The sequence below is a fragment of the Lentzea terrae genome (assembly GCF_003265345.1).
Lineage (GTDB): Bacteria > Actinomycetota > Actinomycetes > Mycobacteriales > Pseudonocardiaceae > Lentzea > Lentzea terrae.
This window is the reverse complement of sequence record NZ_QFWW01000006.1, coordinates 112,750-226,030: the sequence shown is the minus strand read 5'-3', so window position 1 is coordinate 226,030 and position 113,281 is coordinate 112,750. Positions and strand designations below refer to the sequence as shown.

Sequence of the window (113,281 nt, the reverse complement as noted above, 5' to 3'; positions counted from 1 at the left end):
GCCGCCGCCTGGTCCGGTCGTGAGCTGAGTCGCGCCGCGATGTCGGACGCACCTCCGGCCACCAGGTCCGCGAGGCTGCCGGGTCGCACCGGCGCGCTGGTCGCGAGCGCGACGGGGACGCCGATCGCCGCGGCGTACTGAGTGACGCTGCCGTGATCACCGATCACCCGGTCGCTCGCGATCACCGCCGCTCGCCAGCCCTCCTCGGGCGGAATGATGATCAGGTCGGGATCGTCGGCCAGCCAGGCGCGGACCTGCCACGGACCGTGCACCGACCACGTCGTGGGGTGGATGACCACGGCCTTGCGGAAATCACCCGTCCGATAGAGCTCCGGCCTGCTCCCGAACGTCGAGTCGGGCCGCCACGTCGAAGTGAGCGTGACCAGGGTTTCGTCCGGCCCGATGCCCAGCGCCGCCCGGTAGGCGGCCCTGTGCGGCAGGCTCGCCCGCAGCCGGTCCAGGCACAGATCTCCCGCGACCACGGCGTGCGGCACGGCTTCCGGGCACGAGCGTTCGAGGACGCGCAGCTCGTCGTCGTGACTGAGCACCAGCGCGGCGGCGGTCACCCTGCCGCCGCGAATCAGCTCGTGGCGGTCCAGGCCGTGGCCGGTGAGCCGGCGTGACTTCAGCGCGCCCGCACCGTGTGGCAGCACCAGCACCGGGCCGAGCACGTGTTCGAGGTCGCGACGGCTCGCGGCCAGCACGAGATCGAACTCCAGACCGCCCGCCTGTCGCCACGGCAAGGTCAGCAAACCCTGGCGTTGCAGGAACTCGTGTGTGCCGTACGAGATCCCATGCGTGTCAGGAACCGTGCAGACGACCTGAATCCTGCGGTCGGTCTTGATCAGATCGAGCACGTCCATCAGGCGCGTGGCGGCCACGACGTGCGGCACGAGCACGAGCGCCGTTCGACAGCCGGCCACGGTCACCCGCCGGTCGGACCGGGGACCGACCGGCGCGTCCAGCCACATCCCGTTCACGCTGCCAGCTCGGCGTCGCCGGCCGTGCAGTCGATCACCGGGGTGGTGTTGGCGGGCGAGACCGAGGCGTGCCTGGTCAGGATCAGCACGACGTCGGCAGGGGTGTCGACCGGCTCGCTGGTGAGCGCCCTTCCGTTGTCCAGCACCAGGTTCGGCACGAACGGATCGTGGTAGCTGACGATCGCCGCACGGCTCAGCTCGTTCAGCACCCGAAGCGCGGGGGACTGCCGGACGTTGGCCACGTCGGGCTTGTACGTGACGCCGAGGACGTGCACGCGCCGCATCGGGACCCCGAGCTCGGCGAGCTTGACGCGCACGCGGTGCACGGTGTGGACGGGCATCGCGTTGTTGACCGAGATCGCCGCGTCGACGACCGGTGAGTGCAGGCCGTGCCGGCGCGCGCTGGCGGTGAAGAATCCCGCGGAAACGGGGATGCAGTCACCCCCGGCGCCGGGACCTGGCCGGTGCCGCAGGAACCCGAACGGCTTGCTGCCGGCCGCGTCGAGCACCTCGTGCACGTTCACGCCCTGCGCCCGGCACAGCGCCGCGAGCTCGTTGGCAAGTGAGATGTTCACCATTCTGAAGGTGTTCTCGAAAACTTTCGTCAGCTCGGCCGCGCGCAGCGTGCTCACCGCGACGACCTCGGTGCAGAGCCGCCGCAGCAGTTCGGTGGCGCGTTCCGTGCAGGTCGGCGTGAGTCCGGCGACGACACGTGGCGTCGGTGTGGTGTTGCCGGGATCCGTGCGCACCGGCGAGTGCGCCAAGTGGAAGTCGAGGCCGGCCCGCAGGCCCGACACCTCTTCCAGGCGTGGCACCAGGATGTCCTCGACGGTTCCCGGCTCGCAGGTGCTCTGGATGATCACCAGTGTGCCGCTGTGCAACACCGCGCCCACGCGGTTCACGGCGTCGACGAGCATCCCGGTGTCGAGCCCGCCGTGCCGGTCGGGTGGCGTGGGAACGCACAGGACGTAGCTGTCGGCGGCGCTGATCTCGTTGTGTCGCAACGACAATTTACCGGTCTGGAGGACTTCGGCGAGCACTGCCTCGTCCACAGTGGTGAGTCCGCAGCCCGGGGTTCGGGCGGTGATGTGCCGAATGCGTTCGGCGCTGGCGTCCACGCCGAGCACGCGCAGACCGGCGGTGGCGGCGGCGACGGCGATCGGCAGTCCGGTGAAGCCGAGTCCGATGACGACGGTGTCCATGTGACCTCCCCTGGTCGGTGTAACACCAGGCTGGGGTTCCGTTCTGTCCGAACCCTTTCCGCAGGCGCTGCGTGCCGCTGTACGTCCAGGTCGGAACGCGTGGCGTGATCGTCTTCCACGCGAAATGGACTGAGAGCGCTTTCCGATGCCTGCCCCCGATTTATGGACAATAAGCGCTCGAAATGCCAGCAAACCTGGATCGCCCAGCGTGAACGCGGCACAATGCTCACCGGGAGTCGTGCGCCCGGGGAGGGGTGGCACCGGTGGAGATCGCCTTTCGCATACTCGGTCGCACGCGCGTGCGCGTCGACGGCGAGTTCGTCGCGGACTGGGGCAAACCCAAGGCCCGCGCGGTACTCGCAGTGCTGTTGCTGAACGCCGGCAACGCGATTTCGGTGAACTCCATCGCGGATTGGGTGTGGCCGGAACGCCGTCCGGCCAATCTGCACGCGACCGTGCACACGGCCATTACGAGCATCCGCGCCGCATTGCACCGCACCGGTGTGCGGTTCACGTTGCGCAACGAGGAACGCTCCTATCGCCTGGACGTCGACCGTTCCCTGATCGACCTGCACGTGTTCCGCAAGCTCGTGGACCGCGCTCGGGCGATCGGCGGCACCGACCACCAGGCCGCGTGCGCGCTGGTCGAGCAGGCGCTCGAGCTGTGGGGCGACGAACCGCTGGCCGACCTCGACAGCGAACGCGCCGCGCGGTGGCGGGACCATCTCGTGCGCGGCTACTACCTGAGCGCCTCCCACGCGTTGCTGTACGGACTCGGCAAGCTCGGCGACTACGCCCGAATGCTCGACCACCTCGACGAAATCCCGCCGGAACACGACCTGGAAATCCTGCTCGCCAAACACCGGCTCACCGCCCTGTACGGACTCGGCAGGGCCCACGAGGCGTTGAGCTATCTGGTGCGGATCCGGCGCCGGATCGTGAACGAGATCGGCGACGGTTCCGAGGCGGACCTGAACGCGTTGCACGAACGGTTGCGAGTCCGGCACGAGCGGTCCACGCCCGCCCGAACTCCGGGACCGCGCTATTTGCCGCACGACGTCGACGTGTTCGTCGGACGCGAAAACCTGTTGTCGGATTTGGACTCCCTCGTGCCGTCGCGTCCAGTGCCCAGGTTGATCTGCGTCGACGGGCAGCCGGGCATGGGCAAGACCACGCTCGTGGTGCATTGGGCACATCGCGTGCAGCAGCGTTTCCCCGACGGCTGTTGGTTCGCCTCGCACGCCGACGGGGCGGAGGTGGTCGCGGACCTGCTCGTGGCGTTCGGGGTGCCGATCGAGTCGATCCCGTCGGCGTCCGCACGCATCTTCCGGCTGCGCGAACTGCTGGCCGCCCGGCGAATGCTCGTCGTGCTGGACGACGTCACCGGCGTGGAACCGCTGTTGCCCGCGTTGTCGACGTCCGTCGTGCTCGTGGTGAGTCGCGCGAGAATGAGTTCGCTCGTGCTGCGGCACAACGCCCGTGCCCTCACCGTGTTGCCGCTGGCGTCGGAGGAGATCGCCGCGTGGCTCACCGGCCGCCTCGGCGACCGCGCCGTCGCCGCGCCGGACGTCGTCGAGCGCCTCGCCGAACGGACCGGCGGCATGCCGTTGGTGATGCAGCTGATCGGCGAGCAGATCGCCGCACAGCCGGACAGGTCGCTCGCCGACCTGCTCGACTCGCTGACCGACGGCCGGACGCTGTTGTCTCTGCAGGACAACGGCATTCGTGCGCAGTTCGAACGGTCCTACCTGGCGCTGACACCCGAGCAGGCACACCTCTTCCGGTTGTTCGGACTGCATCCTTCGCACGAGATCCCGTTGCCTGTGGTCGCGGCGCTCGCGGGGCTGCCGGTGGAGGAGGCTCGCGTGCTCGCCGACTCGTTGGTGTGGAAGCGGCTGGTGGACACAGTGGACGGTCACCGCTACCGGATGCACGATCTTCTGCGCGAGTACGCGGCAGACCGCGTCGCGCACGACGAGTCGCAGGCGGAGCAGGACGCGGCGATGACGCGGCTGCTGGGGTGGTTCCTCCACACGATCAACAACGCGGATCGCATGGTGTACGGCTACCGCTACGCAGTACCGATGTTGCCGCTGCCCGACGGGGTGCGTCCTGGCGAGTTCGCCGACGAGGACGAGGTCGCCAGGTGGATCGCCAAGGAGAAGGCGAGCATCGTCGGCGTGCTGCGCGCTTCGCCGCAGCCGGGTTACGTCTGGCGCATCGCGAACGGCGCGGGTGAGCTGTTCAGCCGATACGGCCACTACGACGAGGTCGTGGCGATGATGACGGCCGCCGCCGAAGCCGCGCGAAGCAACGGTGAAGTCCTGCCCGAGGCCGACACCCTCTCCAACCTCGGTCACTTCCACATCAAGCTGCACGACTACGCGGCCGCCGAACGCGTGCTCGACCAGGCACAGCGGCTCCTGGGCGCCCAGGCCGACCCTGAGGCGCTGGCCGTGCTCCTGCGCAACAAGGCCGACTGCCTGCGTGGGGCCCACAACGTGCCGAGAGTGCTTGAGCTGCTGCACGAAGCGCTCGACCTCGCGGAAGGGTTCGACGACACCCGATCAGGAATCCTGTTCCGCATGGGTGTCGCCTGCCACCAGGGCGGCAGGCTCGCCGACGCGGCCGTCCACCTCGTGCAGGCCCGCCTCCTCCGCCAGAGCATCGGCGACTACAAGGGAGAGGCGGACGTGTTGGTCGCTCTCGCGTGGCTGGCCCGCGAAAGCGGGGACGACTTCTCCGCGCGGACGAACTGTCATGAGGCGATCCCGCGTTACGTGCAAGCGCACTTCCAGCCGGGGCAGGCCGATGCACGGCTGGTGCTCGCGGTGATCGCACGGGACCACGACGACGCAGACCGCGCGCTGAGCTACGCGTCCGAGGCGTTGGAGCTCAGCAAGGGCCACGACCGCGAGGTGGAGGCCCGGTCGCACGACCTGCTCGCCCAGCTGATCTGGAAGGCCGGCGATCACGACCTCGCGATCGAGCACTTCGAGGAGGCCTACCGCGCTTACCGGGACATCGGCGACGACCGGGCCCGTTCGGTGGCCGCCCAGCTCGACGAACTGGTGGCGTTGAGCGGTCCGTCCCTGCCCTCGTCGCGGGTGGAGCACACGGCAACATGGTTCGAGAACGGCCTGGTGGAGTAACTTTCACCCATTTGGCGGTTCGTCTACCTCATGTGTGTCTCCGTCGGCGTGGCGTCCTGGACGCGCAACGATCGGGTTGAGAAGTTCGGGCGAACGTGTTGCTCTGACAGGAGGCGTGCACGCTGGGCTACCCCGGTGACGGGGGTCACTGGGCTGCTCTGCCATAGTCGCGCGATGATCAATAAGACGGCGCTTCGAAGCGCTGTACTAGGAGCGGCCTTCATGGCCGCTGGAGTGCTCGGCAGCGCGCAGGCAAGTGCGGCCACCGAGCACGCGGGCGAACCCGCCATCCGTGCACTCGATGCAGAATGCCGCACGGATTCCATGCGATGGGGATCTTCAACAGTGGAACTCAACTAGCGGTTGCGTCACCCCTCGGCCTGTTCCGGTTGCACCCGGAACAGGCCGTTTTACGCTAACGCGCCCGCTCTTGAAAACAAAACGTCTATGTGTCCCGTGTGTCTCGTTGTGCGCCGTTCTGTCGGTGCGCTTGGCGAAGATGATGTCACGCGGCATAAGGTGTGAACCATCTTTCTCGGCCCTGAAACCGCAGGTGAGGGCCAGAAGACCCGATCAGGGGGTCTGAAATTTTGTCCACATGGGTCCTCGCAAGAACGCCCGGCAATTCGTCTTAAGCTTTGGTTCATGCCGAAAGATTTCCGGGCGACGTCGCTCGAGCGCGCCATTGGGCGGAGCCTGGCCAACTGGCGCGATGAGAGGGGTCTCACCCTCACCGAAGCGGGCATGCGAGTGGGGTTCAGCAGTGCGAAGCTGTCCACGATGGAGAACGCGGTGCAGCCGTCCGCCGTGTTGGACATCATGGCGCTGGGATACGTCTACGGGGTGCCCGCGCTGGAGTGGCAGGAGGTCGTGCTCCAGGCCCAGCACGCAGAGCGGCTCCGGGCCGGGCAGCGTCGTGCGGAGCTGTTCGACCCCGCCGCGGACTTCGGGCATCTGGTGTTCGAGGCGACGTCGTTGCGCGCGTTCACGACGGATCTCGTGCCGACCGTGTTCCAGCTGGCCGACTACACGGCCGCGGTGACGCGGGTGGATGATCCCCGGCGCGGCGCCGGGCTGGCGCGGGTGAGGGAGTCGTGGTCGGCCCGCAAGCGCGACAAGGATCCGCTGACCGTGCAGGCGGTGTTCCCGGAAGCCGTGCTGCGGCAGGTGGTCGGCGGGCCGCGGGTGATGAAGGCCCAGCTGCTGCACCTGATGGAGGTCAGTGAGCACCCGACGGTGAGCCTGCAGGTCGTGCCGCGTGGCGCGGGGGCGTATCCCGCGATGGGGTCGCCGTTCACGTTGCTGGGTTTCCCTCATCGCCAGCACGACGACGTGGTGTACCTGGAGACGTTCATCAAGGGCGAGTACGTCGAGGAGCCGGGGTTGGTCGAGCAGTGCGCGCAGCGGTTCGCCGGGCTGCAGCAGGTCGCCCTCGACCCCGGCGAGTCGCTGGAGCTCATCGCCGAGGCCGCCGCCGAGCTGTGAGTCAGGGCCGGGGGATCAGGGCGGGTCGATGCTGAAGACCACGCGGTGCCCGGTCCACTCGTTCATGCCCCACAGGCGCCCGGAAGCGCGGCTGTAGGAGAGGTTCTGCGTGAGGCTCGGGGCCTTGGTGAGGACGGAGGGCGTGTCGCCGGGCTGGGCGCGGTGGATGCACGAGTAGGCGCCGCGGGCGATGGGGTCGGGGACCCACGTGTCGGGGCATTCGCCGGCCATGTAGTACCAGACGCCGTCGGTCGCCACGCCCTGCATCTGCCATACCGGCGTGCTGTACCCGGCCTTGGCGGAGGTGGTGCCGACCGCCTCGCCGTTGTCCGCCTTGGGCAGGTCGTTGGCGTCACTCAACGGCCACCGTGCGATACGGCCTCCTCCCCGTGCGGCGTGGGAGCGGTATTCGCCGGAGACGAGCGCGTGCGGGGTGGTGCTGCGGTCGAGGCTCAGCGAACCCAGGCAGATCGGCCCGCTGCCGCCCTTGCAGGCGCGCGGGGGGTCCGAGCGTTCTCCCGTGTGGTAGCGGGCCACCAGCGGCAGCGCCCACTGGTGCCAGCGCGCGGAGGAGGCGCCCGCTCGAATGCCGGTCTCCTCACGGGAGGTGGTGCTCATCTTCCACAGGTACTGGAGGTCGAAGACGAGGAGCTCGCCGCCGTTGGCCACGAACAGCTTGTTGCCGTACCAGACCATGCCGTCGGCGTGGATGTCGGTGAGGTTCGTGAAGTTCCCGGACGTGTCGTTGCCGGTGGGCTGGACGAGCATGACGTGGCCGTAGGTGACGCGGTCACCGGTGGACTCGGCGATGGTGATGCGGGCGAACTTGTTGATGCCACTCGCCTCGGTGCCGTAGAACCAGGACGCCAGGTAGAGGTTGTGGCCGTGGTAGGACGTGCCGTCGTAGTCGTGGGAGGCCGTGAACCCCTGCGGATGCCAGCCCCCACCGGCGGAGTAGGCGCTGGTGTTGTCGTCCCCCTGGTCCCAGCAGAAACCGTCGTACCTGTAGGCCCCGTTCAGTCCCGTGTCGTGGCACAGGGCCGCCCTCCCGACGTGCTGTGCGGACTGCGCCACCTGCAACGGCGTGACTCGGGTGACCGCGCCGGACGCCTCAGCTCCCCGGATGGCCGCGCCGTAGGCCCTCCAGTCGGCCGTGGGGTCGATCTTGAGCTTGAAGTCCCTGGAAGCGTTCGGCAGGACGGTCAACGCGGTTGCGGCCGATGCCGGCGGTGCCCAGGTCAGAGAGGTGAAGGCGGCGAGTGCCGCGGACAACGCGACGACCAGCCTGCCTGTTCTGATGATCACCATCTCCACCGTAGTGACGTGGCTCGGAACGTTGGCGGTGAATTCACGCTCAGCAGGGCGCCTCGCGGCACCACGATGCACCCGTCTGACCGCGAATTCGCTCGGCAACGTTCCGAGCCACGCCACTCGCCACGACTCGCCCAGCAGGGTTGATGTCGGGTTCCTGAGAAAACTCCTGTTCGCTCGCCGCAGGCACAAGGATCAAAGGTGCAACCCAATCCGATAGGAGGCGGCATGTACCGCAGATTCGGTGTCCTGCTGGCGGCAGTTCTGGGCGTCACGCTCGTCGCTGCTCCAGCGGCCACCGCAGACGCGTCCAAGCAGTTCCCGACGGAGTTCTCCCTGCCCAACGGGTGGCAGCCCGAAGGCATCGCGATCAGTGGCGTGACGGCCTACTTCGGGTCGCGGGCAGACGGCTCGATCTACGCGGCGGACCTGCGCACCGGCAAGGGCAAGGTGCTCGCCAAGGGGCCGGGCACGCCGTCGCTCGGCATGAAGGTCGACGCGCACAAGCGGCTGTGGGTCGCCGGTGGTGTTGGTGGCGACGCACGCGTCTATGACACCCGCACCGGAGCGTTGCTGGCGAAGTTCCAGTTCGCTACCGCGGACACGTTCGTCAACGACGTGGTGTTGACCGAGAAGTCGGCGTGGTTCACCGACTCCCGCAAAGCGGTGCTCTACGAGGTGCCGCTGAACCTGAAGCCGCACCGCACCCTGCAGTTGACCGGTGATCTGGTCGTGACGCCCGGCCAGACGAACCTCAACGGCATCGTCACGGGGCTCGACGGCGGCTTGATCGTCGTGCAGAGCAACACCGGCAAGCTGTTTCGTATTGACCGTCGTACCGGGCAATCCGTCAACATCAATTTGCACGGTCAAACACTCACGAATGGTGACGGCCTGTTGCGTGAGGGACGGCAGTTGTACGTGGTGCAAAACAGGCTGAACAAAGTCGCGCGCTACACGCTCAGTCGCGATGGCGCCACGCTCGCCGCGGAACGCACGGATGCGCGGTTCGACGTTCCCACGACGGTTGCGGCGTTCGGCAAGCGCCTCTACCTGCCGAATGCCCGGTTCACCACTCCGCCGACGCCGGAGACCACCTACAACGTCGTCGCGGTAGAGCGTCCGTAGAACGTGCACGAGAACTAGCCCGTACGGGGGTTCTTGCGTTGTGAGAACCCCCGTACCGGGTGTTGCGCCGCTCACTCGACTGGGTAGCCTCCACGGCGTACTGCATGTGATCGCTGTCATTGGGTAACGATGATCTCCAGTTGTTACCGTATTGCAGCCGAAGGAGTGACTCGGGTTCCCCGCAGCGCTAGCCGTGGGACACAGGAGACCGTGAGAGCGCTGTGAACGAGAAGAGCGGGTACACACCGACCAACTACCGGACGATTCGGTCGCGACTGGCCGGAGTGGTCGTCGTCCCCAGCGTCGTCCTGCTGGTCATGTGGGCCGTTTTCTCCTCTTACACCGTTTTTGACGGTTTCTACATGCGGTCGATCGCGTTGAACATGCGCGCAGTGGCGATTCCGTCAGCGGAAGCCTTCACGGGGCTGCAGCAGGAACGCCAGCTCAGCCTCGTGCTGCTGAGCAAGGCGCCGGGCGTGGACGCGGCGGCGTTGAAGGCGCAGCACGGCCGGACCGACGAGGCGCTGCGGAAGATGAAGGACGCGCTCGCGGAGGTGTCGGGCAGTTCGCCGCAGGACATCGTCGACCGGATCAAATCCCTCGAAACCGTGCTCGGGGAGCTCCCGCAGCAGCGCGCGCAGGTGGAGGCCGGCAGCGCGAACCCGCAGGCGATCTACGACTACTACAACAGCCTCGTGGACGCGGGCGTCTCGCTGCTGGGCCGCCAGGCGCGCCTCGTGCCGGACGCGGAGGCCGGTCAGGCAGGCGTCCAGGCCGTGACGATCTTCCAGGCGGCCGACTGGATGTCCCGCGGCGCCACGATCGGTTCGCGAGGACTGCTCAACGGCAAGTTCACCCCGGCGGAGCGCGTCGAGCTCGTCCGGCTCGTCGGCGCCTACCACTCGGCCGTCGACTCCACCATCCCGTTCGCGTTGGAGCAGCCGCGCGCACAGTACGACGCGCTGCGCACCACTGGCGAGTACCGGACGTTGCTCGACCTCGAGAGCCGGATCATCAACGGCGACACCGCCGTCACCGAGCAGCAGTGGCGTGCGGCGGCCGGTCCGGTGCACGAGAAGCTCGTGCAGATCGCGGCACAGCAGGCGCAGGACGGTGCGAACCTCGGCCTGGCCAAGGCCACCAGCCGGCTCACCGCCGTGCTGATCGGCAGCCTGATCGCGTTGCTCGCGGTCGTCGTCGGCATCGTGCTGGCGTTGCGCATCTCGAACCGGCTCGTGTCGCGGGCGCTGGTCACCCGTCTGGCGTCGCTGCGGGAGGACACGCTGCGGCTCGCACAGGAACGGCTGCCGCACATCGTGGCGCGGCTGCGCGGCGGCGAGCAGGTGGACGTGCACCGCGACATGCCGCCGCTGGACTACGGCAACGACGAGATCGGCCAGGTCGCCGACGCGTTCAACACCGCCCAGTACACGGCCGTCGCGGCGGCGGTGAAGGAGACACAGGCCCGTGAGGGTGTGAACCGGGTCTTCCTCGACATCGCGCACCGCAACCAGGGCCTCGTGCACCGGCAGCTCAAGATCCTCGACAAGCTGGAACGCGAAGAGGAGCACCCCGAGCGGCTCGACTCGCTCTTCCAGCTCGACCACCTGGCGACGCGGGCCCGCCGCAACGCGGAGAACCTGATCATCCTCGCCGGGGAGCAGCCGGGCAGACAGTGGCGCAAGCCGGTGCGACTGAGCGACGTCATCCGTTCCGCGGTCGCCGAGACCGAACAGTACGTCCGGGTCAGGGTCAACCCGGTGCCAGACCGCGCGTTGGTGGGTGTGGCTGTCGCCGACACCATCCACCTGCTCGCGGAGCTCGTCGACAACGCGACGGCGTTCTCGTCGCCGCGTTCCGAGGTGGTCGTCCACTCCAGCGCCGTGCCGCACGGGATCGTGATCGAGATCGAGGACCACGGGCTCGGCATGACGCAGGAGGAACGCCTGCAGGCCAACGCGAAGCTCTCCAACCCGCCGGACTTCGAGACGATGGCGTTCCGGGGTGAGTCCCGGCTGGGGCTGTTCGTCGTCGCTCGACTCGCCGCGCGGCGGGGCATCAAGGTGGAGCTGCGCGACTCGCCCTACGGCGGCACCGTCGCGTTGTGCGTGCTGCCACCGAACATCGTCGCCCCGCACAGCGCCGCGGGCGACATCACCGAGACCACGCAGATGCCGGTGCGGTCGTTCCACGACCAGCACCACGGCCACGTCACCGAGGACCACCCGAGCTTCCCCACGACGCTCGCGCCCGAGGTGCAGGCGGCCCTGAACGCGAGACTCGCCGCGGGACTGAACTCGACAGCGGTCCCGGACGTTCCCGCAACAGACGCATCGGTGGACGAACCGAAGATCCAGGCACCTCCTCCGGCCGACGGGAAGGCACCCCTTCCCCGCAGGAAGAAGCGGCAGAACCTCGCGCCGCAGCTCATGCAGTCGTCCGAGGAAGTGCCGCACGCCGAGCCGGTGACCGGCGAAAGGTCGGCCGAGCGGACCCGAGACGGGCTCGCCGCGTTCCAGCGCGGCACCCGTGACGCGCGGCTGACCGACGACTGGAGATCAGAAGGAGCCCCCTCGTCATGAAGGACAACACCAGCCAGCACGGCGAACTGAACTGGTTGCTGGAGGACCTCATCCAGCGCGTGGTCGGCGCCCGTCACGCGGTCGTGCTGTCGGCGGACGGACTCCTGCTCGGCCGCTCGGCCGGGCTGTCCCGCGACGACTCGGAGCACCTGTCGGCGATGGCGTCGGCGTTCCAGTCGCTCGCCCGCGGCACGGGCCGGCACTTCGGTGGCGGCGCGGTGCGGCAGACCATCGTCGAGATGGAGCACGCCTACCTGTTCGTGACGGCGGCCGGCCACGGCGCGTGCCTCGCCGTCCTCGGTGAAGAAGACGCCGACATGGGCATGATCGCGTACGAGATGAACATGCTGGTCAAGCGAGTGGGCACGTACCTCTCGTCGGCCCCGCGCGCAGAACAGGCGACCGTGCCCACAGCACGAGAGTCGCGCTGATGACTGCGCGGGAGGACTGGTGGTACGACGAGGCCGCGGGGCCGCTCGTGCGGCCGTACGCCATGGTGCGCGGCCGCACCCGGCCGAACGCGCCTGATCTACATCTCGTGACGCAGGTCCGCGCCTCCTCGTTTGCGTCCGACCAGACGTCGCTGACGGTCGAGCATCGCGAGATCATGGCCCTGTGCGCACGCCCGTTGTCCGTCGCCGAGGTGGCTGCCTACCTCGACGTGCCGCTCGTGGTGGTGAAGGTCCTGCTGTCGGACCTCATCGAGCGCGGTGACGTGCTCGTGCAGAACTCCTCCCCCCAGATTCCCGACCGGGATCTCCTGCAGGCCGTACTGGATGGTGTTCGTGGGATCTGACGACCAGCTGACCGTGCCGACCGCGGTCAAGATCGTCATCGCGGGCGGGTTCGGCACCGGCAAGACCACCATGGTCGCGTCGGTGTCCGAGATCCCGCCGTTGCAGACCGAGGAACTGCTCACCGAGGCCGGTGTGCACGTCGACGACCTCGCCGGCATCGAGGGCAAGGACACCACGACCGTCGCCCTGGACTTCGGGCGCATCACCATCAACACCAAGGTGGTGCTGTACCTGTTCGGGACGCCGGGACAGAACCGGTTCTGGTTCATGTGGGACGAGCTGGCGACCGGTGCGATCGGCGCCGTGGTTCTGGTGGACACGCGGCGGCTCGACTCGTCGTTCCCCTCGATCGACTTCTTCGAGCACCGCGGGATTCCGTTCGTCGTCGCCGTGAACTGCTTCGACGGGTCGCAGCTCTACACGGTGGACGAGGTCCGGCACGCGTTGGACCTCGACGACGCGATTCCGGTGGTGCTGTGCGACGCGCGGGACCGGGAGTCGTCGAAGACCGTGCTGGTCGGGCTGATCCAGCACTCGATGAACCGGCTGGCCGCCGTTTAGGCGGTCAGCACGTGCAGCCTGCGCGGCGGGTGGTAGTCGTAGCTGTAGTCCCCGTCGCGGAAGCCCAGACAGAGCGCGAACGGACGGTCACCGAACTCCCGTTCCAGGCTCCGCCAGTTGCGGACCAGGAACTCGGTGGCCGCCCACGTCGTGTCACCCCGTCGGCCCAGGCAGAAGACCACCGTCGTGCCGCGCGCGGTGTCGTGCACCCGTTCCACCACCGCGAGCTCCAAGGTCTCGGACGTGATTTTCCTGCCGACGTCCGCCCCGCCCAGCACCTCGACGAACGGCTGCTGGTGCGGGCCGGCGTCCGGCAGTTCGTTCGACAGGCGCAGGCGCACCAGGTTCTCGTCCAGGTGGAGCCTGCGGATGCTGTTGCGCCTTGCACCGCCGACCACGACGAGGTTGCTGCTCAGCTCGGCGAACTGCTTCGGGTCGTCAGTCGTCGCCGGGCTGACCTTGGTGTGGAAGACGTAGCTGTGGCGGCTCAGGTAGATCGCGTCGACGAGGCCGCGGACGACGTCCGGGAGGCGGAACGACGCGGAGCCGAACAGGCGGTTCACGGCCTCGGAGGCGCGCAGCTCGTGCAGGGTGACCGAGTAGCCGCGTGGCCGTGTGCTGGCCGAGCTGTTCCACACGTTCGACAGGCACACGACCAGTTGCTGGTTCGTGTCCAGCCCGAAGAACCTGCGGAACCGGCGTTGTCCCAACCGGACGACCGCAGCCGCGGCGACGCCCAGCCCGATCCAGAACACGATGTTCGCGACGATGTTGCTTGCGATGTCTGCCAGCACCTGACCAGCATCACGGATCTTGTGCTCGCGGATCTTGGTGTTGCCTCAATCGTTAGGCACCAGCTGACCGGGTCAGCACGAAGAACAGGAAGCTCGCAGATGATCGATACGAGCAGAAGGCCCGCTTCGGGGTAGCCAGGAGCGTGTTCGTATTGGTGGGAGGGTGGCCGGGGTCGGGCAAGACCACGTTGGCGACCGCGCTCGGCCCGTGGCTCGGGTTGCCGGTGCTGGCCAAGGACGAGGTCAAAGAGGTCCTCGCCGACGAGCTCGGCCGGCCTGCCACGGTGAGCGAGTCGCGGCGGCTGGGGCGGGCGGCGGTCGCCGCGGTGCTGCGGATCGCGCGGCGCTGTCCGGGGGCGGTGGTGGACAGCACGTGGTTCGACTACACCCGGCCGTTGGTGATGGCGTTGCCGGGGCCGGTGGTGGAGTTGCGTTGCGTCGTGCCGGTCGAGGTGGCCCGGTCGCGCTACCTGGCCAGGGCGGCCGGCCGCCCTGCGGGCCATCTGGATCTGGAGCGCGACGAGGCCGAGCTGTGGGGCGAGCCGGTGCATCCGCTGGACGTCGGGCCTCTGGTGGCGGTCGACACCACCGGACCGCTGGACATTCCCGCGATCGCGGAGGAAGTCAGGCGAGCGGCGGGCCCGCTCGGGTGAGCGGGCCCTGGCGCGTCTACTTCGCGTAGTTGTGGAAGCCGCGGCCCGACTTCTTGCCCAGCAGGCCCGCGTCCACCATGCGCAGCAGCAGCGGCGGCGGCGAGTACAGCGGCTCCTTGAACTCCTCGTACATCGACTCGGCGATGGCCTTCGTGGTGTCGAGGCCGATCAGGTCGGTGAGGCGCAGCGGGCCCATCGGGTGGGCGCAGCCGAGCACCATGCCGTTGTCGATGTCGTCGGCGGAGGCGAAGCCGGACTCCAGCATGCGGATGGACGAGAGCAGGTACGGGATCAGCAGCGCGTTGACCACGAAGCCGGCGCGGTCCTGCGAGCGGATGACCTCCTTGCCCAGCGTCGCGCGCACGAAGGCTTCCGCGCGGACCTGGGTGGTGGCGCCGGTCAGCAGCGACGGCACGATCTCGACCAGCTTCAGCACGGGCACCGGGTTGAAGAAGTGCACGCCGATGACCTGCTCGGGGCGGCCGGTGGCCATGCCCAGCTTCATGATCGGGATGGACGACGTGTTGGACGCGAAGATGGCGTCCTCGTCCTTCACGACCTTGTCGAGCGCGGTGAAGACGTCGGTCTTGATCTGCTCGTTCTCGGCGACCGCCTCGACCACGAACTGCCGGTCGGCGAACTCGCCGATGTCGGTCGTGAACCGGATGCGCGCGATGGCCGCGTCGCGGTCCGCCTCACTGAGCTTGCCGGCCTTGACGCCCCTGGCGAGCGAGGAGGCGATCCGCCCCTGCGCTGCCTCGGCCGCGCTCGCGTTGACCTCGGCGACGATGACGTCGAGGCCGGCGCGGGCGCTCACCTCGGCGATTCCGGAGCCCATGAGGCCGGAACCGACGACTCCCACACGTTGAATGTCACTCACCCGACCGATCCTGCCATGGCCCGCTCGAGTGTGAATCGCCGCTGAGCCAGTCCAGCGTCTCTGCGACCGTGGTGGCGTAGTCGCCCGCCGGCCGGTAGCCGAGTGCCGAAGCCGCGGTGGTGTCGAGGACCAACGGCGGCACGCGATGCCACGGGTGACGGCCGGACTGGTCGTGGTCGAGCAGGATCTCGCGCCAGTGGTGGCCGAAGTGGTGCGCGATGATCCGGGAGATCTCCAGGCCGTTCGGCGCGTCCGGGTCGGCGGCGTTGAGGATCCGGCGTCCGGGGCGGGCGGCGACGGTCTCGATCAGCGCGGCGATGTTGGCCGCTGCGGACGGGTGGTCGGCGCCCTCGCCACGGCTGGCCAGCACCACCACGGGTGGCGTGCGAGGACCCGTTCGACGAAGTACCGCTCCAGCGGGCGCTTGTTGCCCACTCCGTGCACTTTGGACGGTCGCAGCACGGTGATGGGCAGGCCGCTGTCGAGCAACGTCCGCTCGGCCGCGACTTTGTTGGCGCCGTAGCCCTCGCGGGTCTGGAAGTCACCACTGCCCGGAGCCATCGTCGGCTGGTCCTCGGTCACGGGACCGGGGAACCGCGGTGGTTCGGGGGAGTTGACGTGCCTGCCCTGGTCGTCCACGTACACGGCCTTGGCCGAGATCATCACCGTGGAGGTCGCGGCACGGGCCAGCGGCAGCAGTGTTCTGGCGTGCTCTGCGGTGTAGCAGAGGCAGTCGACGAGCAGGTCGGCGCCGTCGCCCAGAGCGCGGGCGATCGCCGCTGGGTCCTCGCGGTCCACCTCACGGCCGGGCGCGTCGACGGTCCAGCCGTGTGCCCGCAGACGCCGAGCGGCGGCACGGCCGATGAGGCCCGTGCCGCCGAGGATCAACGCACGCTTGCTCACTCGAGTTCGGCCTCGGCCTTCGCGATGGCCGCGAACTCTTCTTCGGGAGCGTTCGCGACCAGGTGGTGGCGGCTGTAGAACCAGTAGTAGGCCACCGCGATCACGACGATGCCCGCTGTCACCGCCGCCGCGATCTCGTCCACGAAGAACGTTGCGATCACAGCAGCAACGGCCAGCACGAGCGCCACGCTCGTGGTCACCACACCGCCAGGAGTGCGGTACGGGCGTGGCAGGTCCGGCGCTGTCTTACGCAAGACGATGTGCGACACCATCATCAGCACGTACGAGAGAGCCGCACCGAACACGGCGATGTTGATGAGCCGCGCGCCGCCCGTCACCGGGTCGACCGTCTTCATGATCGTGGCCAGCGCGAAACCGACGGTGCCCGGCACGATCAGCGCGAGGTAAGGCGTCTTGCGCTTGCCGGTCTTCGACAGCCAGCGCGGCAGGTATCCCGCGCGGGACAACGCGAACAGCTGCCGCGAGTAGGCGTAGATGATGGAGAAGAACGACGCGACCAGTCCGGCCAGGCCGACGTAGTTCACCAGCTGCGCCAGGAAGTTGTCGCCGCCGTAAGCCGCGCGCACGGCCTCTGGCAACGGGTTTCCGGACGCCTCCAGCACCTTCGAGCCCGCACCGCCGGGTGCGACCAACAAGATCGCCGCCGCGAACACCAGCAGGGCCACCATCGCGCCGATGATGCCGCGCGGCATGTCGCGCTTGGGATCCCTGGCTTCCTCCGCGGCCAGCGGCACGCCCTCGACCGCGAGGAAGAACCAGATCGCGAAGACGATCGCGCCCCACGCACCGGTGACGCCCATCGGCAGGAACGAGCCGTCACCGATGTCGAACAGCTTGGCGGAGTCGAACTTCGGGATCATGCCCGCCACGAACGCGACCAGCGCCACCACCGCGATGCCGGTGATCACGAACATCAGCCGCAGCGCCTCGCCGACACCCCACAGGTGGATGCCCACGAAGATCACGTAGCACGCCAGGTACACCGGCCACGTGGCGTCGAGCAGGCCCAGAGCCTTGATGTAGTCGCCGATGAACACCGAGATCGCCGCTGGTGCGATGGCGTACTCGATCAGGATCGCGATACCTGTGACGTACCCGCCCAACGGGCCGAGCGCGCGCCTCGCGAAGCCGTAGCCGGCGCCCGCGACGGGCAGCGCCGAGGCCAGTTCGGCGAGACCGAACACCATGCACGTGTACATCGTCGCCATCAGGATCGTGGCGATCAGCAACCCGCCCCAGCCGCCTTGGGCGAGGCCGAAGTTCCATCCGGCGAAGTCGCCGGAGATCACGTAGGAGACACCCAGCCCGGCCAGCAGGACCCAGCCCGCCGCACCCCGTTTCAGCTGCCGGTGCTCCAGGTACTCGTCGCCCACCTTCTCGTACTCGACGTGCTTGGCCATATGGACTCCCATTGGTCCTTTAAACCGGTGGCTGAGGGTGGCGCTCATCACCCGGTGGTGTCAAGATGGTGCGGCCAATGGCTCGCAGACATACCTTTGGAGGACCGTCGGGATGCTGACCGTCGAGGAGTTGCGCGAGGCCGTGGACACCGGTGAGATCGACACCGTCCTGGTCGCGATCGTGGACATGCAGGGCCGCCTGCAGGGCAAGCGGTGCGCGGCCCAGTACTTCCTCGACGAGGTGCTCGGGCACGCCGCGGAGGGCTGCAACTACCTGCTCGCCGTCGACGTCGAGATGAACCCGGTCAGCGGCTTCGAGATGTCCAGCTGGGACCGCGGGTACGGCGACTTCGTGATGAAGCCGGACATCTCCACGCTGCGCCGCGTGCCCTGGCAGGAGGGCACCGCGCTGGTCATGTGCGACCTCGTCTGGGAGAACGGCGACCCGGTCGTGGCGTCGCCGCGGCAGATCCTGCGCAAGCAGCTCGACCGGCTGGCCGCGCTCGGACTGGAGTGCTACGTCGGCACCGAGCTCGAGTTCATCGTCTTCGACGACACCTACGAGCAGGCCTGGAACTCGGGCTACCGCAACCTCACGCCGTCGAACCAGTACAACGTCGACTACTCGTTGCTGGGCACCGCGCGCGTCGAGCCGTTGCTGCGCGCCATTCGCAACGGCATGACGGGCGCGGGCATGGTCGTCGAGTCGGCCAAGGGGGAGTGCAACCCCGGCCAGCACGAGATCGCGTTCCGGTACACGACGGCGCTGCGGACGTGCGACCAGCACGCCATCTACAAGAACGGCTCCAAGGAGATCGCTTCGCAGCAGGGCAAGTCGCTCACGTTCATGGCGAAGTACAACGAACGCGAGGGCAACTCCTGCCACATCCACCTGTCGTTGCGGTCCAAGGACGGCGAGCCCGTGTTCGCCGAGGGCCACGGCATGTCGGAGCTGATGAAGCACTTCCTCGCCGGGCAGCTGGCCGCGCTGCGCGAGCTCACCTACTTCCTCGCGCCGAACATCAACTCCTACAAGCGCTTCGTGAAGGGTTCGTTCGCGCCGACCGCCGTCGCGTGGGGCCGCGACAACCGCACGTGCGCGCTGCGGGTCGTCGGCCACGGGCAGTCGCTCAGGTTCGAAAACCGGGTACCCGGTGGTGACGTGAACCCGTACCTGGCGGTGGCGGCGTTGATCGCGGCCGGCCTGCACGGGGTCGAGCACAAGCTGGCGCTGGAAGACGAGTTCACCGGCAACGCCTACGCGTCGGACCGGCCGACCGTGCCGACGACGTTGCGCGAGTCGGCGGACCTGCTGGCCGCCAGCGACATCGCGCGGGAGGCGTTCGGCAAGGACGTCATCGACCACTACCTGAACGCGGCCAAGGTCGAGCTGGACGCGTTCGAGGCGGCGATCACGGATTGGGAGAAGGTACGCGGCTTTGAGCGCCTCTAAGCCACTCATCGGCATCAGCACCTACCTGGAACGCACGAGGTTCGGGCTCTGGGACGTGGAGGCCGCGGTGCTGTACCGCGGCTACCTCGACTGCGTGGTGCAGGCGGGCGGTAACCCCGTCATGCTGCCGCCGGTCGGCACCTGGACGGCCGAGACCATCGGGTTCCTGGACGGACTGGTGATCGCGGGCGGCGCGGACATCGACCCCGCCACCTACGGCGCCGACCCGCATCCCCGGACCGGCACGCCGCAGACCGACCGCGACAACGCCGAGTTCGCTCTGGTCGAGGCCGCGCTGAAGCTCGACCTGCCGGTGCTCGGTGTGTGCCGGGGCATGCAGGTGCTGAACGTGGCGCTGGGCGGCACGCTGCACCAGCACATCGAGGGCCACAACGAGGCTCCCGGCGTGTTCGGGCACACCGACATCACGGTCGTGCCCGGTACGCAGCTGCACGCGATCCTGGGCGACCACACCAACGTGCAGTGTCATCACCACCAGTCGCTGGACCGGATCGCCGACGGGCTGCGAGTCACCGCTTCTGCGCCCGACGGCACGGTGGAAGCGGTTGAGCTGGAAGGTTCCCGGTTCGTCGTCGGCGTGCAGTCGCACCCCGAGCAGGACATCGAAGACTTGCGGTTGTTCGAAGCGCTTGTCGACGTTGCAAGGAGAAAAGCGTGACCTTTGACGTCATCAACCCCGCTACCGAGAAGGTCGTGCGGTCCGTACCGCACACCTCTCTCGAAGAGACGGACGCGGCGATCGTTCGCGCGCAGAAGGCGTTCGAGAGCTGGCGGAACGTCGCTCCCGGCGACCGGGCCCGGCTGCTGCGCCGGTTCGCGGAGATCGTCGACGCGCACAACGAGGAACTGGCGCAGCTCGAGGTCGAGAACTCCGGGCACACCATCGGCAACGCGCGGTGGGAGGCCGGCAACGTCCGCGACGTGCTGCAGTACTACTCGGCCGCGCCGGAACGGTTGTTCGGCAAGCAGATCCCGGTCGCAGGCGGGCTCGACGTCACGTTCCACGAACCGCTCGGCGTGGTCGGCGTGATCGTGCCGTGGAACTTCCCGATGCCGATCGCGGGCTGGGGTTTCGCTCCTGCCTTGGCCGCGGGCAACACGGTGGTGCTGAAGCCGGCCGAAGTGACGCCGTTGACGGCGATCCGGCTCGGCGAGCTCGCGCTGGAGGCGGGCATTCCGGAGGGCGTGTTCCAGGTGCTGCCGGGCAAGGGCAGCGTCGTGGGCAACCGGTTCGTCACGCATCCGTTGGTGCGCAAGGTCGTCTTCACCGGGTCGACCGAGGTCGGCAAGCAGATCATGGCCGGATGCGCGGACCAGGTGAAGCGGGTGACGCTGGAGCTCGGCGGGAAGTCGGCGAACATCGTCTTCGCGGACTCCGACCTGGAGCAGGCGGCCGCGACGGCGCCGTACGGGGTGTTCGACAACGCCGGGCAGGACTGCTGCGCGCGGTCGCGGATCCTCGTGCAGGCGAGCGTCTACGACCGGTTCATGGAGCTGCTGGAGCCCGCGGTCAAGGGGCTGAAGGTCGGCGAGCCCGGCGACGAGGCGACCGAGATGGGGCCGCTCATCACCGCGGCGCACCTCAGCAAGGTCGCGTCTTACGTCCCAGACGACGCCCCGGTGGCGTTCCGGGGGAGCGCTCCCGACGGACCGGGATTCTGGTTCCCGCCGACGGTGCTCACGCCTGCGCTGGACGATCGCACGGTGACTGAGGAGATTTTCGGGCCGGTCGTCGTCGTGCTGCCGTTCAACGACGAGGCGGACGCGATCCGGATCGCGAACGACTCGGAATACGGGCTGTCCGGTTCGATCTGGACGCAGGACGTCGGCCGCGCGATTCGGGTGTCGCGTGCGGTGGAAGCCGGAAATCTGTCTGTCAACTCGCATTCTTCTGTCCGCTACTGGACACCTTTCGGCGGCGTCAAGCAGTCCGGTCTCGGTCGTGAGCTCGGTCCGGACGCATTGGACGCCTTCACCGAAGTCAAGAACGTCTTCATCGCTACCTGATTTCCGGGCAAACCTGAGGAGAACAACAAGATGGTGCAGCGACTCGAGGGCCGCGTGGCCGTCGTGACGGGTGGCGCGAGCGGCATCGGACTCGCGACCGTGCGCAGGTTTGCGAGCGAGGGCGCGAAGGTCGTCGTCGCGGATCTCGACCCCGCGTCCGGCAAGGCCGCCGCGGACGAGGTCGGAGGGCTGTTCGTCCAGGTCGACGTGACCGACGAGGAACAGGTCAAGGCTCTCTTCCAGACCACTGTGGACACTTACGGCAAGCTGGACATCGCGTTCAACAACGCCGGTATCTCGCCGCCCGACGACGACTCGATCCTCACGACGGGCATCGAGGCGTGGGACCGCGTGCAGAAGGTGAACCTCACGTCGGTCTATTTGTGTTGCAAGTACGCCATCCCGCACATGCAGGCCAACGGCAAGGGTTCCATCATCAACACGGCGTCGTTCGTGGCGACGATGGGTGCGGCGACGTCGCAGATCTCCTACACGGCGTCCAAGGGCGGCGTGCTCGCGATGTCGCGTGAGCTCGGTGTGCAGTTCGCGCGCGAGGGCATCCGCGTCAACGCACTGTCCCCTGGACCGGTCAACACGCCGTTGCTGCAGGAACTGTTCGCGAAGGACCCGGAGCGGGCCGCCCGTCGGCTCGTGCACGTCCCGCTCGGCCGGTTCGCGGAACCTGAGGAAATCGCCGCAGCGGTCGCGTTTCTGGCGTCCGACGACTCGTCGTTCATGACCGCGTCGAACTTCCTCGTGGACGGCGGCATCGCCGGCGCGTACGTGACGCCCCTCTAATGGAGCACGCTGAGGAGGCGTTGTTCCGTCCCGTGCGGGCGGGCAACGCCTTCGAAGAGACCGTCGAACGGCTCATGCAGGCCATCCGGCTCGGCGTCGTCGCGCCGGGTGAGCGGCTGCCGTCCGAACGGGAGCTCGCCACCCGGCTCGGGGTGAGCCGGGTGACCGTGCGCGAGGCCATCAGATCGTTGCAGGAGAACAACTACGTCGAGTCCCGGCGTGGTCGTTACGGCGGCACGTTCGTCAACGACGAAATCCCGAAGTCCGCGCCCGGCAAGGAGTTCGGCGACATCCACGACGCGCTGACGTTGCGGAAGGTCCTGGAAACGGGCGCCGCGGAAGCCGCAGCGGGTCGGTCGCTGGGCCCTGCGGAACGCCGCGGGTTGCGGGCGCGCCTGGAAGAGGCTTCCACCGCGTCGCTGGGGGAGTACCGGCGCAAGGACTCGCGGCTGCACCTCGCGATCGCCGAGGCGACCGGGTCCGCGTCGCTCACCGCGGCCGTGGCGGACTCCAGGATGCGCGTGAACGAGCTGCTGGACACGATTCCGCTGCTCGAGCCGAACCTCGTGCACTCCAACGCCCAGCACGAACGCATCATCGCCTCCATTTTGGACGGAGACCCGGCCGGCGCGCGGCTCGCGATGGCGGAGCACCTCGACGGAACCGCGTCACTGCTGCGGGGCTTTTTGGTCTGACCGGTCAGACCCCCGGACGCAACGTGAAAACGTTTTCAGGTTCAATTGTCGGGTTGTCATGCGAATTCCGCATGGGACAAGTCTTGGCGTGGGGCAAGCGGGCCGTTACCGTCCGAATACCTCGGGGACTTGCAGCGCGAGGAGCTGTTGATGCCAGGGTTGCGCAAGGTGTTTCGCGACGCCATGGGCCGGGTGCACTCACTCCGTGTCTTGTCCGCCGCGGGCATGGTGAGTCTCACGAACTTCAGGATGTCCGTGCAGGCTCTGAAAGAGGTCAAGATCTGGGGGCCGAACGTCACGGCGCTGCGCCGTTCCGTCCGGCTGAATCCGGACGGCGTCGCTGTTGTCGACGAACGCGGTTCCATGACCTACCGCCAGCTCGACAGACGTTCCAACGCGATCGCGCAGGGCCTGCGCTCGTTAGGTGTGCAGCACAACCACATCGTCGCGTTGATGTGCCGCAACCACCGCGGCATGGTCGAGTCGCTGCTGGCGTGCGCGAAGCTCGGCGTGCGCGTGCTGCTCGTGAACACCGGTTTCGGCGCCCCGGTCGTGCTGGATCTCCTGCAACGTGAACGCGTGTCGCTGCTGATTCACGACGAGGAGTTCACCCCGCTGTTCCACCAGCTGCCGCCGTCCATCCCGCGGTGGCTCGCGTGGTCGCGCGACGGATTGGACCGTCGCACGCCGACACTCGACCAACTGGTGGCCAAAGCGCCGCGTGGTGAGCTGGAGCCGCCGCGCGAGCCGGGCGTCGTCATCCAGCTGACGTCCGGCACCACCGGGATCCCGAAGGGAACACCGCGCGAGATCAAGTCGGTGCTCACGGCGTCGGACTTCCTCGACCGCATCCCGATGCACTCCGGCGAGTCGACGTACATCGCCGCGCCGATCTTCCACTCGGTCGGCTACTCGCACCTGACGCTCGCCATGTCGCTGGGCTCGCGCGCGGTCCTGCAACGCCGCTTCGACCCGCGCAAGACGCTGTGGTCGGTGCAGGGCCAGCGCTGCACCACAGTCGTGCTGGTGCCGACGATGCTGCAGCGGATCATGGAGCTGGACCGCACGGTGATCGACATGTACGACCTGTCGCACCTGCGCGTCGTGTTCTGCTCGGGTTCCACGCTGTCGACGGACCTGGTGCACCGCACGCAGGCCGTGCTGGGACCGGTGCTCTACAACCTGTACGGCTCGACGGAGGTCGCGGTCGCCACCGTCGCCACCCCTGCGGACCTGGAAGCCGCGCCGTCGAGCGTCGGCATGCCGCCGCACAACTGCATCGTGCGGATCTACGACGAACACGGCGCGCGGATCACGCGTTCGTTCGTGACGGGCCGGATCTTCGTGCGCGGCTCGCTGACCGTCGACCTCTACACGGACGGTTCGCAGAAGGAGATGATCGACGGTCTCGTCGCGACCGGCGACCTCGGCCACTTCGACCCGAGCGGCCGCCTGTACTTCGACGGCCGCGAGGACGACATGATCGTGTCCGGCGGCGAGAACGTGTACCCGGTCGAGGTGGAGAACCTGCTGATGACGCACTACCGGGTGCGCGACGCGGCGGTGCTCGGCGTGCCGGACCCGGAGTACGGGCAACGGTTGCGCGCGTTTGTGGTGCCGGTGACGGGGGCGCGGATCGACGTGCGGGAGCTGCGCGAGTTCGTGCGGACGCGGTTGGCGCGGCACAAGGTGCCGCGCGAGGTCGTCGTTGTGCCGAAGCTGCCGCGCAACGCGACCGGGAAGGTGCTGCGGCGGCAGTTGCTGGCTATTCGGCTGGGACCACAACAGGCTTCGCAGTGAGGTTTTAGGGCGGAACGCACGCCAGCGCCGAACGAGGGGGACTAATGCGGCGGTGACGTGCGTTCCTGGCGTAGGGGAGCGCACGACCTGCGTCGTCGGGGACTCGGGCACGCAGGTCGTGCGCTCGGTCGGAGTTACCGCTCGAACCGGTCGCCGCGGTCGCTGAACGGGCCGCGCTGCTCGAAGCGGTCGCCCCGGTCACCGCGGTCGGGCCCGCGGTCGCCGCGGTCGTACATCCGGACGTGGCCAGGACGGTCGTGGTCGAAGCGGTCAGCCGCGATCGCTCCCACGATGCCGCCGCCGAGGACGAGACCCAGCAGGCCCACGGCCACCAGCTGGGTGGCGCGGTGCCCGGCGAAACGCCTCATGCGGCCAGGGCTGGTGGGTGCTGCAGCCGAAGGGATCGGTGCCGCTGCTGGGGGTGGCGCCGGTGCTTCTGCCGCCGTCGCCGCCGGCTGGTCCCGCGCGGGCTGCTGACCGGGCCCGGCGGAAGTGCCCGGCTGGTCGGGGGCGGGTGCTGCGGTCGCCGCCGGCTGATCCTGGACCGGTGCTGCGGCCGGCAGTTCGGCGGTGGGCTGCTGACCAGGCGTGGCCGATGCGTCGGCGGGCAGCGGGGTGGTGGCCTGGTCCGGTGCAGGCTGGGCGGCCTGCGGTTCGTGCTCTACCCGATCTCGGGACGGCTCCTTCGGCGGAGGCGTCGGTCCCTGCTCGCTCATGTCATCAACGATGCGCCGTTCGGCTGAGCTGAGCCTGACAGCCACCTGTTCGTTTGCTGAAGCCGGTCCTTCGCGGAGTTCAGGATCGGCCTGGCCGCGGTGAAGATGTGCCGCTGGTCGGCGTAGGTGGCGCCGAAGAGCTCGGGATCGAGGTCGCCGGACCAGACGAAGTGCAGCGTGGTGCGCGTGCCGTCGCGGGCGTCGCGGCGCGAGTAGTGGTCGCGCAGGTCGGCGTACAGCAGGCGCAGTTCGTCCCGGTTGGACTCGGTCAGGCGGACCGGGCATTCGACGACCAGGTCGTGCATGGCGTGCTCCATTCGGCGGGCCGGAGTCCACAGAGTGCTCGCCCGAGCCGCCAGGACGCATCCGAAAAACCACTCACAACCGTCTGCGTATGACCCGCGAGCTGGAACCACCCGGTCGAGTTAACTGACGCACGCCCGCGCCGCCCGGTTCCACGAGAATCCACTTGCGACCACGCGGTTCGATGGGGGCATGGAACTCGTACCGCTCCGCCAGGAGTTCGCCCAGCAGATGTTCGCAGGTGGACCGGACGACGCCGAGGTCATGAGGCTGACCGGCTCGCACCAGACGTTCGAGCTGGCCGACTACGAGGCGTACATCGAGCGGACGCTCAACGACCCGAACCGCTACACCCGTGCCATCACCGAGGACGGCAGGTTCCTCGGCGAGGTCGTGCTCACGATCAACCCGCACAACCGGTCCGCCGGCATGCGGATCTTCCTGCAGGACGGCTTCGGCAAGGGCTACGGCACCGCGGCGATCAAGCACGTGCTGGACCACGCGTTCAACGTGAGGAACCTGCACCGGGTCGACCTGGAGGTGTACGAGTTCAACGAACGGGCGATCCACGTCTATCGGAAGCTCGGCTTCCGCGAGGAGGGCCGTCTGCGCGACGCCCTGCTCTGGGAGGGCGAGTTCTACGACGCGATCGTCATGTCCATCTTGAGCACCGATAACATCTGACCTGCAAACCCAAACTTCCAGCTAGGAGTCATCGTGTCCGAGTCGCGTCCTGCAGTCGCCCAGAATCCGCCGCGCGTGGTGGTTCCGGCTGGGACGACGGCGGGCACGGCCGTGCGCGAGGCCGGGTTGCCCGGCAAGGGCTCCGACGCGATCGTCGTGGTCAAGGACGCCGAGGGTCACCTGCGCGACCTGTCGTGGGCGCCGCAGGTCGACGTCGAGGTCGAGGCCGTCGCCGCGGACACCGACGACGGCCGCAGCGTCATCCGCCACTCCGCCGCGCACGTGCTGGCGCAGGCAGTGCAGCAGCAGTTCCCGGAGGCCAAGCTCGGCATCGGCCCGCCCGTGAAGGACGGCTTCTACTACGACTTCCAGGTCGACAAGCCGTTCACCCCGGAAGACCTGCAGGCGCTCGAGAAGCGCATGAAGCAGATCATCAAGGGGTCGCAGCGATTCTCCCGGCGCGTGGTCGAGTCGGTCGACGCCGCCAAGCAGGAGCTGGCGAAGGAGCCGTTCAAGCTGGAGCTCGTCGACATCAAGAGCGACGTCGACACCAGCGAGGTCATGGAGGTCGGCGGCGGCGAGCTGACGATCTACGACAACCTCGACCCGCGCACCGGTGAGCAGGTGTGGGGCGACCTGTGCCGCGGCCCGCACGTGCCGACCACCAAGCACATCCCGGCGTTCAAGCTGACCCGCGTCGCGGCGGCGTACTGGCGCGGCAACGAGAACAACCCGCAGCTGCAGCGCATCTACGGCACCGCGTGGGAGTCGGCCGAGGCGCAGGACGCGTACCTGGAGCGGCTGGCCGAGGCCGAGCGGCGCGACCACCGCAAGCTCGGTGTCGAGCTCGACCTGTTCTCGTTCCCGGACGAGATCGGCTCGGGCCTCGCGGTGTTCCACCCCAAGGGCGGCATCATCCGCAAGGCCATGGAGGACTACTCCCGGCAGCGGCACACCGAGGCGGGCTACGAGTTCGTCTACTCGCCGCACATCACCAAGGGCAAGCTGTTCGAGGTCTCCGGTCACCTGGACTGGTACAAGGACGGCATGTACCCGGCGATGCACCTCGACGCCGAGCTGAACGAGGACGGCACCGTCCGCAAGCCGGGCCAGGACTACTACCTGAAGCCGATGAACTGCCCGTTCCACGACCTGATCTTCAAGTCGCGCGGGCGTTCGTACCGCGAGCTGCCGCTGCGCATGTTCGAGTTCGGCTCGGTGTACCGCTACGAGAAGTCCGGCGTGGTGCACGGCCTGACCCGAGTGCGCGGCATGACGCAGGACGACGCGCACATCTTCTGCACCAGGGACCAGATCCGCGACGAGCTGAAGTCGCTGCTGACCTTCGTGCTGGACCTGCTGCGCGACTACGGCCTGGACGACTTCTACCTGGAGCTCTCCACCAAGAACCCGGAGAAGTTCGTCGGTCCCGACGAGGTCTGGGAAGAGGCGACCGAGACGCTGGCCTCGGTGGCCCAGGACTCCGGGCTGGAGCTCGTGCCGGATCCGGGTGGCGCCGCGTTCTACGGTCCGAAGATCTCGGTGCAGTGCCGGGACGCCCTGGGCCGCACCTGGCAGATGTCGACCATCCAGCTCGACTTCATGCTGCCGGAGAAGTTCGAACTCGAGTACACCGGCCCGGACGGCTCGCGCCAGCGCCCGGTCATGATCCACCGCGCGCTGTTCGGTTCGGTGGAGCGGTTCTTCGGCGTGCTGACCGAGCACTACGCGGGCGCGTTCCCGGCGTGGCTCGCTCCGGTGCAGGTCGTGGGCATCCCGGTCACGTCGGAGAACGACGAGCACCTGTTCGCGGTCCGCGACGTGCTCAAGCGCAAGGGCATCCGGGTCGAGATCGACGCGTCCGACGACCGCATGCAGAAGAAGATCCGCAACCACACCATGCAGAAGGTGCCGTTCATGCTCCTGGCCGGCGCCAAGGACGTGGAGGCGAACGCGGTGTCGTTCCGGTTCCGCGACGGCACGCAGATCAACGGCGTGCCGGTGGAGCGGGCGGTCGAGCAGATCGTCGACTGGGTGCAGCGCCGGGAGAACGCCTCGCCCACGGCGGAACTCCTCTCGTGACGTCTGAGTTTTCCGAACAGGACGGGGTCGGGGTCCACGACGCTTTGCAGCGTTTGTGGACCCCGCACCGCTTGTCTTATGTGAAGGGTGAGGGCAAGGCACTGGGCGATGAGCCTTCCGGCTGCCCGTTCTGCCGCGTTGTCGAGCTGGACGACTCGGCGGGGCTGATCATCGCGCGCGGTGCCGAGGTCTTCGCTGTTTTGAACCTTTACCCGTACAACCCCGGCCATCTGATGGTGCTGCCGTATCGGCACGTGCCGGACTACACGGATCTGACCCTGTCGGAGACGGCGGAGTTCGCGGCGTTCACGCAGAAGGCGATGCGGGTGGCGCGGCACGTGGCGGCGCCGCACGGGTTCAACGTCGGTATGAACCAGGGTGTCGTCGCGGGCGCCGGGATCGCGGCTCACCTGCACCAGCACGTGGTGCCCCGGTGGGGCGGGGATGCGAACTTCATGCCGGTCATCGGGCACACCAAGGTGCTGCCGCAGCTGCTCGGCGAGACCCGCGACCTGCTGGCGGAGGGCTGGAAGGCTGTCGACTGACGCTCGCTATCTATTGACTTTCGATAGATGGCACGCGATAGTCGATCTATGCCTAGGTTGCTGCTGCTCGTGGGGTGTGTCCTGGTCGTCGCGCTGGGCGTCGGCGCGATCATGTACGCCGACGCCGACGACGCGCCCGGTCTCGGGCTGATCGGTTTCGTGCTGATCCTCGGCGCCATCGGGTTCGGCGCGCGGGAGGTATTGCGGCGCCGCCGCGTATGACTAAACGCGGCGTTTAGTCTGGCGCGTGTGATTGAAAGCCGTACCAATTAGTGGACAAAAGAGTGACAAAAGCCACCCGCGTTGTCCGGCAGGACAATCCGGCTGGTTTCCACGTCGCGCGGAATGGTTCGGTTACAACTTTCGGGTGTTTCTGCTCAACCGATCGAGACGTAACGGCAGCACAAAACGATTCCAGGTAGGTGAGATCACCCACCTGGAGGTGTCAACTGCGAGTCAAGTCCCCGCCGATGGCCGATCGTCTGATCGTGCACAGATGGTTACGGTGCGAACATGACCGCACCTGAGCGTTCGCGATTAGCGAGAGAACGGCTTTCGCGTGAGTTACGCCGGTTGCGCACCGAGGCGAAGATGACCGGCACGGCCACCGCCCGTGCCACCGGGATGAGCCAGTCAAAGCTGTCGAAGATCGAGAACGGCATGCTGCTCCCGTCCGTCACCGACGTGGAGCGTCTCGTCGCAGAACTCGCCGCGACGAGAGAGACGCGCATCGAACTGGTCGAACTCGCCAGGTCGCTGCACGCGGAGGCGGAAACCCGCCGCGTCGTGCTGCACCGAGGGGCGCACCGCCACCAGCAGACGATCAGCCGCGTGGAGGCGCGGGCGGCGACATCGAGGTTCTTCCAGGTCAACCTGGTGCCTCAGTTGTTGCAGTCCGAGCCCTACCTGCGGATCGTGCTGGGGACGATGCCGCAGTCGGAGCAGGAGGCCGCCGTGGCCGCGCTGCGGATACGGCGTTCCCGCATGGACGATCTGGCGAAGCAGTTCGTGTTCCTGATGTCCGAGGGCGCGCTGCGCTGGCGGATGGGTTCGGCGGACCTGATGGCGGAACAGGTGGAACACCTGGCCGCGATCCAGCGCCGCCCGAACGTCCGGCTCGGCGTCGTGCCCTGGTCGGCGGACGCGAACGTGGTCGCCCTGCACGGTTTCCACATCTACGACGAGCGCGTGGTCACGGTCAGCGTGCTCACCGGCAACGCCACCATCACCGACCCGCTGGACGTGCGCGAGTACCTCGCGTTGTTCAGCCGGCTGGAGCGGCTGGCGGTGCGGGGGGAGGAGTTGCAGGCGTTGCTGAAACGGGTTGCCGAGGACCACCGGCGGCTCGCCTAGTCCGGGTTCGCTCGCGGGTGCTGTCAATCACCGGACGGCGCTCGCCAGCAGGCTCCGGGCTTGCAGAGGGGGATTCCCGTGGGTGCCGCTTGCACCCGCGAGCAGCGCGTTTCAGCAGTCCAGCTAGGCTGCGACACGCCATGCTGAACATCTTCGCTCGCGCGTCCGTCTCGCGCGTCACCGATCCGATCGGGGCGTGGTTGCTGGCGCGTGGCCTCACTCCCAACTTCGTCACCGTGGTCGGCACGGCCGGTGCCGTCGCCAGCGCCCTGTGGTTCATCCCGCGCGGACAGCTGTTCCTCGGCTGCGCGCTGGTGACGTTCTTCGTGCTGCTCGACCTGATCGACGGGGCGATGGCCCGCGCGCAGGGGCCCACGAAGTTCGGTGCCGTGCTCGACGCCACCTGCGACCGCATCGCGGACGGGGCGCTGTTCGCGGCGCTCACCTGGTACGCGTTCAGCCAGGGCGACCGGTGGACGGCCGCGGCCGGCTTCATCTGCCTGGTCGCCTCGCAGGTCATCTCGTACGTGAAGGCGCGCGCCGACGCGTCCGGGCTCAGTGCGGACGGCGGGCTCGCCGAACGGGCCGAGCGCTTCATCGTCGCGCTGGTCGGCGCCGGCGTGCAGGGGCTCGGCGTGCCGCATCTCATGGCCATCTCGCTGTGGCTGCTCGCGGTCATGACCGTGGCGACGGTCCTGCAGCGGATCTTCGCCGTCGCGAAGTCGGCGCGGGAGGCCGCGTGAACCTCGCGACCCTCGGATACACGGCCGGATGGCGGCTCATCCGCCTGCTGCCGGAGAAGTGGGCGCGCGCGTTGTTCCGCGTGGGTGCCGACTACGCGGCTCGCCGGGGTGGTGCGGGCGTCGCGCAGCTGCGCACGAACCTGCGCCGGGTAGTGCCGCAGGCGGGCGAGGAGGAGCTCGACGAGCTCGTGCGCGACTCGCTGCGGTCGTACGCGCGCTACTGGTGCGAGGCGTTCCGGCTGCCGTCGATGGACTTGCGCGCCGTGTACGAGAAGTGCAACTCGCAGGTCTCCGGCGTCGAGAACCTCGACGCGGCGCTGGCCAACGGCACGGGTGCGGTCGTCGCGCTGCCGCACAGCGGCAACTGGGACATGGCCGGCGTTTGGCTCGTGGGCCACTCCGGCACGTTCACCACGGTGGCCGAGCGGTTGAAGCCCGAGTCGCTGTACCGCAAGTTCGTGGAGTTCCGCGAGACCCTCGGCTTCGAGGTGCTTCCGTTGAACGGCGGCGACCGTCCACCTGCGACGGTGCTGGCCGAGCGGCTCCGCGCGAACAAGGTCGTCTGTCTGCTGGCCGACCGCGACCTGACCTCGTCCGGCGTCCCGGTGACGTTCTTCGGCGAGCAGACCCTGATGCCGGCGGGCCCCGCGCACCTGGCCGCGACCACCGGCGCCGCGCTGATGCCGGTGGGCTGCTGGTTCACCGAGGACGGCTGGCACTTCCGCATCCACCCGCCGATCAAGGTGAGCACCGTCCAGGCCGCCACCCAGGCCGTCGCCGACGTGTTCGCCGCCGACATCGCCGCCCACCCGGCCGACTGGCACATGCTGCAGCAGCTCTGGCTGGCCGACCTGCCTGCCGGGCGGCGGGAGGCGCTGGCTCGGAGGCTGTCGCGGTGAAGATCGGCATCGTCTGCCCGTACTCCTTCGACGTGCCAGGCGGAGTGCAGGCCCACGTCGTCGACCTCGCGCGCGCGTTGATCTCGCTCGGCCACAGCGTGAACGTGCTGGCCCCCGCCGACGACGACCAGAAGCTGCCGCCGTTCGTCACCTCGGCCGGCCGCGCGGTCGGCATCCCGTACAACGGTTCCGTGGCGCGGCTGTCGTTCGGCCCGGTCTCGTACGCGCGGGTGCGCCGGTGGATCGACGAGCACTCCTTCGACGTTCTGCACCTGCACGAGCCCACCGCGCCGTCGCTGTCGTTCCTGGCGCTGGTGGTCGCCGACGGCCCGATCGTCGCCACGTTCCACACCTCGACGCCGCGCTCCAAGATGCTGTCGGCGTTCCAGGGCGTGCTGCAGCCGTTCCTGGAGAAGGTCACCGCCCGCATCGCGGTGTCGGCGCTGGCCCGCCGCGTGCAGGTCGAACACCTCGGTGGCGACGCCGTGGAGATCCCCAACGGCGTCGACGTCGACTTCTTCGCCTCTGCGTCCACTTTGGACGGATACCCGCGCCCCGGCGGCACGATCGGCTTCGTCGGCCGCTACGACGAACCGCGCAAGGGCATGCCCGTGTTGTGGGAGGCCTTCGGGCTGATCGCCGACGAGTTCCCCGACCTGCGGCTGCTGGTGGTGGGCCGCGGCGAGTCGTCGTTCGACGGGCCGTTCTCGGATCGGGTCGATCTGCTCGGCCAGGTGGACGACGTGGAGAAGGCCCGGATGCTGCGTTCGGTGGACGTCTACGTCGCTCCGAACACCGGCGGCGAGTCCTTCGGCATCATCCTGACCGAGGCCATGTCCGCCGGCACCGCGGTGGTGGCGTCCGACCTCGATGCCTTCCGCCGCGTGCTGGACGACGGCAAGGCAGGCGTGCTGTTCCCCGTCGGCGATGCTTCGCGGTTGGCTGACGCACTGCGCTCGGTGCTGCGCGACTCCGCTCTGCGCGCCGAGTACGTCGACCTCGCCTCGCAGCGCGTGCAGGCGTTCGACTGGTCCGTGGTCGCATCGCAAGTGCTGCGCGTCTACGAAACCGCCATCGCTGCCGACCCGCGCCGGGTGAGCGAGGCATGACCGCACTGTTCGTCGCCGGATCGCGCGAGGTGGTTCGGCCATGACCACTGTGTTCTCCGTCGTCAACCAGTGCCGCAGTGGCCACGACCGGCTCACCCGGCAATCCAGCTCAGCTCCGTGCGCGGTGAGCCGGTCGTGACCACTGCGCTAGTCATCGTCCTGGTGACGCTCCTGCTGTCCGCCTGGATCCTGTCCATCGCCAACCGCCTGGACCGCCTGCACGTCCGCACCGACGCCGCCTGGGCAGCCCTCGATGCGGCCCTCGCCCGCCGCGCCGTCGTGACCCGAGCCCTGCTGGACCCCGCGTTGTCCATGGCCGCTTCCCGCGCCGAGTCGGCGTCCCGCTCCGAACGCGAACTCGCCGAGAACGAACTCTCGGGTCTGTTGGGCGCCCTGGACCGGTCGTCGCTGGCGCCCGCCCTGGCGTTCGAACTGGCAGACGCCGAGGAACGCGTCGTACTCGCCCGCCGCGTGCACAACGACGCCGTGCGCGACACGTTGCTCCAACGGCGCCGTCGCATCGTGCGCTGGCTACGCCTGTCCGGCACCGCACCGCAGCCGTCGTACTTCGAGATCGCCGAACCCACCGCACCCTCAGACGCCGTGATGCTCACACCACGCCCGTCCGCGCGCGTCGTGCTGATGGACGCTTCCGGCCGTGTGCTGCTCTTCCACGGCTTCGACCCGGCGCGCCCCCAGGAGCTGTTCTGGTTCACCGTCGGCGGCGGCGTGGAGAACGGCGAGGAACTGCGCGACGCGGCCGTCCGCGAAGCCTTCGAGGAAACCGGCCTGAAGCTGGCGCCGGAGTCTTTGGTGGGCCCTGTCTGGCGTCGTCGCGCGGTGTTCAGCTTCGACGGCGAGACGTTCGACGCGGAGGAGTGGTTCTTCTACGCCGCCGTGGACGGCGATCTCGTCATCGACACGTCGGGGTTCAACGACGTAGAGGAGACCACCATCTCCGGGTACCGGTGGTGGAGCGCGGCGGAGCTGGAGTCCACAGAGGACACCGTGTACCCGGTGCAGCTGGCCGAGCTGCTGCCCGAGCTGGCGACCGGCGACTGGGACGGCGAGACGCGCACGGTGCGCTGACCATCCACGACATGTGTTGTGACTCCGGTGTACGACAATCGAACGTCAGCACCTGAATGGACTACGGTGTGACCGGCTTTTGTCGCAGTATTTCACTGTTGACCGGGTAAAGCCTGGCCGATATGGTCGAAAGCCTGAATCTGCTGGGAGGTCAGATTCGGGTTTCGAGTACTAGGGTGTACTTGTCTGGGGGATGAATTGAATAAGAACAGACATGTCGGAATTGCGTTAGCGCTTTCCGGTGTTTTTGCTGCGACGCTTTCCGGGACGGCGGGCGCCGCGCCTGTGGACCCTGCCGAAGGTGAGCTCGCGACGGTGGCGCGTGCCCTGTTGCTCAGCGAGAACGCGGCAATGCTGGGTGAGACCGATCGAGCTCGGGCGGTTGCGGGAGTGCGGCCGACGCTCGCGGCCCGAGCTCGCCAGAAGGCCGCCGCGCGGCTGGCGTTGAGCGAGGACCGGCGAGTGGCCCGGGAGGCGGCGGGTGTCGCGGTCACCCAGGTCACGACCGAGGTGAAGGTTCGTTCGGTCAGCGGTGACGGAGCGGTGCGGGTTGCCGAGATCGAGGAGCACAGCGGTTATCCGATCGAGGGTTCGAGCCAGGGCACCAGTTCGACGTCTCGCCACCGGGTGACGTACGAGTGGGAAAACGGCAGGTGGGCGCTCGCAGACATCGAGCCGCTCGACGAGGTCAGCAAGTTCAGCGCGCGAGCGATGGCTGCGGCGTTGCCCGACGAGCCCCGCCGGACGGCGATCCGCCACCAGGTCTCCTCCCTCCGCACCGGTATCGCGGCCAACCTGCCGGCGTTGCGTGCGGCGGATGCGGCGAAGATGGCGGGCAAGCAGGTGGAAGCGCCAGACGGGCGTCGGTCGGCGGGTGGCAAGAGCGTCGGCGGTGGCGCGGACTTCGGCAGACCCGCCGACAAGCCGTTCGTCGGCGTGGTCAAGGACCAGGTGCAGACGCAGGGTGGCGAGGGCAGGCCGTACAACTACCAGTTGATGGTCGACTACGCGTATTACTTCGCGAAGGACAACCCGGTGCCGTACGCCAGGGACGAGAACGACTGCACGACGTTCATTTCCTGGGTCCTGTGGAACGGCCGATACGAAGAGCGCGGTGACGAGTCATATCCTGAGACGCTCTTCAACTATGACGACCCCGATGTGTGGTACTACCGGTGCAATGACTGTACGCCCCGGCACACCTACACCTGGGGTGGCGCGCTCAACTGGAATGTCTACGAGAACAACTTCGGCGGCAGGGTGACGTTCATGCCGTACCTCAGCGATCTGCTGCTGTCGGACGTTTTCCAGATGGAGTTCGACGTCTACGGTGGGAAGACGGAGATCCCTGATCACACGACCATGGTGACGGGCCGATCTCCCGAGGGTTGGCCGCTGCTCAGCTATCACACCGAGGACACGAGGAACAAGTCGCTGTGGGACGTCATCGGTTCGGAGGATGGGCCGTATTGGGCGATTCGCACCTGAGCCGGGTCGGTGCTGCCGTGCTGTTGTGCCTGGTGACAACGGCCTGCGGGGCTGAGAAACCCCCCGTGTGCCCGGCGCCGACAACTGAAGGGTTGCACGCCGACCGGGAGAAGTCGCAGTTCGTCGCACGGGTCGCCGTCACCGGCGATGCGGATCTGCAGCAGGGCACGACCAGCAGCAAGGGGTATCTGCTGCGCACGGAGTCCGCGCTCTCCGGCCGGCCCCCGGCGGAGTTCGCCTTGTGGACTGCGGTTGACATGCCGGAGTTGCGGCAGGGCAAGGCGTACGTCGTCTTCGCCAGGGACAGCTTCTCCGGCCGCACCGACCCGGTGACCGCGAACGGTGCGCCGGTGACGGCGTTCCACGTCGCGGTGCCGGGCGGGGTGTACGAGGTGGGTGACGGCAAGGTCGTCAGGGCTTGCCGGGGCGAGCCCAGCGAGGCCGTGGACGACGACGTGCTTGCGGGCATCTGACACGGGTCTCCCCCTTCGCCGGGGGAGACCCGTGTTCGTTCAGGCAGCCGAGCGGCAGTAGGCGATGCGGTTGTCCGCGCGGCGCACGGCCCACACGATGACGACCAGCGCGACCGCCCACAGCGGGTAGTTCATCGCGATCTTCGAGACCGTCAGCCAACCGACCTCGTTGTGCTCGTACAGCGTTCGCAGCACGACGAACCGGACCGCGAACACCAGCGCGAGCACGGCGGTGGCGAGGTCGTACCGCCGCAGCGACGGCCGGTCGTGGCGCCACCACATGCCGGCACCCTGCACGGCGCTCCAGATCACGCCGACCAGCGGGCGGCGGAGCAGGATCGAAAGAACCAGGACGATGGACGCCGCGCAGTACCACCAGATGTCGGCCAGGAAGAAGTCCCGGGCCTCACCGCTTCTGGCTGCGAAGAACCCCGCCACCGCCACGCCGACGAACCCGCCGAACGCCGGACGCAGGGACTGCCGCCGCGCCGCACGCAGCAGGGTGACGAGCACTCCGGCGCCGACAGCCGCGGCTATCGCCGGGTACACGCCCCACAACGAGTTGGCGATCACCAGCACCGTGGGAGGCAGCGACGACTGGATCAGTCCTGGCACGCCGCCGGTGCGCTCCCACAACGTCGTCTCAGCCGGGCGCTCTCTTTCTGGACCGTCGGACCTCATCGGGTTCTCCGTTCGCGATGGACTCGGCTGCGGCCGCGACGCGGTTCCCCTGCTCGATCGATCGCCGGGCGCGAACAGGGTCGTCGCCGTAGCCGACCAGCAGCCGAAAGGTCATGTCGTCGAGGACGAACCGCGCCTGCTCGTCCGGTAGCAGTTCGGCGACCGTCATGACGACCAGTCCGTGCCGCATGCTCCACAGCTGGGCGGCCCAGACCGGAACCTGGGACTCCGGAGCGTCCGGGAAGCGCCCGGCGGCAATGCATCGCCGGATCAGCGTGACGAGCCGGTCGAACGTTCCGGCGCCGAGGCCGTCCTCCTCTGCGGGCGGGTCGAGGAACATCGCCCGGTACAGGTGCGGACTCGCCAGGCCGAAGGCGTTGAACACCGCGCCGGCCGCCGCGAGGTCGGCGACCGGATCGTCCGAGACCGGCAGTTCGTCGAGGCGCTCGTCGAGGCGGGCGAAAGCCTCCTGTCGAACCGCCCTGCGGACCTCCGCCATGTTCTTGAACCGGCTGAACACGGCCATCGTCGACGAGCCGATCTCAGCCGCCAGCCGGCGGCTGGTCAGCGCGGCCGGACCTTCCTCGCCCAGCAGCCGCGCGGCCGCCTCGATCAGCATCGTCCGCACCATGGGGTCGGCGCTTCTCGGGCTCACCGGGGTACCATACCATCGTTATATATCAGTGGTACAGAATTGTTCCCGCTCAGGTCGTTGTCTGTCGCTTGTGGACGATGATCACGATTCGGCGCGATGTATTGGATCTTGATGGACTCTTGTGCATGATCCTTTCGCATCACCCGATTGGGGGATGCTCGAAAGGAGCAAGAGGTGCGTTTCATCTCGAAGGCACTGGCGACGCTGGGGTCGGTCGCCGTGCTGGTCGGTATCGGTGTCTCGCCCGCGCAGGCGGCCACCGACTACAACATCTACGAGAGCAACAGCGACGGCACGCGGCACGCGCGCGCCTGGGGCTCGATCGACTGGCAGAGCAGGAGCAAGTTCAACATCCCCAGGGCACACCTGCGTGACCTGGCCTGCGACAGCCAGCCGGTGTTCTGGTACATCGACGTCGACAACCGCTGGACCGGTACCGAGCGCTTCCACCACGGCGGCTGCAACTCGGAGGCGTCCTGGGACGACGTCGGCGCCAGCGACATCGAGGGCATCCGGCGGATCGTGATCTACGTCTGCCGCGACACGTTCATCCCGGAGTGCGACTCCAAGTTCTTCACCAACCCGAACTTCTGACGTGACCGCGGGGTTTGGCCGCGTCGGCCAAACCCCGCAACCACTCAGACCGCGGAAATGATCGACGAGCCGTAGGCGTCGCGCGTCTTGTCCTTCTCGTCGTGCATCAGGTACAACGCGAAGTTGTCGACGCCGATCTCCTTGAGCTCCTGCAACCGCTCGATGTGCGCGGATTCCGGGCCCACCAGGCAGAAGCGGTCGACGATCGGGTCCGGCACGAAGTCGGTCGACCGGTTGCCCGCCTTGCCGTGGTGGGAGTAGTCGTAGCCCTCGCGGTCCTTGATGTAGTCGGTCAGGGCCTTGGGCACGACACCGGAGTCGCCGTACCGCGCGACGAGGTCCGCCACGTGGTTGCCGACCATGCCGCCGAACCAGCGCAGCTGATCCCGCTGATGGGAGAGATCAGTTCCTACGTAGGCCGGTGCGGCGACGCACATCGTGATGGCTGCTGGGTCACGTCCGGCGGCCACCGCGGCTTCCCGGACCGAGCCGATGGTCCAGCGGGCGATGTCCGGGTCGGCGGTCTGCAGGATGAAGCCGTCGGCCTGTTCGCCGACCATCTTCAGCGCCTTGGGGCCGTAGGCGGCCATCCAGATTTCGAGCTTTCCGTTGCGCACCCACGGGATTTGCACCGCCGTGCCGTGGTGCTGGACTTCACGCCCTTCCGCGAGCTCCTTGATCACGTGCATCGCTTCGCCGAGGGTTGCCAGCGACGCCGGCTTCTGGCCGATCACGCGGCGGGCCGAGTCGCCCCGGCCGATGCCGCAGACCGTGCGGTTGCCGAACATGTCGTTCAGCGTGGCGAAGAGCGATGCCGTCACCGACCAGTCCCTTGTGGACGGATTGGTGACCATGGGGCCGATGACCAGGTCGCGGGTGGCAGCCAGGACCTGGGAGTAGATGACGAACGGCTCCTGCCACAGCACGCAGGAGTCGAACGTCCAGCCGTAGCGGAAGCCGCAGTCCTCGGCGGCGCGGAGGCCTTCCACCACGTCCCGCGCTGGCGGGTCGGTCTGCAGCACGATGCCGAAGTCCACGATGTTCCCTTCCTAGACCAGGTACTGGTTGAGGTCGCGGGACACGAAGCGGCCGTGGCCCGTCGAGCCGTGGTAGGCGCCGTCGGCGATCACCTTGCGGCCGCGGGAGAACACGGTGTCCACGCGGCCGGTGAGGTCGAAGCCCTCGTAGGCCGAGTAGTCCACGGCCATGTGGTGGGTCTCGGCGGAGATCGTCTGCGTCGCCGCCGGGTCGTAGATCACCACGTCCGCGTCGGCACCCGGTGCGATCACGCCCTTGCGCGGGTACATGCCGAACATGCGGGCCGGGGTGGTGGCGGCGATCTCGACCCAGCGTTCGCGGGTGATCTCGCCTTTCACCACGCCCTGGTGCAGCAGGTCGACGCGGTGCTCGACGCCGGGCATGCCGTTGGGGATCTTGGAGAAGTCGCCGACGCCCAGCTGCTTCTGGTCCTTGAAGCAGAACGGGCAGTGGTCGGTGCTGACCACGGACAGGTCATTCGTCCTGAGTCCGCGCCACAGCGACGACTGGTGTTCCTTGGGGCGCAACGGAGGCGAGGCGACGTACTTGGCGCCTTCGAAGCCCGGCCTGGCCAGGTCCTCCAGCGACAGGTACAGGTACTGCGGGCACGTCTCGGCGAACACGTTCTGGCCCGTGTCACGTGCGGCAGTCACCGCGTCAAGCGCTTGCGCGGCCGACATGTGCACGATGTACAACGGAGACCCGGTCACCTTGGCCAGCTGGATCGCGCGCGAGGTGGCCTCGCCCTCCAGCTCCGGCGGCCGGGTCAGGCCGTGCTGCACCGGGTCGCCCAGGCCGTTGGCCAGCGCCTGCGCGACGAGCTGGTCGATCGCGATGCCGTTCTCCGCGTGCATCATGATCGTGGCGCCGGTCTCGCGGGCCTTCTGCATGGCGCGCAGGATCTCGCCGTCCGTGGCGTAGAAGACGCCGGGGTAGGCCATGAACATCTTGAAGCTGTTCACCCCGGCCGCGATGCACGACTCCATCTCCTTGAGCGACTGGTCGTTCACGTCGGAGATGATCATGTGGAAGCCGTAGTCGATGGCGCAGTTGCCGTCGGCCTTGCTGTGCCACTTGTCCAGAGTGGACAGCAGCGAGGAACCCTTGGGTTGCACGGCGAAGTCGACGATCGTTGTGGTGCCGCCCCACGCCGCCGCGGTCGTGCCGGTCTCGAAGGTGTCGGCGGACTGGGTGCCGCCGAACGGCATCTCCATGTGGGTGTGCACGTCGATGCCGCCGGGGATCACGTACTTCCCGGCTGCGTCAATCACTTCGTCGGCCTGGACGTCGAAGCCGGGCGTGACCAGCGCGGCGATGTGCTCGCCGTCGATGAGCACGTCGGCCGCGTGCGAGCCGGTCGCGTTGATGACCAGGCCGTTGCGGATGAGCGTGCTCACGGCGTCACCAGGCCCTCGTAGGTGTCCGGGCGGCGGTCGCGGTAGAACGCCCACGTGTCGCGGACCTCGGTCAGCAGGTCCAGGTCGAGGTCGCGCACCACGAGCTCTTCCTCGGTGTCGGACGCGGCGTCGCCGACCAGCTGGCCACGCGGTGACACGAAGTACGTCTGGCCGTAGAACTCGTTGTCACCCAACGGTTCCACGCCGACGCGGTTGATCGCGCCGACGAAGTACTCGTTCGCGACGGCCGCGGCGGGCTGCTCCAGCCGCCACAGGTACTCGCTCAACGACCGGGACGTGGCCGACGGGTTGAACACGATCTTCGCGCCGGCCAGGCCCAAAGCGCGCCAGCCCTCCGGGAAGTGGCGTTCGTAGCAGATGTAGACGCCGATGCGGCCCACCGCCGTGTCGAACACCGGGTAACCGAGGTTGCCCGGCTTGAAGTAGAACTTCTCCCAGAAGCCCTTGACCTGCGGGATGTGGTTCTTGCGGTACTTGCCGAGGTACGTGCCGTCCGCGTCGATCACGGCGGCGGTGTTGTAGTAGACGCCGGGCTGTTCCACCTCGTACATCGGCACGATCAGCACGATGTTGTTCTGCGCGGCGACTTCCTGCATCAGCTGCGTCGTGGGGCCGTCCGGGATCGACTCGGTGTAGGAGTAGAAGTCCGCGTCCTGCACCTGGCAGAAGTACGGTCCGTAGAAGAGCTCCTGGAGACACAACACCTGCGCGCCCTGGGAAGCGGCGCTGCGGATGTGCTCGACCGCGTTCGCGATCATCGACTCCTTGTCGCCCGTCCACTTCTGCTGGACGAGCGCCGCGCGGATGATGTTGCTCACCTGGTCTTCTCCTTTGCGGTGTTCTCCTTGAGAGCAAGGAAAACCAGGAAACCGGCCACAAAACCGATCACCCAGTTGTAGTCGTAAAGCGGCTTGAGGAACGGAATCAGGCCGTCAGCCGGGAACGGTCCACCGTAGGCGCCACCGACCGCGAGCACCGAGCCCACGAGCGTCGCCGCGACAGCACGCCAGTTCCAGCCGCCGTTGAACCAGTACGCGCCCCTGCCGTCGAGGTAGAGATCGCCGAGCTCGAGCCGGGTCTTCTTGATCACCCAGTACCCTGCGACGAACACACCGGCCACGCTCGCCAGCAGACCGCCGTAGAACCCGAGCCACGCGAAGATGTAGATGCTCGGGTCGGAGATCAACCGCCACGGCTGGATCAGGATGCCGACCACACCGGTGATCAGGCCGCCGATCGCGAACGTGATGCGCTTGGGGAACGCGTTCGAGAAGTCGTAGGAGGGGCTGACGACGTTGGCCGCGAGGTTCGCCGAGATCGTGGCCAGCACCAGCGAGATCAACGCGATGAGCACCAGGATCGTGCTGTCGAACCGGGACGCCAGGTCCGCCGGGTCCCAGATCGCCTCGCCGTACAACGCCTGCGCGCCGGACGTCGTCAGGATCGCGACGATCGCGATGAACGACATGGTGGTCGGCAGGCCCAGGATCTGTCCGGTCACCTGTTTCTTCTGGCTGCCACCGAACCGCGTGAAGTCGGGCATGTTCAGGCTCAGCGTCGACCAGAACGCGATCATGCCCATCAGCGCGGGGAAGAAGACCTTCCAGAAGTCGGGACCCCAGCCGAGCTTGCTGCCGGTGTGCAGGATCGGCCCGAACCCGCCGGCCTTGACGAGCACGTAGCCCAGCAGGATCAGGAACCCGATGCTGACCAGCGGCGCCGTCCAGTTCTCGAACCGCCGGATCGCCTCCATGCCGCGCCAGATGATCAGCATCTGCACGACCCAGAACCCGAAGAAGCACAACCACAACGTCCACGGCTGACCGCCCACTTCGGACGCTTTGACCCAGCCTTCTCCCGCCAGTCGGCCGACGATCACGTGCAGCGCCTTGCCGCCGACCCACGTCTGGATGCCGAACCAGGCACACGCGATGAACGCCCTGAGCAGCGCGACGAGGTTCGCGCCCCGGATGCCGTAGAACGCGCGGGCGAACACGGGGAACGGGATGCCGTACTTCGTGCCGGCGTGGCTGTTGAGCAGCATGGGGACCAGCACGATCAGGTTGCCGAGGGTGATCGTGATGAACGCCTGCACCCAGTCCATGCCCAACGCGATCAGGCTGGCCGCGAGCGTGTAACTGGGGATGTTGTGCGCCATGCCCATCCACAGCGCGAAGAAGTTGTACGTGGTCCAGGTCCGCTGCTCGATCGGCACCGGCGCGAGCTCGGGGTTGTAGAACCTGCTGTCCTCGATGGGACGTACGTCGCTCAGTTCGACTCGGCCATCAGGTGTGACCTGGGGCGGTGAGGACTCGACTGCCATCGTTCAACCCCCTGTTACGCTGCTGAAACACGGCGAACGCGGTCGGTTTCCATCCCGGAATCCTGGGTCCGCCGGTCTGGGTGTGGCAGTGTCAAAGTGTCCACGCTTGTCATGATCGGCGCACATTGTGTTCCATAGTTCTCGTGGCGATCTCGCGGCGAGCGGTCTTGCTGGGTGGCGCCGGCCTGGTCGGGGCAGCCGGGACGTACGGCGCGCTGACGCCGCCCGGCCGTCGGTTCCTCGGCTGGACAGGGCCGGACGGAGTGGTGCCCGACGTGCCACCTGTACCCGTTCAGCCGATGCCTTGGGGCGCGTGGATGGGGTCGGACGGTCCCACCGTGCTCGTGCTGCACGGGCGTGGCGGCAGCGTGTCGCAGTGGCAGGACCTCGGGCTGCCCCAGTTCCTCAACGGCGCGAAGTTCCGATGCGCGGTGCTCAACGGCAGCGACGACTACTGGGTGAACCTCGCCCCGCCCGTGCCGTTCGACGCCGCTCTCGGGTTGTCGATGGGCGGGTTCGGGGTGCTGGACATCGCGTCCCAACGCTCGCTGAAGGCCGTGGCGGCGATCAGCCCGGCGCTGTTCCTGACCTGGGAGGACGCCGAGCGGATCGCCGGGTTCGCGGCGCGTGAGGTGTGGGAGGCGCACGAACCGTTGCGGCACACGGCTGGGATCAAGTCACCGGTCGGCATCTGGTGCGGGCGGGAAGATCCGTTCCACGACGCCGCCCGCGAGCTGGCTGGGGCGGTGGGCGCTCAGGGTTCGTTCGATCATGGTGCGCACGACGCCGGCTACTGGCGGCGCGTGCTGCCGGATGCGTTGCGGTTCATCGGGGATCGGCTGTGAACTCCCGCATGATCCTCTCCAGGTCTGCGGCGGCTTGCCGCGCGTCCTCGACCCTGCCGGCGCGTTCGAAGGCGACGACCAGGTCCTCCAGCGTGTGGCGGATCAGCGGCAGGTCGTGACTCCACCTGATCAGCTGCCAGGCGTCGTAGAGGTTCCGCAGCGCCCGCTCGTCCTCCCCGGCACGCAGGAGGGTGTGCCCCAGCCGGGCCCGCGCGACCGCGACGGTCCGCGTGTCGTCGAGGTTGATCGCCGAGTCGACGGCCAGCTGATCGGTCAGCTTCAGGTCGTCCAGGTGGCCGCGCACGGTCAGGTAGTCGTGCAAGGCCCAGCCGAGCCGGCCGCCCTCGCGGAACTGCCGCACCAGCAGCGCGGGCAGAACCATGGCGACGAGCGTCGGCCGGTGGCGGTCGAACCAGTGCAGCGCTTCGGCCTGCTTCGGAGTGCGCAGTGCGGCGTCCATCTGCACGGCGCGGCCGGTGAAGTGGTTGATCAGCCGCCTCATGGCCTGGTCCCTGGTGTCCTGTTGCTCGTGCTCGCGAACGCAGTCGGCCGCGAACTGACGCACCAGGTCGTGGTAGCGGTCGCCGGGTTCGAGCAGGTGCGCGGTCCGCAGTTCCCGCAACAGCTTGCGCGCTTTGGCCTCCGTGCATTCGGCGAGCTGCGCCGCGCCCTCGACGGTCACCTGGTGGCTCGGGTGCAGCACGGCGAGCCGGAAGAACCGCCGTTGCACCTCGGTGAGCGCCCGGTAGGACAGCTCGAACGCGGCTCGCACCGATCGCGCGTCGCCGTCGTCGAGCAGGTCCAGCTGCACCTCGCGCAGCTCGGTGACCCAGTCGTGGTCCGGGTCGGTCCGACGGAGCGCCGCCGTGATCCGCAACGCCAGTGGGAGCCGCCCGCACAGCTCGGCCAGGTCGGCGTCACCGACGACCGCGGCGGCCTCGTCTTGCGGCAGCACACCGAGTTCGAGGTGGTGGGCGTCGTCGAGGCCGACGAGCTTGTGCCTGCTCGTCACGATCGTGCGGTGCTGGTTGGGCAACAACGGTCGCACGTGCTCGACGGACTTCGCGTTGTCGATCACTACCAGCATCGGCTCGCGCGAGGAGGTGAGACTGCGGAACAACGTCGCACGCGCTGCCTCGGTCTGCGGGATCTCCCGCACGCCCAGCGCGAAGAGGAACTCTTCCAACGCCTGAGCAGGAGTCACCCGGCGGTCGTCGTCGTAGTCGTGGAGGTCGACGAAGAGCTTGCCGCCGGGGAAGCTCCCGTGCTCGGCGTGGCGCAGCACCAGCTCGGTCTTGCCGACGCCCGCCAGCCCCGAGACGACGGTCATCCCGGACGTGGTGGCGAGCTCCGCGAGCTCGGGTTCCCGGCCGGTGAACGACGTGGTGGCCTCGCGCAGACCGTTCAACGCGGTGAGCGGTGGAGCAGCGACGTGGATGGTCCCGACTTGGTGGGCCTGGACCACGTTGCCGTGGTTCACCCCGACCTCGTTGAGGTTCACCGGCGCGATTCTGCCATCGGGACCCGGATGACGGCCGTCCCCGCCTTCCGGTCGTGCCACGTCCGGGTGCCGCGCAGGTCCAGCGACTCCACCGCCGACAGCACGAGCAGCACCAGCCCGCCCACCAGTAGCAACGAGGCGAGCCACCCCGCCGACCCCACCGCGAGGCGCTCGCCGATGACGACCCAGGGATGCTGCCAGCCGAGGCTCGTCATCAGCGCCGGCTCCCGCCAGCCCAGACCGGTCAGCACGAGCACCGCGCCCGCGCCTGGCAGAGCGGTCGTGATGAGCGTGCGGGCCAGCACCCGTCTGTGGCTCAGGCCGGACGCGGGGCCCACGACCCGCAGCCCCGTGAGGGCTTTGCCGAGGGTGTTCCAGCGCAGCAGCAGAGCGTCGTAGAGAACTGCGCTGAGCACCACCAGCACGGGTTCGTGGACCAACGGCCACGCCACGACCAGCACCAGGAGCCAGTCGAGCAGACGGGCGAAGAGCCGACGAACGAGCATGATTCACGCTATTCGGCAGAAGTCCGTCATAAGTGGCCAGTTCATGGCCAGTTAGCGTCCGAATTCGGCCACCCAGCGGTACTCGTCGCGGTGAACGCGGCGGGTGGCGAGACCGTCGGTCGCGAACGCCTTGATCTCCGCAGGCGTCAGCGGCCACGGCGGACCGTCCGGCTCGGGGCCCTCGTCCCGCGCGACGGCGAGCACGAGCAACGTCGAACCGACCAGCGAGGCCACGCGCTCGGTCGCCTCCGCGTGCAGGGAGACGGGGAGTGCCTGCACGGTCATGTTCTCCACGACCAGGTCGAACGCGCGGTGCCACGCGGCGGGCGGGTCGAGGAGGTCGGCGACGACGTAGGAGACCTTCGAGTTCGGGTAGCGCGCCTGGACGGCGGCGATGGCGGTGGGGGAGACGTCGAACGCCGTCACGGCGTAGCCGAGGGACGCGAGGTATTCCGAGTCGCGGCCGTAACCACAGCCCACGACCAGAGCGCTGCGGCCCAGGCCGTCCGGGGCCTGAAGGGTCCACTCGACGAGGTGCTGTTGGGGGTGGGGCTGGTCCCACGGGACGGCGGCCGTGCCGGCTTCGGCCTCCGCGTAGAGATCTTCGAACCACCCGGTCGGGTTGGCGGACTGCAGGCGGCGGGCGTCGTCATCAGCGCTCATGACGACACTTCTACCGAGCCCGCGCCGGGCTCACGTGAGAATTTGCCGTTTCGGCAACGTCAGCGCGCGGCGCGGGCCGCACCGAGGTAGGAAACCAGGCCGTCGTCGGCAGGCCAGCCGATCTGGGTGCTGATCGACGCCTTGTTCTCCTCCCACGAACGTGCCGCCGCGGCCTTGATCTCCGGGTCGTCGTGGTGGAACTGCGCGGCGAGCGAGTCCCACTGCCGCGACAGCTCGACCACGCGCGGGTCATCGGCGGGCGTCCCGTCGGCCATGTGCCGGCGCAGCTGTCGCACCAGTTCCAGCCAGGACGCCTTCAGTTCCTCGACGGCCTCAGGGCCGAGGGCGGCCGCTCGGGAGCGCAGCTCGGACAGCTGGTCGGCGGTGAAGTAGCTCTCGTACACGGACATCAGCTCCAAAGTGGACAGCAGGGACTCGGTGGTGTGCCCGTCGAGCAGCGCGGTGAGCCGCGACCGCAGTGCCTCCACCTGCTGGGCCTGCGCGGTCAGTGCGGCCAGCTGGGCCTCGAAGATCGGCCGCAGCGAGTCCGATCGGGACAGTGCCGCGCGGACCTCCTCCAGCGAAAGACCGAGCTGGCGCAGCGATCTCACCTGATAGAGGCGGCGAACGTCGTCCGGGGTGTACCGACGGTGACCGGATGTCGTGCGTTCGGACGCGCCGACCAGGCCGATCTCGTCGTAGTGGTGGAGCGTCCGGACGGTCAGTCCGGACGCTTTGGCGAGGTCACCGATGCTCCAACGGGTCACCACCCGACCGTAGGACCTCCCGTCGCGTGAGGTTCAAGCCTTGACCACCCGATCGAGCGGATAAATGCGCGAACCAAATGCGCCGATGAAAACGAAGATCGGTCCCCAAACCAGATTGAGGAAAACTGTGTCTCGTTCCGGACTGTTCCGTGCCGCCGCTCTGCTCGCCGCCGGTGCCGCCCCGCTGCTCACCGGTTCGGCCAGCGCCGTGGAGGCGCCGCAGCTGCCGGGTGTTCCCGAGGTCGGCGCGGACAAGCTGATCCACGACGCCACCCAGCACGCGACCCCGCTCGACTCGGTCGGTGGCGTCAACCTCGGCCAGATCAAGGCGCCGGTGGCCGGCGACGTCGAGGCTCCCGAGGCCCCGGAGGTCCACGCCCCGCACGAGCGCACCGTGCCGAACCCGGTCGCGCCCGAGCTCGGCACCCTGCCGGCGCTGCCGAACGTCGAGGGCCTGGCCGACAGCGCGAAGATCGCGGGCCTGCAGGCCCCGAGCCTGTCCGACCTGCCGACCAACGGCGTCGTGCCGAACCCCACCGTGCTGTCGGGCACCTTCCCGACGATCAACGGCTGAGTCGCACGCTGAAAATGGGCCCGTGCACGTGTTCACGGGCCCATTTCGTGCACTAAGAGTGCGACGTACAGCGAAAGCACGGACTCCGGGTCTTCCAGGGACACGCCCAGGACCTGCTCGATGCGCGCCAACTGCTGGTAGTAGGCCGTACGAGAGAGATGCGCGGCCGTAGCAGCCGCCGACTTGTTGCCGCCGTTCTCGCACAGGCACCGCAGCAGCTCCACGAGCCGTGAGCCCTGAGCGGAGTCACGCGCCAGCAACGGCCCCAGTTCGCGGTCCGCGAACGCCCGCACGCGCTCGTCCTCGCGCAGCAGGTGCAGCAGCCCGCGCAGCCGCACGTCGTCCAACCGGTGGTAGAGCTGGGATCCCGGCGCCCGCAACGCCGCACCGGCCACGTGCGCGGCCTCGCCCAACGACCGGCGAACGTCCGATGTGGACGTCACAGTCGTGCCCACGGCGATCACCACGGTCGATGCCGCCGTGCGGTGGATCTCGCGCGCGACCTTGCGCAGCACCCCTTCCACGCCAACGGTCATGGGCACGGACAGCAGCGCACGCACCGACGTGTCGTCCACGACGCCGACCAGTGCCGCCACTGTCACCCGTCGGCCGGCCAACGCCGTGGCTTCCGCGAGGTCACGCAGAACTTCTTGTGTGGCCAGCGTTTGCGCGTGCAGCACGGACACCGGTCGGATCGCGACGCCGATCAGCTGCCGCCGTTCCAACGGCACTCCGAGCGCCGCCGCCCGCGCGCCCAGGTCAGGCGACTGCGGTGACTGGCCGAGCAGCTGAGCCAGCAGCGTCCGATGTGTCTGCCGTTCCAACGACTCCCGGTCGCGCGCCACGAGCCGGTGCACGGCCAACGCGGAAGCAGCCCGCTCAGCCACCACGATGTGCCGGTGCGGAGGCGGCTCCGGGGACACGAGCACCAGCCGTCCCCAGTCCGCGCCACGCGCCCCGACGATCGTGATCAACCAGCCGGAAGAGGCGTGATAGGCGGTCCGCTCGGTCACCGTGACCGCCCGCGAGCGTGCAGCCCAGTCGTCGAGCAACAAGACCGGGTCGTGCCCGGCCGCGTCGTAGGCCAGCACGTCGTGGCCCAGCGTCTCCAAAACGACTGGTAGCCCGGACGTCCGCGCCACCTCGCGCAGCACCTCGGCCGGTTCGGCCCCGGCCACCGTCAGCGCGGTGAAGGTCTCGTGCACCTGCTCCGCGGCCCGCAGCTCCGCCAGCTGGGCGTCCACGATCAGGCCGACGACCGCCTCGGTGACGGCCACGTACTTCGTCTCCTCGGACAGTGTGACCAGCGGTAACCCGTGCCGTTCCGCCGCGGTGACCAGCGCGGCCGGCACGTCGTCGCGCCACCGCCGGCCCAGCTCGACGACCAGTCCGGCGCACCCGACCGCGGCCAGCTCCTCGACGTACCGGGCGAGACCGGACTCGGGCAGCATCACGCCCGTCGTGAGCACCAGCTCGCCGCCGCGCAGCAACGGCGCGATGTCTGCGATCTCCGCCACATGCACCCAGCGGACGCGCTTCGAGAGCCCGGCCGACCCGGCCACCAAACGCGGCTTACCCTGCCGGATCACCGGGAGAGCGACGACTTCGGCGACGGTCGGGTACATGGACACAACGTAATGCCAACCAGCCGATCCAGGTACAGGTTGTGCATGGCGGCGGACCGGGCCCGCCAGCAGACTCCGAGGACAGGAGTTAACCCCTGGAGGACGAGATGGCCCACAAGGAGTTGCTGGCACGACACCGCGCGGTGATGCCGAAGTGGCTGGCCCTCTACTACGACGAGCCCATCGAGATCGCCAGCGCCAGCGGACGCCGGGTGACCGACCGCGAGGGCACGACCTACCTGGACTTCTTCGCGGGGATCCTGACCAACGCCATCGGCTACGACGTCGCCGAGATCAGCGATGCCATTCGCGCACAGCTCGACACCGGCGTCCTGCACAGCTCGACGCTGTACTTGATCAAGAACCAGATCGAGCTCGCCGAGAAGGTCGCCGAGCTGTCCGGCATCCCGGACGCCAAGGTCTTCTTCACGAACTCGGGCACTGAAGCGAACGAGACCGCGCTGATGCTCGCCACCACGGCCCGCCGGAGCGAGCAGGTCCTGGCCCTGCGCAACAGCTACCACGGCCGTGCGTTCGCCACGATCGCCATCACGGGCAACCGCGGCTGGTCCGCCTCCGCGCTGTCGCCGATCAAGGTCAGCTGGGTGCACGGCGGCTACCGCTACCGCAGCCCGTTCCGCGCGATGGACGACAAGGACTACATCAGGGCCTGCGTCGACGACCTGCGCGAGATCATCGAGACCACGACGTCCGGTGACGTCGCCTGCATGATCGCCGAGCCGATCCAGGGCGTCGGCGGCTTCACGTCTCCGCCGGACGGCCTGTTCCGGGCGTTCAAGGACGTCCTGGACGAGTACGGGATCCTCTTCATCTCCGACGAGGTGCAGACCGGCTGGGGGCGCACCGGCGAGCACTTCTGGGGCATCCAGGCGCACGACGTGGTGCCGGACGCGATGACGTTCGCCAAGGGCCTCGGCAACGGCCTCGCGATCGGCGGCGTGGTGGCGCGCGGCGACCTGATGGACGCGATCAACGCCAACTCGATCTCGACGTTCGGCGGCAACCCGGTCTCCACGGCCGGCGCGCTCGCCACGGTGAACTACCTGCTCGACCACGACCTGCAGGCCAACGCGGCCAAGCTCGGGTCGCGCCTGCTCGGGGGCTTGCGCGAACTGGCGGAGAAGCACCCGGTGATCGGGGACGTGCGCGGCAAGGGCCTGATGGTCGGCGTCGAGTTCGTCGGGCCGGAGGGCGAGCCGAACCCCGGCGCCGCGAGCACGGTGCTGGCCGAGGCGAAGGCACGCGGGCTGCTGGTCGGCAAGGGCGGCCTGTACGGGAACGTGATCCGGCTGGCGCCACCCATGACGCTCACTGAAGACGAACTCGAAGAAGCACTCGGCATTCTGGCGCAGGCGGTGGAGCGGGCGTGATCAAGCACTGGATCAACGGCAAGCACTGGGACGGCGCGCCTTCAAGGGCTGGCGACGTCTACGACCCGTCGACCGGCAAGGTGGCGAACCAGGTCGCGTTCGCGTCGGTGTCCGAAGTGGACGCTGCGGTGTCGTCGGCCGCGGAAGCGTTTGCGTCGTGGCGCAACGCATCGCTGGCGCAGCGCTCGACGGTGATGTTCAAGTTCCGCGAGCTGCTCAACGAGCGCAAGGGCGAGCTCGCGCAGATCGTCTCGGCCGAGCACGGCAAGGTCGTGTCGGACGCGGGCGGCGAGATCCAGCGGGCCCTGGAGTCGGTCGAGTACGCGTGCGGGATCCCGCAGCTGCTCAAGGGCGGCTTCAGCGAGAACGCCTCGACGCGCGTGGACGTCTACTCGATCCAGCAGCCGGTGGGCGTGGTCGGCGTGATCTCGCCGTTCAACTTCCCCGCCATGGTGCCGCTGTGGTTCGTGCCGACGGCGATCGCCTGCGGCAACACCGTGGTGCTGAAGCCGTCGGAGAAGGACCCGTCCGCGTCGATCTTCCTCGCCGAGCTGTTCGCGGAGGCCGGGCTGCCGGACGGCGTGCTGAACGTCGTGCACGGCGACAAGGTGGCCGTGGACCGGCTGCTCGAACACCCGACGGTGAAGGCGATCTCGTTCGTCGGCTCGACGCCGATCGCGCGGTACGTCTACGAGACCGGGACCTCGCACGGCAAGCGCGTGCAGGCTCTCGGCGGCGCCAAGAACCACATGGTGGTGCTGCCCGACGCCGATCTGGACCTGGCCGCGGACGCCGCGGTGTCCGCCGGGTTCGGCTCGGCGGGGGAGCGGTGCATGGCGATCTCCGTGGTCGTGGCCGTGGGTCCGGTCGGCGACGAGCTGGTCTCCAAGATCAAGTCGCGGATCGCCGATGTGAAGGTCGGATCCGGGCCGTCGTGCGAGATGGGGCCGCTGGTCACCGGCGTGCACCGGGACAAGGTCACGTCCTATTTGGACGCCGGGGTGTCCGAGGGCGCAGCGCTGGTCGTGGACGGGCGGGACCATCCGATCGATGGTGCCGCTGACGGATTCTGGCTCGGGCCGACGCTTTTCGACCACGTCGGCACAGACATGACGATCTACACCGACGAGATCTTCGGGCCGGTGCTGTCCGTGGTGCGCGCCTCGAGCTACGACGAGGCCGTCGAGATGGTCAACAACAACCGGTACGGCAACGGCACCGCCATCTTCACCAACGACGGAGGCGCCGCGCGCCGGTTCCAGAACGAGATCGAGGTCGGCATGGTCGGCGTGAACGTGCCGATCCCCGTGCCGGTCGCCTACTACTCGTTCGGTGGCTGGAAGGAGTCGCTGTTCGGTGACGCGCACGCGTACGGGCCGCACGGCGTGCACTTCTTCACGCGCTCGAAGGTGATCACCTCCCGCTGGCTCGACCCGTCGCACGGCGGGGTCAACCTCGGGTTCCCGCAGAACACCTAGTCAAGAGACAAGGAGTTGTACTGACAGTAGCTAAAGTGGACCTTTGTTAGGCCATTCGGGGTACCTGAGGTAACGGTACGTAACAGCCTTGTGAGTGGCGCCGATCACATGTCATCGCTGCCGCTGCACTTGGAGGAAACGCCGTGATCCGCCTGTCTCGAAGATTCTTGATCGCTCTGCTGGTCGGCGCGTTCGCCCTGCTGGGGTCGAGCACCGCGTCGGCCGCGTCGGTGACGCCGACGCTGATCGCCGGCAACCCGTCCTGCGAGGGCGGGTTGAAGATCGACCCCGTGGTCAGCGGAACGTACGGAGCCGTGACCATCGTGGTGACCGGCAAGACGTTCAGCTTCTCCACCGCCAACGGTGAGCTGGTCTCCGACGTGATCGTCAAGGGTGGCCCGAACGCCAACTGGTACCACTACGACCCGCCGGTCATCTCGGACACCGGTCTGGTCGCGCCGACGAACAAGACCGGTGGCTTGTACGGCCTGAGCCACCTGTGCTTCTCGGTCGACGACAAGAAGATCCCCGACCCCAAGTAGACGGTCCTCACCGCCGGGCAAACCCCTGCCCGGCGGCTCTTCTCGTTCCCCGGAGGTGTCGCGGTGTTCGGTCGTGCTCGGCTGACCCTGCTCATCACGGTTCTGTCGGCGGCCCTGATCCCCAACGCAGCGCTGGCCGCCGAGCCCGTCACGCCGGACCTCGGCATGGCACCCATCACCGACCTGACTCTCGCGATCACCGCGACCGGCCAGAAGCAGCTCCGCTTCTCGGCCACGATCGTCAACGTCGGCAAGGGGCCGTTCGAGCTCGCGGCGACCCGTTCGTCCACGACGTCGGACTTCGCGGTCTCCCAGCTGGTGACGCAGTCCGACGGCTCGCGCACCCAGACGTCCATGCCCTCGTCGCTCGTGTTCGGCGGCGACGGCCACAGTCACTGGCACGTGCGGGACCTCGAGACCTACGAGCTGCGCCGCCTCGACAACGGTGTGAAGGTCGGCACCAGCTCCAAGGGCGGGTTCTGCTTCTTCGACACCACCGCCTACCGCCTCTCCCTGCCGGGCGCGCCCCAGCAGAGCGTGTACTCGTCCGCGGGTTGCGGCGGGCACGACGCGCTGAGCGTCACCATGGGGCTGTCGGTGGGCTGGGGTGACCGGTACCCGTGGTCGTTGCCCGACCAGTTCATCGACATCACGGCGCTGTCCAACGGGCAGTACCGGCTGATCGCCACGGCTGATCCCAAGGGGACGTTCGTGGAAAGCAACCGCGGCAACAACTCCACGTGGGTCGACATCGCGTTGACGAGCCGCAAGAACGGCACGTCGGTGAAGATCCTCGGCTACGGTCCGGCCGCCTGACAGAATGGTTCGGTGAGCACTCGCCGCTCGTACGACCGCGTGGCCGCGCGCTACGCGTCCGAACTGAGCGGCGAGCTCGCCGGGAAACCGCTGGACCGCGCGCTGCTCGACGTCGTCGCGGAGCTCGCGGACGGCCTGGTGCTCGACGTCGGCTGCGGGCCGGGCCACGTGGCGGCCTACCTGGCCGCGCGCGTGCCGGTGGCCGGCGTCGACCTGTCGCCGCGGATGTGCGCGCAGGCCGCGGTTCCGGTGTGCGCCGGCGACATGACGTCGCTGCCGTTCCGCTCGTGTTCGGTTTCGGCGCTCGTGTGCCTGTACGCGGTGATCCACCTGGACGCGCTGGAACGGGCGGCCGCCTACGCGGAGTTCGCGCGCGTGCTGCGGCCGGGTGGGCACGCGTTGGTGGCGTTCCACGTGCGGGACGCGGAAACCTCGGCAGGGCAAGAGAAAACGTTGACGCAGTGGTGGGGGAACGACGTGGAGCTGACGTTCCGGTTCCTCGATCCGGACGTCGAGACGCTGGCGTTGGCGGAGGCGGGCCTCACGGTGACGGCCCGCCTCGACCGCGCTCCGGACGCACGTGTCGAGCACGCGAGTGACCGGACCTACTTGCTCGCGCGTGCGGCCAACGCCTCCGGCAACGGGTCGTAGCGCGAGAAGCGGCGGGTGAACGTGCCTGTGCCCGACGTCATCGCGCGCAGCTCGATCGCGTACCGCAGCAGCTCGCTGGACGGCACCTCGGCCCGGATCACCGTGCGCCCGCCCTCGTCGGCCTCGGTCCCGAGCACCCGCCCGCGCCGTCCGGACAGGTCGCCCAGCACCGTGCCCAGATGCTCGTCGGGCAGGCGGATCGCGACCTCGTCCATGGGCTCCAGCAACGTGGTGCGGCCGATGGCTGCGGCTTCCTTCAGCGCCAGGGCTCCTGCGGTCTGGAAGGCGGCGTCCGAGGAGTCGACCGAGTGCGCCTTGCCGTCGACCAGCGTCACGCGGACGTCGACCACCGGCGTGTGGTCGTGCAGGCCCTTTTCCAGCTGTGCCCGCACGCCCTTCTCGACGGACGGGATGAACTGGTTGGGGATCGCGCCGCCGACGATCTTGTCCACGAACTCGAAGCCGGAGCCGCGGGGGAGAGGCTCCACGACGATGTCGCACACCGCGTACTGGCCGTGACCTCCAGATTGCTTGACGTGCCGGCCGTGGCCCTTTGCCTGGGAGGCAAAGGTTTCCCGCAGTGCCACGCGCACCGGTTCGGTGTCGATCTCGGCACCGCCGGCCCGCAGCCTGGCCAGCACGACGTCCGCGTGCGCCTCGCCCATGCACCACAGGACCATCTGGTGGGTCTCGGCGTTGCGGTCCAGGCGCAGCGTCGGGTCGCTCGCCACCAGGCGGTTGAGGTTGCGGGCCAGGTTGTCCTCGTCGCTGCGGGTGCGGGGGACCACGGCCACCGGGAGCAGTGGCTCCGGCATGTCCCAGGGTGCCATGAGCAGCGGTTTTTCCGGGGCGGACACGGTGTCGCCGGTTTCCGCGGTGGTGAGCTTGGTCAGCGCGCAGAGGTCGCCGGCCACGCAGTAGGGGACTTCGCGCAGGGTGGCGCCCAGCGGGGAGTAGATGTGGGCCACGCGCTCGTCGGCGTCGTGGTCCTCGTGGCCGCGGTCGGCCATGCCGTGGCCCGAGACGTGCACCGGGCGTTCCGGGCGGAGCGTGCCGGAGAAGACGCGGACCAACGACACGCGGCCCACGTACGAGTCGACGGCGGTGCGCACCACCTCGGCCACCAGCGGGCCGTTCGGGTCTGGCGCCATGCGGGGCTGGGGGATGCCGTCCACGGAGGTCACGGACGGCAGCTCGTGCTCCAGCGGGGACGGGAAGGCGCGCGCGATGCCGTCCAGGAGCTCGGTCAGGCCCATGCCGGTCGCGGCGCACACGGGCATCACCGGGTGGAAGGAGCCGCGTGCGACAGCGGTCTCCAGGTCGGTGATGAGGGTGTCCTGGTCGATCTCCTCGCCCGCCAGGTAGCGGTCCATGAGGGTCTCGTCCTCGCTCTCGGCGATGATGCCCTCGATCAGCGCGGCGCGTTCGTCCGGGTAGTTGTCGCCCTGGGTGAGCAGGCCGACCAGTTGGTCGCCTTCCTGCATGTAGAGGGGGACCACGCCGGCGCCGAACGCTGCCTGGCACTCGATGATCTCGTTGCCGACGTTGGCCCGGTGGTGGTCGGTGCGGGTGATCACGACGGCGCGGGGCATGCCGACGACTGAGCACTCCTCCCACAGGGCGATGGTGGCGGCGTCCACGCCCTCAAAGGCGTTCACAACAAAAAGGGCCGCGTCGGCGGCCCGTAGTCCTGCCCTCAACTCGCCCACGAAGTCGACGTAGCCGGGGGTGTCGATGAGGTTGATTTTGATGTCGCCGTGCTGGATCGGGGCTACCGCGAGGCCTACCGATCGTTGTTGTCGGACCGCGGCCGGATCGTGGTCGCAGACCGTCGTGCCCTCGGTCACCGAGCCTGCTCGGGTCAGTACGCCGGTGGCGGCCAGCAGGGCCTCGGTGAGCGTCGTCTTGCCCGCGCCCGACGGGCCCACGAGCACGACGTTGCGGACCTTGGCCGGGTCGTCCACAGCGACCGCGCCTGCCGGTGTCCCGTTGTCGGAGTGCTTGCTTCCCATGGCTACCTCCGTCAAGTCGTAGTGTTCGATCTCACACCCGTTCACCTCCCGGTACAAGTGGGAGACCCCGACTGGACGCCTACCTGTTCGTGAGCGGGTCTTCCGGCTGAGTGAGTGGCACGGGTCACGACCTGCGGTTGATCGCGAAGTGGCCTTCTGGTTCCGGGCTCCAGTGGCTTGGGTGAGGTGGCCACGTCAGACGTAGGATGAGTTCACCCGGAAAACTTCCCCTCGTGAAAGGTTGGCCCGTGAGCACTGATCAGGTCACTGGCACCGCCCGCGTCAAGCGCGGCATGGCCGAGATGCTCAAGGGTGGCGTGATCATGGACGTGGTCGACGCCACTCAGGCGAAGATCGCGGAGGACGCCGGCGCCGTCGCCGTCATGGCGCTCGAGCGCGTGCCCGCCGACATCCGCGCGCAGGGCGGCGTCGCCCGCATGAGCGATCCCGACCTGATCGACGGGATCATCAACGCCGTCTCGATCCCCGTGATGGCCAAGGCCCGCATCGGCCACTTCGTCGAGGCCCAGGTCCTCGCGTCGCTGGGCGTCGACTACATCGACGAGTCCGAGGTGCTGACCCCGGCCGACTACGCCAACCACATCGACAAGTGGGCCTTCACCGTCCCCTTCGTGTGCGGTGCGACGAACCTCGGAGAGGCCCTGCGCCGCATCACCGAGGGCGCGGCCATGATCCGCTCCAAGGGCGAGGCCGGCACCGGTGACGTCTCCAACGCCACCACGCACATGCGCAAGATCCGCCAGGAGATCCGCCGCCTGCAGAACCTCCCCGAGGACGAGCTGTACGTGGCCGCCAAGGAGCTCCAGGCGCCGTACGAGCTCGTGCGCGAGGTCGCGCAGAACGGCAAGCTCCCCGTCGTGCTGTTCACCGCGGGCGGCATCGCCACTCCGGCCGACGCCGCGATGATGATGCAGCTCGGCGCCGAGGGCGTGTTCGTCGGTTCCGGCATCTTCAAGTCCGGCAACCCGGCCCAGCGCGCCGAGGCCATCGTGAAGGCCACGACCTTCCACGACGACCCGGACGTCATCGCCAAGGTCTCGCGCGGGCTGGGTGAGGCCATGGTCGGCATCAACGTCGAGGACGTGCCGGAGCCGCACCGGCTGGCCGAGCGCGGCTGGTAAGAACTTCTGAGTTGGCTCGAGGCGCACCGCTTTCCGGCGGTGCGCCTTTTGTCTTATGTGGACAGCAGGAAGATCGCGGTGCCCAGCAGCAGTGCGAACACCGTGAGCACGATGACGAGCGTGATGCCCGCGCCGGCCTGGCGTGGCGCCACCGGGATGGCCGGCTCCGGCACCTCGTACATGCCGAGCGGGCGGGTGCCCGCGTTCGGTTGCCGTTTCGGGGTCTTGGAGAAGGCCGAGAACGGATCCGGGTTCTGCGCGTAGAGGTCGCGCTCGTCGAACGGTTCGTTCGGTGGTCTGCTCATGTGGTCCCCCCAGACTCGTCGTTCGAGCTCAACTGTGGATGCGGCCCTCGCGGAGGTCACGGACGACGTGGTGATCGTGGTGCGATCTACGCCCCAGTCGCGCTGCTGCGACCGCTCGTACAGCTCGGTCATCGACGGCTTCCGCGGCGGCTCGACCAGGTGGTTGCGCAGGTGCGTGCTGGGTGACATCCCTGCCGATTTGCGTGCGCTCATCTGCCTGCGCAACTACCTGATCGTGTGGCCTCAAACCTTCGGCTTGAGGCCGGTCAACGGGTCCGGCAACGGCTCGTGGTGCAGCACGCCGAGCCGTTGCGTGGCACGGGTGAGAGCCACGTACAGCTCGGCCGCACCGCGCGGCCCGTCGGCCAGGATTCGTTCCGGCTCGACGACGAGCACCGAGTCGTACTCCAGGCCCTTGGTCTCGGAGGCGGGAATCGTGCCGGGCACACCGGGCGGCCCGATCACGACGCTGGTGCCCTCGAGTGACGCCTCCGCCGTGACGAACTCCTCGATCGCGGCCGGCAGCTCGGCGGCCGAAACCTGCCGCGCCCACGGCTGGACTCCGTTGGCGCGCACGGACTCCGGTGCCTGCACGTCCGGCGCGAACTCGGCGAGCACCCGGGCGGCGACCGCCATGATCTCGGCCGGCGTGCGGTAGTTGACCGTCAGCGAGCGGTAGAGCCAGCGGCCGGGCACGTACGGTTCCAGCATGTCGGCCCAGGACGAGGCGCCTGCGGGCGAACGGCGCTGGGCCAGGTCGCCCACCACCGTGAAGGAACGGCCAGGGCAGCGGCGCATGAGGACTCGCCAGTCCATTTCGGACAGTTCCTGGGCCTCGTCCACCACCACGTGCCGGTAGGTCCAGCCGCGGTCGGCGGCCGCGCGTTCGACGAGCGTGCGGGTGTCGTGCTCGTCGAAGCGCTCGGCCAGGTCCTCCGCGAACAGGAGGTCCGTGGCGAACAGGTGGTCCTCGTCGTCCATGTGGTCCTGGCGGCCGACGAGGCTGTCGAGCACCTCCGACGCGTACCTGGCCTCGGCCTGCTTCTCGGCCAGCGCGGCCTGGTCGCGGGCCTGTTCGGAGCCGTCGCGGCCCAGCAGTTCGTGCAGCTCGTCGAGCAGCGGCACGTCCGACACCGTCCACGCGTCGCCCTGGACCCGGTGTAGCGACGGGTCCGCGCCCGCCGCCGCCAGCCGCTCGGCAGACGAGTAGAGCGAGCCCAGGAGCTGCTCAGGCGTCAGCAACGGCCACAGCTCGTCCAGCGCTCGCAAGAAAGCCCCGTCGTCGGCGAGGTCCTTGAGCAGGCCGGAGCGCATGTCCTCCCAGCCGGCCTTGTCGGACCGCGACAGCCAGCCCTTCCCGATCCGGCCGAGGGCGCGTTCGGTCAGGACGTACGTGATGATCTCGGTGAACACCTTGCGGGCCTCGTTGTGCGGCAGGCCGCTGTCGCGCGCTTCCTGCCTGGCCCATTCCGCGGTCTCGGCGTTGATCTCGACGACGACGTCCTTCATGCCGATCGGGATCGGCGAGACCGGCAGCCGCTGCCGGTCGGCCACGGCGGCCTTCAGGACCTCCACCATCTTCAGCGAACCCTTGAGCCGCGCGACGTCCGGCACGTCCTCGCGCGAGGTCCGCACGCCCGGCAGGAGGCCACCGGCGGTCGTGAACACCACGTCGGACTCGCCCAGCGACGGCAGGACGCGGCCGATGTGGTTGAGGAACGCCGGGTTCGGGCCCACGACGAGGACGCCGTGCCGTTCCATGCGCTCTCGTTGCGTGTACATCAGATAGGCGACGCGGTGCAGCGCCACGACGGTCTTGCCGGTGCCGGGGCCGCCCTCGATCACCAGCACGCCGGGGTGGTCGAGCCGGATGATCGCGTCCTGCTCGGCCTGGATGGTCGCCACGATGTCGCGCATGCCCTCGCCGCGCGGCGCGTTCAACGCCGCGAGCAGGGCCACGTCGCCCTGTTCCTCGCCGAGCTTGCCGAAGACCTCGTCGGTGAAGCCGGCGACGGCGCGGCGGCGGGTGTGGAACTGCCTGCGCCGCGCCATGCCCTCCGGCTGGGCGCCGGTCGCGGTGTAGAACGGGCGCGCCGCCGGTGCGCGCCAGTCGAGCAGCACCGGCTCGAAGTCGTCGAACTCGTCGAACAGGCCGATCCTGCCGATGTAGGAGACGTCACCGTCGACGCTGTCCAACCGGCCGAAGCACAGCCCGTAGTCGGCGACGTTCAGCCGCTTCATCTCACGGTGCCGGGCCCGCACCTCGTTGTCCCGTTCCATGGCCGTCTCGCCGGTGCCACCCAGCGCAGACTGGTACGCCGCCTTCACGCGCGCGCGTTCGGCATCGAGCCGTGCGTAGAGACCGGCAACGTAGTCGCGTTCGGACTGAAGTTCTTCTTCGTACCCCACGAGCTCCCCACAGCGTTTTCCGGCTTGAGGCGATGAGTGTGAAGGACGCACGGGGTCTTGTGGCAAGGCCCCCTGTCTGCTATACGGTTAAGTGGGAAGAAAACGGGGGAGCCTTTTTCGCGTACGCGACCCGGCAGGGGCGCCCAGTGGCTCCGATGCCCCTTCGCCGCCTCCGGTTCGGGATCCAGCAGCTGCATCTCCAGGCGTTGCGCCAGCCGTGTGAGCACGACCTTCATCTCCAGCTGCGCGGACCGTATGACGTAAGTCTCATGTGGAATGCCCATAGTGGCTCGTCTCGCGACCACCGCGGTCACCGGGTGCAGCCGCTCCGACTCCAGCGGCGTCCTGTCGAGACGTGTGGAGCGCGTGTAGGGGCCGTGTAGCCCGCCTCCGCACGCTGAGCGTCATCCACTCGACAGGGGAGACCACCGTGAAGAGGATGCTCGTAGCGTTAAGCGCTGCTGCGATGTCGTTGGCACTGATGGCGCCTGCTTCTGCCGCACCACCAACGCCCGCGTTCGGCGCGGCGATCGACAAGTACGCCACCTACGTGGGCCAGACGACGTGCGACCCGGACGCCAAACCGGGCGTGGTCGGGTTCCGCGACCTGCTCAAGGCCGAGTACGGCCGCGCCGACCTCGGCATGGTCCGCGCGTGCGACTCCGGTGGCCAGAGCGAGCACAAGGAAGGCCGCGCGCTCGACTACCCGTTCAACGCCGGCAACTCCACCCAGGCCGCGCAGGCCGCCGACCTCCTGCAGTGGCTGCTCGCGACCGACCAGCACGGCAACAAGCACGCCCTGGCCCGCCGGCTGGGCATCATGTACATGATCTGGGACCACAAGATCTGGAAGGCCTACGAGGCCTCTGCCGGCTGGCAGGCCTACAGCGGCGCGTCACCGCACACCGACCACATCCACTTCAGCTTCAGCTGGGCGGGCGCGCGCAAGCAGACGACGTGGTGGACGGCCGCGCGCAGCCTGGCCGCGGAGAGCGTGAACGGCGACCGCTACGACGACCTGCTCGCCGTGGCCCCGGACAACGTCATGCGGCTGTACCCCGGCACGTCCGGCGGCGGCTTCGGTGCGTCCAGCGAGGTGGGGCCGGGCTGGTCGTCCACGTTCAACCGCATCGGCGTCGGCGACACGAACGCGGACGGCTTCGCGGACATCCTGGCCACCGGGACCGACGGAACGCTGCACTACTGGCACAACTCGGGCCGCGGCACGTTCACCAAGCTCGCCAACTCCGGTTCCGGCTGGGAGACGCTGGAGTGGTTCGCGGTGCTGGACGTGAACGGCGACAACCGCGCGGACGTCGTCGGGCGTGACGGCGGGCGGTTGTACTGGTACCCCGGTCAGGGCTCGGGGAAGTTCTCCGCCCGGATCTTCGTCGGCGAGGGCTGGGCCTCGTTCCCGCGCTTTGCCGGTGGGGATGCCGACGGTGACGGGGATGGCGATCTGTGGGGCGTCGGTGGTGCCGGTGAGCTCTTCTTCTGGGAGGGCAACGGAAACGGGACCTTCTCCAGCGGGCGTCAGGTCGGCTCCGGGTGGGCCGGGTTCTCCGGGTTCAACGTGATGGACGTGACCGGGGACGCTCGGGCGGACGTCGTCGCGGTGCGGTCGAACGACTCGACGTTGTGGCGGTGGAGCGGGCAAGGGGACGGGACGCTGGCCACGGCGGTGCAGGTGGGGACCGGGTGGAGCGGGTTCCGGCCCGCCAGCTACTAGAAATTCGCGGGCGGCATGTTCGTGCGACTGGTCATCATGGCCGCATGAACATGCCGTTTCGCTGGGACCTCGTGGCGCCGGACCGGTTGGGGTCGCTGCTCGACGACATCGCCACGCCCGACCTGTGGTACCTCGACGACCTGGCCGAGTGCACGGGCAAAGTGCTGGCGCGCAGTGGAAACGGCGATCTCGTGTTCGTCGGCCGGTCGCTCGACTCGATGTTCGACCTGCTCGGCGGAGCGTTGGAGGGAACCGGCCGTGTGGTGGACAGGTTGCCGGTGTCGTTCGACCGCGGGCGCGCGATCGCGCACTCGGACCTCCCGCGCGCCCGCGAGCTCGCTGCCGAGATCGGCATCACGCCCGCGTCGCTGGCGAGGCGCGACCGTCCGGTGACGTTCGTCGACGTGGTGTACGAGGGCTCGACGTTCACCAAGCTCTTCACGTTGCTCGACGACTGGATCGCCGAGGAGCGGGAAACGTGGCCGGTGATCCGCCAGAAGCTGCGGTTCATCGGCGTCACGAGGAGGAAGAAGACCAGCCCGAACACGTGGCGCTGGCAGCAGCACGCCGAGTGGACGCGCCGGTTGCCGGCCTCGGCTGTGGTCAACGTGTCGCTCGACCTGGACGTCTGGTCGTACTTCGGCGACAACCAGACCAAGCTGACGTGGCCCTTTCAGCTGCACCGGTGGCGGGAGTACCTGCGCGAGGCCAAGAGGGACGAACGCACGCGAGAGGCACTTGCCGAGGCCGTGCACCTGGTGTCGGCGGGGCGCACGAGGGAAGTGCGGCGGCAGATCGCGCGAGGCGTCGACGGCGAGCCCGCGCTCTCCGAACCGTGGCTGCGCACGCTCGTCCGTCAGTTGAACGCCTGAAGTTCAGGTCGTGTGCTCCATGACCATCATCGCCGTCGTGCCCGGCTCCAACGCCTTGCAGATGTGCGGCAGATCCCCGGGATAAACGATGTAGTCACCAGGCCCGAGCTCGATCGGATCCTCGGCGAGCCCGGCCAGGCACCGCCCCGAGGCCACGATCATGTGCTCCACGCTGCCCGGCACGTGCGGCTCCGATTCGCGCGCGCCGCCGGGTTCCAACGCCAGCCAGTAGATGTCGTGCTTCGTCCCCGGACGGCAGGCGGCCAGCAGCGTGGCGGAGTAGTGCGCGCGCTCCGAGTGGATGACCGGGCCCTCGCCGGCGCGGATCACCTGGACGCGCGGCACGGCCGGTTCGACCAGGCGGCTGAACGGCACGCCCAACGCCACGCCCAAAGCCCACAGGGTTTCCACGCTCGGGTTGCCGGCGCCGGACTCCAGTTGGGAGAGCGTCGACTTCGCGATGCCGGCCTTGCGGGCCAGGTCGGAGAGCGACATGCCGGTGCGGTCGCGCTCGCGGCGGAGGTTGGCCGCGATCAGGTCGAGTGGTGCGTTCGACACAGAAGTCCATCCGTTCGGCTTGACGAACACCCGTTCTGGTGTTCATCGTAGTGGGTGATGCGTTCGATATGGCGAACCCTTGATGCTGTGCTTCTGCGTGACGTGGCCGCAGTCGCACTTGGTGCCGCGGTCACCGGCGCCTCGTTCGGTGCGATCTCGGTGGGCTCCGGTCTGCCTTGGTGGATGCCGGTGTTGATGTCGGTGGCGATCTTTGCGGGTGGCTCGCAGTTCATGGCTGTGGGCATTGTTGCCGCTGGTGGTAGTCCTGCGGCGGCGGTGGTGGCCGGGCTGGTGCTCAACGCGCGGCACCTGCCGTTCGGGCTGGCGATCGGGGACGTGCTGGGCAGGAGTCCGCTCGCGCGAGTTGTCGGCAGTCATCTGCTCATCGACGAGTCGACGGCCTTTGCGATGGCGCAGAAGGACCCCGCGAGAGCGCGTGCGGCTTACTGGGCGTGCGGCGTCGCGCTGTTCTTCAGTTGGAACGTCGGTGTGCTGGTCGGGGCGCTGGCGGGGCAGGCGATCGGCGACACGGCGACGTTCGGGCTCGATGCGGCGTTTCCGGCGGCCATGCTCGCGCTCACGCTGCCGAGCTTGAAGGACGCGAGGACGCGCAACGCGGCCCTCACCGGTGCCGCGATCGCGCTCACGACTACGCCGTTTCTGCCTGCTGGGGTGCCGGTTTTGCTCGCGCTCGTCGGGTTGGTCGCGTTTCGCACGAAGAAGAAGGAGGAGGCACCGTGCCCGTCACCGCAGTCCTGATCTTGGCCGCCGGCACGTTCGCCATCAGGATCGCCGGGCCGTTGCTGCGGGACCGGGTGACGCTGCCGGAGAAGGTCCAGGAGCTCATGTCGGCGAGTGCGACGGTGTTGTTGTTGGCGCTGGTCGCGGTTTCGGCGCTGACGAACGGCAAGCAGTTCGGCGGGTGGGCGCTCGCGATCGGTGTGGTGGTCGGTGGCGTGGTGGCGTGGCGGAAGGCGCCATTTGTCGCGGTGATCGTGCTGGCTGCGGCCACCACGGCTGGGCTGAGGCTGCTCGGGGTGGCCTGAGCGCACCCAGGGGGTGCGATGTCTCCGCGATAGGCCCCTGATGGGCGACAGGCTTCAGATGGGCCCATGGGCGCGAAACCTGGACTGGTCGGGCGGGACCGGGAGACGACTGCGCTGACCCGGGCGCTGGCCGCGGCGGCTGGTGGCGACGGGCACCTCGTGGTGGCCACCGGTGGGCTCGGGGCCGGCAAGACGGCACTGCTCACCGCCGCGCGGGAGCTGGCCGCGCAGCGCGGGTTCACGGTGCTGGCGGCGCGGGGGAGTTATCTGGAACGCGAGCTGCCGTTCGGGCTGGTGAGCCGGTTGTTCGTGTGTGTGCAGCCCGGTGCCGAGGTGCAGCACCTGCCGCGCATCGCCGCCGCGCTCGGGCAGTCGGACCAACTGGCCGAGCCGGGGCCCGTGACGTTGCCCGAGCTGCACTTCCTGCACCGCGCACTCGCGCGCATGGCCGGTGAACGGCCCGTCGCCATCGTCGTCGACGACGCGCAGTGGGCTGACCAGCCGTCGTTGCAGTGGCTGAGCACGCTGCCGCACCGCATCGAGCACCTGCCGGTGTTCGCGCTGGCGGGGATCGGGACGGGTGAGGTGTGCACGGGGCCGCAGACGCTCGAGGAGCTGCTCGCCGCGAGCACCGGCGAGATCCGGCTGGACGAGCTGTCGTTCGACGGCGTGCGGGCGTTGGTCGAGCAGGAGCTGGGGCGGCGGGTCGAGGACGACTTCGTCACGCGCTGCCGGAACGAGGCGGGCGGCAACCCGTTGCTGCTGCTCAACCTGATCCGCGCCTACCCCGGTGAGACCGCGCCGGCGTTGCTGCCGACGGTCAACGTCCGGCTGCGCCGCCTCGCCCCGCACGCCCCCGATGCGTTGCACGCGCTGGCGGTGCTGGGCGGCGAGGTCACGTTGCCGCGGGTTGCCGAGCTGATCGGCACCGAACCGTGCGAGCTCGCCGGCACGATCGCCGCGTTGCACCGGATGGGCCTGCTGAGCGCTGACGGCTCGTTGGTGCATCCATTGGTGCGCAACACACTTCGGGAAGAGTTGACCATCACCGAACGTCAGGACCTGCACGCCGCGGCGGCCCGGCTGCTGACCGAGACGGGCGCGTCGGCCGAGGCTGTGGCCGAGCACCTGGTGGAGACCCGGCCGCTGGGCGAGGAGTGGGCGACCGACGTGCTGGTGTCCGCCGCCGGACGGGCCCGCGCGCGCAACCGGGTGCTGGACGCGGTGCGGTACCTGCGCCGGGCGATGGACGAGCCCGGATCCGGTGTGCTGCTGGCGGAACTCGGCGAGGTCGAGTCCTATGTGGACGTGCCGGCGGCGGTGGAGCACCTGGGTGAGGCCGATCCCGCGCACCCCGCGTTGCCGGGCCTGCTGGCGCTGCTGGGGGAGGAGCCGGAGTTCGAGCCGGACGCGATCGGCGACCCGGACGTCGTGCCGGCCACGCCTGCGGAGTTCGACCCGTATCTGCGGGCGGTCGCGCACCTGAGGAACCGCGCAGAACTGGCGGCCGCGTACGCCCGTACGGATCGTGCGCTGACCATCGCGCGGAGGTGGCAGCACCGGCCGTGCGTCGCGGCGGCGCTCACGGCTCGTTCGGCGTGCCTGCGCGACCTCGGAAGGCTGGCGGGCGCCGAGTCCGACGCACGCGAAGCGCTCAGCGTCCTCGACAGCTGCGGCGCGGCTCGGATTTCGTCGCCGGTCTTCGCCGCGTTGACCGAGCTTTCGTTGGCACTGCTGGAAATGGGCGACGTCGAGGTGGCGGCGCAGGTGTTCGAGGCCGTGCCGGGTGAGGTACCGGACCTGTTCGGCGCACCGGCTCTCCTCGCCGCTCGGGGACGCGTGCGGATCGCGGCCGAGCGACGAAAGGACGGCGTGCGCGACCTGCTTGACTGCGGGGAACGTCTGCGAGCACGCGGTTGCGACACCACGTCGTGGCGGCTGCCTCTCGGAGGAGACCATCTCGCTGCGGAGGAGCTTCTAGCGCGCGCAACGGGTGCGGTGCTGCCGTTAGCGGCGGTGTTGCGTGAACAGGGCGTGTACAGGGGCGTCGAAGGCATTGCCCTGCTTGAAGAATCGGTCGACCTGCTCGCGACGACCGGAGCGCTGCTGGAACGGGCCCGCAGCCACTTCGCACTGGGCCGGGCGTTGCACCTGGCCGGCCGGGTCAAGCCGGCCAGGGCCGAGCTGAGAACAGCCGTGGACCTCGCCGACGACTGCGGCGTGGAGGACCTGGCCGAGGAGATCCGGCAGGAGCTGGCCGCCGGGCCCGCCGGGCTGACCGAGTCCGAACGCCGGGTCGCCGCGCTGGCCGCCGAGGGCAAGATGAACCGGGAGATCGCGGCCGCGCTGTTCGTGCAACTGCGCACCGTCGAGATCCACTTGACCAAGGTCTACCGCAAACTCGGCATTGACGGCCGCGACCAGCTCGCGCCTGCGTTAAGACTCGCGAGTTAGTGCTTCCGGACGTGTGAAAAGAGGAGGTTTGTATGAACCTCTGTCACCTCGCGCCGACTGGTGAATTTGTCCAATACGAGCCGTTGCAGATGACCGACGTCCGATACCGCGACATGCACTAGGAAATCTTCCGGACCTGTCACGTGCGAGAGCGCAAGAGTTTCGGGCAACGAGAGCACGTAAGCCATGAACGGGTCGACGATCTCCTTGGTGTGCGGACGGATCTTCAACGCCAGCATCGCCTGCACGGGCCGGCCGACCGCGCCGAGGTCGATCTCCGCGTGGTAGCCGGTGATCACCCCGCGCTCCCGCAACGCCCGGTGCCGCACCACCGCCGTGGACTGCGCGACGTTCACGCGTTCGGCCAGGTCCTTGTTCTGCAGCCGCGCGTCCTTCCGCAGCTCCCGCACGATGGCCTCGTCGATCGAATCCAGCACGGTGAATCTCCGTTCAGTCGAATCTGCTGCGGTTCAGCACCCGTTCTGTCGAGGAAGTCTCCACCATTCCGGCCATGACGCGCATCGAGACCATCGCAGTGCACGGCGGCCGCGACGACCTCGCGGAACTCGGCGTGCACGCACCCCCGATCGACCTGTCCACCACCTACCCCGTGCCTGACCAGGCGCTCGGCGGGGAAGCACTGGGTGTGTGGGCCACCGGCGCCGCACAGGCCTCGTCGCCCGTGTACGCGCGGCTGCACAACCCGACCGTGGCGCGGTTCGAGCAGGCACTGGCGAAGCTCGAGCACACCGAGGCCGCGGTCGCGTTCGGCAGCGGCATGGCGGCGGTGACCGCGGTGATCCAGGCAGCGTGCGTGCTGGCCGGAAAACCGCACGTCGTGGCCGTGCGGCCGCTCTACGGCGGCACCGACCACCTGCTGTCGTCCGGTCTCCTGGGCGTCGAAACCACCTACGTCGAAGCAGGCCTGGTGTCCTCCGCGATCCGGCCGGACACCGGGCTGATCGTCGTCGAGACGCCGGCCAACCCGAACCTCGACCAGGTCGACATCGAGCACGTCGTCCGGCAGGCCGGGTCCGTGCCGGTCATGGTCGACAACACCTTCGCGACGCCGATCCTGCAGAACCCCGCGTTGCACGGCGCCTCGTACGTGCTGCACTCCGGCACCAAGTACCTCGGCGGGCACGGCGACGTGCTCGGCGGCGTCGTGGCCTGCACGGATGCGCTGGCAGCGGCGTTGCGGCAGGTCCGGATCATCACCGGGGCCGTGCTGCACCCGCTGGGCGGCTACCTGCTGCACCGGGGGCTCGCCACTTTGCCGCTGCGCATCGAGGCGGCTTCGCGCAGCGCCTCGATCCTCGCTGCCCGGCTCGCCGAGCACGACGCGGTGGAGTTCGTGCGCTACCCGTCCGCGTCGGTGCAGCTGCGGGGGACCGGCGCGATGATCGCGTTCGGCGTGCACGGCGACCCGACCGACATCGTGCGGCGACTGAGGTTGATCACGCCGGCGGTGTCGCTGGGCTCGGTCGACACCTTGATCGAACACCCGTGGGCGCTCACCCACCGCCTGGTACCCGGAGAAGAACTGCGAGCCTCGGGCGTTCCGGAGAATTTGCTGCGCATTTCAGTTGGACTTGAGCATGTCGAGGACATTTGGGACGACCTGAACAGTGCGTTGTGTGACGTCGCTTACGTTAAGCCTTCCCCAACTGATTACTTGGTGATGACCGCCACTCACTAAGGTCCCTTCCAATCAGCGCGTCGGGGCGCGGGAGGTTCCGACGCGAGCATTTTTCCGTTTCGGAAGGAACCTCCTCGTGAGTTCTGTGGAAACTGATGCGGACGGCTACACCAAGTCGCTGAGCAAGCGCCAGGTGCAGATGATCGCAATCGGTGGCGCGATCGGCGTCGGCCTCTTTCTCGGCGCGGGCGGACGCCTGGCCGCGGCGGGGCCGTCGCTGATCCTGTCCTACGCGGTGTGCGGCATCGCGGCGTTCTTCGTCATGCGCGCGCTGGGCGAGCTGGTGCTGCACCGCCCGGTCGCCGGCAGCTTCGTCGAGTACGCCCGCGAGTTCATCGGCCCGTGGGCGGGCTTCACGTCCGGCTGGCTGTACTGGCTGAACTGGGCCATGACCGGCATCGCCGAGATCACCGCCGTCGCGATCTACATGCACAAGTGGTTCCCCGACATGCCGCAGTGGATCACCGCGCTGGTCGCGCTGGTGGTCCTCGTCGCCATCAACATGTTGTCCGTCAAGTTGTTCGGCGAGCTGGAGTTCTGGTTCTCGGTCATCAAGGTCACGGCCATCGTCGTGTTCCTGGTGACCGGTGTCGGCCTGATCATCGGCGCGGCGGACATCGGCGGCACGACGGCTTCGGTGTCCAACACCCTCGGCCACGGCGGCCTGTTCCCGGCCGGCTTCGGCGTGGCACTGATGACCCTGCAGGCCGTGATCTTCGCCTACTCGGCCATCGAGCTCGTCGGCATCGCGGCCGGCGAGACCAAGGACCCGCACAAGATCATGCCGCGCGCCATCAACGGCGTGGTCTACCGGATCGCGATCTTCTACGTCGGTTCCGTGCTGCTGCTGACGATGCTTCTGCCGTGGGACCACTACACCGGCAGCGAGTCGCCGTTCGTGACGGTGTTCTCGGCGCTCGGCATCCCGGCCGTCGGCGACATCATGAACGCCGTCGTGCTGACCGCGGCGTTGTCCTCGTGCAACTCGGGTCTCTACTCCACCGGCCGCATCCTGCGTTCGTTGGCGCAGAAGGGCGAGGCCCCGGCGATCACGGGCAAGATGAACTCCCGGCACGTGCCCTACGGCGGCATCCTCTTCACGGCCGGCGCGTACGTGCTGGGCGTGGTGCTCAACTACACCGTGCCCAAGGACGCGTTCGACATCGCGATCGCCATCGCGTCGCTGGGCGTCGTGTCGACCTGGGCCACGCTGATCATCTGCCAGATGCGGTTGCGGCAGAAGGCTTTGCGCGGCGAGCTCGAACGGCCGTCGTACCGGATGCCGGGTGCCCCCTACACCGGCTGGCTCACGCTGGCGTTCCTCGCGCTGGTCGTCGGGCAGATGGCCTTCTCGTCCGGCCACGCCGAACGGATCGCGTTCTGGTCGATCCCCGGACTCGCGCTGGTGCTGTTCCTCGGGTGGCGGTACGTGAAGTCGCGCCAGCCGGTCGAGCCCGCGCGGGAGCAGTTCGTCTCCGTCGACTGACCGTCGTTCGGTGATCAACCGCGAGCCGTCCCCTCACAAAAGGGGCGGCTCGCGGCGTGTCACCCGGTCGGGCGGCCGGGTCGCGGGTCGCGGTGCGGGGGAGCAGCCTGTGCGCATGACTACCAGCCATGTTGAGCACCGCGAACACTCCCACGTCCACGGCGAGGGCTGCGGGCACGTAGGGGTGCCGCACAGCGACCACGTGGATTACGTCCACGACGGCCACCTGCACCGCGAGCACGACGGTCATTTCGACGAGTGCGAGCCCGCCGGCCACGAGGAGCACGGCGGGCACGACCACGCCCATGGTGACGGGTGCGGGCACGTGGCGGTGCCGCACGCCGACCACGTCGACTACGTGCACGACGGGCATCGGCACGCGGCCCACAACGGGCACTACGACGAGCACTGATCAAGCTGAGTCGTCGGCATCAGGGTAGAACTGGGCGTACCAGCGCCGCAGCGCCTTGATGCCGCGCTCGTGCCCGAGCAGCACCGGGCGGGCCTGGTGGACCTTGTGGTCCCAGATGCGGACCTCTTCGCGCACCTCGCCGAGAGCCTGCGTGCGGAAGACCAGTTTGAGCAGGGGCGCGAGGAACGGCAGCCCGGCGGGCTTGCGCACGTGGTAGAGCATCCGCAGCTCGCTCGTGCGGTCGTCGATCGGGTTGGTGAGTGCGATGGCGGTCAGCGAGAGCAGGCGGCCGAACACGCGCACCACCATGACGCCGGGGCCGTACATGTACACGTCGAAGGTGTTGTCGAGCTCCCACGCCAGCACCTTCCGCCCGAAGCGGCCGCGGACCTCGGCGAACGGCCCGTCCACGACCAGGTCCTGCACCGGCGGCTCGCTCTGCCCGTGGATGAAGTGGAAGTGGGACTCGTCGACGATGTTCTCGCGCATCTCCTGGATGTGGATGCGCGCGGTCTGCACGTCGTCGATCGGCTGGGCGAACTCCCGTGCCGTGGCCTCCGGGATCTCCGGCACCTCCCACACCGGCGCGTCGGGCCCGGTGTAGACGAAGATCAGTCCGCTGTGTTCGCGGGTTTCGAAGCCGCCGATCGACACCTTCGGAGGGCGCGCCGCGAACGGTGCGTACGTGCACCGGCCGTCCGCGCCGAACCGCCAGCCGTGGAACGGGCACTCGACCGTCCCGTCCACCACCTTCCCGCCGACGCCGAGGTGTGCGCCGTAGTGCGGGCAGTGGGCGTCCCGCACCGCAGGCAGCCCGTCGGGACCGCGGAAGGCGATGAGCGCCCGGCCGAAGTAGTGCAGGGGCAGGACCTTCCCGCGCGGGAGCTGGACGCTGCGGAGCACCGCGTACCAGCCGTGCGGCACGAACGGCATCGGATACTCGTCGGCGCGCGGGTCGCGGGGCAGGGTGGTCATGTGGTCGTCGATGCTGGACACCACGTTGAGTTAATGCTGTTAACTCTCGTGGGGCGACTGCCGTCGGGACGAACAATGATCACTGCGGGCTACGCTGAAACGCCCAGGGCCAACCACTGTCAGTCCGTCTCCGACACGTCAAATATGCTGGTGGGCATGGTTGTCGCTGCCCCACCCGTCATCGGAGTGCTCGCCCTGCAGGGCGACGTCCAGGAGCACTTGATCTCGCTCGCCAAGTGCGACGTCACCGCGCGGCCGATTCGTCGGCCCGAGGAACTGGACGAGCTCGACGGCATCGTCATCCCCGGCGGCGAGTCGACGACCATCAGCAAGCTGCTGGACAACTTCGAGCTGCTCGAGCCGCTGCGGGCCAAGATTGCCGCCGGTTTCCCGGCATACGGGTCGTGCGCGGGCATGATCCTGTTGGCCAACAACGTGCTCGACGGCCGTGACGACCAGCACCAGCTCGGCGGTTTGGACGTCACCGTGCGGAGGAACGCCTTCGGGCGGCAGATCGACTCGTTCGAGACCGACCTCGACCTGGCCGGCGAGACGGTGCACGCCGTGTTCATCCGTGCGCCGTGGGTGGAGGCGGTGAGCGGAGAGGTCGAGGTTCTCGCTACGGTGCCCGTTACGGCTGAGGCGGGCGACGCCGCCGGTAGGATCGTCGCGGTCAGGCAGGGCAACGTGCTGGCCACGGCGTTTCATCCGGAGCTCACGGGGGATGAGCGCGTCCACCGCCTGTTCGTGGACATGGTTCGTGGTTTGAAGGGTTCGGAGGAGAAATGAGCGGCCACTCCAAGTGGGCGACCACCAAGCACAAGAAGGCCGCCATTGACGCCAAGCGCGGCAAGCTCTTCGCGCGGCTGATCAAGAACATCGAGGTGGCGGCCCGCACCGGTGGTGGCGACCCGGATGGCAACCCGACGCTGTACGACGCGATCCAGAAGGCCCGCAAGAACTCGGTGCCGCTGGACAACATCGAGCGCGCCCGCAAGCGCGGCGGCGGTGAAGAGGCCGGCGGCGCCGACTGGCAGACGATCATGTACGAGGGCTACGGCCCCAACGGCGTCGCGGTGCTCATCGAGTGCCTCACGGACAACCGCAACCGCGCCGCCACCGAGGTCCGCACGGCGATGACGCGCAACGGCGGCTCGATGGCCGACCCCGGCTCGGTGTCGTACATGTTCAGCCGCAAGGGCGTCGTGATCGTGCCGAAGGCGGGTACGACCGAGGACGACGTGATGATGGCGGTGCTGGAGGCCGGTGCCGAGGAGGTCAACGACCTGGGCGAGGCCTTCGAGGTCGTGTCCGAGGCGGGCGACCTGATCCCGGTCCGCAAGGCGCTGCAGGACGCGGGCATCGACTACGAGTCGGCCGAGTCGAGCTTCCTGCCGTCGGTGTCGGTGGCGCTGGAGGCCGAGGGCGCCAAGAAGATCTTCAAGCTGATCGACGCGCTGGAGGACTGCGACGACGTGCAGAACGTCTTCGCGAACTTCGACGTGTCGGACGAGGTCATGGCCGAGGTCGGCTGACCTTCAGTTCCGAGAACGCCGGTCACGCACTCGTGGCCGGCGTTTTGCTTGCCCCTTAGGGGATCTTCCCGGATGTTGCGCCCGAGTCCCGGCCCTACTCTCGCCCCAAGGTGCCCGCTGCGACCGCGTTGCCACGGAGGCTCTGCCATGAAGGCGATCGTCCAGGACAGATACGGCTCCCACGAGACGCTCAGGCTGGCGGAGGTCGACCGGCCGACGCCCGCGGACGGCGAGGTGCTGGTGCGGGTGCGCGCGGCATCAGTCAACGCCGCCGACTGGCACATCATGCGGGGCGATCCCCGTCTGGCGAGGCTCGCGATGCCTGTCGCGTTCGGGTGGTCCGGTCCCAAGAAGAGGATCCGCGGCCGTGACGTCGCGGGCGTGGTCGAGGCGGTGGGTCCGGCCGTCACCCGGTTCAAGGCGGGTGACGAGGTGTTCGGCGACCTCGGCTGGGCCGACGGCGCGTTCGCCGAGTACGTGTGCGCCCCGCAGGACCTGCTGGTGGGCAAGCCGGCGGGCCTCACGTTCGAGCAGGCGGCGGCGATCCCGTTGGCGGGCAACACCGCCCTGATCGGTGTGCGCGACCTGGGACGAGCAGAGCCTGGTCAGCGGTTCCTGATCAACGGCGCGTCCGGCGGTGTCGGCACGTTCGCCGTGCAACTCGCGAAGTCGTTCGGCGCGGAGGTGACCGCCGTGTGCAGCGCACGCAACGCCGACCTGGTCCAGTCGATCGGCGCGGACCACGTGGTCGACTACGCCGAGGAGGACTTCACCGCGAACGGGCAGCGCTACGACGTCGTGTTCGACCTGGTGGCGAACCGCTCGCTGGCCCACCTCCGGCGAGCCCTGACGCCCACCGGGACGCTGGTGCTGTCCGGTGGCGGCGTGTCCGACGGCGGCAGCCTCGTCGGGCCGATGGGCCTGACGATCGCCGGCGGGCTGGTCTCCCGTTTCATCCGCCACCGCGTGCTGCGGCTCGACGTGGCGACGAGCAAGGCGAACCTGGAGACGCTGGCCGGACTCGCCGAGTCCGGCGCCGTCGTCCCAGTCATCGACCGGACCTACCCGCTGCCCGAGGCGCCGGAGGCGATCCGGTACCTCGAGCTGGACCACGCGCGGGCGAAGGTCGTCGTCACGGTCGATCACGCCGCGTAGGGCACGCGTTCTCAAAGGTCTGGCCATGCGCGCTGCAGGCGGGCGAAGGCGGCGGTCAGGGCTGCGGGCGGAGTGGGGTCGGTACCGGCCAGGTCGGGGATCTCCAGGACGTAGCGGGCGAGCTGGCGTAGCCCGAAGTCGATCTCGTGGCCGGTTTCGTCCGCGATGACCTGGGCGAGCGCGGTTTCGCAGCCGGTCCACAGGGACCTGGCGTAGGCGCGCAGGGCGGGCGTGGCGATCACGAGGTCGGCGACACGCCGCGCTTCCGGGCTGGGAGCGGGGTCGAACGGGCCGCGCGTGGCGAGGAAGTCGTGCAGCGCCTGCAGGATCGAGACGCCTTCCGGACGTTCTTTGACGGCCGCTGTCAGCGACTGTTCGCGCTCGCTCCGGTCGCCCAAGACGAGCGCCTCCTTGCCGCCGGGGAAGTGCACGAACAACGTCGACACCGCCGTGTCGGCTGCTTCGGCGATCTCCGCCACCGTGACCTGGTCGAACCCGCGCTCCAGGAACAGCCGCCGCGCCGCGCTCGCCAGGGCTTCCTTGGTGGCGGCCTTCTTGCGCTCACGTCGTCCAGTCGGAGTCATGCCGAAATCATAGCGACTTCGATTATGGTGTGGGTATGCCTACATCCTGGAACGTTCACCGGTTGCCGCGCGCCGAGGGGAAGACCTTCCTGGTCACGGGTGCCAACGCGGGCATCGGCTACCACGTCGCCGAGCAGCTCGCGACCACCGGCGCCACCGTCGTCCTGGGCAGTCGGAGTTCGGAGAAGGCCGAGGCCGCGATGGCGCGCATCCGGTCCGTAGTGCCCGATGCGCGCGTGCGCCACCTACAGCTGGATCTCGCCGACCTCGACTCGTTGAAGGCCGCAGCGGGCGAGCTCGACAGCCTCGACGCGGTGGTGTGCAACGGCGGCGTCATGATCGACGACGCCGAACTGATGTACGCCACCAACCACCTCGGACACTTCGTGCTGGTCCACTGGCTGATGCCGCTGCTCGCGGCGGCGCAGGAGGGCCGCGTCGTCACCACCGGCAGCCTCAGGGGCAAGACCGTGAAGGCCGACGACGCCTATGCCAGGTCGAAGCAGGCGCAGATGCTGTTCGGCTTCGAGCTCCACCGGCGCCAGTCCGCCGTGCTGAGCCTGGTGAACCACCCCGGCGGTGCGCTGGACTCACTCACGCCGCCCAGGAAGGTGCGCAGCCTGCCCGCAGGACTTTTGTTGCAGGGCAAGGACGCCGGTGCGTGGCCCGCGGTTCGGGCCGTGCTCGACCCGAGCGTGCGCGGCGGCCAGATGGTGGGGCCGCGCATGTTCGGGTTGCGCGGCGAACCTCGGGTCGAACCTGTCCGCGGTCAGCTCGCGGACACCGCACTCGCCGCCCGTGTGTGGGCGGAGAGCGTCGAACTCACCGGCGTCGAGCCAGCTTGAGGAAAGCGGTCCACGCCGCCGCCGACACCAGCAGATGGGTGGACGGCGCCTTGCTGTCCCGGATGCCGACGCCGGTACCGATCTCCACGCAGTCAGCACCGCTACCGCTGTAGCTGCTCTTGCGCCAGACGGTCATCAGAAGCCCTCCAAGATGCTGTCGATCACCGCCCTCGATTCTTCCTCATCCAAAGCAACGGCAGCGAGCTTCTTGAGGGTGGTCTCGTACACCTTGATGGTCTCCGCGTCGTCGAGGAAGAGACAGCGGTTCAAGGTCTCCAGATAGACCACGGTCGGGAACTTCGGGAACTCCATGACGTAGAAGCCGCCCGACGTGCCCGCGTGCATTCCGGCTGACGCCGGGATGATCCGGATGCTGACGTACGTCCGCACCGACACCCTCAGCAGGTGTGCCAGCTGTTCCCGCCACACTTCGACGCCGCCGACCTGTAGCCGCAGCGCGAACTCGTGCACGTAGAAGACGAACTGACGGCTTCCGTCCAGGATCTTCGCCCGTGCGCTCCTCGCTGCGGCGACGGTCGGGACGTCGTCGGCCTCGATCACCGGCGAGGCCTCGGTGACGACATGGACGTACTCGGGAATCTGAAGTACGCCCGGTACCAGCGTCGGTGACCAAGCGCCGATCTTCTCGGCGTTCTTCTCGTGCTCGATGAAGGTGTGGACCTGGTCGGGAACGCCGTCTTCCGGGAACTGCATCCAGCCTTTTTCGCCTGTCTCCATGAACAGCGCCACCAGGCGGTCGCGTTCCTCCGCGGTCGTGCGGCAGTAGGCGAGCAGCGCGATGACCTCTTCCTTGGTCACGCCGCCTTTGCCGGCGAGCAGGTCGGAGATCTTGGCTTCCTGCCAGCCGAGCAGTTCGGCGAGTCTGCGCTGGGTCAGGCCGGTCCGTTCGATGGCCTTGCGGACACCGTTGCCGAACTCGCGACCCACCACGCTGGATGACCTCTTGGGCATGGAGGAACGCTAGGAGCCGAGGTGGGTTCGGCTCCATCGTTTCGCTGCAAATCTGCCTGAAGGTGGGAGCCTTGGAACAGCTCTAAGCCTTCCTATGGCACGGAAAAGGTGCCGTAGGGTGGATGCCGTGCTTTCCGACGAAGACATCGAACTGCGGGCCCGGCTGCTCTCCGCCGCCGACCGGCACGGCCACACCAACATCGTCGTGAACCCGGACGCCGAGGGTGCCGGGTACGTGTTCTCGGTGGGGGCGTGGCGGCGGTTCGGCGTGGCGGAGGCCGTTGTGATCGGGCTGCCGCAGGGCATGGGCGAGAGCCTGATCAACATGTACGTCAAGCGGGCCAGCGGGGGCGAGCGGTTCCAGCCCGGCCAGCTGTACTTCGACTTCTTCGAGGGCGTGCCGGTCACGTTCGAGCGGGTTTACAAGGGGTTCTACCCGGAGTTCTTCGGCAGCGCGTACCTGCTCTACGACGGGTCGGAGTTCGCGGCCGTGCAGATCATCGTGCCCACGCCGCAGGGGCAGTGGCCGTGGCAGCCGGACGCGCCGGAAGGGTTCCACGACCACCAGATGATCCTCACCGAGAGCGGGCTGCCGGAGAGCTGGACGCCGGGGGTCACCGGGCCGTGAACGTCCACATCGGACCGATCACGCCGGAGCACGCCGGTGAGGTGCTGACGATTCAGCGCGCCGCCTATCTCGCCGAGGCCCGCCGGTACGGGGCGTGGGACCTGCCTCCGCTCGTGGAAACGTTGCAGGAGATCAAGAACCACCTCGGGGACGGCACGCCCGCGTTCGGAGCGTTCGACGGGGCGCGGCTGATCGGCTCGGTGCGCAGCCGCGTCGACGGCGATCGCATGGAGGTCGCCCGGCTGGCGGTGGCGCCGGACGTGCAGGGCGGAGGCGTCGGCCGGCGGCTGCTCGAAGCCATCAGCACACGAGCGCCACGGCACGTAAGGGTCGTGTGGCTCTTCACGGGTGCGGAGAGCGACGAGAACCTGAGGTTCTACGAGAGCGCCGGATTCGTCCGGACCAGCGAACACCTGGACGCTGTCGGTATCAGGTGCGTCACTCTGGAGCAGAAGGTCATCTGACGTTCAGAGGCTGGCCACGACGGGCTGGCATGGTTCGGAAGCGGTCCACCCACGACCAACCACCGGTGCGGACGTCGATCACACGTCGGCTGATCCGTCCGGCACCCGCCAGCCCCGGCGCATCCGGCGCCGGGGCTGGCGCTGTGTCGGCCACCGGCGCACCAGGAGACCAAAACGTTGTCCGGAGGTCGTTGTCCGCTGAACGCGCCCCGACACCGGACAACGATCAACCTGTAGAAATGCACTGCGGCCAACCAGTCCGGGGGGATCTGGGAGGCCGCGGCCGGGGGAGGAGCGCCCCGCCTCGCAGGAGGCAGAGGGGGATGCGAAGCGGGGCGCTTCAGCACTTCGAGCACGCTGTCCGCGAGATCAGCTGGTTGAGATGATGCGGTTGCGGCCCAGGTGCTTCGCCTCGTACAGGCGCTGGTCGGCCTGACTGAGCATGGCGTCGATCCCGTCGCCGGGACCGAGCACACAGCCGCCACTGACGGTCACCGGGATCCGGCGGCCGCCCGCCGCGATCGGCGAGGTGGCCACGGAGGAACGCACGCGCTCGGCGACCTCGGCGGCTTCGGTGACATGGGTGCGGGGCAACAGCACCAGGAACTCCTCACCACCCCAGCGGGACGCGACGTCCCCCTTGCGCAGACCTTCCGCGAGGTGGCGGCAGAACTCACGCAGCACGAGGTCACCCACCGCGTGGCCGTAGGTGTCGTTGACGGATTTGAAGTGGTCGATGTCGAACAGCACCAACGCCATCGGCTCACCGTGCCGGACGGCCGAGCTGTGCCACCTGATCAGCTCCTCCTCCATGTGCCGGCGGTTGAACAGCCCGGTGAGCAGGTCGGTGCGGCTGAGCCGCTCCAGTTCCGCGTTGCGCCGGCGCAGCTGGTCCTGCAGCTTCTTGACGTGGACGGCCGCATTTACCCTGGCCAGCAGCTCCAGAGTCTCGAACGGCTTTCTCAGGTAGTCGTGGGCGCCGCCGTGCATGCCCGAGACCAGGTCGTCCACGCCGGTGCGGCCGGTGAGGAACACGACGGGGACGTCGCGCGACGCCTCGTCCCCCTTGAGCGCGGCCAGCACCTGGTGACCGTCCAGGCCCGGCATCTCGATGTCGAGCAGAATCACGTCGGGTGAGCACGTGCGGCACCGGGCGATCGCGGCAGGCCCGTCGTCGGCCTCGATCACCTCGTAGCCCGCGTCCTCCAGGCTGGCGCGGACCACCGCGCGGATCACCAGGGAGTCGTCGGCGACGAGCACCGTCGAGGTGGTGGTCACAGCCGCCCCACCAGAGCTTCCGGATTGGTCACGAGGGTCAGTTCGCCATCGCTCCGGACGGTTCCGGAGATCAGCTGTTCGTCCTGGCCGTCCGGCGCCGGACGGATGTCGGCCTCGTCCACGCGGGTGAGCCCTGGCACCGCGTCGACCAGCACACCGAAGGTCTTCTGCCCGGCCTCGACGACGAGCACCCGGTCGCCGCCGGCGCCGAACGGTGCGATGACGGTGAGCGGCGGGTCGCCGGGAAGGATGCCGACGACATCGTTTCGTCCCTGTGGGAGCGGCAGAAGTCCGCTCGTGGTGCGGACCGCGCGCATCGCGTCCACGGTCAAGCAGTACTGCGTGTTCCCCGTGCGGAAACGAACCATCGTGATCACGGCGCGCACTCCTGATTCTTCCCGTGCAGAAACCTCGCCAGCTCATCGACCGCGAAGCCCTCCATGGCCCCTTCGACGTGGGCAGGATCGACGGTGAGCAGCACCCGCTGCGCGACGCTGTAGGCGCGGCGGGCCGACGACCGCTCCCCGGCGGCCTCCAGGGCGAGCCCCAGGTGGACGTGGGCCATCACGTCGTCAGGAGTCAGATAGGCCCACTTCCTGAATTCGACGACAGCGGAGCCGCAGTCGCCCGCGCTCAGCGCCTCCTGTCCCACCCTGGCCGCCAGCGCGGCCTGTTCGGCGTGGTCCGGTGGTGCAGGTGGCACGGGCGGTGCCTCGTGGGCAGGAGCGCGCGCGGTCACCTTTCTCACGGTTGACTGCCGGCGTCCCTGCGCCGTCCTGGCGGTCACCGGGGGACGAGCCGGCGACCTGGCTTCGGGGACGTGGGCCTCGCGGGTGCGGTGTACGAAACCCTCGTCGATCCTGATCGCCTCGTAGCGGTTGGTGACCTGCCAGATCGTCTCCGTCGAGCTCAGGAACAGCCACAGCTTGCGCGGCATGGCGTCGGCCAGCCGGTCGAGGAAGACCTTCGCGTGGTGTGGCGAGAAGTAGATGAGCACGTTGCGGCAGAAGACCAGCTGGCAGGACTTGACGCGATCCGGTATCGGGTCGAGGAGGTTGTGGCGGAAGACGGTGACGCGGTCCCTGATCGCCCGCTCGACCTCCCAGCGCGACCCGCTCCTGATCATGTACCGGGCGATGCGCTGGGACGACAGTCCGGTCAGCTCGCGCGGCTCGTACCTGGCCTCGGCCGTGCGCTGCACCGCCGAGGTGGACAGGTCCGTCGCGATCACCGAACCGTCCACACCGGACTCGTCGAGGAGCATGGCGAGGCTGTACGGCTCCTGCCCGTTGGAGCACGCCGCGCTCCAGACCCGCACCGGAGGGCGCAGGGTGGGCAGGATGTCGCGGGCGAGGATGTCGAACTGCTCGGGGTGGCGGAAGAAGGCTGTCTCCTGGACCGTGATCCGGTTCACCAGGCTCTGCATCACCGGACTGCCCGGCAGGAGTGCCGCCGGGTAGCCCTCGACGTCGAGACCGTGTGCGGCGGCCTCGTCCCGCACGGCCCGCCGGAGCCTGCTGTACAGCGCGGACTCGCACCGCAGACCGATGTGCAGGTGCAACAGCTCCGCGACCCGGTCCACCACAGCGCCGAGCGCAGCGTCGTCGTTCATGGCCTGGCCTTGCGGGTGGCGGTGAGGATGGCGTCGGCGATCTCGTGGATGGGCAGCAGCCGGGTCACCGCCCCGATGCGCAGGGCGGCCTGCGGCATGCCGAACACGGCCGACGTGGACTCGTCCTGCGCGAACGTCTGGCCGCCCCGCTCACGCATCGTCAGCAGCCCGCGGGCGCCGTCGTCGCCGATCCCGGTCAGCAGCACTCCGATGGAACCTGCGCCGGCCTGCTCCGCCACGGACGTGAACAGCTCGTCCACCGACGGCTGGTGGGTGGCCGGGGGAGAGGCGGCGAGCTCGAGCCGCCGATCGGCGGCCAGCCGCAGGTGGACACCGCCGGGAGCGAAGTACACCTGGCCGGGCCGTGCGGTGTCGCCGTGCTCCGCGAGGGTGACGGGCAGGGCCGACACCCGGCCCATCCAGTCGACGAGTCCGCCGGTGAACTCGGGATGCAGGTGCTGGACGACGAGAACGGGGGCGTCGAGATCGCCGAGCCCGCCCAGGAGCGTGGCCAGCGCGCTCGGGCCGCCGGTGGACGCGCCCACGGCCACGACCGGAGGCCGCGTGCGCGCAGGTGGCTCGCCACGCGGGTTCAGCCCTCTGGGATGGCGCACCACGTGTGCGCCGCTGACCAACCGCACCGTCCGGCGCAGCTCTGCCGCGAACGGGGAGGTCCAGGTCCCGTTCGCGGGCAGGACGTCGATCGCGCCGGACATCAGCGCCCGCACCGCGGACGGCCCCCGGCGGCTCGTGGTGCCGTTCGCCACGACCAGGATGGGGGTCGGCGTGAACGCCATGATGTGCTCGATGGCGTCGTACCAGGCGCGGGTCTCCGCGTGGAGGGTGAGCACGACGACGTCGGGTCGCACTCCGGCGACGCCCTCCATCGCCTCGGCGGCCGTGGTCGCCTCGCCCACCACGGTGATGTCGCCCTCCTGCTGCAGCGCCAGCGTGAGCCGGCCGCGCTCGTCCGGTGCGTGCCCGACGATCATGGCCCGGACCGGGCCCGCCGGCCGCCTCACGGCGTGCCACCCAGCAGCCGGTTGACCGCGGTGAGCAGGCTGCCCTCGTCGAAGCCGCTCTTGAGGATGTAGCCGTCCGCACCCGCGTCGAGCCCCCGCTGCCGGTCGGAGTCACCCGCGCGCGAGGTGAGCATCAGCACCGGGACGTTGGCCAGCGCGGGTGTGCTCCTGATCGCCTCGGTCAGCGCGAACCCGTCCATGTTGGGCATCTCCACGTCGGTGAGCACGAGGTCGCAGGGTTGTTGCCGCAGGGAGGACAGTGCCTGGGCGCCGTCGCCGGCGACCCGGACCTCGTAGCCCGCGCGTTCGAGGATGCTGCGCTGGAGCTCTCTGACCGTCAGCGCGTCGTCCACCACCATCACCTGGTGCCGGCGCGCGCTGTGGCGGCCGGCCGGTGCGGGCGGCGCGTCCGTCGCGGCTGCCCGCCGGGCGCGGCGGATGAGCCCCGGCGGGTCGAGCACGACGAGGATCGACCCGTCCGGCTCGACGCCCGCGCCCGCCACGACCGGAAGGTGCGGCGCGGGCGGGCCGAGTCCTTTGAGGACGACGTCGCGCCTGCCCACCAGCCGGTCCACCTGGAACGCGTGGGAGTCGGCGGTGTCGCCCAGCACCACCACGGGCCCGTCGGAGGGGTCCTCCTGCGCCATCGCCAGCGTGTCCGCCAGCCGGGACACCCGCACCGGTCGCCGGTCCACCCACACCACGGGGCACCCTTCGGCACGAGTGACCGCCTCGGCGTCGTACCTGCGTGACGTGATCACCCGGTGGAACGGGATGGCGAACCGCTGACCGCCTGCCTCGACGAGCAGGCAGCGCAGCACCGCCAGCGTGATCGGCACGATGATCCGGAACTCGGTGCCGGCGCCGCGTTCGGACCGGACCTCCACCCGGCCGGAGGCGGCCTCGACGGCCGTGCGAACCGCGTCGAGCCCCACGCCGCGGCCGGAGATGTCGGTGACGAACGCGGCCGTGGACAGTCGTGAGCGGAAGATCAGCCCGCACAGGTCCTCGGCGCTCATGTGCTCGACGTCGACGCCCTGGCGGGTTGCCTGCTCCCGCACCCTCTCGGTGTCGATGCCCGCGCCGTCGTCGCTGACCGCGATGATCACCTCGGATCCGAGCTGCATGGCGTGCAGGCGGATCAGGCCCTGCCTCGGCTTGCCCTTGGCCTCACGCTCGGCCGCGGACTCGATCCCGTGGTCGACGGCGTTGCGGACCAAGTGCAGCAGCGCCTCGGTCAGCCGGTGCAGGACACCGCGGTCCAGTTCGGTGTCGGCGCCGCGGACCTCCCACCTGATGTCCTTGTTCCTGGCCCTGGCGACGTCACGAGCCGCGCGGTGCATCTGGTCGGTCATCGTGGACACCGGCACCATGCGAGTGCGCATCGTCCGGTCCTGGAGGTCGTTGAGCGACCGGGAGAGCTTGGTGTACTCGGCGCACGAGGCCGGGTCGATCCGGAAGCGCTCCTGCAGCATCCGGCCCACTCGCAGGTGGGCAGACGCCGACTCGCCGACGAGGCGGACCAACTCGTCCAGGCGTTCCATCGGCACCATCACCACGCCGTTGCCGTTGCTCTCGGTGCGCGGCGCGGGCGCCGCGTCGGGCGGCACGGGCTCCTCGGTGCGCTGGCCGGGCATGGTGTCCGCTACCGCGTCGGGGCTGGGCACGAGCGGCCCGACGCCCGCCTCGATCGCCGCGTTCAGCTCGTCGACACCGGTGAGCAGCCTGTCGATCGCCTCCGCGGTCGCCGCGGTCGCCGAGCCGCGCATCCCGTCGACGAGATCCTCCAGCTCGTGCGCGATCCTGCTGACGTCCTCGAACCCGGCGACGGCCGAGGAACCCTTCAGGGTGTGCAGCTCGCGGAAGACCGAGTCGACCAGCTCCTGGTCACCGCTCGCCTGTTCGAGCAGCAACAGCTGTTTCCCCAGGCGGGCCAGTCGGACGGCGGCCTCCTGCGCGAACAGCGCCCGCACCTGTCCCAGGTCGAGCCCGGCCATCAGGCCGACCCCGCGGACAGCCGGCGGTCCGGCGCCAGCAGCGCTGGCGGCTCGATCAGGACCGCGACGCGGTCCCCGATCCGGAACATGCCCGCGGTGCTGTGGTGCTCCGACCGGCCCGTGGGCTCGTCGAGCACGGCGCGGTGCGGAAACGCCGTCGCGGACAAGCCGGCGGGACCTTGCGGCCCCAGCAGCACCACCGTGAACGCCACGTCGTCGGTGGTGCCGATGCCGAGCAGCGCCGCCGTGTCGAACAGCGGCACGATCTCGCCGCGCAGGTTGAACAGTCCGAGGAACTCCGGTGGAGCGGTTGGCAGCGGCGTTATCTGCGGAGCGGTGAGCACCTCCCGCACCCACCGCACGGGCAGTGCGTAGAGCTCCTGACGCACGGGCAGCAGAACGGCCTGCACGATCGATCACCGGTGTCCGTTGCCGGAGTGGAGCAGGCTGCCGGCGTCCCTCACGCCGCCGGACGCGACCTTGGCGCCTTCGTGCAGGCTGCCGGCGAGTTCGGCGAGGTTGCCCGCGGCGGAGGCGATCTGCTGCGCGGTCGCCGAGACCTGCCTGCTGGCGTCGGAGAGCTGGCTCATGGTCTCGACCACCTGGGCTGTCGCGCTGCGCTGCTGCTGAGTGGTGAGGCGCACCTGCCCGTACGCCTCGGCCACGGCGTCGAGCAGTTCGAGGCCCTGGCCCAGCTGCTTGGCGCCCGTCTCCATCGCCATGACGGTTGCGTTGGTCTCGCTCTGGATCGCCGAGACGATCGAGGCGATGTCGCTCGCGGAGGTCTTGGAGCGTTCGGCGAGCCTGCGAACCTCCTCGGCCACCACGGCGAAGCCGAGGCCGTGATCGCCTGCCCTGGCCGCCTCGATGGCCGCGTTGAGCGCGAGGAGATTGGTCTGGTCGGCGATGTCGTTGATCAGCGTGAGCAGGCCGTCGATGTCGTTGACCCGTCCTGCCAGCGCGAGCGTTCGCTCACTGGACAGCCTGATGTCGTTCTCGGCCTGCTCGAGGTTGTCCCGCGTGTCCGAGGTCTGATGGGTGACGGCGTCGACCGTGTCGGCGATCACCGAGGCCGCGCGGGCCAGCTCCTCCGTGGTCGCCGTCGCCTCGGTGACCGCGACGCTCTGCTGGGTGGTGGTGGCTGCGAGCTGGTCCGAGGACGCGGACAACTCGGCGGCCGCCGAGTTCACGTCGAACCCTGCCGCCGTCGCCTGCCCGACCAGCTGCTCACACCTCGCCACCGTGGCGTTGAACGACTCCCCGAGCGTGACCAGCTCGACGGAACCAGCGGGTGTGACGCGGGTGGCGAGGTCGCCGTTCGCTGCGCGCCGGGCCGAGTCGGTGAGCCGGGCGATCGGCCGGGTCGACCGCCAGGCGAACAGGACCGAGATGACGGCGGCCACGAGTGCTCCGGCCCCCACGATGAGGATCGCCTGGTTGCGCAGCAGGGTCGTCGGCGCCAGCACGAGGTCGAGATCGTCCTGCGCGACCAGCACCCAGCCCAGGTCGTCGATCACGTCGTAGGCGCCGATGACCTGATGGCCGTGGGCGTCGGTGAAGGTGACCGAACCGGTGCCGGCTCCGGCGGCCTGCCGCGTGGCGGGGTTGTCGACCGTAGTCCGCAACGCACCCGCGGCCAGGAGCGCGGCGCCGTCCGTCGCGTCCTTCATCGTCGCGGAGTCGAAGATCAGCCGGCGCTGCGCGTCGACCACGGTGAACTCGCTGCCCTGCTGCACGTTGGGGTTGATCAGCAGCTTCGGCAGCGTCATGGGGGTGAGGTTGGCGGCCACGACGCCTCGTGGCCGCTCGTCGGCACCGAGGATCGGATAGGCGAAGATCCAGTCGATGCGACCGTCGCGCTCGGTGAACGAGGCCAGCGTGGGCTTGCCGGAGACGGCCGTGCGGAACCAGTCCGCGTTGCGGGCGGGCAGCGGCGTCCCGCTGCTGGAGGCCACGATGTTGCCGTCGAGGTCCAGCGTCTCCACCACCGTGAACTCCGGGGTCAGCTTGACCCGTTCGGCCAGCAGCGCGGTGATCACGGCGGCGGAGGTCTGGTCCGCTGCCTCAGCCGCGGTCACCGCCAGGTCGCGCTGCCGTTCGCGGAGCCAGTCGGAGAACCTCAGCGACGCGGCGCTGACGTTCTCGACCGCGTTCTGCTTGCTCGACTCGGTGAGGCTGTCGGCCGCTCTGATGGTGAGGAACGACGCCAGGGCCACCATCAGCGGCACCGACACCATCAGCATCGCCGCGGCGAGGCGGAATCCCAGCCTGCGGTGTGGCAAGCGCAGCCGACGCGTGATCTTCGTCGCCATGTCCCTGCCTTCTCGTGTGCCCGGTGAACAAACCGCAGGGGATTATCGCGATCCATCGATGAATGTCATCGAGATCGTGTCGAATGCTCTGTGTTCGTCGGCCAGAATATCAGCGCTTGCCCCGGAAAGATGGCCTTGTCCTGCGGCGATACCCGAACGTGTGATGGCTGGAAAGCATCCCCAATTTGCGGTATTCGGGCCGTCACGCTAGTCGGTGACCGCTATTTTGCGGCCGTTTCGCGGTTGTTGCTCCCAGTGATTGGCCGTCGGTTCTTTTCTCGCGACCGCGGCGGTGACCGGGAGGATCCGGTCACCGCCGCGACGTGCCTCAGTTCTCGTCGAGGAACTTCTGGGCCAGGGCCTCCCCCTGGGAGACGGCCTTGCCGTGGTCCTCGATCGGGGAAACCTTCGAGTTCTTGAAGTACAGGTAGTGGACGGGCCCGTCGGTGCCGCCGGTCTTCGGGTTCGGGTTGATGCCCAGGTTCACCGCCGCCGCGTAGGAGGCCTCGCCGATGATGTTCGAGGGTCCCGTGTCGCCGACGACGGTGTACTCCACGCGGTTGGTGAAGATGACCGCGACGACGCCACCGCCCTGGATGCCGTGCTTGCGGTAGTCCCACGTGCCGCTCGGCGACGGCACGACGGTGTAGGGCAGCTGGTCGGCGACCAGGTGGCGGCCCTTCGAGTCCTGGAACGCGGTCTCCGGTTGGAACCACGGGTCGGTGTTCTTGTTGCAGCGCGGTGTGGGCTGGCCATCGCAGTCGATGTCCATGTCGGCCCTGTACCAAACCGCGCCGTTCTTGCCGCAGACCGGAACGGTCTTGGCCGAGCCCGAGTCGGTGCTGTACTTGCCGTTCGAGATCTGCTGGCAGGCCGTCAGCTCGGCGAGCAGCTGGGCGGCGCTGGGGCCGGCGGCCTGGGCAACAGGGGAAGCCAGGACGGAGGCCACCAGCGCGGCCACGGCGAGAAGCCCTGGGGCGAGCTTGCGCATTGCCACCTCTTTCAACAGGGAACTTTCCTGACTGAAAGCGGCGGTGCCATCACTCTGCGCAACCTGAGTTGCGGGTGTCAAGGGTCTACGGCTTACGTCCCAGCAGTCCTATTAGTCGCGTTTGGTCGTCGGCGTCGTCGGCGACCGGCACCGGCGAGTCAAACATCGAAGTTTCGCCCCACTCCTCGATGTTCCGCTGGACATACGCCAGCACACTTGCGGCAAGCTCGGGATCAATCCGTTCGTCGGCACCGATCGAGCGTGCGAGATCCCATGCGTGGACAGCGAGATCCGTGGTCATCTGCCAGCAGTACTCGTCGGCCGGAATCGTCCCGGACGAGACGCTCACCGGCTTCGACAACGCCGACGGCTCCAGCCACGCCTCGCGCGCCGCCGCGGCCGCCACCACCCAGGACACCAGCGGGTCGTCGCCCAGGTTGTCGTGGTCGAACCTGTCCCCGACCTGGTCGACGGTGCAGCCGGCGAGCAGCTCAGGGGCCCAGAGCTGTTCGTAGACCAGGTGTCCGACGAGATCTCTGACGGACCACTCCCGGCACGGGGTGCCGAGCACCCACTGATCCGGTGCGATCGCCCGCACCCGTCGGTCGAACTCCGTCATCGCCAGTCCGTGCGCCTGGATCAAGTCCATCCCAGCAGTGCATCAAATCCCGCTCAATCGCGCACCCCGGCAGGAGATTTGGGCCACTCGGACGCAACCCCGATTTCAAACCGTACGAGCGTTCGGCGTAATGTGCACCGGATCCGCCGTGACAACGTTGACACGAGAGGACGATGACTGTGAGCGCACCCAGCGCCAGCATCTCCGCGCAGGACAAAGGCTTCTTCGGGCACCCCCGAGGCCTGTCCACGCTGTTCTTCACCGAGCTCTGGGAACGGTTCTCGTTCTACGGGATGAAGGCCATCCTCGGCCTCTACCTGTGGACGGCCGTGTCCGAGGGCGGTCTCGGCATCGACAAGGCGCTCGCGCTGTCCGTCGTCGCCATCTACGGCACCGCGGTCTACATGTCCGGTGTCGCGGGCGGGTGGCTCGCGGACCGCGTGTGGGGCGGCCAGCGCGCCACGTTCTACGGCGGCGTGCTCATCATGTGCGGCCACATCTCTCTCGCGCTGCCCATCGGCATCGCGGGCGTGTACCTGGGCCTGATCTTCATCGTCCTCGGCACGGGTCTGCTCAAGCCGAACATCTCGACCGTCGTCGGCGGCCTCTACGAGCAGCACGACACGCGTCGCGACGCCGGCTTCACGATCTTCTACATGGCGATCAACATCGGTGGCTTCGTGTCGCCGCTGATCACCGGTGCGCTCGCGGACGGCATCAGCTTCCACGCGGGCTTCGCGGTGGCCGCGGTCGGCATGGCGCTCGGCCTGGTCCAGTACCGGATCGGCCGCAAGTACCTGCGCGGTGCGGCGGCGGTGGCGCCGAACCCGTTGCCCGTCGCCGAAAAGGGCCGCATCTACGGCCTGATCGCTGCCATCGTCGTCGCGATCGGCGCGCTGGGCGTGGTGTCGTACCTGCTCGGTGGCGTCGAGGGCGTCATCCTGATGATCAGCATCATGTCGATCGTCCTGCCGATCACGTATTTCACGGTGATGTACCGCAGCAAGAAGACGCTGCCGGAGGAGAAGCCGCGCGTGCTCGCGTACATCCCGCTGTTCGTCGCGGCGGCGATGTTCTGGCTGATCTTCGAGCAGAGCGCGTCGGTCATCGCGGAGTTCGCCGACTCGCGCGTGGACAACCAGGTGTTCGGCTGGGCGTTCCCGGTCGCGTGGTTCCAGTCGATCAACCCGATCATGATCATCGTGCTGGCGCCGGTGTTCGCGTGGCTGTGGGTGAAGCTCGCCGACCGCGCGCCGTCGACGCCGCGCAAGTTCGCCGGTGCGCTGGTGCTCGTCGGGCTGTCGTTCGTGCTCATGTACTTCGCGAGCAACTCGGCGGCCGACGGCAAGGTCACGCCGCTCTGGCTGGTGCTGATGTTCCTGATCATGACCTGCGGTGAGCTCATGCTGTCGCCGGTCGGCCTGTCCGTCACGACGAAGCTGGCGCCCAGGGCGTTCGCGTCGCAGACGATGAGCCTGTGGTTCCTCGCGGTCTCGGCCGGCACCGGTGTGGCCGCGCAGCTCGTGAAGTTCTACACGACGAGCCCGTCGGCGTACTTCTTCACGCTGGGCGGCGCGGCCGTGGTGCTCGGTGTCGCGCTGGCGGTGGCGGCTCCGGCGATCCGCAAGCTCATGGCGGGCGTCGAGTAAGTCGCTTGAGAAAGGGCGAGAGGGAGGCCCGTCGCGGCGGCGGTGCGGCGGGTCTCCCTCTCTGCCTTCAAGGATGCACTACGGAGATGTGTCATTGGGGCACGAACATTGCTCCACGCGGGTGAAGTCGAGCACGTGCAGCGACGAATTTCGCCCCACGTCAGCTCTAGTTCACCGCCAGTGATCGTTTGGTTTCGTTCGCTCGCACCGGAAGTCGCAACGCGCCGCGGATCAGCTTCGACCTCCTGCGCGCCACCGGTCCGTCCGGCGCGAGGTTCGGGAACCGCTTGAACAGCTCGTGCAACGCGATGGCGCCCTCGATGCGGCTGAGCCCCGCGCCGATGCAGTAGTGGATGCCCGCGCTGAACGACAGGTGCTCGCGCGCGTTGGACCGCGTCGGGTCGAACTTCAGCGGGTCGGAGAACACCCGCGGGTCCCGGTTGGCCGCCGCCAGCATCAGCATCACCGGCATGCCCTTGGGGAGGCTGACGCCGGCCAGTTCGAGGCGCTCCTTCGGCCAGCGGATCGTGTACTGCACGGGCGGGTCGAGCCGCAGCACCTCCTCGACGAACCCCTCGGCGTACTCGGGACTTTGCGCGAGCGGCGCGACGGTGTGCGGGTTCTCGAACGCCTTCAGCACGCCGTTGCTGATCAGGTTCACCGTCGTCTCGAACCCGGCGAACAGCAACAACCCGGTCGTGGCAACGAGATCCTCGCGGCTGAGGTCGGCGTGCTGGGTCAGCAGGTGGCTGACGATGTCGTCCTTCGGGTCGCGGCGCCGTTCGTCCATCAGCACGTCGATGAAGTCGTTGTACTCGATGATCGTGCTGTGCAGGTTCTTCAGCTGCTTGTGCGACCACACGCCGTCGAGCGTCTCGGCGAGCGCGCTGCCCCAGCGGGCGAAGATCTCCTTCTGGTCGTCCGGCACGCCCAACAGGTCGGCGATCACCTGGATCGGCACCTGCGACGCGAACTCGCTGACGACGTCGAACCGGCCGTCCAGGCGGTCGAGGTACTGCATCACGATCTTCTGGATGGACTCGGTGCGGTCCTTCAACGCTCGCGGCGTGAAGAACGGCTGCACGAGCTTGCGCAACCTGGTGTGGTTGGGCGGGTTCATCATCAGGAACGAGTCCTGCACCGGGTTGACGATCTTCTCGCCGTTTTTGACCAGCGTGATCGGCACCATCGACGCCTCGTCGAACGTCATCGTGAGGAACCGGCTGTCGCGCAGCACCGAGTCGCAGATCTCGCGCGACGGCGTGACGTAGGCACCCATCCTGCTGCGGACCATGTCGCCCTTGGCGCGCACCTTCTCGTACATGGCGTACGGATCGCGGTCCGGCGGGGAGGCGATCACGCCGGCGTACGGGTCACCAATGAGCGCGTAGCCGCGGACGAGGGTGCGCACTGCGAAGAACTGGGCGGCGGTCTTCAGCGTGGACATGAGTCCACCTTGAGGTTTAAGTGAAGAACCTTCAAGAGTTGCGGCGGTGGCGGCGCACGGTTTCTTCGACGAGATCGAGGACCGGTTCCATGTCGTCCGCCGGAAGTCCCATGGCCAGATGCGAGACGAGGCCTTCCAGGACGAGCTCGAGGAAGCTCGTCAGGACGGAGACGTCGACGTCGTCGCGGAGGTTGCCGGCTTCCCGCTGGCGGATGAGGCGCTGGCGGGTGGCCGCGGTCAGTTGTTCTGATCGCTCGGCCCAGCGCGCGCGGAAATCGGGGTCCGTGCGGAGCCTGCGGGAGACTTCGAGGCGCGTGCCCAACCAGTCCGCCGCGTGCTCTTCGTCCCTTTTCTCCGGTTCGTCCAGCAGATCGCGCATGACCTGGACGAGGCCCTGTTCGGCCACCACGTCGGCCATGCGCAGGGCGTCGTCCTCGGCCAGCGCGAGGAAGAGCGACTCCTTGTCGCGGAAGTGGTGGAAGATCGCACCACGGGAGAGTCCCGTCGCCTCTTCCAGACGGCGTACCGTGGCACCCTCGTAGCCGTGGCGCGCGAAGCAGGCACGCGCACCGTCGAGGATCTGACGGCGGCGGGCGTCGAGGTGGTCCTGGCTCACCCTGGGCACCGGTAGATGGTCGCAGGGCAGGGGCGGGAAATCCAATCCGTACGTACGGATTGGACACGTCCATCGGTGTGATCTTCTTGGGTGATCCTTTCGTGTGGATCATCGGCCGGGCCTGCGTGGACGTTTCTCCCGGCACCAATATCCTCTGCCGCCATGGAGACGCGGGAGATCATCAAGCTGTCGGCGCTCGCTGAGCGCCTCGGGTGGCAGCGGCGTGAGTCCACAGGCGTCCACGTGGTCGATCTGCTGCTCAGTCGGACGGTCTCGGACCTCATCGCCGCACTGGCGGAGAACCGGGACAGGTAACGGCCGGGGTCACTAGCTGGGGTAAGCGCTTTCCCGCACGTCGCGCAAGGGTTGACAGCGCTTGTCACGCGGTGGTGTGATCTGCGCGACAGATAGGAAACTTTCTATCCCAAAAACTGAATCCGCCGCCGCATGGAGTGATCCCCCTACCCGTCTTGTGGGAGGCACAACAGTGGCACCGAGCAGAGGCCGGGCGTTACGCGCGTTCGGCACGGTGGGTGTTGCGTTCGCGACAACCATCGCAGTGATGTCGGTACCTGAGGCCGCTTCCGCGGCGCCGGTCAGGTACGAAGCGGAGAGCGCGACGATCTCCCAGGGCGTGGTGGAGTCGAACCACGCCGGCTTCTCCGGATCAGGTTTCGTCAACTTCGACAACGTGGCCGGGAGCGCCGTCGAGTTCTCGGTGAACGCGACGAAGGCGGGTCAGGCGAAGCTGGTCTTCCGCTATGCCAACGGAACCACGACCGACCGCCCGGTCGACGTGAACGTCAACGGCAGCCTCGCGGTCGACGAGCGCACGTTCGCGGGCACCGGCACGTGGACGGCGTGGACCTCCGTCGAGAACACGGTCAACCTGAACGCGGGCGCGAACACGATCCGGCTGACGGCCACCGGTGCCACGGGCGGCCCGAACCTCGACTACATCGAGGTCGAGGAGATCGCCAGTGTTCCCGCCTTGGAGCAGGAGGCGGAGAGCGCGACGATCTCGCAGGGCGTCGTCGAGTCCAACCACGCGGGCTTCTCCGGCACGGGCTTCGTCAACTACAACAACGTGAGCGGCTCGTACGTCGAGTACACGATCACGGCGGACCAGGGCGGCGAGCACGACCTGACCTTCCGCTACGCCAACGGAACGACGACCGACCGCCCGGTTTCGGTGACCGTGGACGGCGCCGGCGCGCAGACCGTGTCGTTCCCCGGCACCGGCGCGTGGACGACGTGGCAGACGCGCACCGCGAAGGTGACGCTGAAGGCCGGTCCGAACAAGATCCGCGCGACCGCGACGACCGCGAACGGTGGCCCGAACGCGGACAAGTTGACCGCCGTGCTGGTCGGCCCGCCGGACAACGAGTCGCCGACGCCGCCGAAGAACCTGCAGTTCGTGTCCTCGACGCAGAACTCCGTGTCGCTGAAGTGGGAAGCGGCCACGGACAACGTCGGCGTCACCGGCTACGACATCTACCAGCACGGCCAGCACATGGCGAGCGTCGGCAACGTGCTCCAGGCGACCGTGACCGGCCTGCAGCCCGACACCGAGTACGACTGGACCGTCATCGCGAAGGACGCGGCCGGCAACGTCTCGCAGGCCTCCAACAACGTGCCCGGCCGCACCCAGCCCGCGCCGCCGGACACCGAGGCGCCGACGGTGCCCGGCAACCTGCGGTCGACCGGCAAGACCGCGACTTCCGTCGACATCGCCTGGAACGCCTCCACGGACAACGTGGGCGTCACCGGGTACGACATCTACGTCAACGGTGCGGTCAAGCAGACCGCCGACGGCAACGCCACCTCGGCGACCGTGGCCGGGCTGACCGCCGGTACCGAGTACGCGTTCCGGGTGCTCGCCAAGGACGCCAAGAACAACCAGTCCGGTTTGTCCAACGAGATCAAGGTGACTCCGGCCGCCGGTGGGCCGACCGGCACGCCCGACCCCGGTGCGGTGTCCACGATCGCGTCCGGTGTCGACGTCGCGTGGGGCGTGGTGTTCCTGCCGGACGGTTCGGCGTTGTTCAGCGAGCGCAACACGTTCAACATCTACCGGCTGACCAAGAGCGGGCAGAAGACGCTGGCCGGCAAGATCAGCCAGGCGGTCGGCACGAACGGTGAGGGCGGCCTGCTCGGCCTCGAAGTGTCGCCTTCTTTTGCGACGGATCACTGGGTGTACGTCTACCACACGGCGGCCGAGGGCAACCGCGTCATCCGGATCAAGTACGAGAACGGCGCACTCGTGCAGAGCTCGTACCAGATCCTGTTGCAGGGCCTCGCGAAGAACCGCTTCCACAACGGTGGCCGGCTGCGGTACGGCCCGGTGGACGGCAAGCTGTACGTGTCCGTCGGCGACGCGCAGAACAAGGAAAGCCACCCGCAGAACAACAACTCGCTCAACGGCAAGATCCTGCGGATCAACCTCGACGGCTCGATCCCGTCGGACAACCCGTTCGGCAACGCCGTCTGGTCGAAGGGCCACCGCAACCCGCAGGGCCTCGACTTCGACTCGAAGGGCCGGCTGTGGGCGGCCGAGTTCGGCGACTCCACGCAGGACGAGGTCAACCTGATCACCAAGGGCGGCAACTACGGCTACCCGCACTGCGAAGGCACCTCGGGCAACTGCGCCGGCTACATCGCGCCGAAGAAGACCTGGTCGACGTCGCAGGCCTCGCCGTCGGGCATCACCATCATCAACGACCACATCTTCGTGGCCACGACGGTGGGTCAGCGCGTCTACCGCCTGCGGATCGACGCGAACGACGCGTTGGTGGACCAGAAGGTGTACTTCCAGAGCACCTACAACCGCCTGCGCACGGTCGAGGTCGACCACGACGGCGACATCTGGCTGACCACGTCGACGGACAAGGACGGCACCGCGAACAACGACCGCGTCCTGCTGATCGACATCCAGTACTCGGGCGGCGGTGGCGGCGGCTTCAAGCTGACGTCCTCGGCGTTCGCGGACGACGCGATGATCCCCGCCAAGTACACCTGCGCCGGTGACGGCACAGCGGGTCAGGACCCGTCGCCGCCGTTCGCATGGGGTGCGTCCACCGGTGCACAGGCGTACGCCATCGTTTTCGCGGACCGCGTGAACAACGGCAACAAGCTGCATTGGGCGATCTGGGACATTCCGGCTGCCACCTCTTCGTTGCCGGAGAATCTCGGAGCCGGCTTCAACGTTCCCGGCCAGGGCGGGGCGAAGCAGAAGGCGATGGGCTCGGGTGCGAATTCGCAGAAGTACTTCGGGCCGTGTCCCGGTGGCTCCACCAACCCGTACACGTTCACTTTGTACGCGTTGAACACAGCGACGGTGCCGGGAATCACTTCGTCGTCCACGATGGCGCAGATCGAAACGGCCATCAAGAACGCGTCCACGGCGAACACCGTGTTGCGCGGACGTTCGAACGCTCGTACCTGATTTCGTTGTGATGGGCGGGGCCTCCGGTTTTCGGAGGCCCCGCTCTTTCACTTCTTGGGCAGGGTGATCGCCCAGCTCTGCAGCGTGCCGACGTCACCTTCCGCGCGGTCGCGGACCAGGAGCTGCCACGTGCCGTTCTTGGTTTCGGCCGAGAGGTCGACGGTGTAGTACGGCTGGAACTTGGTGCCCGTGCCGTGCGCCTTCAGCAGGTACGACTTGCCGCTCGGGCCGACGAGCTCGATCCGCACGTCGCTCTGCGCGGTGTGCGTGATCGTCACCTCGACCTTCGTTTTTGTCGGCGCGTTGCCCTCGCAGCCCGCGTACCGGATTGCGGTGCCGACGTACTCGCCCGCGTCGGGGATGTCGATGTCGACGTCGTTGACCTTGCGGCCGCAACCAGGTGCGGGCGCCGGCGGGGTGATGCCGTGGTCGGTGAAGAGCAGCTTGTTCGGCGAGTCGGGGCCGGGGTTGGTGACCTTGTCCGGCGTCGCGGTCTCGGTGAGCGCTTTGGCGACTTGCCCTGGTGTCGCTCGGGGGTTCTTGGCCAGGTACAGCGCGGCGGCACCGGCGACGTGCGGCGAGGCCATCGACGTGCCGGACGCGGTCTGCGTGGCGGTGTCGCTCGTGTTGAAGGCGGACAGGATGCCGGAGCCCGGCGCGAAGACGTCGACGCACCTGCCCCAGTTGGAGAACGCTGACCGGCTGTCGTCGCGGTTCGTGGCGCCGACGGTGATCGCGTTCGGCGCGCTGGCGGGGGAGTGACCGCAGGCGTCCTGGTTGGAGTTGCCCGCGGCGATGGCGTACGTGATGCCGGACGCGACCGACCGCTCGACTGCCGCGTCGAGCACCGCGTCCGGTCCACCGCCCAGCGACATGTTGGCGACGGCGGGCTTGACCGCGTTCTTCGTGACCCAGTCGACGCCCGCGACGACGGATTCCGTGGTGCCACTGCCCTTGCAGTTCAGCACGCGGACGCCGTGCAGCTTGACCTTCTTGGCGACGCCGTACCTGTCGCCGCCGACCGTGCCCGCGACGTGCGTGCCGTGGCCGTGGCAGTCCTGCGCCTCGGTGTCGTTGTCGATCGAGTCGAACCCGTTGCCGACCCTGCCCTCGTACGTCTGGTGCGTGGCCCGGATGCCGGTGTCGATCACGTACGCGTGCACGTCTTTGGCGTCGGTCGAGTAGAAGTAGGTCTGGTCGAGCGGCACGCTGCGCTGGTCGATCCGGTCGAGGCCCCAGGTCGGCACGTTGGTCTGCTCGTCGCTGATGACGTGTGTTTGGTTGCGCTGGACCATCGCGACGTTCGGGTCCTTCGCGAGTTGCGCGGCTTTCTGCGCAGTCATCGTCGCGGAGAATCCGTTGAGCGCCGATGAATATGTGTGACGAACGCTCACATCGTATTGAGATGTCACGCTGGTGGTGAGGATGTGCTCCCTGAGGACCACGATGAAGGTGTCTTCGGCGGCTTGCGCAGGCGTGCTGACACACGTTAGTCCTGCGGCCGCGACGAGTCCGATCCGGAATTTCCGCATTGTTCTCCCTTGTGAACGCGTCTCAAAAGCTGCGGCTCACGCGGCGGATACGCGAACTCATTGCGGAGCGTAGTACAGGAATGCACACCCGCCGTATTGCATCGGTCAGCTATCTGTGGTCGGATGGCTCTTGTCAGAAACCTCCGCCGCCCGTTCAACTGGAGGTTCTTTCGTGCGTAAATTCTTCGCGGCCGCTCTCTCGTTGGCCGCTTTGGCCGTGGCGGCTCCTGCGGTCGCTGCTCCGGCGCCGCTGGCCCTGACCAGCACGGCCTACAAGAACAACGGCAACATCCCGGACAAGTACTCGTGCGCGTTCGACCACAAGGCCGGCAACGACATCTCGCCGCCGCTCGCGTGGACCGGCGGCGACGTTCCCGCCCAGTCCTACGCGCTGTTGTTCATCGACACCGCGAACGGCGGGAAGCACTGGGCGGCCTGGGACATCCCGGCTGCGGTCACCTCACTGCCCGAGGGTCTGAAGAAGGGCTACGACCTCGTCGAGCCCGAGCTCAAGGGCGCCCACCAGCGCGCCATGGGCAACGCTTCGGTGAACGAGCAGTTCTTCGGCCCGTGCCCGCGCTCGAAGCACAAGTACGAGTTCACGCTCTACGCCCTGAAGGTGAAGAACCTGCCGGGGATCAACAAGAACTCGAAGGTGGCCGATGTGGAGGCCGCGGCCAGGAAGGCGGCGGTCGGTCAGGCCAAGCTGGTCGGATTCTCGACGGCGAAGCCCTAGTTCCACATGTGGTGTCGGCCGTCGGGTGTGACGGTGAGGCGGTCCGGGTTCCGAGCCGGACCGCCTCGGCGCAGGAACGGTCCCTCGAGCCGATCGGCGTGCCGGGTGAGCAGCACGAGGTCGCCCGGCTCGAGGTCGACGAGCGCGAGACCTCCTTCGCGCAACTGTTCCGCCCAGGCCCACGGAACGGTCGGCACCGAGCACGTCCTGATGATGCGGTCGAACGGCGCGTGCAGGTCGTGTGTGAACACCTGGTTCGGACCGAGCCGGTGAGCCAGCAGCGCGGCCAGGTAGCCGCAGCCGCTCGCCAGCACCCGGTGTCCGGCGCGCACGTCGAGTGCTTCGAGCATCCGCACCAGGAGGCCGGGCTTGGCCGAAGAGGACAGCGTGACGGGATCGGTGACGAGCGGCTCGTTGCGGTACGCGGCAGCGAGCCAGCCGTCGTCCGCGGCGGTCGTCTCCGCCCAGCTGCCGTCCGGCCGTTGCACGTAGAACCGCGGCACGAACTCGTGCCGCGGAATCGTTTCGATGGCCTCGCGCCACGCCGAGTCGCGCAGGACGCCTTCTGCGGCAACAGCACCGGCCAGACCTTGCGCTCGTAAGCGCCACGTCACCATGAGTTCACGTTATGAGTTGGAGGTTTTCCAAGGAAGACACGTGTGTGCGCACGCGTGCGCACGAGCACGTCGTTGATCCGTAAGGATTTGCGGTCGCTCGAGGACGTGCAACTGTCAGACCCCGCGTGTAGCGTCGAGTGCGCCATTCGATCACGGGGAGTGTGGCAGCGTGACTGCGTTGCGTGACCAACCCGCGCCGGCGAGGTTCGCCGACCGCGCGGAGGCCGAGGCGTATGTGGCCTCGGTCTGTTTCAAGCACGGGCCTCCGAGGTTGTTCGGCGTGGAGCTCGAATGGACCGTGCACCACGCGGAAGACCCAGGTCAGACGCTAGACAGGAATCGGTTGGCCGCTGCTCTCGGCGAGCACGCGCCTCCCACCCTCGTTCCGGACAGCCCCCAGCGGCCGCTACCGAGCGGCACACCGTTGACCGTCGAACCCGGCGGGCAGGTCGAGATCTCCACTCCTCCCTGCACCAGCCTCCCGGACCTCTTCCGGACGGTCGCCCAGGACATCGATCATCTCACCGCACTGTTGGCGGACCACGGTCTCGTGCTCGGCGATCGTGGCGCTGACCAGCACAGACGTCCCACGCGCATGCTGCAGGTGCCGCGCTACGCCGCGATGGAGCACGCGTTCGGCAGCGTCGGCGGCGACGGCATCGCCATGATGTGCAACACCGCCGGACTGCAGGTGTGCCTCGACTTCGGTGAGGAGAAGCACCTCAAGGACCGGTGGGCGGCCGTGCACCAGCTCGGGCCGGTGATGATCGCGATGTTCGCGAACTCGCCGAGCGTCGGTGGGCAGCACGTGGACTGGGCGTCGGCGCGGATGCGGACGCTCTACGGCACGGATCCCGTGCGCACCAGGCCAAGCGCTGTGTGCGCCGATCCGGCTCAGGCTTATGCGAAGCGCGTGCTCGACACTCCGGTGATCGTCGTGCGCGGGCCGAGTCCTAGTTGGATTCCGCCCAGAAGACTCACCTTCGCCGACTGGATCGACGGGGCGCTCGACCGCAGCCCCACCAGCGACGACCTCGACTACCACCTCACGACGATGTTCCCGCCGGTGAGACCGCGCGGCTACATCGAGATCAGATACCTCGACACACCCGCGCCTGGCGGGTGGATCGCGCCGAGTGCGCTGCTCGTCGCGCTGTTCAGCGACCCGTCCGTTGTGGACGGTGTGCTGGCGGCGACGGAACGGGCGGCCGGGCGGTGGCTCGTCGCCGCGCGGCACGGGATGGCGGACGAACGCATTGCCAGAGCGGCCAAAGATGTTGTGTCCCTTGGCATTGAGTCGTTGCACCGCACCGGACTCTCTCATGATCAGATCAGCGCCATCAGCCGGGAGCTTGAGGGGAAGCTGTGACCGAAGAACTCCGCGAGCACGTGGCGGAGGAACTGTTGCGTTCGCGCGCGCGTTCCACCGCGTTGACCGATGCCGTCGACGAGCACGATCTCGTCCGGCAGCACTCGAAACTGATGTCGCCGCTGGTCTGGGACCTGGCGCACATCGGCAACCAGGAAGAGCTCTGGCTCGTTCGCGACGTCGGCGGTCGCGAGCCGGTCAGAAGCGACATCGACGAGTACTACGACGCGTTCAAGTTCTCGCGCAGTGTGCGGCCCGAGTTACCGCTGCTCAACCCGGCGGAAGCGCGCCAGTACGTCGGGGACGTGCGCGGCAAGGTGTTCGACGTGCTGGAGAAGGTCCCGCTGGAGGGCCGCAAGCTCGTCGAGAACGCCTTCGCGTTCGGCATGATCGTGCAGCACGAGCAGCAGCACGACGAGACGATGCTCGCCACGCACCAGCTGCGGGTCGGTGAACCCGCTCTGCAGGCGCCGCCACCGCCGACCGGAAACCTCGTGCCCGCAACGGAAGCGTTCATCCCGGGCGGTCCGTTCGAAATGGGCACCTCGGACGAACCGTGGGCGCTCGACAACGAACGGCCGGCGCACACCGTCCACGTCGACCCGTTCTTCATCGACACCACCCCGGTCACGAACGGCGAGTTCGCCGAGTTCGTCCTGGCCGGCGGCTACGACGACCGTCGCCTGTGGACAGATGAGGGCTGGCAGCACCGGACGACGGCGAAACTCGTCGCGCCGCGGTTCTGGCACCGCGAGGGGAACTCGTTCAGCCGCACCGCGTTCGGTGTCACCGAGCCGATCGTGCCGGACGAACCCGTGGTGCACGTGTGCTTCCACGAGGCCCAGGCGTACGCGACCTGGGCCGGCAAGCGACTGCCTACGGAGCAGGAGTGGGAGAAGGCCGCCCGCTACGACGCCGAGACCGGGCAGTCGCGCCGTTATCCGTGGGGCGACGAGGATCCCGACGAGATCCACGCCAACCTCGGTCAGCGGCACCTGCGGCCGGCGCCGGTCGGTGCCTACCCCAAGGGCGCCTCGCCCGCGGGCGTGCACCAGCTGATCGGTGACGTGTGGGAGTGGACCTCGACGGACTTCCACGGCTATCCGGGCTTCGAGGTCTTCCCGTACCCCGAGTACTCGAAGGTCTTCTTCGGACCGGACTACAAGGTGCTGCGCGGCGGTTCGTTCGGCACCGACAAGTCCGCGATCCGGTCGACGTTCCGCAACTGGGACTACCCGATCAGAAGGCAGATCTTCGCTGGCTTCCGCTGCGCCAGGGACGCCTAGCCCGATGTGCCGCCATCTGGCTTACCTGGGCACCGCCGTGCCGTTGGCCAGCATGCTCTACGACGCACCGCATTCGTTGGAGCACCAGTCGTACCTGCCCGCGGACATGCGGGCCGGCGGAACCGTGAACGTCGACGGCTACGGCGTCGGCTGGTTCCCCGGCCCGGTCCGCTACCGGCGTGCGGGCACGTTGTGGAGCGACCCGAACCTGCGTCAGCTGGCCAACACCGAGTCGACGGCTTTCCTGGCGGCGGTGCGCTCGGCTACCGCCGGTATGCCGGTGTCCGATGCGGCGTGTGCGCCGTTCACCGACGGCACGTGGTTGTTCAGCCACAACGGCCGCGTTGACGGCTGGCCCGGCACGGTGGCCGGGCTCGCGAAGACGCTGGACGTGACCGATCTGCTCACGATGGACGCACCGACCGACTCCGCGCTGTTGTGGACGGTGCTGAGACGTCGCCTGGAGACCGGGAAGAACCCGGCGCAGGCGCTTGTTGAACTCGTGCAGGAGGTGGCGGACGCGGCTCCGAACTCGCGCCTGAACTTCCTGCTGACCAACGGAGAAGTGCTCGTGGGGACGACGTGGACACACGCCCTGTGGGTGCTGCAGAAAGGCCAGGGCGTGACGATCGCGTCCGAACCGCTTGACGACGACCCTGCCTGGCGGGAGATCCCCGACCGGCACGTGGTCACCGCTGTGCCATCCACTGTGGAGGTTCGACCGATATGACCGAGCCGGTGCTGGACGTTCATCTCAAGCCGGAGGACGCCGCACACGCGTTACGTGCCGACGTGCGCGCCGGGCTGACGGCAGACCCGAAGTGGGTGTCGCCGAAGTGGTTCTACGACGCGGTGGGCAGCGCGTTGTTCGAGGACATCACGCGGCTGCCCGAGTACTACCCGACGCGTGCCGAACGCGAGGTGCTGGCCGGCCGCGCGGGTGAGATCGCGGCGACGACCGGGGCGCATTCGTTGGTGGAGCTGGGTTCCGGCTCGTCGGAGAAGACGCGGTTGCTTTTGAGTGCGCTGCGTGAGCACGGCACGTTGCAGGAGTTCGTGCCGCTGGACGTCTCGGTGTCGGCCCTCACCGACGCGGCGCACGCGATCATGGCGGCCTACCCCGGCCTGCGCGTGCACGGCGTGGTCGGCGACTTCACGCAGCACCTCTCGTTGCTGCCGGGCGAGTCACCGCGCGTGGTGGCGTTCCTGGGCGGCACGATCGGCAACCTGATTCCAGAGGAGCGGGAAAAGTTCTTCCGCACCGTCCGCGACGTGCTGGAGCCGGGGGAGTGGCTGCTGCTCGGCACGGACCTGGTGAAGGATCCCGAAGTGCTGGTGCGCGCGTACGACGACGCGCAGGGCGTCACGGCCGAGTTCAACCGCAACGTGTTGAACGTGCTGAACCGCGAGGTCGGCGGTGATTTCGACGTCGAGGCGTTCGAGCACGTGGCGTTGTGGAACGCCGAGCAGGAATGGATCGAGATGCGGTTGCGCGCCAAGCGAGACATGCGCGTTTCGCTCGCCGAGCTCGGGTTGACCGTTGAGTTCCGCGAAGGTGAAGAACTGCGGACGGAAGTCTCGGCGAAGTTTCGCGAGGAAGGTGTGCGGAAGGAGCTGGAGCAGGGCGGTTTTTCCTTGCACCGCTGGTGGACCGACACGGAGGGCAGGTTCGCCGTCTCATTGGCCCAGGCCGTCTAGGGACACAACCCTCCGATAGGCGGGTACAAACGGTGCACCGTCGGTGATGGGGTGCATCAGTGACGTACACCTCTGCATCCGTCCGCCTGGCACTGGCGTCCTCGCTCGTGCTCGGCACTGTTGTTTCCGGTCTGGGCACCGCAAGTGCCCAGACCGAGGCATCTTCCGTCAGACCCGCTGCCTGGGGGCAGTGCGCGGCGAACGAGCTCGCTGCCCTTCCGGCCTCCGTGACGCCCGAGGAGAAGGCGCGGCTCAGCTGCGCCGTCCAGGAAGTGCCCGTCGACCACTCGCGTCCGCGCGGTGAGAAGACGGGCATCGCCATGATGAAGCGGCCCGCGAACGACCCGTCGCGCAAGATCGGGTCGATCTTCCTCAACCCCGGTGGTCCCGGTGGTTCCGGTTACGTCCGCGGCGCTGTCGCGAAGAACTACTTCCCGGCATCCGTGCTGGACCGGTTCGACATCGTGGGCTTCGACCCGCGCGGTGTCGCCCGCAGTGCGCCGTTGCGCTGCTTCCGCACCCAGGAAGAGGCCGACGCGGTGAACGAGGGCTGGTTCAGCCTCCCGATCACCAAGGAGGAGATCGCCAGCTCGCTGCGGCAGTCGAAGGCCTACACCGACTACTGCAAGATCAACGCCGGTCCGCTGCTCAACCACATGTCGACCGAGGCCGTCGCGCGCGACCTCGACGTCATGCGCGAGGCCGTCGGCGACAAGCAGCTGAATTTCGTCGGCTTCTCCTACGGCACGCTGCTCGGCTCGACGTACGCGAACATCTTCCCGCACCGCACGCGGGCGATGGTGATCGACGGCAACGTCGACCCGCAGCTGCGCCTGACCAACGGCACCGAGTACGACCGCCAGCGCGCCAAGGGTTTCGAGATCGCGCTCGACGCGATGCTCAAGCGCTGCGACTCGGTCGGCACGGCCAAGTGCGCGTTCTCCGGCAACTCCCGCCAGAAGTTCGAGAACATGAAGGCGGCGCTGCGGAAGAACGGCCCGGTCACCGTGCCGGGTGAGCCCGCTCCGGTCTCGCTGTCCACCGTCGTGGGCCGCGTCGCCGGCGACCTGTACTCGGTGGCGCGGATCAACACGCTGGTGCCGTGGCTGCAGAAGGTCCACGTGGCCCTCAACCCGGCCGAGGCGTCCGCGGCCGCGCTCAGTGCTGAAGCGTCCGTTGTGGACGTTCCGGCTCCGGCGACCGGTAACGGCCGCTGGGACGTGGACCCGCTGGCGGACACCCCGTACACCGCCGACGACTCGTACTTCGCGGTGAACTGCATCGACAAGCCGTTCGCGCGGACGAACCGCTTCTGGGAGCAGACGGCGAACAAGTGGGAGAAGGAGTCGCCCACGTTCGGCCGCTACCAGGCGGCTGCGGACCTGATGACGTGCCCGACGTGGCCGACGCGCCACCCGGACCGCTGGATCGGCCCGTGGAACCGCCACACCAAGAACCCGATCGTCGTGGTGGGCAACTACTACGACCCGGCGACGCAGTACCTGTTCTCGCAGCGCATGGCCAAGCAGCTCAGCAACGCGCGGCTGATCAGCGTCGACTCGTTCGGCCACTGCATCCTGGGCCGCTCGGCCGGCACGGACGCGGCCGTGGCGAAGTACCTGGTGGACCTCGAAGCGCCGGTTGACGGTTCGGTGTTCCAGCCGAACGTTCAGCCGTTCGCCTGATCGATCTTGCGGCGGTGGCGGTACAGCACCGTCACCGCCGCAATCGCCAGGAGCACGCCGGTCACGATCAGCCAGGCCGGGTTGTTCGGCTCCTCGGCGAAGCTCGAGCTCATGGGCACGCCCCTGATCGTGGTGAAGCCCGTCGTCGGCTCGTCGTTCGGAATGAGGGTCTGACCCGCGGCCAGCGCACCGATCGCGCAGACCGCGAACACGGCCCACGTGCGTTGCTTGATCGCTGTTGCGATCAGCAGCACACCCGCACTGAGGAACGGCGTCAGCGAGGCTGATGCCAGCGACACCAGAGCCACGGCACCGTTGACGCCGTCCTTCCTGACCATGGCCCGGACCGCCAGTGCGAGTGTCGCGGTGATCGCGACGATCGTGATCAGCAACGTCCACGGTCCCCGCTGATCCATCAGCGCGAGTGCCAGAATCCCGATGCCCGCCAGGTAGTGCGCGTCCCGGCGAGGACCCGCGGCGGCCGCGGCGGCGGCGAACAGCACGATCGGGGCCTCGTACGGCATCGCCACCACCGCCACGGCGTACACCGCTCCTGCGATCGCGGTGCGCCAACTGGCTCGCCGGATCGACCAGCCCAGCACACCGATGGCGACCACCCACGCCGGTACGACCGGCAGTTCGAGGAAGAACCTGGTGACGTCGGGGGAGTAGAACTTCTCGTCGCCGGTGTACCAGCCGGGCTCGGTGCCGCTGCACATGGCGCTGCCGTTGAGGCAGACGGAGTCGAGGTGCCCGAACTCGACCATCATGAACACCGAGCGCACCGAGTACGCGGCGATTCCGGAGATCACCAGCGCGACCCAGGCGGGACGCGGTGCCACGACGATCAGCAGGACCGCGACCGCCAGTGCGGCGAACTGAAGCGGTGGCAGCCAGTGCAGCTGTTCGTTGATCAGGGCGAGCGCAGCGAGTGCCGCCCCGAAGATGGCCGTCCCCCAGATCACAGCAACGCGCTCCTCACGATCAGCACCACGGCGCTCGCCCCGGCCACGATCAACATAGGGGTCCGGATGCCGCCCGCGTCGAACTTCTTGCGCAACGGTCCCGAGAGCAGGAACCCGGCCACCAGGAACGGGATCAGCAGCACCCCGGACCACAGCTGGTGCGCGGTCACGTTCCCCGTGGCGGTGAGGCCGATGATCGAGACGACGGAGCCCAGCGTGAAGAACGCCGCCAGCGTCGCCCTGACCTGCGGGCCCTCCTGGTTCTGGTAGAGCAGCGCCACCATCGGGCCGCCGATCGACGTCGCCGTGCCGAACGACCCGCTCGCGACCCCGGCCGTGACGAGGGAGGGCGGCGTGGGCTGCGGGCGCCACGAGATGACCGAGAGCAGCACGCACGCCAGCACCGCCGCGCCGACCACCACGCCGAAGCTCTTCTGGTCGAGCGAGTCGACGATCCAGATGCCGATGACGGTGCCCGGCAGGCGGCCGAGCATCGCCCAGCCGACGCCGCGCCAGTCGACGTGGCCGAACTCCCTGACCAGCGACATCATCGCGTGCGCGCTGGCGACGACCAGCACGGGCACCGGGACGAGTGCGGGATCCAGCAGTGCGAGCAGCGGCACGGCGACGAGCGCCAGACCGAAGCCGATCAGACCCTGCAGCAGCCCTCCGAAAGCGACGACGACACCTGCGACGACCAGCAACCCCCAAGACATAGTTAGCGATGCTATCGACCCGCTGGATGTCCCTCGACCAGGTTTTGCTTGCTGTTGGCCTGGCGTTGGTCAAGGACACTTATGGTCCGCGCCATGACCGCGTCTCGTCGTTCTTTTCTGCTCGGCACCGGTGCGACCGCCGCCGCTGCCGCCCTGGTCACGCCCGGTTCCGCCAACGCCGACATCGTTGTCAAGGGCGGTCGGCCCGACCCGGAGGCGCGGCGGTTCACGCTCGCCGTGATCCCGGACACGCAGTACATGTTCGACCTGGACCGCGGCGACTCGGCGCCGATGAAGGCGACGCTGCAGTACCTGATCGACCACCAGAAGTCGGAGAACATCGTCTTCATCAGCCACCTCGGCGACCTCGTCGAGAACGGGCAGAAGAGCGAGATCGACGACATCAGCGCGCGGTTCGAGGTGCTCGACCGGCGCAGGGTCGGGTACAGCGTGCTCGCGGGCAACCACGACCTGCCGGACTCGCGCACCGACGACCAGCGCGGCCGCACGCCGTACCTGGACAGGTTCGGCCCTGCCCGGTTCCGGCACTCGCCGACGTTCCGGGGAGCGAGCGCGGACGGCTACAACTCGTTCCACGTCTTCCGGGCCGCCGGCAAGGAGTGGCTGGTCCTGGCGCTGGACTGGCGCATGTCGGCCAAGGGCTTCGCGTGGGCGCGTGAGGTGCTGAAGCAGCACGCCAAGCTGCCGGTCATCCTCACCACGCACGAGCTGGTCTACGACGGCGGCGAGGGCAACGCCACGATGTCCGACTACGGCCGCAAGCTGTGGGACGAGCTGATCAAGGACAACGACCAGATCTTCCTGACTTTGAACGGGCACTTCTGGCCGCCGGCGCGGGCGACGATGCGCAACGCCGCGGGCAACGACGTGCACGTGCACATCACGAACTACCAGGACCGCTACTACGGCGGCGGCGCGATGATCCGGCTCTACCACTTCGACCTCGACCGCAAGACGATCGACGTGCGCACGTTGTCGCCGTGGCTGCTCGGCAAGCGGACGCTCAACCCGTTGGAGCGCAAGGAGATCGAGCTGACCGGACCGGCCGACCGGTTCAGCGTGCCGATCGACTTCGAGCAGCGGTTCGCCCGGTTCGACCCGCCGGTCCTGCCGCCCGCGCAGCCGGCCCGCGACGTGGTGGTGCCGGGCACCGTCGCGTACTGGCGGCTCGGCGAGGGGTTGAAGGACCTGTCGGGCAACGGGAACGACCTCAAGCAGACCGGCACGCTCACCGGGTCTGACGACCACCACCGGTTCGCGCCGTCGCACCGCTCGTTGTACTTCGGCAAGAACGGCTACCTGACCACTGTGGACGGTGCGCCGCTCAACAAGCAGACGTTCGAGCGCGGCTACACGATCGAGCTGTTCCTCAAGCTGCCCAAGGACTTCAACCACCCGTGGTGCGGGTTGTTCACCAAGCTCGCGCCCGGTTCGGCGGCGGGCAAGACCGGGGACGACCCGAGCGAGCCGATCGCCACGCTGAACCTCGCGGGCGGTGGCAGCCTGCAGTGGGCGGTGTTTCCTCGCAACCTGCCGGGCATCTCCACGAACTGGGGCCACGAGATGCCGTACGAGACGTGGTGGCACGTCGCGGTGGTCAACGACGGTACGCACACCACGTTGTACGTGGACGGCTCGCCCTTGCTGCGCAACCCGTCCACGCCGGCGCGCGGCATCTCCACCGCCGGTGACCCGTGGCTCGTCGGTGCCTACGCGTACAACAAGATCGTCGAGAAGTCGTTGTACGGCTGGATCGGCGACATGCGCGTGGTGAGTCGGCCGCTCGACCGCTCCGAGTTCATGCGGTCGAAGGCAGCCCGAACTTCGGGAACAGACTGAGGTCGAAGAACGACGAGACGTGCGTGATCCGGTCGTCTTCGATCTCCAGCACCTGGAGGTTGAACGGCCGGAACACGTCGTCCTCTGCTCTCAAGTAGAGGCCGTACGCGGGCTGGCCGTTGGCTTCCACGGCGATCATGCGCGCACTGTTCGGCACGGCCGGGCACTGGTTCGTGAGGTGCCACGCGACCATCTCGGGGCCGCGGTACCACTGCGGGTACGGCGGCATCTCCCAGACGACGTCCTCGGTGAACATGCCGATGATCGCCGGGATGTCCTTGGCCTCGAACGCTTTGACCCACCTGTCCAGCAGCGGTTTGGCGTCGGCCGGTTCGGTGACCGCGTCCTCGCTGAGGTCCTTGAGCTGCGCGTGGGCCCTCTGCAGGGCGCTGTTGACGGCCGCGACGGTCATGTCGAGCTGGTCGGCGGTCTCGGCCGCCGTCAGCTTGAGGACGTCGCGCAGGATCAGCACCGCGCGTTGCCGGGGTGGCAGGTGCTGGAGCGCCGCCACGAACGCCAGCCGGGTGGACTCGCGTTCGGTGACGATCGCGGCCGGGTCGGTCGGGAACGGCTCCAGCCACGGGATCTCGTGGTCCTGGGTGAGCGGGTCGGTTTCGGTGGCGCTCGCGGCGAGTCCGAACGGCAGCGGGCGGCGCGTGCGGGTGTCGAGCGCGGTGAGGCAGACGTTCGTCGCGATCCGGTACAGCCAGGTGCGCACCGACGAACGGCCTTCGAACCGGTCGTACGACTTCCACGCGCGCAGATACGTCTCCTGCACCAGGTCCTCGGCGTCGTGCAGCGAGCCGAGCATCCGGTAGCAGTGCGCGAGCAGCTCCCGCCGGAACGGGTCGGCCACCGTCGCGAAGTCCACTGTCACCCTTGCACTCCAATCGCGTTCTGCAGTCTGCTGATGGACGTTTGGATGTGGTCCCTGAGCTCCGGCGGTTCGTGCACGGTGAACTCGTAGCCGAGGAACATCAGGTGGAACACGATCCGGTCGAGGGAGTCGGCGCCGGTGCGCATGCGGCACGAGTTGTCGTCGATCGGCTCCAGCGCCGCCGACATGGGCGTGGTGCGGTCGGCGACGTCCTGCAGCGGCGCGTGGATCGTCAGCACCGCCTGGTAGGTGTAGACGTTCGAGGAGACCTGGCGGGACACGAACTCGCCGAGGCTTTCGGCCGGCGGTTCGCGCGGCGTGAAGCGTGCGGCGAGCGTGGGTTCGTCGGGGATGCGGTCGACGCGGAACGTGCGCCAGTCCTCTTTGGACACGTCCCACGCGACGAGGTACCAGCGCCGCCCGGTGTGCACGAGGCCTTGAGGTTCGACGAGACGTTGCGCGGGCTCGCCTTGCGTTGGGGCATAGGTGAAGCGCAGCTGCTGGTGGTCGCGGCAGGCGGCGGCGATGATCGTGAGCGTCTCGGGGTCGACTGTGGGGCCCGCGTTGGTCAGGGGAGTGGTGTGGGCCTGGAGCGCCTGCACTCGTCGCCTCAGTCGGTGTGGCAGGACCTGTTCCAGTTTCGTGAGGGCGCGGATCGACGTCTCCTCGATGCCCGCGATCGTGCCGTTGGCGGCTGTTCGCAGCCCTACTGCCACGGCGACGGCTTCGTCGTCGTCCAGCAGCAGCGGTGGGAGTTCCGCGCCGGCGCCGAGCTGGTAGCCGCCGGCCGCACCGGGCAGGGACGTGACGGGGTAGCCGAGGCTGCGGAGCTTGTCGACGTCACGGCGGATCGTGCGGACGTCGACGCTGAGCCGGTCGGCGAGCTCCGGGCCCGTCCAGTCGCGCCGCACCTGCAGCAAGGAGAGGAGCTTCAGCAGCCGTGCGGACGTCTCCAGCATGTGAGGAGTCTAGATTCCATTGCGGACAACGGCCTGCGGTGGCTAAGGTTTGCGGCATGACTGCCGGGTCGGCCTTGTGCCGTGAGCGGAACGGTTGCCCGGCCCTGACTTGATCAGGGCCCCTCCGGATCCCGCGCTTCTCGAGTTGGAGATGCGCTTGGGAGAGGAGGTGATGCGCAATGCTTCCCAACGTTGGTGAGGTCTTTTCCGGGAAGGTCGTCTCGACCGTCCCGTTCGGTTCGTTCGTCGAGCACCCCGCCGGTGCACACGGGCTCCTGCACGGCCAGCAGGCCGAGGTCGGTGCCGCGGTGCAGGTGAAGGTGCTCGCGGTGGACGCCGACAAGCAACGGTTCAGCCTTGAGCTGGCCTAACGCCTGAGTTTCACCGGACAGAGGCGCCCTGTCCGGTGCATCTCACGCCTTCCGGTAATCCGCGCACTCCACGATCAACCGGTCGTGGAGGGTTCTGCGGTGCCCTTGTTCCTGGGGTGGCGAACCCAGCGCACTCGCCGGGCTGGTGACGTCGTGCAGCACCCGGTACAACACGACATCCGTTGCGGTGTAAAGCCAATCGTCCGCCTTGCCGGGCGGTGCGGCCGGTCCGAGCATGTTCTCGAACCACGCAGGGAAGAGCAGGTCCTGCGCGACCGCGCCCTCGATGCGGGTGCGGATCAGCTCGCGTGCCTGCGCGACGGCTTCGTTGCCCGCCGACTTGGCAGCGGTGTCCTTGGCGTGCTCGTTTTCGTCCGGTGCTTCCGGGCGATGTTTGCCGGTGACCGTCCGCCACTGCTTGTACTTCTTGCGCCACAACGCTTCCGCGTTCGGTGGGAGGGTGGTGAGCGCTTCGGCGGCGTCGATCGCCTCGTGTGCTGCCCGGTCGTACTCGGCGATGGCCTTGCGGGTGTTCTTGGCTTCCTGCGGCGTGAACGTCTTGCGCGCGTAGGCTTCCTGGCCCGCGAGGATCTTCGCGATTAGCGACCTCTCGATCTCCGGCCAGGTGTCGAAGTCGGCTTTCTGCGTCTCGCCCGCGCGCACTTTCCGGTTGAGCGCCACCAGGAGTCGCTCGAGCCGGTGCACGCTGTCGGCGAGCTCGGTGACCCGTTCGTTGGTCTTGGCGATCTTGCGGGTGGTGTCGCGGATCTGGTTCGTGGTGCTCAGCTGTTGCTGGGCGGCGTCGGTCTGCGTGTTGTCGATGCGGTCGCCGAGCTGCTTGAGGTCCTTCTTGAGGCGCTCGACCTTGTCGTCCAGCGCCTTGACCGGGTCGATGTTCTTCATCGCAGCGTCCTCCAGGCCCACCATGCGACGCCCGCCACCACGGCCAGCGCCGCCCAGCCGTGTGCCAATGGTGTCAGCAGGACCGCCAGGAGGGCCGCGACGATCGCCCCCGTCCTGGCCCTCGGCTCCCAGATGTTGCGTCCGACGGGGTCGACGAGGACGGCAGCCGCGACGGCTACCGCGAGGAGCACGGACAGCAGCGACCAGCCGTCGAACCAGCCGATCACCACGACGAGGGCCGCGACGGCGGTGCCCGCCGCGATCGCCCGGTTCGGGACGGTCAGGCGGGCCGCCTCGACGTCGCGGCGGGCGTGCAGCACGGCCTCGACCTCTTTGTCGGTATCGGCCAGGAGGGCGGGGAATTCGGGGCTGCCGGGTCCCGCTGCCTGCAGTGCGCGTAGTGCTGTTCGCAACGCGTGCTGGCGGTCGGCCAAGCGGGCGAACGGTTCGGCTGCCATGCCCCGAAATCGTGATCAACGAGCCCCGTGGGCCGCCAGACCTGTCGCCTGAGTTGGTCCGGTTGCCGACGAACTTCCCTCATCCGGAGCAACGAGGTCGCGGATCATCGTGATCACTTCGTCCGGAGCTTCCTCCGCTGCGAAGTGTCCGGCCTTGGTGGTGGTGTAGCGGAGGTCGGTGACCCACTTGCGCCAGAGCTCGGTGGGGTCGAAGCCCAACTGGCTGCCCCAGTCCTGCTGCATGACCGCGACCGGCATGGTGAGTTTGTTGCCCGCATCGAGGTCGGCCTTGTCGTGCTCGACGTCGATGGTGGCCAGGGCGCGGAAGTCTTCGATGATCGACGGGATCGCGTTCCTGGAGGCCTTGAGGTACTCGTTGCGGATCTCGGCGGGCATCGGGCTGTTCGACCACGCGTCGAGGAAGTGGCCGAAGAACGCATCGGCGCTGTTCGTGATCATCTGTTGCGGGAGTTCGGTCTGCTGCGCCATGAGGTAGAGGTGGAAGGCCACTTGGGCTTCGCGGCCGTGCAGGACGTTCCAGGTGTCGTAGGCCGGGACGCTGTCGAGCAGGCCGAGGTGGCTGATCCGGTCCGGGTGGTCGAGGGCGGCGCGGAAGGCCACGTGGACGCCCCGGTCGTGGCCGACGAGCGCGAACCTGCCGAGGTTCAGCTCGTCGGCCAGCTCGATGACGTCCTGGGCCATCGTGCGCTTGTCGTAGCCGTCCCGCGGCTTGCTGCTGGCGCCGTAGCCGCGCAGGTCGGGGCAGATCACGGTGTGGCTCTTGGCGAGTTCCGGGGCGACGTGCCGCCACATCAGGTGGGTCTGCGGGAAACCGTGCAGCAGGATGATCGGCGAGCCCTCGCCGGTGATGGTCGTGTGGAGCTTCATGGTGACCAGCATCGGGCGGCCTGATCAGCAGGCGATTAGCATCCACGTTCGTGCAGATCAGGGTGCTTGGGCCGGTCACGGTCGTCGGCACTGATGGTCGTGTTGTGGCCGTTGGCAGCAAACGGCGTCGTGAGTTGCTCGGTCGTCTCGTGGCCGCTGGTGGTCGGGTCGTGTCGCTTGAGACGTTGATCGACGACCTCTGGGAGGACCCACCTGCTGGTGCGGTCGGCGCGGTGCGGACGTTCATCTCGGAGCTGCGTGCCGCGTTGGGTGTTGAGGCGATCGCGACGGTTGGCCGTGGGTATGCGCTGCGGGTTGCCGACGTGGACGTCTGGCGGTTCGAGGAGTCGCCGTCGTCGGTCAGCTGGGGTGAGCCGTACGCCGATCTCGATCCGTCGCCGTGGGTGCTGCAGGAGCGCGCTCGGCTGTTGGAACTGCGTGCGCGCGCACTGCTCGATGAGGGCCGTGGGGCGTCGTTGGTCGGTGAGTTGGCCGCGTTCGCCGGGGCGCATCCGTGGCGGGAGAAGGCCCAGGTCCTGTTGGCGCACGCGCTGTTCCAGGACGGGCGGCAGGTCGAGGCGCTTCGCGTGCTGCGTGAGGCTCGTGGCCGGCTTGGTCATCTCGGGTTGGACGCTTTGCCTGAGCTCGACCGGGCTGAAGCCGACATCCTGCGTCATGCCGTCACTCGGCCTGGTTCGTACGCCGCGTTGCGGTCCGCTTCCGTGGTCGCGGGCGAGGCGGCGTTGACGGGCGGGGTCGCGTTGGCGCAGTCACAGCGGTTCGCGGCGGTGGCCGAGGCCGCACGGCTGGGCGATCCGCTGCTGGCCGCTCGCGTGCTGACCGCCTACGACGTGCCGGCGAACTGGACCGTGAGCGACGATCCCGTTCAGGCTGCCGCGTTGGTCTCCGCAGGACGGCGCTTACTGCCTCATCTGGAGGGTCCTGTCGCGTTGCGCGCGCGGGTGCTGGCCACTCTTGCGGTGGAGCATCGGGGCACGCGTGACGCCTGGGCTCTGGAGGCGGCTTTGGAGGCCGAGGAACTGGCTCGTTCGCTGGGTGATCCGGCCGTGCTCGTGATGGCGTTGAACGCGCGGTTCATGCAGTCTTTCCAGCGGCCCGGCGCTTCTGCGGAACGGGCTCTGGTGGGCGCTGAGCTGATCGAGGTGTCGGCTCGGCACGACCTGCCGGCGTACGAGATCCTCGGGCACCTGGTGGCTCTGCAGGCCTGCTCGGCCGTGGGTGACTTCGCGGCGGCTGAGCGACATGTGCTGGCGGCGGAGCAGTTGGCCGAGATTCATGAGGCGCCGCTGGTGCGCGTGTTCACGAACGGGTTCCGGGTGATGCGTGCGCCGGATGAAACCGGATACCGCGCGTTGGACCTGTCATCCATGCCGGGCGTGGAGGCCGGTTTCCTTCCGCTGGCGTTGCTGTCACTCGGGCTTCCGGTGGACGGTTCGCTCGACTGGGGGCCATACCGGCCGTGGGTGGAGCCGTTGTTCACGGAGGACGTCTCGGCCGTTTCCCTGCCCACGCCGCGTGCGGACCACTACTACGAGGTGCTGTGGTGGATCACCGCACGCGTCGCGGAGCAGCGCGGCGACTCAGCGCTCGCTGAGGCGGCTCGTGCGGCGCTCGAACCGGCCAGAGGCGAGATCATCGGCGGTACCACGGGCATGCTCTCGTTCGGTCCGATTTAGCAGTGCGGCGATGACTCGGTCGAGCGCGCGGTCGGGCAGGACCCGGCTCAAACGCGTGATCAGGGCGGCGTCGCGGCCGATCGTGTAGCGGGTGCGCGGTCTGCGGGTCGTCACGGCCTTCGCGACGACCTGGGCGGCAGCCTCGGCCGTGACTCCTGCTTCGGTGCCTGAGGCCATCAGTTCGTTGATCGTCCGGATCAGGCGGCCGTAGCGCGCGTT

Annotated in this window: 111 protein-coding genes (2 of these 111 running past the window's edge); 60 read left to right on the top strand and 51 right to left on the bottom strand. The window is 68.4% G+C overall.

The annotated features are described in order from the left end of the window. Both DI276_RS10105 and DI276_RS10100 read right to left on the bottom strand, forming a co-directional pair. Positions 1-971, bottom strand: the 5' portion of a protein-coding gene (locus DI276_RS10105; RefSeq protein WP_112263344.1) for a hypothetical protein. It extends 91 nt beyond the left edge of the window; 971 of the gene's 1,062 nt are visible here — the first part of the coding sequence; its start codon is at positions 969-971; the stop codon falls past the left edge of the window. A gap of 5 nt (positions 972-976) precedes the next feature. After that, a complete protein-coding gene (locus DI276_RS10100) occupies positions 977-2,182 on the bottom strand; it encodes a nucleotide sugar dehydrogenase (protein ID WP_112263006.1) in 1,206 nt (401 codons plus the stop codon). Positions 2,183-2,445: 263 nt separating this feature from the next. Between DI276_RS10100 and DI276_RS10095 the strand changes: the two genes are divergently transcribed. Both DI276_RS10095 and DI276_RS10090 read left to right on the top strand, forming a co-directional pair. Then, positions 2,446-5,334 (top strand): AfsR/SARP family transcriptional regulator, encoded by a 2,889-nt coding sequence (locus DI276_RS10095; protein WP_198680544.1) that lies wholly within the window; start codon positions 2,446-2,448, stop codon positions 5,332-5,334. A 645-nt stretch (positions 5,335-5,979) separates the two neighbouring features. Further along, the gene (locus tag DI276_RS10090; RefSeq protein WP_112263004.1) at positions 5,980-6,819 is read left to right on the top strand and encodes a helix-turn-helix domain-containing protein; all 840 of its coding nucleotides are present in this window, start codon (positions 5,980-5,982) and stop codon (positions 6,817-6,819) included. Between the two features lie 15 nt (positions 6,820-6,834). Here DI276_RS10090 and DI276_RS10085 read toward each other — a convergent pair whose 3' ends face one another. Further along, positions 6,835-8,124: a hypothetical protein gene (locus DI276_RS10085; protein ID WP_198680543.1), complete on the bottom strand. Its 1,290-nt coding sequence runs from the start codon at positions 8,122-8,124 to the stop codon at positions 6,835-6,837. 234 nt (positions 8,125-8,358) lie between these two features. Here DI276_RS10085 and DI276_RS10080 point away from each other — a divergent pair, with 234 nt between their 5' ends. The 5 genes from DI276_RS10080 to DI276_RS10060 all read left to right on the top strand — a co-directional run bounded on the left by DI276_RS10080 (position 8,359) and on the right by DI276_RS10060 (position 13,198). Next, on the top strand, positions 8,359-9,258 hold the full coding sequence (locus tag DI276_RS10080) for an SMP-30/gluconolactonase/LRE family protein (RefSeq protein WP_112263003.1): 900 nt from the start codon (positions 8,359-8,361) through the stop codon (positions 9,256-9,258). A gap of 221 nt (positions 9,259-9,479) precedes the next feature. Next, complete coding sequence (locus DI276_RS10075) at positions 9,480-11,840, top strand: sensor histidine kinase (protein WP_332874632.1); 2,361 nt, start codon at positions 9,480-9,482, stop codon at positions 11,838-11,840. Continuing rightward, complete coding sequence (locus DI276_RS10070; protein WP_045312938.1) at positions 11,837-12,271, top strand: roadblock/LC7 domain-containing protein; 435 nt, start codon at positions 11,837-11,839, stop codon at positions 12,269-12,271. The genes DI276_RS10075 and DI276_RS10070 overlap by 4 nt, the downstream gene beginning before the upstream one ends. Beyond that, the gene (locus DI276_RS10065; RefSeq protein ID WP_112263002.1) at positions 12,271-12,636 is read left to right on the top strand and encodes a DUF742 domain-containing protein; all 366 of its coding nucleotides are present in this window, start codon (positions 12,271-12,273) and stop codon (positions 12,634-12,636) included. The genes DI276_RS10070 and DI276_RS10065 overlap by 1 nt, the downstream gene beginning before the upstream one ends. After that, positions 12,617-13,198, top strand: a complete 582-nt coding sequence (locus tag DI276_RS10060; RefSeq protein WP_112263001.1) for a GTP-binding protein — start codon at positions 12,617-12,619, stop codon at positions 13,196-13,198. The genes DI276_RS10065 and DI276_RS10060 overlap by 20 nt, the downstream gene beginning before the upstream one ends. On the opposite strand, the gene DI276_RS10055 is transcribed toward DI276_RS10060, so the two are convergent. Then, positions 13,195-13,992, bottom strand: a complete 798-nt coding sequence (locus tag DI276_RS10055) for a hypothetical protein (protein ID WP_112263000.1) — start codon at positions 13,990-13,992, stop codon at positions 13,195-13,197. The genes DI276_RS10060 and DI276_RS10055 overlap by 4 nt on opposite strands. 143 nt (positions 13,993-14,135) lie before the next feature. Here DI276_RS10055 and DI276_RS10050 point away from each other — a divergent pair, with 143 nt between their 5' ends. Next, positions 14,136-14,645, top strand: coding sequence for an AAA family ATPase (locus DI276_RS10050; RefSeq protein ID WP_112262999.1), 510 nt, complete (start codon positions 14,136-14,138; stop codon positions 14,643-14,645). Positions 14,646-14,661: 16 nt separating this feature from the next. Here the strand turns inward: DI276_RS10050 and DI276_RS10045 are convergent, their stop codons facing one another. From DI276_RS10045 to eat, 4 genes are read right to left on the bottom strand one after another with little or no spacing between them, the layout of a single operon-like run. Further along, positions 14,662-15,525, bottom strand: coding sequence for a 3-hydroxybutyryl-CoA dehydrogenase (locus tag DI276_RS10045; RefSeq protein WP_112262998.1), 864 nt, complete (start codon positions 15,523-15,525; stop codon positions 14,662-14,664). Continuing rightward, positions 15,518-15,895: an NAD-dependent epimerase/dehydratase family protein gene (locus DI276_RS51905; RefSeq protein ID WP_232836559.1), complete on the bottom strand. Its 378-nt coding sequence runs from the start codon at positions 15,893-15,895 to the stop codon at positions 15,518-15,520. Before DI276_RS51905 ends, DI276_RS10045 begins: the two co-directional genes overlap by 8 nt. Beyond that, entirely contained in the window at positions 15,832-16,428 is a 597-nt protein-coding gene (locus DI276_RS51900) for an NAD-dependent epimerase/dehydratase family protein (RefSeq protein WP_232836558.1), read from the bottom strand. Before DI276_RS51900 ends, DI276_RS51905 begins: the two co-directional genes overlap by 64 nt. Continuing rightward, the gene (gene eat / locus DI276_RS10035) at positions 16,425-17,849 is read right to left on the bottom strand and encodes an ethanolamine permease (protein WP_112262997.1); all 1,425 of its coding nucleotides are present in this window, start codon (positions 17,847-17,849) and stop codon (positions 16,425-16,427) included. The genes DI276_RS51900 and eat overlap by 4 nt, the downstream gene beginning before the upstream one ends. A 112-nt stretch (positions 17,850-17,961) precedes the next feature. Between eat and DI276_RS10030 the strand changes: the two genes are divergently transcribed. From DI276_RS10030 to DI276_RS10005, 6 genes are all read left to right on the top strand, one after another. After that, positions 17,962-19,302: a glutamine synthetase family protein gene (locus DI276_RS10030; protein ID WP_112262996.1), complete on the top strand. Its 1,341-nt coding sequence runs from the start codon at positions 17,962-17,964 to the stop codon at positions 19,300-19,302. Then, positions 19,289-19,981 carry a gamma-glutamyl-gamma-aminobutyrate hydrolase family protein gene (locus DI276_RS10025; RefSeq protein ID WP_232836557.1) on the top strand — a complete coding sequence of 231 codons (693 nt, stop codon included), beginning with the start codon at positions 19,289-19,291 and terminating at the stop codon, positions 19,979-19,981. Before DI276_RS10030 ends, DI276_RS10025 begins: the two co-directional genes overlap by 14 nt. Then, positions 19,978-21,330 (top strand): aldehyde dehydrogenase family protein, encoded by a 1,353-nt coding sequence (locus DI276_RS10020; RefSeq protein ID WP_112262995.1) that lies wholly within the window; start codon positions 19,978-19,980, stop codon positions 21,328-21,330. Before DI276_RS10025 ends, DI276_RS10020 begins: the two co-directional genes overlap by 4 nt. Before the next feature lie 30 nt (positions 21,331-21,360). Further along, positions 21,361-22,128 (top strand): 3-oxoacyl-ACP reductase, encoded by a 768-nt coding sequence (locus DI276_RS10015; protein ID WP_112262994.1) that lies wholly within the window; start codon positions 21,361-21,363, stop codon positions 22,126-22,128. Further along, entirely contained in the window at positions 22,128-22,823 is a 696-nt protein-coding gene (locus DI276_RS10010) for a FadR/GntR family transcriptional regulator (protein ID WP_112262993.1), read from the top strand. Before DI276_RS10015 ends, DI276_RS10010 begins: the two co-directional genes overlap by 1 nt. 150 nt (positions 22,824-22,973) lie before the next feature. Next, positions 22,974-24,623: an AMP-binding protein gene (locus DI276_RS10005; protein WP_112263340.1), complete on the top strand. Its 1,650-nt coding sequence runs from the start codon at positions 22,974-22,976 to the stop codon at positions 24,621-24,623. Positions 24,624-24,757: 134 nt separating this feature from the next. On the opposite strand, the gene DI276_RS49830 is transcribed toward DI276_RS10005, so the two are convergent. Both DI276_RS49830 and DI276_RS09995 read right to left on the bottom strand, forming a co-directional pair. Then, complete coding sequence (locus DI276_RS49830; protein ID WP_157984614.1) at positions 24,758-25,339, bottom strand: hypothetical protein; 582 nt, start codon at positions 25,337-25,339, stop codon at positions 24,758-24,760. Continuing rightward, complete coding sequence (locus DI276_RS09995) at positions 25,336-25,644, bottom strand: hypothetical protein (RefSeq protein ID WP_157984613.1); 309 nt, start codon at positions 25,642-25,644, stop codon at positions 25,336-25,338. The genes DI276_RS49830 and DI276_RS09995 overlap by 4 nt, the downstream gene beginning before the upstream one ends. A 190-nt stretch (positions 25,645-25,834) precedes the next feature. Between DI276_RS09995 and DI276_RS09990 the strand changes: the two genes are divergently transcribed. From DI276_RS09990 to DI276_RS09945, 11 genes are all read left to right on the top strand, one after another. Further along, positions 25,835-26,326 (top strand): GNAT family N-acetyltransferase, encoded by a 492-nt coding sequence (locus tag DI276_RS09990; protein ID WP_112262990.1) that lies wholly within the window; start codon positions 25,835-25,837, stop codon positions 26,324-26,326. A 75-nt stretch (positions 26,327-26,401) separates the two neighbouring features. After that, positions 26,402-28,408 carry a threonine--tRNA ligase gene (gene thrS / locus DI276_RS09985; RefSeq protein ID WP_112262989.1) on the top strand — a complete coding sequence of 669 codons (2,007 nt, stop codon included), beginning with the start codon at positions 26,402-26,404 and terminating at the stop codon, positions 28,406-28,408. Further along, on the top strand, positions 28,405-28,953 hold the full coding sequence (locus tag DI276_RS09980) for an HIT family protein (protein ID WP_112262988.1): 549 nt from the start codon (positions 28,405-28,407) through the stop codon (positions 28,951-28,953). Before thrS ends, DI276_RS09980 begins: the two co-directional genes overlap by 4 nt. A gap of 48 nt (positions 28,954-29,001) precedes the next feature. Continuing rightward, positions 29,002-29,175, top strand: coding sequence for a hypothetical protein (locus DI276_RS49825; protein WP_157984612.1), 174 nt, complete (start codon positions 29,002-29,004; stop codon positions 29,173-29,175). A 291-nt stretch (positions 29,176-29,466) separates the two neighbouring features. Then, on the top strand, positions 29,467-30,306 hold the full coding sequence (locus DI276_RS09975) for a helix-turn-helix domain-containing protein (protein ID WP_112262987.1): 840 nt from the start codon (positions 29,467-29,469) through the stop codon (positions 30,304-30,306). Positions 30,307-30,446: 140 nt separating this feature from the next. Beyond that, positions 30,447-31,049, top strand: a complete 603-nt coding sequence (gene pgsA, locus DI276_RS09970; protein WP_112262986.1) for a phosphatidylinositol phosphate synthase — start codon at positions 30,447-30,449, stop codon at positions 31,047-31,049. After that, on the top strand, positions 31,046-31,948 hold the full coding sequence (locus tag DI276_RS09965; RefSeq protein ID WP_112262985.1) for a phosphatidylinositol mannoside acyltransferase: 903 nt from the start codon (positions 31,046-31,048) through the stop codon (positions 31,946-31,948). The genes pgsA and DI276_RS09965 overlap by 4 nt, the downstream gene beginning before the upstream one ends. Further along, positions 31,945-33,057, top strand: a complete 1,113-nt coding sequence (locus DI276_RS09960; RefSeq protein WP_112262984.1) for a glycosyltransferase family 4 protein — start codon at positions 31,945-31,947, stop codon at positions 33,055-33,057. Before DI276_RS09965 ends, DI276_RS09960 begins: the two co-directional genes overlap by 4 nt. 135 nt (positions 33,058-33,192) lie before the next feature. Next, positions 33,193-34,146 carry an NUDIX hydrolase gene (locus DI276_RS09955; RefSeq protein ID WP_232836556.1) on the top strand — a complete coding sequence of 318 codons (954 nt, stop codon included), beginning with the start codon at positions 33,193-33,195 and terminating at the stop codon, positions 34,144-34,146. A gap of 315 nt (positions 34,147-34,461) precedes the next feature. After that, positions 34,462-35,634 carry an amidase domain-containing protein gene (locus DI276_RS09950; protein ID WP_157984611.1) on the top strand — a complete coding sequence of 391 codons (1,173 nt, stop codon included), beginning with the start codon at positions 34,462-34,464 and terminating at the stop codon, positions 35,632-35,634. A 92-nt stretch (positions 35,635-35,726) separates the two neighbouring features. Further along, on the top strand, positions 35,727-36,107 hold the full coding sequence (locus tag DI276_RS09945) for a hypothetical protein (protein ID WP_112262981.1): 381 nt from the start codon (positions 35,727-35,729) through the stop codon (positions 36,105-36,107). 39 nt (positions 36,108-36,146) lie between these two features. On the opposite strand, the gene DI276_RS09940 is transcribed toward DI276_RS09945, so the two are convergent. Beyond that, a complete protein-coding gene (locus DI276_RS09940) occupies positions 36,147-36,788 on the bottom strand; it encodes a DUF3159 domain-containing protein (RefSeq protein WP_112262980.1) in 642 nt (213 codons plus the stop codon). Next, positions 36,751-37,443 carry a TetR/AcrR family transcriptional regulator gene (locus tag DI276_RS09935; RefSeq protein ID WP_157984610.1) on the bottom strand — a complete coding sequence of 231 codons (693 nt, stop codon included), beginning with the start codon at positions 37,441-37,443 and terminating at the stop codon, positions 36,751-36,753. The genes DI276_RS09940 and DI276_RS09935 overlap by 38 nt, the downstream gene beginning before the upstream one ends. Positions 37,444-37,617: 174 nt before the next feature. Between DI276_RS09935 and DI276_RS09930 the strand changes: the two genes are divergently transcribed. Further along, entirely contained in the window at positions 37,618-38,037 is a 420-nt protein-coding gene (locus tag DI276_RS09930; RefSeq protein ID WP_112262978.1) for a hypothetical protein, read from the top strand. Between the two features lie 44 nt (positions 38,038-38,081). Here DI276_RS09930 and DI276_RS09925 read toward each other — a convergent pair whose 3' ends face one another. From DI276_RS09925 to DI276_RS09910, 4 genes are read right to left on the bottom strand one after another with little or no spacing between them, the layout of a single operon-like run. Continuing rightward, positions 38,082-39,074 carry a TIGR03842 family LLM class F420-dependent oxidoreductase gene (locus tag DI276_RS09925; protein WP_112262977.1) on the bottom strand — a complete coding sequence of 331 codons (993 nt, stop codon included), beginning with the start codon at positions 39,072-39,074 and terminating at the stop codon, positions 38,082-38,084. Positions 39,075-39,086: 12 nt separating this feature from the next. After that, positions 39,087-40,472: a dihydropyrimidinase gene (gene hydA, locus DI276_RS09920; protein WP_112262976.1), complete on the bottom strand. Its 1,386-nt coding sequence runs from the start codon at positions 40,470-40,472 to the stop codon at positions 39,087-39,089. Continuing rightward, positions 40,469-41,311, bottom strand: coding sequence for a nitrilase-related carbon-nitrogen hydrolase (locus tag DI276_RS09915; RefSeq protein WP_112262975.1), 843 nt, complete (start codon positions 41,309-41,311; stop codon positions 40,469-40,471). The genes hydA and DI276_RS09915 overlap by 4 nt, the downstream gene beginning before the upstream one ends. Then, positions 41,308-42,816: an NCS1 family nucleobase:cation symporter-1 gene (locus tag DI276_RS09910; RefSeq protein WP_112262974.1), complete on the bottom strand. Its 1,509-nt coding sequence runs from the start codon at positions 42,814-42,816 to the stop codon at positions 41,308-41,310. Before DI276_RS09910 ends, DI276_RS09915 begins: the two co-directional genes overlap by 4 nt. Positions 42,817-42,959: 143 nt before the next feature. Here DI276_RS09910 and DI276_RS09905 point away from each other — a divergent pair, with 143 nt between their 5' ends. After that, the gene (locus DI276_RS09905; protein WP_112262973.1) at positions 42,960-43,661 is read left to right on the top strand and encodes a hypothetical protein; all 702 of its coding nucleotides are present in this window, start codon (positions 42,960-42,962) and stop codon (positions 43,659-43,661) included. On the opposite strand, the gene DI276_RS09900 is transcribed toward DI276_RS09905, so the two are convergent. The 4 genes from DI276_RS09900 to DI276_RS09885 are packed head-to-tail and all read right to left on the bottom strand — an operon-like array spanning position 43,642 to position 47,098. Continuing rightward, complete coding sequence (locus DI276_RS09900) at positions 43,642-45,162, bottom strand: hypothetical protein (protein ID WP_112262972.1); 1,521 nt, start codon at positions 45,160-45,162, stop codon at positions 43,642-43,644. The two genes, DI276_RS09905 and DI276_RS09900, sit on opposite strands and share 20 nt — an antisense overlap. After that, positions 45,159-45,668, bottom strand: coding sequence for a hypothetical protein (locus DI276_RS09895; RefSeq protein WP_112262971.1), 510 nt, complete (start codon positions 45,666-45,668; stop codon positions 45,159-45,161). The genes DI276_RS09900 and DI276_RS09895 overlap by 4 nt, the downstream gene beginning before the upstream one ends. A gap of 51 nt (positions 45,669-45,719) precedes the next feature. Next, complete coding sequence (locus tag DI276_RS09890; protein WP_112262970.1) at positions 45,720-46,331, bottom strand: class I SAM-dependent methyltransferase; 612 nt, start codon at positions 46,329-46,331, stop codon at positions 45,720-45,722. Between the two features lie 59 nt (positions 46,332-46,390). Further along, on the bottom strand, positions 46,391-47,098 hold the full coding sequence (locus DI276_RS09885; RefSeq protein ID WP_198680542.1) for a MerR family transcriptional regulator: 708 nt from the start codon (positions 47,096-47,098) through the stop codon (positions 46,391-46,393). Between the two features lie 127 nt (positions 47,099-47,225). On the opposite strand from DI276_RS09885, the gene DI276_RS09880 reads away from it, so the two are divergent. Further along, positions 47,226-47,672 (top strand): hypothetical protein, encoded by a 447-nt coding sequence (locus tag DI276_RS09880; RefSeq protein ID WP_112262968.1) that lies wholly within the window; start codon positions 47,226-47,228, stop codon positions 47,670-47,672. Positions 47,673-47,704: 32 nt separating this feature from the next. On the opposite strand, the gene DI276_RS09875 is transcribed toward DI276_RS09880, so the two are convergent. Next, a complete protein-coding gene (locus DI276_RS09875) occupies positions 47,705-49,297 on the bottom strand; it encodes a PucR family transcriptional regulator (protein ID WP_112262967.1) in 1,593 nt (530 codons plus the stop codon). Positions 49,298-49,404: 107 nt separating this feature from the next. Here DI276_RS09875 and DI276_RS09870 point away from each other — a divergent pair, with 107 nt between their 5' ends. The 5 genes from DI276_RS09870 to DI276_RS09850 all read left to right on the top strand — a co-directional run bounded on the left by DI276_RS09870 (position 49,405) and on the right by DI276_RS09850 (position 54,175). Continuing rightward, positions 49,405-50,688 (top strand): aspartate aminotransferase family protein, encoded by a 1,284-nt coding sequence (locus DI276_RS09870; RefSeq protein ID WP_112262966.1) that lies wholly within the window; start codon positions 49,405-49,407, stop codon positions 50,686-50,688. After that, positions 50,685-52,166 (top strand): CoA-acylating methylmalonate-semialdehyde dehydrogenase, encoded by a 1,482-nt coding sequence (locus DI276_RS09865; RefSeq protein WP_112262965.1) that lies wholly within the window; start codon positions 50,685-50,687, stop codon positions 52,164-52,166. Before DI276_RS09870 ends, DI276_RS09865 begins: the two co-directional genes overlap by 4 nt. 143 nt (positions 52,167-52,309) lie before the next feature. Continuing rightward, entirely contained in the window at positions 52,310-52,708 is a 399-nt protein-coding gene (locus DI276_RS09860; protein ID WP_157984609.1) for a hypothetical protein, read from the top strand. A gap of 63 nt (positions 52,709-52,771) precedes the next feature. Next, positions 52,772-53,524 carry a lysyl oxidase family protein gene (locus tag DI276_RS09855; RefSeq protein ID WP_232836555.1) on the top strand — a complete coding sequence of 251 codons (753 nt, stop codon included), beginning with the start codon at positions 52,772-52,774 and terminating at the stop codon, positions 53,522-53,524. A gap of 12 nt (positions 53,525-53,536) precedes the next feature. Then, a complete protein-coding gene (locus DI276_RS09850) occupies positions 53,537-54,175 on the top strand; it encodes a class I SAM-dependent methyltransferase (RefSeq protein WP_112262963.1) in 639 nt (212 codons plus the stop codon). Here DI276_RS09850 and DI276_RS09845 read toward each other — a convergent pair. Further along, positions 54,130-56,187 (bottom strand): elongation factor G-like protein EF-G2, encoded by a 2,058-nt coding sequence (locus DI276_RS09845; protein WP_112263338.1) that lies wholly within the window; start codon positions 56,185-56,187, stop codon positions 54,130-54,132. The genes DI276_RS09850 and DI276_RS09845 overlap by 46 nt on opposite strands. A 248-nt stretch (positions 56,188-56,435) precedes the next feature. Here DI276_RS09845 and pdxS point away from each other — a divergent pair, with 248 nt between their 5' ends. After that, positions 56,436-57,329, top strand: a complete 894-nt coding sequence (gene pdxS, locus DI276_RS09840; RefSeq protein ID WP_269814245.1) for a pyridoxal 5'-phosphate synthase lyase subunit PdxS — start codon at positions 56,436-56,438, stop codon at positions 57,327-57,329. Between the two features lie 53 nt (positions 57,330-57,382). On the opposite strand, the gene DI276_RS09835 is transcribed toward pdxS, so the two are convergent. Both DI276_RS09835 and helR read right to left on the bottom strand, forming a co-directional pair. Continuing rightward, positions 57,383-57,847: a hypothetical protein gene (locus DI276_RS09835; RefSeq protein WP_157984608.1), complete on the bottom strand. Its 465-nt coding sequence runs from the start codon at positions 57,845-57,847 to the stop codon at positions 57,383-57,385. A 30-nt stretch (positions 57,848-57,877) separates the two neighbouring features. Next, positions 57,878-60,043: an RNA polymerase recycling motor ATPase HelR gene (gene helR / locus DI276_RS09830; RefSeq protein ID WP_112262960.1), complete on the bottom strand. Its 2,166-nt coding sequence runs from the start codon at positions 60,041-60,043 to the stop codon at positions 57,878-57,880. A gap of 439 nt (positions 60,044-60,482) precedes the next feature. Here helR and DI276_RS09825 point away from each other — a divergent pair, with 439 nt between their 5' ends. Then, positions 60,483-61,772, top strand: a complete 1,290-nt coding sequence (locus tag DI276_RS09825) for an FG-GAP repeat domain-containing protein (RefSeq protein ID WP_112262959.1) — start codon at positions 60,483-60,485, stop codon at positions 61,770-61,772. Between the two features lie 44 nt (positions 61,773-61,816). Continuing rightward, on the top strand, positions 61,817-62,644 hold the full coding sequence (locus DI276_RS09820) for a hypothetical protein (protein ID WP_198680541.1): 828 nt from the start codon (positions 61,817-61,819) through the stop codon (positions 62,642-62,644). 3 nt (positions 62,645-62,647) lie between these two features. On the opposite strand, the gene DI276_RS09815 is transcribed toward DI276_RS09820, so the two are convergent. Then, positions 62,648-63,202, bottom strand: coding sequence for a helix-turn-helix domain-containing protein (locus DI276_RS09815; protein ID WP_232836554.1), 555 nt, complete (start codon positions 63,200-63,202; stop codon positions 62,648-62,650). Positions 63,203-63,259: 57 nt separating this feature from the next. Between DI276_RS09815 and DI276_RS09810 the strand changes: the two genes are divergently transcribed. From DI276_RS09810 to DI276_RS09800, 3 genes are all read left to right on the top strand, one after another. Beyond that, positions 63,260-63,961 (top strand): AzlC family ABC transporter permease, encoded by a 702-nt coding sequence (locus DI276_RS09810; protein ID WP_112262957.1) that lies wholly within the window; start codon positions 63,260-63,262, stop codon positions 63,959-63,961. Next, positions 63,940-64,248 (top strand): AzlD domain-containing protein, encoded by a 309-nt coding sequence (locus DI276_RS09805; protein WP_112262956.1) that lies wholly within the window; start codon positions 63,940-63,942, stop codon positions 64,246-64,248. The genes DI276_RS09810 and DI276_RS09805 overlap by 22 nt, the downstream gene beginning before the upstream one ends. A gap of 66 nt (positions 64,249-64,314) precedes the next feature. Continuing rightward, complete coding sequence (locus DI276_RS09800; protein ID WP_112262955.1) at positions 64,315-66,702, top strand: BREX system ATP-binding domain-containing protein; 2,388 nt, start codon at positions 64,315-64,317, stop codon at positions 66,700-66,702. Here DI276_RS09800 and DI276_RS09795 read toward each other — a convergent pair. Next, positions 66,699-67,139, bottom strand: coding sequence for an Lrp/AsnC family transcriptional regulator (locus DI276_RS09795; protein ID WP_112262954.1), 441 nt, complete (start codon positions 67,137-67,139; stop codon positions 66,699-66,701). The two genes, DI276_RS09800 and DI276_RS09795, sit on opposite strands and share 4 nt — an antisense overlap. Positions 67,140-67,213: 74 nt before the next feature. Here DI276_RS09795 and DI276_RS09790 point away from each other — a divergent pair, with 74 nt between their 5' ends. The 3 genes from DI276_RS09790 (at position 67,214) to DI276_RS09780 (ending at position 70,299) form a co-directional block, all read left to right on the top strand. After that, positions 67,214-68,401: a trans-sulfuration enzyme family protein gene (locus DI276_RS09790; protein ID WP_112262953.1), complete on the top strand. Its 1,188-nt coding sequence runs from the start codon at positions 67,214-67,216 to the stop codon at positions 68,399-68,401. A 139-nt stretch (positions 68,402-68,540) separates the two neighbouring features. Continuing rightward, positions 68,541-69,887: an amino acid permease gene (locus DI276_RS09785; protein ID WP_232836592.1), complete on the top strand. Its 1,347-nt coding sequence runs from the start codon at positions 68,541-68,543 to the stop codon at positions 69,885-69,887. 115 nt (positions 69,888-70,002) lie between these two features. Further along, the gene (locus DI276_RS09780) at positions 70,003-70,299 is read left to right on the top strand and encodes a hypothetical protein (protein ID WP_112263336.1); all 297 of its coding nucleotides are present in this window, start codon (positions 70,003-70,005) and stop codon (positions 70,297-70,299) included. Here DI276_RS09780 and DI276_RS09775 read toward each other — a convergent pair whose 3' ends face one another. Beyond that, positions 70,300-71,295, bottom strand: coding sequence for a Rieske 2Fe-2S domain-containing protein (locus DI276_RS09775; protein ID WP_232836553.1), 996 nt, complete (start codon positions 71,293-71,295; stop codon positions 70,300-70,302). A gap of 135 nt (positions 71,296-71,430) precedes the next feature. Between DI276_RS09775 and pdxT the strand changes: the two genes are divergently transcribed. The 3 genes from pdxT to DI276_RS09760 all read left to right on the top strand — a co-directional run bounded on the left by pdxT (position 71,431) and on the right by DI276_RS09760 (position 73,964). Then, a complete protein-coding gene (gene pdxT / locus DI276_RS09770) occupies positions 71,431-72,063 on the top strand; it encodes a pyridoxal 5'-phosphate synthase glutaminase subunit PdxT (protein WP_112263334.1) in 633 nt (210 codons plus the stop codon). Next, positions 72,060-72,809: a YebC/PmpR family DNA-binding transcriptional regulator gene (locus DI276_RS09765; protein ID WP_112262951.1), complete on the top strand. Its 750-nt coding sequence runs from the start codon at positions 72,060-72,062 to the stop codon at positions 72,807-72,809. The genes pdxT and DI276_RS09765 overlap by 4 nt, the downstream gene beginning before the upstream one ends. A 147-nt stretch (positions 72,810-72,956) precedes the next feature. Then, positions 72,957-73,964: an NAD(P)-dependent alcohol dehydrogenase gene (locus tag DI276_RS09760; RefSeq protein WP_112262950.1), complete on the top strand. Its 1,008-nt coding sequence runs from the start codon at positions 72,957-72,959 to the stop codon at positions 73,962-73,964. A gap of 11 nt (positions 73,965-73,975) precedes the next feature. Here the strand turns inward: DI276_RS09760 and DI276_RS09755 are convergent, their stop codons facing one another. Next, positions 73,976-74,548 (bottom strand): TetR/AcrR family transcriptional regulator, encoded by a 573-nt coding sequence (locus DI276_RS09755; protein ID WP_112262949.1) that lies wholly within the window; start codon positions 74,546-74,548, stop codon positions 73,976-73,978. Positions 74,549-74,583: 35 nt separating this feature from the next. On the opposite strand from DI276_RS09755, the gene DI276_RS09750 reads away from it, so the two are divergent. Further along, a complete protein-coding gene (locus tag DI276_RS09750; RefSeq protein ID WP_112262948.1) occupies positions 74,584-75,393 on the top strand; it encodes an SDR family NAD(P)-dependent oxidoreductase in 810 nt (269 codons plus the stop codon). Here DI276_RS09750 and DI276_RS09745 read toward each other — a convergent pair. Together DI276_RS09745 and DI276_RS09740 are read right to left on the bottom strand one after the other, a co-directional pair. Next, a complete protein-coding gene (locus DI276_RS09745) occupies positions 75,371-75,529 on the bottom strand; it encodes a DUF397 domain-containing protein (protein ID WP_112262947.1) in 159 nt (52 codons plus the stop codon). The two genes, DI276_RS09750 and DI276_RS09745, sit on opposite strands and share 23 nt — an antisense overlap. Next, positions 75,529-76,365 carry a helix-turn-helix domain-containing protein gene (locus DI276_RS09740; protein WP_112262946.1) on the bottom strand — a complete coding sequence of 279 codons (837 nt, stop codon included), beginning with the start codon at positions 76,363-76,365 and terminating at the stop codon, positions 75,529-75,531. Before DI276_RS09740 ends, DI276_RS09745 begins: the two co-directional genes overlap by 1 nt. A gap of 127 nt (positions 76,366-76,492) precedes the next feature. Between DI276_RS09740 and DI276_RS09735 the strand changes: the two genes are divergently transcribed. Beyond that, positions 76,493-76,993 carry a DUF4262 domain-containing protein gene (locus DI276_RS09735; RefSeq protein ID WP_332874631.1) on the top strand — a complete coding sequence of 167 codons (501 nt, stop codon included), beginning with the start codon at positions 76,493-76,495 and terminating at the stop codon, positions 76,991-76,993. Next, complete coding sequence (locus DI276_RS09730) at positions 76,990-77,457, top strand: GNAT family N-acetyltransferase (RefSeq protein ID WP_157984607.1); 468 nt, start codon at positions 76,990-76,992, stop codon at positions 77,455-77,457. Before DI276_RS09735 ends, DI276_RS09730 begins: the two co-directional genes overlap by 4 nt. Before the next feature lie 369 nt (positions 77,458-77,826). Here DI276_RS09730 and DI276_RS09725 read toward each other — a convergent pair whose 3' ends face one another. The 9 genes from DI276_RS09725 to DI276_RS09685 all read right to left on the bottom strand — a co-directional run bounded on the left by DI276_RS09725 (position 77,827) and on the right by DI276_RS09685 (position 87,318). Next, positions 77,827-78,735 carry a diguanylate cyclase gene (locus tag DI276_RS09725; protein WP_112262943.1) on the bottom strand — a complete coding sequence of 303 codons (909 nt, stop codon included), beginning with the start codon at positions 78,733-78,735 and terminating at the stop codon, positions 77,827-77,829. Further along, positions 78,732-79,103, bottom strand: a complete 372-nt coding sequence (locus tag DI276_RS09720; protein ID WP_232836591.1) for a chemotaxis protein CheW — start codon at positions 79,101-79,103, stop codon at positions 78,732-78,734. The genes DI276_RS09725 and DI276_RS09720 overlap by 4 nt, the downstream gene beginning before the upstream one ends. 5 nt (positions 79,104-79,108) lie before the next feature. Beyond that, positions 79,109-80,347, bottom strand: a complete 1,239-nt coding sequence (locus DI276_RS09715; RefSeq protein WP_112262941.1) for a CheR family methyltransferase — start codon at positions 80,345-80,347, stop codon at positions 79,109-79,111. Continuing rightward, on the bottom strand, positions 80,344-81,369 hold the full coding sequence (locus tag DI276_RS09710) for a chemotaxis protein CheB (RefSeq protein ID WP_157984605.1): 1,026 nt from the start codon (positions 81,367-81,369) through the stop codon (positions 80,344-80,346). Before DI276_RS09710 ends, DI276_RS09715 begins: the two co-directional genes overlap by 4 nt. Further along, entirely contained in the window at positions 81,366-83,366 is a 2,001-nt protein-coding gene (locus DI276_RS09705) for a hybrid sensor histidine kinase/response regulator (RefSeq protein WP_112262939.1), read from the bottom strand. Before DI276_RS09705 ends, DI276_RS09710 begins: the two co-directional genes overlap by 4 nt. After that, positions 83,366-83,776 (bottom strand): chemotaxis protein CheW, encoded by a 411-nt coding sequence (locus tag DI276_RS09700; protein ID WP_157984604.1) that lies wholly within the window; start codon positions 83,774-83,776, stop codon positions 83,366-83,368. Before DI276_RS09700 ends, DI276_RS09705 begins: the two co-directional genes overlap by 1 nt. 6 nt (positions 83,777-83,782) lie before the next feature. Next, positions 83,783-85,678, bottom strand: coding sequence for a methyl-accepting chemotaxis protein (locus DI276_RS09695; RefSeq protein WP_112262937.1), 1,896 nt, complete (start codon positions 85,676-85,678; stop codon positions 83,783-83,785). Positions 85,679-86,006: 328 nt separating this feature from the next. Beyond that, the gene (locus DI276_RS09690; RefSeq protein ID WP_112262936.1) at positions 86,007-86,669 is read right to left on the bottom strand and encodes a glycoside hydrolase family 75 protein; all 663 of its coding nucleotides are present in this window, start codon (positions 86,667-86,669) and stop codon (positions 86,007-86,009) included. An 85-nt stretch (positions 86,670-86,754) separates the two neighbouring features. Continuing rightward, on the bottom strand, positions 86,755-87,318 hold the full coding sequence (locus tag DI276_RS09685; protein WP_112262935.1) for a TIGR03086 family metal-binding protein: 564 nt from the start codon (positions 87,316-87,318) through the stop codon (positions 86,755-86,757). Positions 87,319-87,461: 143 nt separating this feature from the next. On the opposite strand from DI276_RS09685, the gene DI276_RS09680 reads away from it, so the two are divergent. Next, positions 87,462-88,937 (top strand): peptide MFS transporter, encoded by a 1,476-nt coding sequence (locus DI276_RS09680; protein ID WP_112262934.1) that lies wholly within the window; start codon positions 87,462-87,464, stop codon positions 88,935-88,937. A 166-nt stretch (positions 88,938-89,103) separates the two neighbouring features. Here DI276_RS09680 and DI276_RS09675 read toward each other — a convergent pair whose 3' ends face one another. Continuing rightward, the gene (locus tag DI276_RS09675) at positions 89,104-90,384 is read right to left on the bottom strand and encodes a cytochrome P450 (protein ID WP_112262933.1); all 1,281 of its coding nucleotides are present in this window, start codon (positions 90,382-90,384) and stop codon (positions 89,104-89,106) included. 31 nt (positions 90,385-90,415) lie between these two features. Further along, the gene (locus DI276_RS09670; RefSeq protein ID WP_112262932.1) at positions 90,416-91,009 is read right to left on the bottom strand and encodes a TetR/AcrR family transcriptional regulator; all 594 of its coding nucleotides are present in this window, start codon (positions 91,007-91,009) and stop codon (positions 90,416-90,418) included. Positions 91,010-91,162: 153 nt separating this feature from the next. On the opposite strand from DI276_RS09670, the gene DI276_RS49820 reads away from it, so the two are divergent. Beyond that, complete coding sequence (locus tag DI276_RS49820) at positions 91,163-91,315, top strand: hypothetical protein (protein WP_157984603.1); 153 nt, start codon at positions 91,163-91,165, stop codon at positions 91,313-91,315. A 247-nt stretch (positions 91,316-91,562) separates the two neighbouring features. Beyond that, positions 91,563-94,445 (top strand): PQQ-dependent sugar dehydrogenase, encoded by a 2,883-nt coding sequence (locus DI276_RS09665; protein ID WP_112263333.1) that lies wholly within the window; start codon positions 91,563-91,565, stop codon positions 94,443-94,445. A gap of 47 nt (positions 94,446-94,492) precedes the next feature. Here DI276_RS09665 and DI276_RS09660 read toward each other — a convergent pair whose 3' ends face one another. Next, positions 94,493-95,977 (bottom strand): S8 family peptidase, encoded by a 1,485-nt coding sequence (locus DI276_RS09660; RefSeq protein ID WP_112262931.1) that lies wholly within the window; start codon positions 95,975-95,977, stop codon positions 94,493-94,495. Between the two features lie 172 nt (positions 95,978-96,149). Here DI276_RS09660 and DI276_RS09655 point away from each other — a divergent pair, with 172 nt between their 5' ends. Next, positions 96,150-96,713: a YbhB/YbcL family Raf kinase inhibitor-like protein gene (locus DI276_RS09655; protein ID WP_198680540.1), complete on the top strand. Its 564-nt coding sequence runs from the start codon at positions 96,150-96,152 to the stop codon at positions 96,711-96,713. On the opposite strand, the gene DI276_RS09650 is transcribed toward DI276_RS09655, so the two are convergent. Then, positions 96,710-97,330 carry a methyltransferase domain-containing protein gene (locus tag DI276_RS09650; RefSeq protein ID WP_112262929.1) on the bottom strand — a complete coding sequence of 207 codons (621 nt, stop codon included), beginning with the start codon at positions 97,328-97,330 and terminating at the stop codon, positions 96,710-96,712. The two genes, DI276_RS09655 and DI276_RS09650, sit on opposite strands and share 4 nt — an antisense overlap. Before the next feature lie 169 nt (positions 97,331-97,499). Between DI276_RS09650 and DI276_RS09645 the strand changes: the two genes are divergently transcribed. The 5 genes from DI276_RS09645 to DI276_RS09625 are packed head-to-tail and all read left to right on the top strand — an operon-like array spanning position 97,500 to position 103,368. Beyond that, complete coding sequence (locus tag DI276_RS09645) at positions 97,500-98,699, top strand: glutamate-cysteine ligase family protein (RefSeq protein WP_112262928.1); 1,200 nt, start codon at positions 97,500-97,502, stop codon at positions 98,697-98,699. Continuing rightward, a complete protein-coding gene (gene egtB, locus DI276_RS09640) occupies positions 98,696-99,985 on the top strand; it encodes an ergothioneine biosynthesis protein EgtB (protein WP_112262927.1) in 1,290 nt (429 codons plus the stop codon). The genes DI276_RS09645 and egtB overlap by 4 nt, the downstream gene beginning before the upstream one ends. A gap of 4 nt (positions 99,986-99,989) precedes the next feature. Further along, positions 99,990-100,715, top strand: coding sequence for an ergothioneine biosynthesis protein EgtC (egtC, locus tag DI276_RS09635; protein WP_112262926.1), 726 nt, complete (start codon positions 99,990-99,992; stop codon positions 100,713-100,715). Beyond that, positions 100,712-101,683 carry an L-histidine N(alpha)-methyltransferase gene (egtD, locus tag DI276_RS09630; RefSeq protein WP_112262925.1) on the top strand — a complete coding sequence of 324 codons (972 nt, stop codon included), beginning with the start codon at positions 100,712-100,714 and terminating at the stop codon, positions 101,681-101,683. Before egtC ends, egtD begins: the two co-directional genes overlap by 4 nt. 59 nt (positions 101,684-101,742) lie before the next feature. Next, complete coding sequence (locus tag DI276_RS09625) at positions 101,743-103,368, top strand: alpha/beta fold hydrolase (protein ID WP_112262924.1); 1,626 nt, start codon at positions 101,743-101,745, stop codon at positions 103,366-103,368. Here DI276_RS09625 and DI276_RS09620 read toward each other — a convergent pair. Next, positions 103,353-104,333: a hypothetical protein gene (locus DI276_RS09620; RefSeq protein WP_112262923.1), complete on the bottom strand. Its 981-nt coding sequence runs from the start codon at positions 104,331-104,333 to the stop codon at positions 103,353-103,355. The two genes, DI276_RS09625 and DI276_RS09620, sit on opposite strands and share 16 nt — an antisense overlap. Then, positions 104,330-105,049: a sulfite exporter TauE/SafE family protein gene (locus DI276_RS09615; RefSeq protein ID WP_112262922.1), complete on the bottom strand. Its 720-nt coding sequence runs from the start codon at positions 105,047-105,049 to the stop codon at positions 104,330-104,332. Before DI276_RS09615 ends, DI276_RS09620 begins: the two co-directional genes overlap by 4 nt. 93 nt (positions 105,050-105,142) lie before the next feature. Between DI276_RS09615 and DI276_RS09610 the strand changes: the two genes are divergently transcribed. After that, positions 105,143-106,909 carry a LamG-like jellyroll fold domain-containing protein gene (locus tag DI276_RS09610; protein WP_112263332.1) on the top strand — a complete coding sequence of 589 codons (1,767 nt, stop codon included), beginning with the start codon at positions 105,143-105,145 and terminating at the stop codon, positions 106,907-106,909. Here DI276_RS09610 and DI276_RS09605 read toward each other — a convergent pair. Then, a complete protein-coding gene (locus tag DI276_RS09605) occupies positions 106,869-107,786 on the bottom strand; it encodes a sigma-70 family RNA polymerase sigma factor (RefSeq protein WP_232836550.1) in 918 nt (305 codons plus the stop codon). The genes DI276_RS09610 and DI276_RS09605 overlap by 41 nt on opposite strands. Continuing rightward, entirely contained in the window at positions 107,783-108,745 is a 963-nt protein-coding gene (locus DI276_RS09600; protein WP_232836549.1) for a helix-turn-helix transcriptional regulator, read from the bottom strand. Before DI276_RS09600 ends, DI276_RS09605 begins: the two co-directional genes overlap by 4 nt. Before the next feature lie 179 nt (positions 108,746-108,924). On the opposite strand from DI276_RS09600, the gene DI276_RS09595 reads away from it, so the two are divergent. Next, the gene (locus tag DI276_RS09595; protein ID WP_112262920.1) at positions 108,925-109,116 is read left to right on the top strand and encodes a S1 RNA-binding domain-containing protein; all 192 of its coding nucleotides are present in this window, start codon (positions 108,925-108,927) and stop codon (positions 109,114-109,116) included. Between the two features lie 42 nt (positions 109,117-109,158). Here DI276_RS09595 and DI276_RS09590 read toward each other — a convergent pair whose 3' ends face one another. The 3 genes from DI276_RS09590 to DI276_RS09580 are packed head-to-tail and all read right to left on the bottom strand — an operon-like array spanning position 109,159 to position 111,365. Then, positions 109,159-110,019, bottom strand: coding sequence for a hypothetical protein (locus DI276_RS09590; RefSeq protein ID WP_157984602.1), 861 nt, complete (start codon positions 110,017-110,019; stop codon positions 109,159-109,161). Beyond that, complete coding sequence (locus tag DI276_RS09585; protein WP_112262918.1) at positions 110,016-110,477, bottom strand: hypothetical protein; 462 nt, start codon at positions 110,475-110,477, stop codon at positions 110,016-110,018. The genes DI276_RS09590 and DI276_RS09585 overlap by 4 nt, the downstream gene beginning before the upstream one ends. Before the next feature lie 15 nt (positions 110,478-110,492). Further along, positions 110,493-111,365, bottom strand: a complete 873-nt coding sequence (locus DI276_RS09580) for an alpha/beta fold hydrolase (protein ID WP_232836548.1) — start codon at positions 111,363-111,365, stop codon at positions 110,493-110,495. A gap of 50 nt (positions 111,366-111,415) precedes the next feature. Here DI276_RS09580 and DI276_RS09575 point away from each other — a divergent pair, with 50 nt between their 5' ends. Then, positions 111,416-113,062, top strand: a complete 1,647-nt coding sequence (locus tag DI276_RS09575; protein WP_112262916.1) for a BTAD domain-containing putative transcriptional regulator — start codon at positions 111,416-111,418, stop codon at positions 113,060-113,062. On the opposite strand, the gene DI276_RS09570 is transcribed toward DI276_RS09575, so the two are convergent. Next, positions 112,967-113,281: the 3' portion of an SDR family NAD(P)-dependent oxidoreductase gene (locus DI276_RS09570; RefSeq protein WP_112262915.1), read on the bottom strand. The gene runs 582 nt beyond the window's last position; only the last 315 of its 897 coding nucleotides appear in the window; the start codon falls outside the window, past its right edge; its stop codon occupies positions 112,967-112,969. The genes DI276_RS09575 and DI276_RS09570 overlap by 96 nt on opposite strands.

Bases quoted from the DNA above. Each gene is read 5' to 3' on its own strand.
- DI276_RS10100 (WP_112263006.1), bottom strand. From the start codon at position 2,182: ATGGACACCGTCGTCATCGGACTCGGCTTCACCGGACTGCCGATCGCC.
- DI276_RS10090 (WP_112263004.1), top strand. From the start codon at position 5,980: ATGCCGAAAGATTTCCGGGCGACGTCGCTCGAGCGCGCCATTGGGCGG.
- DI276_RS10080 (WP_112263003.1), top strand. From the start codon at position 8,359: ATGTACCGCAGATTCGGTGTCCTGCTGGCGGCAGTTCTGGGCGTCACG.
- DI276_RS10070 (WP_045312938.1), top strand. From the start codon at position 11,837: ATGAAGGACAACACCAGCCAGCACGGCGAACTGAACTGGTTGCTGGAG.
- DI276_RS10065 (WP_112263002.1), top strand. From the start codon at position 12,271: ATGACTGCGCGGGAGGACTGGTGGTACGACGAGGCCGCGGGGCCGCTC.
- DI276_RS10060 (WP_112263001.1), top strand. From the start codon at position 12,617: ATGGTGTTCGTGGGATCTGACGACCAGCTGACCGTGCCGACCGCGGTC.
- eat (WP_112262997.1), bottom strand. From the start codon at position 17,849: ATGGCCAAGCACGTCGAGTACGAGAAGGTGGGCGACGAGTACCTGGAG.
- DI276_RS10030 (WP_112262996.1), top strand. From the start codon at position 17,962: ATGCTGACCGTCGAGGAGTTGCGCGAGGCCGTGGACACCGGTGAGATC.
- DI276_RS10015 (WP_112262994.1), top strand. From the start codon at position 21,361: ATGGTGCAGCGACTCGAGGGCCGCGTGGCCGTCGTGACGGGTGGCGCG.
- DI276_RS10010 (WP_112262993.1), top strand. From the start codon at position 22,128: ATGGAGCACGCTGAGGAGGCGTTGTTCCGTCCCGTGCGGGCGGGCAAC.
- DI276_RS10005 (WP_112263340.1), top strand. From the start codon at position 22,974: ATGCCAGGGTTGCGCAAGGTGTTTCGCGACGCCATGGGCCGGGTGCAC.
- DI276_RS49830 (WP_157984614.1), bottom strand. From the start codon at position 25,339: ATGAGCGAGCAGGGACCGACGCCTCCGCCGAAGGAGCCGTCCCGAGAT.
- DI276_RS09995 (WP_157984613.1), bottom strand. From the start codon at position 25,644: ATGCACGACCTGGTCGTCGAATGCCCGGTCCGCCTGACCGAGTCCAAC.
- DI276_RS09990 (WP_112262990.1), top strand. From the start codon at position 25,835: ATGGAACTCGTACCGCTCCGCCAGGAGTTCGCCCAGCAGATGTTCGCA.
- DI276_RS49825 (WP_157984612.1), top strand. From the start codon at position 29,002: ATGCCTAGGTTGCTGCTGCTCGTGGGGTGTGTCCTGGTCGTCGCGCTG.
- DI276_RS09975 (WP_112262987.1), top strand. From the start codon at position 29,467: ATGACCGCACCTGAGCGTTCGCGATTAGCGAGAGAACGGCTTTCGCGT.
- pgsA (WP_112262986.1), top strand. From the start codon at position 30,447: ATGCTGAACATCTTCGCTCGCGCGTCCGTCTCGCGCGTCACCGATCCG.
- DI276_RS09940 (WP_112262980.1), bottom strand. From the start codon at position 36,788: ATGAGGTCCGACGGTCCAGAAAGAGAGCGCCCGGCTGAGACGACGTTG.
- DI276_RS09910 (WP_112262974.1), bottom strand. From the start codon at position 42,816: ATGGCAGTCGAGTCCTCACCGCCCCAGGTCACACCTGATGGCCGAGTC.
- DI276_RS09895 (WP_112262971.1), bottom strand. From the start codon at position 45,668: ATGCTCGTTCGTCGGCTCTTCGCCCGTCTGCTCGACTGGCTCCTGGTG.
- DI276_RS09890 (WP_112262970.1), bottom strand. From the start codon at position 46,331: ATGAGCGCTGATGACGACGCCCGCCGCCTGCAGTCCGCCAACCCGACC.
- DI276_RS09875 (WP_112262967.1), bottom strand. From the start codon at position 49,297: ATGTACCCGACCGTCGCCGAAGTCGTCGCTCTCCCGGTGATCCGGCAG.
- DI276_RS09870 (WP_112262966.1), top strand. From the start codon at position 49,405: ATGGCCCACAAGGAGTTGCTGGCACGACACCGCGCGGTGATGCCGAAG.
- DI276_RS09845 (WP_112263338.1), bottom strand. From the start codon at position 56,187: ATGGGAAGCAAGCACTCCGACAACGGGACACCGGCAGGCGCGGTCGCT.
- DI276_RS09835 (WP_157984608.1), bottom strand. From the start codon at position 57,847: ATGAGCGCACGCAAATCGGCAGGGATGTCACCCAGCACGCACCTGCGC.
- DI276_RS09825 (WP_112262959.1), top strand. From the start codon at position 60,483: ATGCTCGTAGCGTTAAGCGCTGCTGCGATGTCGTTGGCACTGATGGCG.
- DI276_RS09820 (WP_198680541.1), top strand. From the start codon at position 61,817: ATGAACATGCCGTTTCGCTGGGACCTCGTGGCGCCGGACCGGTTGGGG.
- DI276_RS09810 (WP_112262957.1), top strand. From the start codon at position 63,260: ATGCGTTCGATATGGCGAACCCTTGATGCTGTGCTTCTGCGTGACGTG.
- DI276_RS09800 (WP_112262955.1), top strand. From the start codon at position 64,315: ATGGGCGCGAAACCTGGACTGGTCGGGCGGGACCGGGAGACGACTGCG.
- DI276_RS09790 (WP_112262953.1), top strand. From the start codon at position 67,214: ATGACGCGCATCGAGACCATCGCAGTGCACGGCGGCCGCGACGACCTC.
- DI276_RS09785 (WP_232836592.1), top strand. From the start codon at position 68,541: ATGATCGCAATCGGTGGCGCGATCGGCGTCGGCCTCTTTCTCGGCGCG.
- DI276_RS09780 (WP_112263336.1), top strand. From the start codon at position 70,003: ATGACTACCAGCCATGTTGAGCACCGCGAACACTCCCACGTCCACGGC.
- pdxT (WP_112263334.1), top strand. From the start codon at position 71,431: ATGGTTGTCGCTGCCCCACCCGTCATCGGAGTGCTCGCCCTGCAGGGC.
- DI276_RS09765 (WP_112262951.1), top strand. From the start codon at position 72,060: ATGAGCGGCCACTCCAAGTGGGCGACCACCAAGCACAAGAAGGCCGCC.
- DI276_RS09760 (WP_112262950.1), top strand. From the start codon at position 72,957: ATGAAGGCGATCGTCCAGGACAGATACGGCTCCCACGAGACGCTCAGG.
- DI276_RS09755 (WP_112262949.1), bottom strand. From the start codon at position 74,548: ATGACTCCGACTGGACGACGTGAGCGCAAGAAGGCCGCCACCAAGGAA.
- DI276_RS09750 (WP_112262948.1), top strand. From the start codon at position 74,584: ATGCCTACATCCTGGAACGTTCACCGGTTGCCGCGCGCCGAGGGGAAG.
- DI276_RS09745 (WP_112262947.1), bottom strand. From the start codon at position 75,529: ATGACCGTCTGGCGCAAGAGCAGCTACAGCGGTAGCGGTGCTGACTGC.
- DI276_RS09740 (WP_112262946.1), bottom strand. From the start codon at position 76,365: ATGCCCAAGAGGTCATCCAGCGTGGTGGGTCGCGAGTTCGGCAACGGT.
- DI276_RS09720 (WP_232836591.1), bottom strand. From the start codon at position 79,103: ATGGTTCGTTTCCGCACGGGGAACACGCAGTACTGCTTGACCGTGGAC.
- DI276_RS09715 (WP_112262941.1), bottom strand. From the start codon at position 80,347: ATGAACGACGACGCTGCGCTCGGCGCTGTGGTGGACCGGGTCGCGGAG.
- DI276_RS09705 (WP_112262939.1), bottom strand. From the start codon at position 83,366: ATGGCCGGGCTCGACCTGGGACAGGTGCGGGCGCTGTTCGCGCAGGAG.
- DI276_RS09695 (WP_112262937.1), bottom strand. From the start codon at position 85,678: ATGGCGACGAAGATCACGCGTCGGCTGCGCTTGCCACACCGCAGGCTG.
- DI276_RS09690 (WP_112262936.1), bottom strand. From the start codon at position 86,669: ATGCGCAAGCTCGCCCCAGGGCTTCTCGCCGTGGCCGCGCTGGTGGCC.
- DI276_RS09685 (WP_112262935.1), bottom strand. From the start codon at position 87,318: ATGGACTTGATCCAGGCGCACGGACTGGCGATGACGGAGTTCGACCGA.
- DI276_RS09680 (WP_112262934.1), top strand. From the start codon at position 87,462: ATGACTGTGAGCGCACCCAGCGCCAGCATCTCCGCGCAGGACAAAGGC.
- DI276_RS09675 (WP_112262933.1), bottom strand. From the start codon at position 90,384: ATGTCCACGCTGAAGACCGCCGCCCAGTTCTTCGCAGTGCGCACCCTC.
- DI276_RS49820 (WP_157984603.1), top strand. From the start codon at position 91,163: ATGGAGACGCGGGAGATCATCAAGCTGTCGGCGCTCGCTGAGCGCCTC.
- DI276_RS09665 (WP_112263333.1), top strand. From the start codon at position 91,563: ATGTCGGTACCTGAGGCCGCTTCCGCGGCGCCGGTCAGGTACGAAGCG.
- DI276_RS09660 (WP_112262931.1), bottom strand. From the start codon at position 95,977: ATGCGGAAATTCCGGATCGGACTCGTCGCGGCCGCAGGACTAACGTGT.
- DI276_RS09650 (WP_112262929.1), bottom strand. From the start codon at position 97,330: ATGGTGACGTGGCGCTTACGAGCGCAAGGTCTGGCCGGTGCTGTTGCC.
- egtC (WP_112262926.1), top strand. From the start codon at position 99,990: ATGTGCCGCCATCTGGCTTACCTGGGCACCGCCGTGCCGTTGGCCAGC.
- egtD (WP_112262925.1), top strand. From the start codon at position 100,712: ATGACCGAGCCGGTGCTGGACGTTCATCTCAAGCCGGAGGACGCCGCA.
- DI276_RS09615 (WP_112262922.1), bottom strand. From the start codon at position 105,049: ATGTCTTGGGGGTTGCTGGTCGTCGCAGGTGTCGTCGTCGCTTTCGGA.
- DI276_RS09610 (WP_112263332.1), top strand. From the start codon at position 105,143: ATGACCGCGTCTCGTCGTTCTTTTCTGCTCGGCACCGGTGCGACCGCC.
- DI276_RS09600 (WP_232836549.1), bottom strand. From the start codon at position 108,745: ATGCTGGAGACGTCCGCACGGCTGCTGAAGCTCCTCTCCTTGCTGCAG.
- DI276_RS09595 (WP_112262920.1), top strand. From the start codon at position 108,925: ATGCTTCCCAACGTTGGTGAGGTCTTTTCCGGGAAGGTCGTCTCGACC.
- DI276_RS09590 (WP_157984602.1), bottom strand. From the start codon at position 110,019: ATGAAGAACATCGACCCGGTCAAGGCGCTGGACGACAAGGTCGAGCGC.
- DI276_RS09585 (WP_112262918.1), bottom strand. From the start codon at position 110,477: ATGGCAGCCGAACCGTTCGCCCGCTTGGCCGACCGCCAGCACGCGTTG.
- DI276_RS09580 (WP_232836548.1), bottom strand. From the start codon at position 111,365: ATGAAGCTCCACACGACCATCACCGGCGAGGGCTCGCCGATCATCCTG.